The following is a 114,828-nucleotide window of genomic DNA, read 5'->3' as shown; positions in this document are numbered from 1 at the left end:
ATCACGGAGGGGTCACCCAGGTCCCAGCCGAGTCCGAGCAGCTCCAGCAGGGTGCCGGCCCTCGTGGAGGCCTCATGGGTGGTCATCAGCGTGTGCAGCGCAGCCAGGCCCTTGCCGTCCCTGGACAGGTATTCTGACGCGGCGGCAGCGTAGGCGCGGGCAAGGAAATCATGGGCGGGGGCACCTGCCAAGGCATCCTTGTAGTCCTGTTCCAGCCGCTTCCCTTGGGCAGTGTCTCCCAGCCGCGCCGCGACATAGAAGCCCAGCGCAGAGCCGAAGCGGAACAGCTGGAGCGGATCGTTGAGCCGCAACGCTTCCACCGCCGGCAGCAGCAGCTGGTAGGCCCGTTCCATCCGGCCCTGCCGCAGCAGGGAGTAGCCGCGCAGCACCTGCAGGCTGCCATTGAACGTGGCGGCCGAGAACGTATGCCCTGCGGCGTAGCTTTCGATCTCACGCTCGGCGGAGTGCCATTCCCCCATGGCGAGGTAATCGGCGACCAGCCGCCCCAGGACGAACTCTGGAAAGAAAAACAGCTTCCCTTCCAGGGGCCGCAGTTCCGAGGACGCCACAAGCGCGGCCTCGAGTCCTTCGGCGGCCTTGCCCGCTGCGGCCAGGGCATGTGCCAGGAGCGCCTCCCCGACAGCCCCGACCGGCGCCTCTTCTTCGGTGGAGCTGCGGTTCCTGATGTCCGCTACGCGGCCGCGCAATCCTTCCGCATCCATGTCCGCACCGAGCTGGAGCAGCTGCAAGAGCTGTTCCAGCCACCATGCTGCGGGCTCCGCTGTGCCAGCGTGTCGTTCCCCGCCCTCCTCTGCCAGGTCCGCCAGGGGGCGTCCCGTTGCCTGATGGGCCGCCGCCCTCAGCAGCAGGACGGACGGACCCTCGGGGTGGCCTGCCAGCTGGAGCCAACAGGCGTCGAGCAGGGCCGCAGCGTCCGCATACGAGCCCTCGTTGTACAGGGCGCGCGCTCGGACGGCATGGGCAAGGGGAAGGAACTCGGGGTCCTGGACCTTGGCAGCGATGGCGCGGGCGCTGTGGTTCCGAAAGCGGGTCAGTGCCTCGCGTGCGGCGTCCAGCATCTCGGCGTCGGGTACGCGCAGGCCGCACTCAAGGGACCACTCCACGGACCGCAGCCGGCCTTCTCCCCGCAGGGTGGCGGGATCCTTGTGTTCCCGGATCTTTTCCAGGAGCTGCAGGCTGCGGGAGACCGAAATGGTGTTTCTGATGGCCTCCGCGAACAGGCTGTTCCAGACAGTCAGTTCGGCGGGGACGCCTGAATTCTCGACCACCATCTGCTGATCCAGCAGGGAGCGGACCACCGGCGCGCCGCAAATGTCTTCGATGACCTTCCGGCCCACCGGCCCGGCAAGGGCAATGAATTTCAGGGCCTCCTGTTCCTCCGGCCGGCGGCGGAGGTGATCCTTGGTAACAACTCCCGTGAGCCGGACGCCATCCGTGGGCAAAGACCCCAGCAGGACCCAAATTCCGTTCCGCTTGGCCAGTATTCCGGCCTCTGCGGCGTCGTGGAGCAGGGCGTCCAGGAGCCGGGGGTTGCCCCCGGAGGCGCTCCAGACGGCGTCCACGGTGGCATCCGGCACTGTCCCGTCAAGAACGTGGGCCAGGACTTCCTCGATCTGGTCGCGGTTCAGCGGGCGCAGGTCCACGCGTTCGGCCAGGCCGTCGTACCAGAGCTGGTCCAGTGGCTGCGGAAGGCCCGGCCGCGGCCTGGCAGCAGCAACCACTGTTGCCCATCCGGCCGAGATCAGGTCCGCAATCACACCGGCCGAAGCCTCGTCCAGGTAGTGCGCATCATCAATGAGGAGCAGGACAGGGGATCCGCTTCCTGCCTTCAGCTTTTCGAAGTAGCTCCACATGGACCGCAGGACGGCAACCGGAGAGACAGACTCCTCGGCAGTCAACTCGCCGGTGTAGGGAGTGAGGACGCCGAACGGCACGGCAGCAAGGGCGGAACTGCCGTGCAGCTGCAGAACATTCAGCTCCCCGCCAAGGCGTTCCGCGATCCCCTCCGTCAGGGACGATTTTCCAATTCCCGGCCCTGCCATGACAAAAACCGCCTGGCTCGCATGGTTCCGGACAATATTGCAGATCCGTTCAAGCGGCTCCCGGCGGCCGGTGAGGAGCCGGTGCGCTGTGGCAGGCTTATGGCCGTTAGACGAGTCCAGTCAGATCACCCCTGGAGGTTACGCCGAGCTTCGTGAAGACCTGGTACAAGTGGCCTTCCACGGTACGGACCGACACGCCCATCTCCAGGGCGATATCGCGGTTGGAGGAACCCCGGCCCGCCAGCCGGGCAATCTGGCGTTCCCTGCTGGTCAGCAGCGGGCTTCCGCTGCTTGGGACGATGGGAAGGTTCGACACGGTGGCGGCGAGGATGTCCAGCCGGGCCTGCGCGGTCCGCGCGGTGAGTGAATCGCCGTCCTGTCGTGCGAAGTCCACAGCGACGGCCATGCACCGCGCCTCCACGGCATCCAGTTCGAGGGTGGCGGCCAATTCACCACCGGCAAGGAGGGTCCTGGCGTCCTTCGTCCTGCTTCCCACGGCGATCAGCCGGGAAACTTCGGCAAGCGGGCCCTGGCGGTGGCCCGCAATCTCCTCAAGCAGGCGGAAGTCCGCATCGCTGCCGTTGATGGTTGCAGCGAGCAGGTTGATCCCGGCCAGGGTGAAGCGCCCGGCCTCCATTTCCTGCCGGGCGCACCGCTTGAGGCCGGTCACGGCGTCGGGATCGCCCAGCCAGCGGCCCGCGACGAGCGAGCAGAACTCAACGATGCTGTCGGTGATGAAGCTGGACTTTCCGGACGTCCTTTGCAGTTTCGCCAAGTACTTGCGCGCCTGGGCTACGTTGCCGGTCTGGGCGTGGGCCAGTGCAATGGCCGCGTACGCGCAGCGCAGGGCGGCCTGGACCGGCTGCAGCTCCAGCTGCGCCGCGGCGGAGATCAGGGGGTCAAGGGCCGCCATGCCCCGGCCCGAATAGACATAGGCAATGCCGGCTGCCAGTTCGGTTGCTGCACTGCGGAAGGGAAGGCTGTGCGGCTCCTCCGTGGCCTGCGGACCCAGGAGGTCAATGCACCGCCGCCATTGCCCCGCCGTCAGTAATACCAGGTAGGCCTCCCTGGTATAACGTTCCCGCAGACCAACAATGTGGGAGGCATCGCTGATTTGGCCGCCCAACTGGCGCATGAGGCTGAGCGCATCCATCTCGCGTCCGGTCATGGCCAATGCGGTCATCAGCAGGATGGCCGAATCCATGCGGTAGCCGGTATCAGGGTTCAGCGCAGGGTCCGCAGCCCTTTCAAGGTCCGGGATGATGGCGGCGTAATCACCCACGAAAGCGCGATACTCGAACCCGCTCAAGGCCACCCGGTTCGCTGCGGCGGCCGCAGGCTCCGGCCACCCAGTAAAGTTCGGGGCGGACTCCAGCCTTTGCCGGGCTTCACTGAGCAGGTCCGGCACCTTGCCTGCCGCCTCCGGGAGCCGCATCATGACCTGCGACTTGGCGGCTATGACGTCCGCATACTCCTCGACGTCAAGGCTTTCGAGTTCCGGCTGCGAAATGTCATCAAGTGCGGCCATGGCCTGGACCGGCATGTCCAGCTGAAGGTACGCGGCGGCTTTCTGCCGCTGGCCGGCCGTCCACTCCCGGTCCGTCCGCTGAAGCATTTCGGCGTACGTCAGCGCAAACCGCGGATCGAAGAGCTGGACTGCCGCTTCCGCGGCAGCCAACGCCAGGGCGGGACTCAGGTCCGCCTCGCATTCATGCGTCCACGCCGCGAAAGCCATCAGCTCCTCGACGGTCATGGCGGCAGGATCAGGTTCCGCACCGGCCAGGAGCACGCTGCGCAGTTCCCTGCGCCGGGCAATGCTCAGCCAGGTGCGCACCACGTCACCAATGTACTTTTCACGCAACGAAACCCAGCGATGGTCGGACTGGTCGATCTCCAGCAGGCCGCCGTCTTCCATGTCGGCCACCACTTCGGCACGGTAGATGGCCGTCAGCCTGGACAGCTCAACCCTGCGGGCGCAGGAAAGCATCTCGATGACTTCCCGGGTTTCGGGCGTTTCCCTGGACCATCTGGAGCGAACGATGTCGTCCAGGCTGGCCGCGCCATCGAGCACCACTTTGTCCCGCAGGGTCCAGACTGAATCGGAGAGCACCAGGTTTCCGGACAGCTGCTGTTCGGTGACGAGCGCCTTCAGGAGCAGCGGGTTGCCGCCCACCATGTGGTGATAGGTGCTGACCAGGGAGGCCGAAACGCGGTGCCCCAGCAGGGACAACAGGACCTGGCGGGTCTGCAGTTCGTTGAGGTTGTTCAGCCGGACTTCGGTCAGCCGGTGGTCCGTGAGCAGCCAGTGGAAATCGGCAGGAAGATCGCTGATTTTCGGGGCCACAGCAATGATTTTGGCGGTGCCGGTCAGCAGGACGTTGAGCAGCACTCCGGCGCTCATGTCGTCAATGCTGCCGGAGGTGTCAAGGGTGATGATGCAGGGACGTCCTGCGGCGTCACTGCGGATCAGGGAAGTAATGCCGCGGAGGATTGCCGTGGGCGAGCCCATGTACGCCTGCGGAAGCCTTGCCAGGAGAAAGGAGAGGCAACCATAGGGCGTTGCGGAGCCGGCGGGTCCGCTGCGGAGCTGCAGTGACCAGATGTCGGGGCCGAGGTCCATCACGGCAGCGCGGGCCAGTGAAGACTTTCCCACGCCGCGGCCGCCGGTGATCACCACCCCAAGGGAGTCTGCGCCGGTCAGGGCGGTGCGGACCGACTCAAGGTTTGCGCCGCGTGCAGGGGCAGACCAAAGCTGACCCTCCCGCCTCTCGGAGGTGTCTGTGTTCAGCCCGACGTGGTGAGGTGTTGACCCACGTCCCCAGCTAAGTGGCTCGATTGACATGAACTTTTCCCCTACATCCCGCGATAGCGGGATGTAGCCCCATCGCTCCCCCGCATAGGTAGAAGACTACCCCGCACCAGAGACAAGGAGACAGGGCCAAAGGCACTTAAGTTTTCAAAGTTACCGGAGATTTCAAGTTGCTGGAGTAATTGACTGACCGGAGTTCTTGGTTACTGGCGTTCGGACTTCGCTGGATGGAACTTCTGCTGCGCCGCCGTGAGGCCGTCACGCAGCAGCGCTTCAACCGCGTCTGCAGCATCGTCCAGGAGGAAGGGCAGTTCCTTCAGCTCGGCGGAGCCGAAGTCGCGCAGCACGTAATCGGCGGTCTCCATGCGTCCCGGCGGCCGGCCCACCCCCACCCTGACGCGGAGATAGTCCTTGGTGGCCAAGGCCCTGGAGATGTCCCGCAGCCCGTTATGGCCGCCTTCTCCCCCGCCGATCTTGAGCTTGACCGTATTAAAGGGAATGTCGATCTCGTCGTGGACCGCCACCACATGGTCCGGGGCAATGCCGTAGAAGTTCGCCAGCGCCGCAACGGGCCCGCCGGAAACGTTCATGTAGCTCATCGGCTTTGCCAGCACGACGCGGGGTCCGCCGATGCCGAGGCGGCCTTCGAGGACCTGGGCGCGGGCCTTGTGGCTTTTGAAGCCGGCACCTATGCGGCCTGCCAGCTCGTCAAGCACCATCTGGCCGACATTGTGCCGGTTGCCCTGGTACTGGGCGCCGGGGTTTCCAAGGCCGACAATCAGCCAGCTATCAGTCATGAGTCAATCCTAGGGTGGGTGGCCCGCCGGCCTGGTGCCGCAACGGGCAGTAGACATGCCAATGGCCGGACCCCGCGGGAGTCCGGCCATTGGCAGGGAATGCGGCTGATTACTCGGCTGCGGCTTCCTCGGTGGCCGCGGAAGCGGCCTCGGAGGCAGCTTCGGCCTCTTCGCCTGCTTCTTCCTCTGCGACCTCAACGGCCTCGGAGATGTTCACCACGAGGGCCTCGGGGTCGGTCAGCAGGACCGAGCCCTTGGGCAGGACCAGATCGGAAGCGTGGATGTGCTCACCGGCGCCACGGCCTTCGATGCTCACCTCAACGGCCTCGGGCAGGTGGGTGGCCTCGGCCTCGAGGGACACCACAGTCAGTTCCAGGTTGTGCACGGTGCCGGGGGCGGTTTCGCCGGCAACATGGACGGGAACGTCAACGGTGACCTTTTCGCCCTTGCGGACGGTGAGGAGGTCGATGTGCTCGATGATCTGCTTGATGGGGTCGCGCTGGACGTCCTTCACCAGGGCCAGGTGGCCTTCGCCGTTGATGTCCAGGGACAGCAGGGCGTTGGGGGTGCGGACTGCCAGGGTGGTGGCCTTGGCCGGAAGCGTGACGTGGATGGGCTCTGCGCCGTGACCGTAGATGACGGCGGGGATGAGGTTGGCCATCCGGGCGCGGCGGGCGTAGCCCTTGCCGAATTCGGTGCGCAGTTCTGCTGCGAGCTTCTGCTCAGACATGGAAATCTCCTTGAATCCTAAACGGTGTTCAGCAAGGGCGGAGGTCTGTTGCGACCTTCAACGCCGGGCGGCCGGAGCCGGCCCATCCTAGAAGGGAGATTCAGACCCAGTCGATAACGGAGACCTGCAACGGCTTCCCGCAGATGCGGTTACCGGTGCTCTCCCTCGCCAAGGTATCGCTGAACAGCTTACCAGCGCCGGGCCCGTTTACTGAAAACGGTCCCCGCCAGCTCCCCAGGCTCGCCCAGGGAACCCTGCCGGCGTGGGCCCATTGCAGCCGACGCCGTCAGGCGTTGCCGTCGAAAAGGCTGGTGACCGAACCGTCGTCGAACACTTCACGGACGGCGCGCGCGATCAGCGGGGCGATGGAAAGCACCGTCAGCTGGGGGAACCGCTGGGATGCAGTGAGCGGCAGGGTGTTGGTGACAACCACTTCACGGGCGCCGGACTCGGAGAGGCGCTTGGCGGCGGGATCGGAGAAGACCGCGTGGGTGGCCGCGATGATGACATCCTTGGCACCGGCGTTCTTCAGCACCTGCACGGCACCGGAGATGGTTCCGCCGGTGTCGATCATGTCGTCGATCAGGACGCAGGTGCGCCCCTCGATCTGGCCCACCACGGTCTTGGACACGGCCTGGTTCGGCACAGTCAGGTCCCGGCTCTTGTGCACAAAGGCGAGCGGCGCGCCGCCCAGGCGCTCGGCCCACTGCTCCGCGACGCGGACGCGTCCGGTGTCCGGGGAAACGACGGTAACGTTTTCGGCGGCCACCCGGGTGCGGATGTAGTCAGCGAGCAGCGGAATGGCCATGAGGTGGTCCACCGGGCCGTCGAAGAAGCCCTGGATCTGCGAGGTGTGCAGGTCCACGCTCATGATGCGGTCCGCGCCGGCGGTCTTGTACAGGTCCGCCACAAGGCGGGCGGAGATGGGTTCCCGGCCCCGGCCCTTCTTGTCCTGGCGTGCGTAGGGGTAGAACGGGGACACCACCGTGATGCGCTTGGCGGAGGCACGCTTCAGCGAATCGATCATGATCAGCTGTTCCATCAGCCAGTTGTTCAGCGGGAAAGGGTGGGCCTGGATGACAAAAGCATCCGTACCGCGGACGCTTTCACCGGCGCGGACATAGATCTCACCGTTGGCGAAGTCATAGGCGTCCACCGGCAGCAGGTCGGTACCGAGCTCCTTGGCGATCTCCTTGGCCAGCTCCGGGTGGGCCCGGCCGGTTGCGAGCACCAGTTTCTTCTCGCCGCGCGCCGTAATTTCGCTCATGGTTACTTGCCCTCTTCTGTAGATGCCGGGGTACTTGAGGAATCTGTGGTGGCCGCCTGGGCCAGTTCAGCGGAGCGGGTTCCCGGGCGGTTGGCCGCGACCCATCCCTCGGCATTGCGTTGGGCGGCAACGGTCACGGCAAGCGCTCCCGCCGGCACGTCTTTTCTGATCACGGCGCCGGCACCGCTGTAGGCGCCGTCGCCCACGGTGACCGGAGCAACGAACACCGTGTTGGAGCCTGTCCGGACGCCCGAGCCGATGACCGTGCGGTGCTTCTTCTCGCCGTCGTAATTCGCCGTGATGTTTCCGCAGCCGATGTTGGTGTCCTCGCCGATTTCGGCGTCCCCGGCATATCCGAGGTGTGACAGCTTGGAACCGCGCCCGATAGTCACGTTCTTGGTTTCGTAGAACGCGCCGATCTTTCCGGTGTCCCCCAGGACAGTGCCCGGACGCAGGTAGGTGAAGGGGCCGACGGCGGCGCCCGCGCCGATGACGGCGCCGGAACCGTGGGTTCGGGTTACCTTTGCGCCCTCGCCGATGGTGACATCCGTCAGGGTGGTGTCGGGGCCGACGACGGCGTCCCTCGCCACGGTGGTGGCGCCGTGGAGTTGGGTGTTGGGAAGGATCCGGACGTCCTCGTCCAGGGTTACGGACGAATCGATCCAGGTGGTGGCGGGGTCCACTACGGTGACGCCGGCGCGCATCCAGGTCTCCACGATGCGGCGGTTCAGCTCTGCGCCGAGGGCGGAGAGCTGGACGCGGTCATTGGCGCCTTCCACCTGCCAGCGGTCGGCAGTAACGACGGCGGCGACGCGGCCGCCTGCCTTCCGGGCGAGTCCGAGCACATCAGTGAGGTATTTTTCGCCCTGCGAGTTGTCGGTGGTGACGTGGGTGAGTGCGTCCCGGAGGACGGCTGCGTCAAAGGCGTAGATGCCGGAGTTGACCTCACGGATCAGGCGTTCGGCGTCCGATGCGTCCTTGTGTTCGCGGATGCCGGTCACGGTGCCGTCCTCGCCGCGAAGGATCCGGCCGTATCCCGTGGCATCGTCAAGATCGGCGGTCAGCACGGTGACGGCATTGGCTTCACGCTCGTGCGTGGCCACAAGCTCGGCCAGCAGTTGTCCGGACAACAGCGGCACGTCGCCGTAGGTCACCACCACGGTGCCGGTAAGGTCCTGTTCTGCGTCCAGGGCCTGCAGGGCCACTTCCACAGCACGGCCGGTGCCGGGGATGTCGTCCTGGTCCACGATCAGGGCAGCAGGGTCCAGCTCCGCGACGTGGCGTGCCACCAGGTCGCGTTCGTGGCGGACCACGATGGCCAGCTGCCGGGGGTTGATGCTGCGGGCGGCCAGCAGTGCGTGGCCCACCATGGACCTGCCGCCGATTTCATGCAGGATCTTGGGGGTACGCGACTTCATCCGCGTACCGGCGCCTGCCGCCAGGACGATTACTGCGGCCGGGCCGGTATTCTCGGGGATCACGTACGGGCTCTCCTTGCTTGGTTACGCTGGCGCTTACGGTGTCCCGGCGAAATTGCGGGCGGCACCGTATGTCATCCTACTGAACGCTCCTCGCACAGCAGTTCCGCCCATAGGATTCGAACCTATACTCCACGGCTCCAAAGGCCGGGGTGCTGCCATTACACCAGAGCGGACCATGCCTTGGCGCGCGGCCGGGCACAAGTAGTTATTTTGCCACGGGTTCGGGGCGCCGCGCGACATGGGGCCTTCATCCCCTGCCCTTCCCCCGTTCCTGTCCCGCCTTGCCCGCTTTCCCGGCCCGTCCGGAGCGCCGCAAATCCGCCGGGAACGCGTGGTGCATGATGGAACGGTGAGCACCAACCCCCCGCGGAGACGGATGACCGGGCTTCAGCGGCGGAGCCAGCTGATCGACGTCGGACGCGGCCTCTTCGCCGTCCGCGGGCTCGACGGCACCACCATCGAGGAAATTGCTGCCTGCGCCGGAGTCTCCAAGCCGGTCATCTACGAACACTTCGGCTCCAAGGAAGGCCTGTACACCCAGGTGGTAGAGCACGAGTTTCGGCTCCTCCTGGACTCCATCAACGGCGCACTCACCGAGGAAGCCAAGCCGCGCGTCCTGGTGGAACGTGCCGCCCTGGCCCTGCTCACCTACATCGAGGACCGCACCGAAGGTTTCCGGATCCTGATGCGGGACGCTCCGCCGTCCCAGCCGGAAGGCGCCTTTTCCACACTGCTCTCGCACGTGACCGCCAAGGTGGAACACATCCTCTCCGACGAGTTCGACCGGCGCGGCTTCAGCGCCCGGGACGGCGCCATGTACGCCCAAATGCTCGTAGGCATGGTGGCAATGACCGGCCAATGGTGGCAGGACTCCCGCCAGCCCGACAAGCACACGGTGGCCGCACACCTCGTCAACCTCGCCTGGAACGGCCTGACCGGCCTCAAGAAGGACCCGGAACTGCAGTCTGAACTCTAGGCCTCGCCGTGGTTCCGTCCGCGGCGAAGGGGGTCATCCTCTGCATGCTGGCTCGTTCCTCGCCTCTGACGCATGCTGCCGGATAACCCCCTTCCCCGCTTGTGAGGGTCAGTCGCCCAGGAGTTCCGAGGACTCAAGCCATTCGAGTTCCAGGGCGTCCTTTTCGTCGGCCAGGTCCTTGAGCTGCTTGTTCTGTTCTGCCAGGGCGTCGAAGTCGGACTTCTCCGTGCTCTTGACCATGTCGTCGTGAAGCTTCTTTTCCTGCTGGTCGAGCTTCTTGATCTGCCGTTCGATCCTGTTGAGGGCCTTCCGGGCGTCGCGCTTCTCTGCTTCCGAGGCGCCTGACGGGGCTGAGGCGGCGGTGCTGCTGCCGGCGCTGGTGACGGGGTTCCCGCCGCCGGTGACCGTGGAGCCTGCCAGGGCGGACTCACGCAGCTCGAGGTACTGGTCCACGCCGCCGGGCAGGCCGCGGAGCTTGCCGTCGCCGAGGAGTGCCATCTGATGGTCGGTGACCCTTTCCAGCAGGTAGCGGTCGTGGCTGACCACCACCAGGGTTCCGGGCCAGCCATCCAGGACATCTTCGACGGCCGCAAGGGTATCGGTGTCGAGGTCGTTGGTGGGCTCATCCAGCATCAGCACGTTGGGTTCGCCGACAAGCAGGCGAAGAAGCTGGAGCCGGCGGCGTTCGCCACCGGACAGGTCCTTGACCGGGGTCCACTGCTTCTCGTTGGTGAAACCCAGCTGCTCCACCAACTGGCCGGCACTGAATTCCTTGCCGCCCACGTTGAAGGACCGCTTTTCCCGCTCAATCACCTCGATGACGCGCAGGTCCTTGACGTCGTCGAGTTCCTTGACCTCCTGGGTCAGGACAGCGGTGACCACGGTCTTGCCCCGCTTGACCTTTCCGGCGTCGGGAAGGATTTCTCCATTGAGAAGCTTCAGGAGCGTGGTCTTGCCGGCGCCGTTGACGCCCACCAGTCCCAGGCGTTCGCCGGGGGCAAGACGCAGGGTGATGTTGTCGAAGAGCTTCCGCCCGTCATCGCTGCCCTGGAAGTTGAGGGAGACGTTCTCCAGGTCCAGCACGTCCTTGCCCTGGCGGGCGGTTGCCATCTTGCTGAGGGCCATGGAGTCCCGCGGCTCAGGCACATCTGCGATGAGGGCGTTGGCGGCCTCAATCCTGAACTTGGGCTTTGCCGTCCGCGCGGGTGCCCCGCGGCGGAGCCAGGCGAGTTCCTTCTTGACCAGCTGCTGGCGCTTGCCCTCAACGACGGACGCCATCCGGTCCCGCTCGGCACGGGCCAGCACGTAGGCGGCATAACCGCCTTCAAAGGGGTCAACGATCCCGTCGTGGACTTCCCAGGTCTTGTTGCAGACCTCATCGAGGAACCACCGGTCGTGGGTCACCACCAGGAAAGCACCCTGGTTGGGCCGCCAGCGCGTCCTCAGGTGGCGCGACAGCCAGGCCACACCCTCCACGTCGAGGTGGTTGGTGGGCTCGTCCAGCATGATGACGTCGTGGTCCTCGATCAGCAGTTTGGCAAGCGCCACGCGCCGCTTCTGGCCGCCGGAGAGTGCATGGACGTTGGCGTGCCAATCGACGTCGGACACCAGCCCGCCCATGACTTCGCGGATCTGGGGATTGCGGGCCCACTCGTAGTCCGCCTGGTCCCCCACGATCGCGGCACCCACTGTCAGGTCGCCGTCGAGCACGTCGCTTTGATCCAGGTATCCCACGTTGACGTCACCGCGCTTGGTGACCCTGCCCGAATCCGGCGTGGAGCGCAAGGCAAGCAGCCGCATCAGGGTGGATTTGCCGTCGCCGTTGCGCCCCACCATGCCGATCCTGTCACCCTCCTCAAGCCCCAGGGTTACCCCGTCCAGGACTGTACGGGTCGCGTAGGAGACCGTCAGGTTCTCGCCGCCAAGAAGGTGTGCCAAAGGAACTGCTTTCTGCTTCAGGTAAAAAACTGGAGGTTTAGAGGAGGGTGTCGGAAATGATGCGCGCCCCCGGAACCGGGCCATGGACTGCGAGGGCTGTCAAGCCGTAGTGCCGCAGATCCGCGGCCAGGCCTTCAGCGGCCACCGAATCATCAGTCAGCAGGGCCACCGTGGGCCCCGATCCGGAGACGATGCCCGCAATTGCTCCGTGCGATTCTCCGATACCCAGCGTATCGCGCAGGGCGGGCGCCAGTTCAATGGATGCCCGCTGGAGGTCGTTGACCAGGACACGGCTCAGCGCTTCGGCGTCACCGCTGCGCAACGCTGTCAGGATCTTCGGGTCCACCCCGGTGGGTTCTGCGGCGTTGGCGCCGGCCGCTTCGCGGAGGCGGTCAAGGGTGCGGTACACCTCGGGAGTGGGAAGCCCGTAGTCCGCGGTGACCAGTACCCAGTGGGTCTGTGCCTTAGCCAGCGCCGGCGAAAGTTCGTCGCCCACGCCCAGGCCAACCGCCGTGCCGCCAAGGAGGGAAAAGGGGACGTCGGCCCCCAGTTCGGCAGCGAGGTGCGCCAGCTCTTCCCGCGACAGGCCACTGTTCCAGAGCGCGTCGCAGGCCAGCAGGGTTGCGGCAGCATCTGCCGATCCGCCGCCCATGCCTCCTGCCACCGGCACGCGCTTGGTAATTTCCAGATGGACCCCGGTGGAGTGCTCGGAGACGTCGGCCATAATCGCCGCGGCCTTGTGGGCCAGGTTGTTTCCGTCGAGCGGGATGTCCGCGGCGTCAAGATCGACCGTGCTGGCCGGGCTGAGGCTGATGGTGATCCCGGGCGTCTCCGTGCTGGTGGCAGCCACTTCCTCGTAGAGGGATACGGCCAGGTACACGCTGGCAACGGAGTGGTAGCCATCCGGTCGCAGCGGCCCCACTTCCAGCGAAACGTTCACCTTGCCGGGGGCTTTGACGCGGACTGTCCTTGCGGTGAACCGTCCCGGGGCGCTCATGCCAGCGCCTGCTTGGCTTCCGCGATTTTCGCGAAGGCTTCGATGCCGATGACCTCGCCCCTGGCGGTGGGGTCGACGCCGGCGGCAACGAGGCAGCGCTCCGCTTCCGGCGCCCCGCCGGCCCAACCGGCCAAAGCGGCCCTCAGGGTCTTGCGCCGCTGGGCGAAGGCGGCGTCCACCACGGCGAAGACCTGTTCCCTGGTGGCTGTGGTGACCGGAGGCTCACGCCGGGTAAAGGCCACCAGCCCCGAATGGATCTTGGGCGCCGGCCAGAAAACGTTCATGCCGATCACCCCCGCTTTGCGCATCTGGCTGTACCAGGCCGCCTTTACCGACGGCACGCCGTAGGTCTTGGAACCCGGCCCAGCGGCCAGCCGGTCCGCCACCTCATCCTGGACCATCACCAGTCCGTGCTGGAGGCTGGGGAAGTGCTGAAGGAGGTGCAGCACCACGGGAACGGCGACGTTGTAGGGCAAATTGGCCACCAGTGCCGTGGGCTGCACCGGCAGCTCCGTGACCTTCATGGCATCGGCATGCACCAGGTGGAAGGCTCCCGCGGCGGCCGGCCGCCATTCCCTGACGGTTTCCGGCAGTTTGGCAGCCAGCACCGGGTCAATTTCCACCGCCACTACCGACGCCGCAGCATCGAGGAGTCCGAGGGTCAGGGATCCCAGCCCCGGCCCCACTTCCAGCACTGTCTCTTCCGGGCCAACATCCGCGGCGGCCACGATCCTGCGGATGGTGTTGCCGTCGATGACAAAGTTCTGGCCGAGGGTCTTGGTGGGGCGGACACCGATCTCCTCCGCGAGCCGGCGTATGTCGGATGCACCAAACAATGGTGCGGGCGCGGGGATTGGTTCAGTCACCTAGGTATCCTATCCCGCGCGGTACGGGCGCCCCACCGGAAAAACAGGAGGGGGAAACAGGCGGGGAACCCGCCGGGAAAGACTGCCCGGTTAAACGGCTGCGGCCGGCCCCGGGTATCCGGGACCGGCCGCAGTGCCCGCATGGGCAGGCAATCCGCGAGGTCAGCTGGTGGCAGCCCAACCGCAGCCCCACGGCTGCAGGCCGCGCTGTGCGTAAACGCGGTTGGCAATGTCGATCTGCTGGGCCTTGGTGGCAAGGCTGGCGTTGGGGGCGTACGCGCCGCCGCCGGCGCCGATCCAGGTCCGGATATCGAACTGAAGGCCGCCGTAGTAACCGTTGCCGGAGTTGATGCTCCAGTTTCCACCGGACTCGCACTGGGCAATCTTGTCCCACATGGCTTCGTTCATCATTGCCGGAGCAGCGGCCCCGGTGTTGGCGCCTGCAGATGCCGAGGTGGCAGCCTGCGCAACGGGCTTGGGCTTGGTGCCCACGGTGACCTTCTCAGGTACGGGCTGGACCGCAACAGTCTCCGACACAAGGGTCCGGGACGCTTCGCGGCCGTCCACCAGTACCAGCTTGAAGGTCTTCTCCAGCTTGCCTGCGACGCCTTCCTGGGTGACTTCTTTTTCACCCTTCAGCAGTTCGGCGCTCTCACTGGTGACAATCTCGAAGGGGACGTCCTCTGTGGCGACCGCAGTCTGGCCGGTGTCGACGCGCGAGACCTTGATGACCATGTTGTTCACCACGTGCGCGTTAGCCGGCTGCGACGTGCGGTCGTTGGCACCAAGGGCCAGGCCGGCGTCTTCGAGGACCTTGCCGACGGTGGCCGCCGTGGTGGTTGCGGTGTCCACCTTGCCGTCGGCAACAATGCTGACGGACTTCGGTGTGGAGATGGAAACGTAGGATCCGGCAACTGAAAGCTGGGCATCCTTGGGCGCGGAAACCGAGGACGCGCTCGCGACGCCGAGTTCAGTAACCAGCCCCGCGACGTCCTGCGCGGTAGTGTTCACCGTCTTCTCGGCACCGTCGAGGCTCACCTTGACCTCTTTGGCCTTGTTGACGTTGATTACCGTGCCGTTCTGGACCGACGCATCAACGGACGGTGACACGCGGTCTGCAGGGTTGAGTTCCAGGTTGGCGCTCTTGACCACTTGGCCAACAGTTCCGCCGAACGTCTGCACGGACGAGACCTTGCCGTCAACATTGAGTGTGATGGTCTTGTTATTGCCGACGAAGGCTACGAGGCCCACCACGAGTGCGCAGAGCACCAGCAGTTGCGCGCCAACCTTGACAAAGCTGAACTTGCCGTCCGACGTAAAGAACTTGATCACGATTGCCCGTAACTTTAGGTCCATCCGGGCACGGGGAATCGCGCAATAAAATGCCCGGTACGGCCACAAGGGGCAGTCCGGGCACCGTTGCGCCGCCTAAACTCCGCTCAATCGGCAGGCCGGGCAACGCCCGAGAGCCTGCTGCAGAAAGAAGTGAATTACCCGCTGGCCTTCCCCGACCCCGGCTAATATCTGTCCACTGTAACCGTAGCGTTATAAAGCAACCAACAATTGTGCATACCGGGTATTTATTTGACAATGCCCGGGAAACGGCCGCCTAGTCCCAGGATCCGTATGCCCGTACGGTATTTTCGCTTATTCGGGCGCATATTTCTGCAAGATCGGATTCTGTCAATTCGGCCATGGCGCGGACTGTGTAAGGAACCATGTAGCTGGCGTTCGGCCGCCCGCGGTGGGGGTGCGGAGTCAGGAACGGCGCATCGGTTTCCACCAGGACCAAACCAGGGTCCGCAACTGCGAGGGCCCGGCGCAAATTCGCCGCATTCCGAAAAGTCAGCGTACCTGCAAAGGACATCCACCACCCTTCCTCGTTGCAGATCCTCGCCAGCTCGTCGTCGCCGGAGAAACAGTGGAAAACCACCCGCCCCGGCGCGCCTTCTTCCCTCAGTACCTGGACGACGTCGTCATGCGCGTCCCGGTCGTGGATCTGGAGCGTCAGGTCCAGGCGCTTGGCGATGTCGATATGGCGCCGGAAGGAGTACCTCTGATGCGCCAGCCCCTCCCCCTCGGTGCGGTAGAAATCGAGCCCGGTCTCCCCGATGGCCCGGATCCGGGGGTGGGAGGCGAGCTGCTCAATCTCTGCGAGCGCTTCTTCCAGTTGGCCGCGGGCGGCGTAACGGGGGGCGTCGTTGGGATGCAGCGCCACCGCCCCCAGCAGCCGCTCGTCCAGGTCCACCGCGCGGACCGTGAACCGGGACGATTCCAGGTCGCAGCCCACCTGGACTGCTCCCTGGACACCCACGGCCGCGGCGGCATCCAAAGCCGCCTTCACTCCGACCGGGGCCTGTCCGTCCGGGAAGTCAAGGTGGGTGTGGTTGTCCATAACGGGTACCGGCAGGGGTTCCGGAGCGGGCGGAAACGCCTTTTGCCGTGAGTTCCCCGGCTCCGGTGCGCCTGCCGTTGCGGGGTCCTGGTAGGCAGCGGGAGGAAGCGGATTGCACATCCGTCCAGCCTAGCCGCGGATGCTGCCGCATATTTGTCGGAACTCTCTGTCTGCGGTGGCAGTTGTGTTAGTAGTCTGGTACGAACACATGCGAACGCCCACCCGACGGGCGAAGGCAGGCTTGCTGTCCCGTCCAGGTGAACCAGCGCTGAAAGGTTGCCGATGGAACCCCACCGACGCACTGCCAACGATGTGAGCGCTGTGCACGGCAACCTGGAGGGGATCACCGATCCCGTCAGCCGTTTGAACGGCCACCGCCCCGCAGCCATGGACGCTGCATCCTTCCACGCAGCGAGCCAGCGCATCCTCACGTCCGTTAATACAGTCATCGATGGGAAATCCGACGCCGCCAAACTGGCGCTTACCGTACTGCTGGCCCAGGGCCACCTGCTGCTTGAAGATGTCCCGGGCGTAGGGAAGACACTCCTCGCCAAGACACTGGCACGCACCATCGACTGCACCGTCAACCGGATCCAGTTCACCCCGGACCTGTTGCCGTCCGATGTGACGGGCGTGTCCATCTACAACCAGGCCTCCCGGCTGTTTGAGTTCCGTCCGGGGGCTGTCTTCGCCAACATCGTCATCGGCGACGAAATCAACCGCGCCTCGGCCAAGACCCAGTCCGCGCTGCTTGAATGCATGGAAGAGCACCAGGTGACGGTGGACGGCAACTCGTACCGGCTCGACGAGCCGTTCATGGTGGTCGCCACCCAGAACCCCATCGAAATGGAGGGGACCTACCCGCTGCCCGAGGCGCAACGGGACCGTTTCATGGCCAGGATCTCCATGGGATACCCGGACAAGGACGCCGAGATCGAGATGCTCGAAACGCATCAGGCAACCTCGCCCCTGGCCAAGGTTTCCGCCGTCGTCACTGCAGCTGAGGTGGCGGCCATGATCACCACCGTCCAGCAGGTTTACGTGTCCCAGGCTGTCAAGGAGTACACAGTGTCCGTGGGCAGGGCCACCAGGGAAAGCCCGCTGCTCCGGCTGGGTGCCAGCCCCCGGTCCATGCTGCAGCTGCTGCGCGCGGCGAAAGCCACCGCGGCCCTGGACGGGCGCGACTTCGTGCTGCCGGACGACGTCGTCCACCTCGCCGAATCCGTGCTGGCACACAGGATCATCCTGGACCGGAAGGCCGCTGGTGCCGGGGAGACCCCCCACAGTGTCCTGCGGGGCATCCTGTCGCGCTTGCCCGTCACGTCCGGGACCGCTGGAGCCGGCACAAGGGCCCCTGCCCCTGCCGGCAGGACGGCTGCCCCGGTCACCGGCCTGGGCAGGAACCGCTAGGCGGCTACCCATGGCACTGCTGGACAAAGTGCCCCGGCACCTCTTCACCACCCGCGGCTGGGGCATGATCACCGCCGGCGGCATCGCCCTCGGAGCAGCGTACATCATGGGCCGCAGGGACTTGTTGACGTTGAGCGTGCTGCTCATAGTCCTTCCTTTGGTTTCCCTTGCCGGGATCCGGCTGGTGAAACCCAGGTTCCAGGTGTACCGGGAGTTCAACCCCTCCCCCGTGGAAACCTCCGCGCCCACGACCGTCCGGCTCGCGGTGGCCAGGACGGGAACCGGCAGCGGCCGGGCCACCATGGAGGAGCGGTTGCCTGCCCGCCTGGGCGAGTCGCCGGCGTTCCGTTTCCCTTCCCGTTCCGCCACAGTGGGCACCAGCCGGTACGAGTACCACCTGCGCTCAGCCCGGCGCGGGCAGTTCCTCATTGGCCCGGTGACGGCTGAGTTCACGGACCCGTTCGGCCTTTCGCTGCACCGCCAGGCGATTGACGACGGCGACATCCTCACCGTGACGCCTGCCGCCGTCGTGCTTCCCCTGACCGGGCTGGCCGGCGCCCGGGGCAACGACGGCATCACGGCCACAAGGATCCGGGCCAATCCCAGCGACGACGACGTCATGACCCGCGAGTACCGGCACGGGGATCCCATGCGGCGGGTGCATTGGGCCGCCACTGCACGCCACGGCGACCTCATGGTGCGTCAGGAGGAGTCGGTCACCACCCCCGAGGCAACAATCGTCATGGACCACCGGTACAGCGCGTTTTCCGGGGGCTCCGCAGGTCCGGCCGGGCAGGCTGGCCAGGACGGGCCCTCCATGGCCAGCAGCGCGGCCTTCGAGTGGAGCGTTGTGGCGGTCATGTCGATCAGCGCGCACCTGGCGGAGCGAAACTACGCCCTGCGCCTGCTGGACACCGGCGGCGGGCCTGCCTTCCTGCACTCGCCGTCCGCTCCCGAACCTGATGTTGAGGAGTACAGCGGCGGTGCCGGGCTCCAGTCCATCGGAGAAAGCCTTGCGGCCATCCAGCTGACCGGATCCCACCACGCCCGCCGCGACAATGTCCTTCACGAGTGGGCGGCCCGGGCGGCCACTCGTGACCGCACGTCCCATGACCCGGGGCCGGAGGCTTTCGACGACCTCCTCATGGACAAGCTGTCCGCACACCGCATGCGGGGTCCGGTGATCGCGGTGCTCGGAACCATTAGCCGCATGGAGGCCCTTGCGCTTGCCCCGGCGGCAGGCTACGCCACCAATGCCTTTGCCATCATCGCTGCCGAAAGGCCCGCAGAGTACGCGGATGTCCTGGAGGTGCTCCGCCAGGGAGGCTGGCGGGCAGTGGCCGTTGCCCCCTCGGTTCCCGTAGCGGCGGCCTGGAGCCAGTTCGACCAGGACCTTGCCATACCCGCCCCGACCGCCGACGTCCGCCGCGGAACGGGGGTGTCCCGGTGACCATGGCACCAGCCCGCAGGCACGGAACAGACCTGCCGTCCGGGACGCCTGGTGGAAACCCCGCCGCCCGGCCCCCGGTGGGCGCCTACCCCTGGGCCATGGCCGGAGCGATCGCCGTGGCCGTGTGCGGTGCCGCCCTTTCGCTGAACGGCGTGCTCCGGGGCTGGGGCTGGTACTGGCCGGTGCTGACCACCATCCTGGTGGTCAGTTTCACCCTGGCCGCCCTCCGGTCCCTGCGCGCGCAGCCTCTGCTCGTGACGGCCGGCGGGTTCCTTTCCCTGGGTGCCATCCTGACGCTGACTTTTTTCCGCAGCTCAAGCTTTGCCGGGCTTGTCCCCACCGGAGGCAGCTTTGCCGAACTGGACCGCCTGGTCCGGCGCGCCAGCGAGACTGTTCTCTCCGAGACCGCGCCCGTGGCGCCCAATGTAGGCATCGTCATGGTTGCCTGCGCTGTCCTGGGCCTGGCGGTGATCCTGGTGGATGCACTTGCGCTGCCGCTCGGCATGCCGGCCGCTACCGGGGTGGGGCTGCTGGCCATCCTGGTGGTGCCCGCGATGATCAAGCCGCAGAGCGTAGGCTTCTGGGGATTCGCCGCAACAGTTGCCGGATACCTGATGATCCTTGCCTGCAGCCAGTATTACGCCCCCGATGCCCGGCTTCAGACCGATGCCGCCCGGAGTCCGGGCCACCTGCGGCGTGCCGTTCTCACGGGGTCCGTTGCACTCGCCGCAACCCTGGTGGCGCCCCTGGCCATTCCCGGCTTCGACCAGGGCACCTTCCCGCAAGGATCCCGCCTCAATCCGTGGGGCACGTCAACAGGACTGAACCCCATGATCACCCTGGGCAACAGCCTGCGCACTCCCGACGGAAGCGGGCGGATCACCTACGCCACCAATGCCGCCGCCCCGCTGTACCTGCGCTCGGTCACCGTGGACAATTTCGACGGCGAATCCTGGGGCCCCGACGACCGTGACGCTTCCCGCCTGCCGATGGGCGGCAGGATCGACCCTGGCTATACGGTGCTTGCCGACGAACAGCTCCGGCTGGTCACGGCCATCGACGCCGGCAGTTTCAACAGCCCCTACCTTCCCGCACCGTATGCCCCCGAAACGGTCCGCGGGCTCAGCGGCCGGTGGACCTGGGACCCGGCGACCTTGAGCATCAAGGGATCCGGCACCACAACATCACGAAGGCAGGAGTACCTGGTGACGTCCTCCGTGCCCAAACTGACGGCAGCGCTCCTGGATCAATCCTCCGCAGCAGTCCAGGGCATCCCCGAGGACTTCACCCGGATCCCCGGCAACGTTCCCGACATTGTGCGCGCCACCGCCGATACCGTCGCCGGGACAGGCACGCCGTACCAGAAGGCGATGGCGATCCAGAAGTACCTGCGTTCGGCCGCGTTCACCTACTCACTGCAGTCTCCGGTGCAGGGCGGCTACGACGGCAACGGGCTCTCGGTGCTGGCTGACTTCCTCGAGCAGAAGAGCGGATACTGCATCCATTACGCGTCCGCCATGGCCGTCATGGCGAGGCTGGAAGGTATCCCCAGCCGGATCGCCGTAGGCTACGCCCCCGGCAGGCTCACGGGTGCCACCGTTTCCGTGGCCGGTCAGGGAGCGCTGCCCGAATATGAGGTGGATGCGCGTGATGCCCACGCGTGGCCGGAACTTTACTTCCAGGGCCTCGGCTGGGTGCCCTTCGAGCCCACTCCGTCCCGCGGTGTGGTCCCCGAATACGCCACGGAATCATCGGTATCTGCCTCCCCCGACGCACTGGACAACAACCAGGACCTGGTTCCCGGCGCCACGCCCGCTCCCGTTCCTGCACCCAGCACCACTCCCCTGCCCGCCCCCGGCGGTGGCGGCGGAGGCGCTGACGCCGGCGTCCAGCTCCTGCCGTGGCTCCTGGGCGCCGGCGGCGTCCTGGCGGTGGCGCTCCTTGCGGCCGCCCCCAGGATGGTTCGGGCGGGAATCCGGGCACGGCGGCTCCGGCCGCAGGACCCCGGCAAGGCCGTGCCCATGGGATGGCGCGAACTGCTGGATCTCGGCACCGACTACGGACTGCCCCCAGGCGCCAGCGAGACACCCCGGGCCTATTCGGCGCGGCTCCGTGGCACCCTGCTGGGGGACCCGGAAGGCGTGGACCGGCCCGCGCACCAGGCAGCCGCTGCCCTCACGGAAGAGTTCGAACGCCACAGCTACGGCCGCCCGCCCCGCACCATACCGGAACAGGATACCGATGACGCAAAGTCCCGGTCCGCCCGGGACAGGGCAACGGCCATGGCAGCCGAAGTCGGGGCCGTGGAAGAAACACTGCGCGCCAATGCTCCGCTCAGGCGGCGGCTGCAGGCCGCCTGGGTGCCGCCGTCGGTCATGGGCGGCATGGGGCGCTTCCTCGCCGCCCCGTTCCGCTCCACTGGCCGCGCCATTGGCCGAGTCCTGGCCAGGACGGCAAAAGCCGCCGCACGCTCCTGGCCTGTTCCTTCCAGGCCCGGACCGCGCGACGGCGTCCACCGGCGAAGCGGGGGCTGACCGCTACCAGCCCGTCGACTTATCCGGCGTAGGGATCGGCGATGCCGATGTACTGCGTGTAGAGGTACTCCTCGATGCCTTCGAGGCCGCCCTCACGTCCCAGGCCGGACTGCTTGACTCCGCCGAACGGGGCAGCCGCGTTTGAAATGACGCCGGCGTTCAGGCCAAGCATGCCGGTCTCGAGGCGCTCGCCCATCCGGATGCCGCGGTTCAGGTCCTTGGTGAAGACGTAGGCCACCAGCCCGTATTCGGTGTTGTTGGCCAGGCGGACGGCGTCGTCCTCGCTGCTGAAGGTGATGATCGGGGCCACGGGGCCGAAGATTTCCTCGGACAGGATCCGGGTGCCCTCCGTGACCCCGGACAGGATCGTGGGCTGGTAGAAGTAGCCCGGACCCTCCACCGGTCCGCCGCCCACGATGGCTTTCGCGCCGGAGGCAACAGCGTCGGAGACCAGTTCATGGACCTTGTCCCGGCTCTTGGCATCAATAAGCGGGCCCACTTTGGACTCAGGCTCGGTGCCGCGTGCGGTGGTCATGTCCTTCATTTTCGCGGCGAACTTCTCCGCGAACTCGGCAGCGATGGACTCGTGCACGATGAAGCGGTTCGCTGCCGTGCAGGCCTCCCCCATGTTGCGGAGCTTGGCGAGCATCGCCCCTGCGACGGCGGCATCCAGGTCAGCGTCCTCGAACACCACGAACGGGGCGTTGCCGCCCAGCTCCATGGAGGTGCGCAGGACTGTTCCGGACGCATCGGCGAGCAGGCGGCGGCCCACTTCCGTGGAGCCGGTAAACGAGAGCTTCCGCAGCCGGGAGTCCTTGATCAGCGGGCCGGTGGTGGCACCTGCCGTCGAGGTGGGGATGACATTCAGCACGCCCGCCGGCAGGCCGGCTTCCATCATGACGGCGGCAAAGAGCTGGGAGGTCAGCGGGGTAAGGTTCGCCGACTTCAGGACCATGGTGCAGCCGGCGGCGACAGCGGGGGCGATCTTGCGGGTGGCCATGGCCAGCGGGAAGTTCCAGGGCGTGATGAGCAAACAGGGGCCCACCGGCTTCTTGGTCACGAGCAGGCGCGACTTGCCGTCCGGAGACACGGAGTAGCGGCCGAAGGCCCGGACGGCTTCCTCCGAGAACCAGCGCAGGAACTCTGCGCCGTAGGTGACCTCGCCGCGGGCTTCGGCCAGCGGCTTGCCCATTTCCATTGTCATCAGCAACGCGAAGTCCTCGGCGCGCTCGGTCACCAGTTCAAAGGCACGGCGGAGGATTTCGCCCCGCTCGCGGGGAGGAACCTTCGCCCAGGACTCCTGCGCGGCGGCGGCCGCGTCCAGGGCTGCGGCACCGTCCTCGGGCCCGGCGTCGGCAAGGCTCAGCAGCACCTTCCCGGTGGCGGGATCTTCGACGTCGAAGGTCTTCCCGGAGATGGCATCGCGCCATTCGCCGTTGATGAGCAGGCCAGTGGGGATAGTGGCCAGAAGGGCGCTTTCGCGGTCTGCGGAAACGGCCGGCTGTGCAGTGACAGTCACGATGACTCCCTCGTCAGTAGGGTTGGTGCAGCCCGTCGGCAGCGGCCGGAGTGACCGGGCCCATACAGGCTGGATTACTGCCAGACTACTGCGGCGGCTTCACGCTGGTCTACGCCGTTGCGCACTGCCGGTCCGCGCTGGTGCTGTGCAGCTGCACAGCCGGTGCGGGTACGGCCAGGGATTCTCAGCGGGCCGCCAAAACGGCTGAATAGAGCTCCCTTTTGCTCACCCGGACGTCCTCCGCGACGGCTGCAACGGCTTCCTTGAGCCGGATGCCCTGGGCCACGAGTTCGTTAACTGCCGCCACGTGGTCCTCCGGCGTCCCTGCCGCCTGGTCCGGCGCGCCGCCCAGGACAACGGCGATCTCTCCCCTGATCTCCGTGCTTTCCGCCCATGCCAGAAGTTCACCGAGGGTGCCACGGATTACTTCTTCATACGTTTTGGTCAGTTCGCGGCACACCGCACCGGGACGGTCCGGCCCGAACCGTTCGCGCAGTGCCCGGAGCATGGCCTCCAACCGGTGCGGCGCTTCGAAGAACACCATGGTCCGCTGCTCGCCTGCCAGGTCCGCGAGCCGCGAGGCCCTCTCCCCTGCCTTCCGTGGAAGGAAGCCTTCAAAGCAGAACCGGTCCGTGGGCAGGCCGGACAACGCCAGGGCGGTGAGCACTGCCGATGGCCCGGGCACGGCGGTGACCGTCAGGCCCGCCGCCACGGCACCTTGCACCAGCCGGAACCCGGGGTCCGACACCGAGGGCATGCCGGCGTCGGTGACCATGACCAGGGTGTTCCCCGCCCGCACCTGGTCCAGCAACTCGGCGGTCTTCGCGGCCTCATTGTGTTCGTGGTAGCTGATGATCCGTCCGGCCACGGTCACGCCGAGGCTCTGGACCAGGCGGTGCAGCCGGCGCGTGTCCTCGGCGGCCACGATGTCAGCGGTTCCCAGCAGCTCCACCAGCCTTGCGGAAGCGTCCCCGGTGTTGCCGATTGGAGTGGCGGCAAGCACGATGCGCCCTGGAGTTGCCGGGCCGGAATCTGGAGGGGTGCTGGGGTTAGGGTCCACGCCACCAGCCTACTGCCGCGGAGGACTGCCGGCCGCAAACGGTAGCATGGGGCTCGTGACGCAGACCTCGACGCGGCCGGGCGGAACCGGACACGCCGCCCCCGCAGCAGCAGGCAGCGAAACAGGGGGGACCCCGGGCGGTCCGGGGAGTACCGCGAAACGGCCGTGGGTCAGCCGCCCCGCCGAGGCGTTCACGGTGGAATCCCTCACAGCCAGGCTCCTCGGCAGCGTCCAAACATGGCGCGACTACCCGCCGTCGCTGCGGCTCTGGCTCCTGCTGGTTCCCGTCCTGGCTGCCCTCGTCGGCGGGATCCTGCGGCTTGTCCGGCTCGAGGCCCCGCCCAAGCTGGTCTTTGACGAAACGTATTACGTGAAGGACGCGTACTCCTACCTGATCAGCGGCTACGAACGCAGCTGGCCGGACAAGGCCAATGACGCGTTCAACTCCGGAAACCCCGGAGTGCTGCTGGAGTCCCCCGAGTACGTGGTCCATCCGCCCGTGGGCAAGTGGATGATTGCGGCGGGCATGTGGCTTTTCGGCCCTGACAACCCGTTTGGGTGGCGCTTCTCCGCCGCACTGACCGGCACCCTGTCCATCCTGCTGCTGTCGCTGATCGCCCTGAAGCTGTTCCGGTCCCTTCCGCTGGCCGGAGCCGCGGGACTCCTCCTGGCCGTGGACGGCCACCACCTGGTGATGTCCCGGACCTCGCTGCTGGATATCTTCCTTATGTTCTGGGTTCTCGCCGCGTTTGGCGCCCTGCTGCTTGACCGGGATGACGGCCGGCGCCGGCTCGCGGTTCGGCTGGCCCGTGCTGCCGCAGGAAACGGCGGCATCCCCACGGCGGCCCACCTGCTCTCCGGACCCTGGCTGGGCGTCCGCTGGTGGCGGGTAACGGCAGGAATCTGCCTGGGGCTCGCAATCGGGACCAAATGGTCCGGCCTGTTTTTCCTGGCCGGGTTTGGACTGCTCACCGTCCTGTGGGACCTGAGCGCCCGGCGCGTGGCAGGCATCCGCGGCTGGATCAGCGGAGGCGTCATCAAGGACGGCATCCCGGCTTTCCTCAGTACCGTTCCGGTGGCCGGTGTCGTCTACGCGGCCACGTGGACAGGCTGGTTCCGGTCCGAACATGCGTACTTCCGCCGGTGGGCCGAGGGCAACCCCTCCGCCGAGTGGGGCTGGCTGCCAGACTCTGTCCGCTCGCTGGCCCATTACCACCAGGAGGCCTACACGTTCCACCAGGGCCTGGGCTCGGAGCACCCGTACGAGGCATCTGCCTGGAGCTGGCTGGTACTCGGCAGGCCGACGTCGTTCTTTTACGAATCGCCCCAACAGGGCACACCCGGCTGTGCAGTGGAAAAATGCACCTCCGCGATCCTGTCCGTGGGAAACCCGCTGATCTGGTGGGGTGCGGCGATAGCCCTGGTGGTCCTCCTGTTCTGGTGGGCCGGGCGCCGGGACTGGCGCGCCGGAGCGGTGCTGGCCGGCGTGGCCGCAGGATACCTGCCATGGTTCCTGTACCCCGAACGGACCATGTTCTACTTCTACGCGGTCTCCTTTGAACCGTTCCTCATCCTGGCCCTGACATACTGCCTGGGGCTCGTCCTGGGCAAGGCCGCCGACCCGCCCTGGCGCCGCCGCTCGGGGCTCTACCTGGTTGCCCTTTTTGTGGCGGCCGCCGTCCTCCTGTCGGCTTTCTTCTATCCCGTCTGGGCCGCCGAAACCATTCCCTACGAGGACTGGAAAGTCCGGATGTGGATGCCGTCCTGGATCTAGGGCAGGATGGCATCAGACCCCCAACGGAGCCGCTGCCGCGGCGTGGCAGCGGAAACGGAGACCTGATGTGAGAGAAGCGAGCACCGAACTGCTGGTTGAGCTTGACGCCGCCAGCAATGTGACTGACCTGCTGCTGGAGCAGCATGCGGCCAACCCTGCGCACGCCCTGTACCGCAGGAAGGGTCCCAACGGCTGGGTTGACGTCACAGCCCACAAGTTCCTGCAGGATGTCAGCGCGTTGGCCAAGGGCCTCATCGCCGGCGGCCTTGAGCCGGGCGACGCCGTGGCCGTGATGTCCCCCACCTCCTACGAATGGACCCTGGTCGATTTCGCGATCTGGTTTGCCGGCGGTGTGACGGTCCCCATCTACGAGACGTCCTCCGCACGCCAGGTGGAGTGGATCATCCAGGACGCCGGCGTGCGCCGCGTCTTTGCCGGCGACCGGGCCACGGTGGACCTGGTCACCACTGTGCTCGAGGGCTCCTTCCTGCTCCGGGACCGGCTGGTCAACGTAGTGCGGATGGATTACGACGGCGAAGCACCGGACCTTGCCAGCCTCGCCGCTGCCGGCGCGGGGGTTACCGACGCGGAGCTTGAGCGGCACCGCAGCCGGGCCGGCCTGGAGGACGTCGCCTCCCTGGTATACACGTCGGGCACCACGGGAAATCCCAAGGGCTGCGAGATCACGCACGGAAACTTCGCCCTGGTGGCGAAGAACATCGTGGCGTTCCTTCCGGAGCTGCTGCTGCAGGACCAGGCCCGCACCCTGATGTTCCTGCCCCTGGCCCACGTCCTTGCCCGTGCCGTCCAAGTGGTGTGCCTCGCCGCCGGGGCCACTCTGGGCCATACCCCGGGAGCCGCCAGGCTCCTTGAGGACCTGGGCACGTTCCGGCCCACTTTCCTGCTGGTGGTGCCGCGGATCTTCGAAAAAGTCAGGGCCACCGCCGCCCACAAGGCTGCCCTCTCGGGCAAGGCCTGGCTCTTCCGGGCTGCATCGGCCACGGCCATTGAGTTCTCGCAGGAAGAGGATAAGCGGAACCGCGGGAAGGGCAGCGGCCCCGGGCTGCTGTGCCGGGTGCGCCATGGAATCTTTGACCGGCTGCTGTATCCCCGCCTTCGGCAGGCCCTGGGCGGACAGGTCGGGTACACCGTATCCGGGGCCAGTCCGCTGGCCCTGGAGGACGCCCACTTCTTCCGGGGCGCCGGCATCCCGGTACTGGAAGGCTACGGGTTAACCGAAACCACGGCGCCGTGCACCGCCAACACCCCGTCGCGTACCCGGGTGGGCTCAGTGGGGATACCCATCCCCGGCACCACCATCCGGGTGGCGGAAGACGGTGAAATCCTGGTGAAGGGAATTGGCGTCTTCAAGGGCTACCACGCCAACCAGGCCGCGAATGCCGAGGCTTTTGTGGACGGTTTTTTCCGGACCGGCGACCTCGGGGAACTGGATCCGCAGGGGTTCCTCACCGTGACGGGCCGTAAGAAGGACCTGCTGGTCACTGCGGGCGGCAAGAATGTGGCACCGGGCCCTCTCGAGGAAAAGATCCGTTCCCATCCGCTGGTGGCGCATGCGGTTGTGGTGGGCGATGGGAAACCCTTCGTCTCGGCGCTGGTCACCCTCGACCCCGAGGGCGTGGACAACTGGCGTTCGGAGCAGGGCCTGCCCGCCCTCTCGGCCAGCGACGCGATCAAGGACCCGGACGTCCTCGCGGCAGTCCAGGATGCGGTGGACCAGGCGAACCTGCTGGTGTCCAAAGCCGAGTCCGTCCGGAGCTTCTCGCTCCTCGATGCCCAGTTCACAGTGGAGTCGGGATACCTGACCCCGTCCCTCAAACTGAAGCGGGCCGCCGTCGTGCGTGACTACGGCGACGAGATCGCCAAGCTGTACGCCTGACCCCGTCTGCCCGGGCTGCATGGAGCCGGCTGCCCGGACGGCGATCCTGTCCCGGTTACTCCTGGCCTGCGGCGGGAATCGGTTCGTCCTTCACCAGTCCGCGCCGCCGGCGGGTGGGCCAGGTGAGGATGAGCGTCAGGAGCGCTGTCAGGAGAACCAGGGCGGCGATCACCATCCCGGCATCAATCCAGAACTGGCCTGGGAACAGCCGGATCAGGGTGTCATCCATGCTGAAGGTCCAGGTGCCGTCGGCGAAGAAGATCCGGTGGAACTCGGTAAAGAACTGCTGCCAGCCCAGGAACGCCAGCGTCCCCAGGCCCAGGATGAGGACTAAGGTGACGATGGAGCCGGCGAACAGCCCCCGTCGGACGCCCCCGGTGCTTCGTTTGCGGAGGTAGAGGACGGCGATGAGGCCCAACAGGAGCAGCAGGACACCCGCGCCGAAGGTTGAGAGGATCACCAGTTTTACGTCCGCCATGTGGCTGACTTCGCCGTCCTTGAACAACTTGTCGCCGCCGCGGTGCACCAGGTCGCCCAGGTAGCGCGGGCCGGACCAGTTGCTGAGGTAATCCACTGCGTAGGAGCCGTAGGTCATCCGGTCGTCCGTGCTGAACCCGTACCCGTCGCCGGGGAATCCGGGGCGGTTGTATTCCACCCACAGGAACAGCGGACTGGTCACCGCCCGGACAGCCAGGATCAGCAAAGTCACCGGGAAGAAGACAGCAAGCAACACCTGCATGACGCGCGGCGCCACCGGCTTGGCGTTCGCGGCACTCTCACGTTGGGCATTGCGGCGCTCCACCTCTTCCTCCGGCGGGCGGACCTGCAGCGCGGACGTGGCAAGGGGCTCCCGGAAGACCGGAGAACTGCCGTCGCCGTCGGGGTCTGCGGCGGCTTCGGCTGCTTTCCGGTCCGCCCTGGTCTCAGGCCGGCCGGTCCCTTCCGGAACCCTCGATGTGGCTTCAGCGCCTGCGGAGCCGGCGCCTTTCGTCCCGGCCGTGCCGCTGGAAGCGGGGGAACCATCTGCGGTGGCGGTGGGAGTGGCGGAACCGTCAGCGGTGGATGGGGCCGGGGCGCCGGAAGCTGGGGCGGCCGAGGACCCGGACGCTGCGCTGGAGCCGCTGGCCGCACTGGAACCGCGCCCGGGGGTCAGCCAGGAAAAGGCGGGCTCGTCGGAGTCCCGGGAGGTATCCAGGAGGGGTTCCGGCTGCGGCTCCGGGCTTTTGGCGCGGGCCGGTGTTTCGTCTTTCACAGCAGGTCACTTCCGTCGAATGTCCGCGCCGGGCCGGGGTCAGCAGGCGCGCTTTATCTGTTGACGAGCCTACCGTCCGCGCCTTCGGCTGGGCGAGGAACCACCCCGGTCGGATTACAACGATTCAGGCAGCGATTTCCGGGTAGCCCGCGTCCTCACGCCGGAGATCCCCGCGTTCTCCGGCCAGGTAAGCCGGCCTGCCCCACTTCAGCACGTAGAACCAGTACGCAGCCAAAACTGCGGCGCCGATGGCAATTTTGGCCCACACCGGCAGTGCACTGGGAGTGACAAATCCTTCCACCAGCCCGGAGACAAACAACACCAGGACCAGGCCAAGGGCCACGGTGATCAGGGACCTGCCTTCCTCGGCCACCGCCCTTCCCCTGGTTCTCGGTCCCGGTGAAACCATCGCCCAGAAGATCCGCAGGCCGGCGGCACAGGCGATGAAGACTGCAGTGAGTTCCATGAGGCCGTGCGGCAGGATGTAGCTGAAGAAGACGTCGGTTTTGCCGGCAGCGGCAAAGATACCGGCGGCGACCCCCACGCCCTGGGCGTTGCTGAACAGGATCATCGGAACCCAGAAGCCGGTGATCCCCAGGGCGACAGCCTGTGCGCTGATCCAGGCGTTGTTGGTCCACACGGCGCCTGCAAAGGACGCAGCCGGGTTCTCGGAATAGTAGTTGATGAAGTCTTCCTCGACGTACTGCCGGGCCGCGGCCTCGGACGCCACTGCCCGCAGCGCTTCCGGTGACGTGCCAATCCAGAGTGCGTACGCCGCACCGATAAGGGCGAAGGCCGTGCCGCAGGCAAGCGTGAGCCAGGTCAGCCGATAGAACGCAGCCGGAAGTGCGACCACGAAGAACCGTGCCAGGTCCGCCATGGGATTGGACCGCGCGCCGGTGAACCGTGTCCTCGCCTGGGCGAGGGTGGCGGACAGCGAGGCGGAGAGCCCGCTTTCGGGGGCAACCGAGCGGATCAGGGACAAGTGCGCGGACGTGGACTGGTACAGCGCCAGCAGTTCATCGGCCTCGCGGCCGCTGAGCCTGCCCTTGGAGGCAAGCTCGTGCAGCCGTGCCCACTTGTCCGCGTTGACAGCGGAAAAGGCGTCCATATCCACGGGACCAGCCTAGCGCTCCGGCACTAGACTGTGAGCGACCACACCGTAAGCCTCGAGAACGGGAAAACCTGTGAGTTCGATTGTCACCGGCGAGGCCGTGGTGCTGGAACTGCGGCCGGCGTCCTTTGCGGCCCGCGCCCTTGGCCTGCTCCTTGATGTTGCCTTCAGCGTCATCCTGCTGGTGGCGATCCTGATTGGCCTGTCCGCTGCCGGTGAGGACCTCGACGAGGCGGCCACGCGCGCCCTGATCCTGGTGGCCGTGGTCTTTTGCCTGGTGATTGTTCCGGTAGGTGTTGAAACGCTCAGCCGCGGCCTGTCCCTGGGGAAGCTGGCCACCGGCCTCCGGGTGGTTCGGGAGGACGGCGGCGCCATCCGTTTCCGGCATGCAGTCATCCGCGGCCTGACCGGATTCCTGGAGATCTACCTGACTTTTGGCGGGATTGCGCTGACCGTTGCGCTCTTCAATGACAAGTCACGCCGGCTGGGTGACCTCATGGCCGGAACCTATGCAGTCCGTACGCGCGTCCCCGTGGAGCAGCCGGTGCCGGTCTTCGTTCCGCACCGGCTGAAAGCGTGGGCAGCCGCCGCCGATATCGGACGGATCCCTGATGCTACGGCCCGCAGGGCTACGCAGTTCCTCCGCCAGGCAGGGCGGATGGCCCCCCTGTCCCGCTCTGAAATGGCCGCGTCCATCGCCACCGAACTGTCCGCCCACGTGGCTCCGCCCCCTCCCGCCGGTACCGGGCCGGACGACTACCTTGCCGCCGTCGTGGCTGAACGCCGCAACCGGGAGCTGACCCGGCTGGCCCAATCGCGCCGCCGCAACACCGAGACGGGCGAGCGGCTGCAGCGGCTGCCTTTCGGCAGCTGACCGTCAGTTGTCGTACTCACTCCACGGAATGTTCCAGTCGCCGAACCCGTCGTCGTGGGCGGCGTAGTCGCCCTCGGTGTTCACGATCTGCACCACATCCCCGGTGCCCATGTTGTCGAAGACCCAGGCAGCGCCGTCGGGAGCGAACCCGATGCAGCCATGCGAGACGTTCGTGTTGCCAATGAACGGAAAGGCCGACTCAAGGGCCTGGTGGATGTAGGCGCCGCTGAGGGTGAGGCGGATGGTGTATTCCACGTCGACGTCACCGTAGTAGGCCGGATCGTCGGGTTTCAGGCCGATGCTCGAGGCCCGGAAGTGGTCGAACCGCTTCTTTTCCATCAGCACGCCATAGCCACGGGCCGACGGGAAGCGCTTGTCCCCCATGCTCACCGGCAGGGTCTTCACCACCTGGTCATTGACGCTCAGCGTGAAGGTGTGCGCGGCGGCGTCGGCAACTGCCACCTTCTTGTCGCCGATCGAGACGTTCACCTTCTTGTTGAAATTGGCAATCTGGCCGTTGCCCAGGTCCACGCCGAAGAGCTTCATATCCATGCTGATGGTGGAGTTGGCGGCCCAGAAGGTCTCTGGCCGGTACCGGACCATGGTGTCGCTGTACCAGTGGAACGCTCCCACCTGGCCGGCGCTGCTGGTGATGGTGATGGCCTTTTCCACGGCTTCGCGGTTGACCACCGGCTCGCTGAAAATGACCTGCAACGGCTGCCCGACGCCGACTTTCATGCCATCAAGCGGGTAGATGGCAGCGTCCGCCTCGTGCGTGCTGGATACCGTGCTGAAGGACTGCGTGGTGCTTGTTTCGCGGCCCGCCTGGTCCTTGACGACATACGTGTAGCTGTAGTCGGTGTTGAACTTGAGCGGTCCGGCCGCAGACCAGCCGGTGCCCGCGGCGTCAATGCGGCCCTCGACGATTTCACCTGAGGTACTGGTCAGGGTGACCCGCTCGATGGTGCCGTTGGTTACCTTCAGCGACACCGGGGCCGCCGGATTTACCTGCTTGGCGCCGCCGGCCGGGACGGCGTCGGACTTGACGGGAGCAATAACCGGCGAGGCAATGCCGGGGGAAGTCCTGATGGCGGATCCCGCCTCGGATTCGATGGCACCCCGGGCGATGCCCGGCGCAACCGCAGCGAAAACGCCACCGATGGCGGCGAGGACACACACGGCCACCACGAGGAGGATTTTCTTCAGGCGTCCCGGACGGCGGGACTGGACTTCGGGCTCCATATGTTTGATCCTAGGCGCAGAAAGTAACGGCCCGGGCGCAGTGGGCGCCCGGGCGCTTTACTTCTTAGTAACGATAATGCTCGGGCTTGTATGGGCCGGCGACGTCAATGTCCAGGTACTCGGCCTGGTCTTTGCTCAGCTCGGTCAGCTCAACGCCCAGGGCATCCAGGTGCAGGCGGGCCACCTTTTCGTCCAGGACCTTGGGCAGCACGTAGACCTGGTTTTCGTATTCGCGTTCGCCTTCGGGCTGGTCCTTCTTGGTCCACAGCTCAATCTGCGCAATGGTCTGGTTGGCAAACGAGTTGCTCATGACGAAGGACGGGTGCCCGGTGGCGTTGCCCAGGTTCAGCAGCCGGCCTTCGGAAAGGACGATGATGGACCGGCTGGCCTCGCCTGTGGCAGGGTCCTCCTCGAAAACCCATTCGTGGACCTGCGGCTTGATTTCGACCTTCTTGATGCCGGGGACCCTCGCGAGCCCCGCCATGTCGATCTCGTTGTCGAAGTGGCCGATGTTGCCCACGATCGCTTTGTTCTTCATGCCGGCCATGTGCTCCGCCATGATGACGTCCTTGTTGCCCGTGGTGGTGATGAAGATGTCACCCTGCGCGAGGACAGACTCCAGCTTGGCCACCTGGTAGCCGTCCATCGCGGCCTGCAACGCGCAGATGGGATCAATTTCGGTAACGATGACCCGCGAACCCTGGCCACGCAGCGCTTCCGCGGCGCCCTTGCCGACGTCGCCGTAGCCGCAGACGACGGCGACCTTGCCGCCCATGAGCACATCCGTGGCGCGGTTGATCCCGTCCGGGAGCGAGTGGCGGATCCCGTATTTGTTGTCGAACTTGCTCTTGGTGACGGAGTCGTTGACGTTGATGGCCGGGAACAGCAGCTTGCCCTGTTCAGCGAGCTGGTACAGGCGGTGCACGCCCGTGGTGGTTTCCTCGCTGACGCCCTTGATGGTGGCAGCCGTCCGGGTCCACTTCTTCGGATCCGCGGCCAGGGAGCGGCGGAGGACCTCAAGGAAGATTCCGTACTCTTCCGAATCAGTGGGATCAGCGGACGGCACGTTGCCCGCTGCCTCGAACTCCACACCCTTGTGCACCAGCATGGTGGCGTCGCCGCCGTCGTCCAGGATCATGTTGGGTCCCAGTTCGGGATTGGACTCCGCGCCCGGCCAGGTAAGGATCTGCTCGGCGGTCCACCAGTACTCTTCGAGGGTTTCGCCTTTCCAGGCGAACACCGGCACACCCTGGGGGTCCTCCACGGTGCCCTTGCCGACCACCACGGCGGCGGCGGCTTCGTCCTGGGTGGAGAAAATATTGCAGGAGGCCCAGCGGACCTCCGCGCCCAGGGCCGTGAGGGTTTCAATCAACACCGCTGTCTGCACTGTCATGTGCAGTGACCCTGCGATCCGGGCGCCCTGGAGCGGCTGGGTGGGCCCAAACTCCTCGCGCAGCGACATAAGCCCCGGCATTTCGTGCTCGGCAAGGCGGATCTGGTGGCGGCCGGCTTCCGCCAGGGAGATGTCGGCAACCTTGTAATCAAAAGTCATGGATGGTCCTTAATTCGTTCCGGAGGCTGAGTCATGTTGGTCAGATCCTGCCGCGGAGGCTGCAGCGAGCAGCTCCGGGGGCAGGAGCAGCGGTATGCCGTCCTCGATGGCGTAGCGGGGCTTGACCCCGGATTCCGCAGCGACGGCGGCAACCAGTTCCTCGCCTTCCTGCACCAGGGGCGAACCGGTCACGGGACAACGCAGGACGGACAGCAGTTCGGGACTGATCTTGGGCATTTATTGGTGCTCCCTGGCGGGCGCGCTCGCGCCGGTAGCGGACTGATGTGCAGCTTCCAGCCTACCGCCACATGGATGTCAGGAGGGTTCACGCAGGACGCGCAAGTGTCCCCTGCGGGTGCCTTCGGCGCCGGCCGGCGCCTCAAGGGCTGAATGGGGGCCGCGCTGCGCCGGCGGCTGCTTCGCCTGGTTGGGCAGGGCCGCAGCATCCCGGACGGCATTCGCAAGGGCGAGCAGGTCATCAGGGCCGGGCTGCTGGGGAGTCGACGGCATCGCCAGCCGCAGGACCTCCCAGCCCCGCGGGACCGTCAGGGAGCCTGCGTGCTGCTCGCACAAATCGTAACAATGCGGCTCGGCGTACGTGGCCAGCGGACCGAGGACTGCTGTGGAGTCTGCATAGACGTACGTCAGGGTGGCCACCGCTGACTGGCGGCAGGCAGATCTTGAACACTGACGGATAGCTCCCACGACATCACAGACTACTCCGTATCGCGGCCAAAACGGCGCATTGCTACCCCGGGGCCGCCGCGTCCGTGCCCCGGGCAGAATGTATCGCGTAAATGTTCCGCCGGGTTTACAGTCAATGTATGCAGTCATCGAACCAGAAATCCGGTTTCACGGTCCGGTTGGCTGATCCGGATGCCCGCAGGGATCCAGGGACCGGCTCACCGGGCAAGAGCTTCGCAATGCGCCGGCGCAACCGCCACGGGCGCGGGCTCCGCGGGGAAGTGGTGCTCCCGACCCATCCCGGCTACCGGACCCGCTCGGACCGCTTTGATGACATGGTGATGGATTCCGCCCAACGGCTTCACGACATCTGGGGCAAGACGCTGGACGGGGTCCGGTTTGGCGTGGACGAGATCCCCCCGGACCTGGAGCAGCTGGCAGCCAGCACTTCCCCCGCTCCCATGGGCTCCTATACTCCCGCTGCGGACGGGGAAGGACCCATGATTACCGTGTACCGGCGCGTGGTGGAACAGGCGAGCCCCGGCCCGGAAGAGCTCCAGGACCTGATCCACGATGTCGTTGTGGAGCACACCGCCGAGATGCTCGGAGTGGCTCCGGAGACACTGGACCCGGTCTACCGCCGCCGGTACTGAACCGGCCGCAGCGGCTGTGCGGCCGGCCTAGTGGCTGAGCGTCACGGGCACTGTTTCCTGGCCGGCGGCGGCCGCCAGGAATGCCAGCGTTGAGACGTCGTTCCTGCCATCCTGCTGAACCAGCACAGCGCCGTACGCGGCATCTCCGGATGCGGAAACTACGTAGCCCACGACGCCGACGTCCTCAACCTTGTCCGGCACCGCTATGGAAGACGTGGTTCCGCCGGCAATATCGGCGGTGGACGGGGTCCGGACTTTGCCGTCCGATGTGATGGCGGAATAGGTGATGGTGGCCCTGGCGTCCAGGGCGCCGAAGATCAGGCTGCGGCTCCCGCCCTGGGGAACCGGAACCACGTGCTGGCTGCCCAGCCTCACCCCTGACGCTGCCCAGGCGACGTCCGACGGCCGGTCTTCCTGGAGCCCCCGGGTGATCCGCGTGGCGGCGACGAACGAGACATCCGAGGACGCTGCCACCGTGTACTGCCCGGCGGGGACACCAGCGAGCGAGACTTCGGTGACGGCGCCTGCCTTTGCCGTAATGACACCCCCGGAGGGCAGGGCCTTTTGGCCGTCCCGGCCGTAGAGCTTGACCTCCACCACTGCGTCCGACGGCCCCGGAACCGTCAGCTGAAGTGCCGGGCCGGCATCCCCATACCCTGGCTTCCCGGTCAGCTGGGCCAGCCCGGCGGGGTCCTGGATGTCCACGCCCGTCATCACCTGGCGCACAGCGGGAGCTGCTCCCGGCGCAATGAAGTCCACTCCCCCGGGGGTAAGGCCGCGCAGTACGCCCTGTTGGATCACGGCCGCGACGGGACCGCCGGCGCTGCGGATGTGGACACTGAGCTGCGGCTCCCCGGGCGCAAGGCCTGCGAGGACCACGGATCGGGAGGTGCCCGGAGCGACAAGCAGGCCGCGGCTGCCAGGCGCCTGGATCTGCCCTTGGGCGCCAAAAAGTTCCAGGCTTACGGTCGCCGGCGTGGTGGAGGCATTTGTCAGCACCAGCACGGACGCCCGGCCCACGGTTGTGCTCGCCCCTGCAAGCCACTGGTCGTTGGAGGGCGGCTGGCAGTTGGATGCTGCGGTGCCCTGGAGATCCCCGTCTGTGGCAGTGAACTTCATCACCGCTGCGGCCGATGCCTTCTGGTTTGCCAAGGCGTCGGCGCTCAGTACGCTGGCCTTTTCCACAGGACGGGCTGCCACCACTCCGGCCAGGAGTTCCTGGGGCGAACCGGCAGGAGCAGCCTGGCCGGGCTCCTTGGAAATTTCGACGGCGGTTGTCCCGTCCAGCTGCGACAGCCGGCTTGCCGGCAGCACTCCAGCCGAGCCGAGGACCGCCGCTGTGACAGAAGTGGCGGCCGTAGCGGACACCGGACTGAACTGGGGATCAGTTCCTGCCTCGGTGCCTTCCAGCAGCCGGGCCGGTCCCGGGCACACGCCCAGGCTCGTCCCGGCGGGAACAGCTACTGCCGGGGCGGCCACCGCACGGCTGGAATCCGCCTGTGGCAGGAGGGATCCACCCGCTACCACTGCCCCTGCTCCGGCGAGGATCACTGCTGCCGAAGCGAGCCCCGCCAGCGCCGCTTTGCGTCCCTGTACTGAAGCCCGCCGGGACGAACGATGGTCAGTGTCCGAGGTGCTTTCGGCGCCCGTTGCGCTTTGCGCCCCGCCGGAGGCCAGGGCTTCCGGCGCTTCAGCGGGCGGAGTGTGCTCATGCATTCTGGTGTTCCTTACGCAGGGAGCCCTCGTCCCGTGAAAGGCCGGTCCGTGTCCTCCGGGCGGGCATCGGGATGGCGAGCAGGACCGTCAGGCCAATCACCGTGACCTGCGCTACGGCCGTCCACAGCGCCCAAGGGTTCTCATAGCGGATGGTCAACTGTCCTCCGGAGGCAGGGAGCGTGAAGGCCTGGGCCCAGCCCGAGGTGGTTGCCGTGAGCCTGCGGCCGTCGATCCAGGCGCTCCAGCCCGGATCCGCGCGTTCTGCCAGGACCACAAGGCGCCCTTCCGGGCCGGCACCCACGGGGGCGTCGACGTCCGTGTAGGCGGAGGGAACCAAGCCGATGGAAGCACCGCTTGCGTCCACGATCCGCACCCGGTGCGCAACATCGGCAGCCTGCAGTACCGGCTGGTTCAGCGGGGTGATCCGCCAGAGCCATCCCACGTCGGTCTGGCCTACCGCCACAAGTCCGGGTACAGCATCCATCCTGCTGGCTGTCAGTTGCGCCGCGGTGTCCGCTGAGCGCAGCACAATGAACCCGACGCCGAGCTGCTCGAGGTCGTTCCGCGGGTCCACGCCCTGGCCTGCAACAAGGGTGGCCACCACGCGGCGGACGGCGGCGGCGACGTCATCATCCTCGCGTACTGACTCTGCCCCCGGCGCACCGATGATGTTCCGTGCGGACGCAATGGCCGAGAAACTGTCCAAGGTGGTACCGGCGCCCCGCATCAGGGTCGCATCGAAAGTGCCGTTGTCCCGTGTACTGATCAGCAGGGTGCGGGTCTGCTCCGGCCCCGTGCCGCGGTCGATCGCGGTAGCCGGGAGGGTCCGCGGGGTGGCAGGCTCCACCAGGCGGGGAGCTCCGAGCGCGTCGGCGTCGTCGGCAACGCCCGTTGCCGTGGCACCGGCGCCCGCCGGGCCCGTCCCCGCGGCGGCAGTCGCAGGGCGAAGCAGGTTCTGGGCGGACCAGGCCGCCATTCCCGCCAAGGGGCCGGCCAGCAGGAGGACCATGCTGACGGCAGCAACTGACCGCAGGGCAGTCCTGTGCTTGGTGGTGCTGCTGGCCACAGCTTTGTCGGTCATGGCCAGGAGTTGTTCGGCACCCAGGATGCCTGCGGCCAGGAGTGCGAAGGCCGCGGCTGAGACGGCCGGCCCGGTGAAGGGGGTCACCATCGTTTCCGCGCTCAGTCCGGTGGCCACGTGGCCTGCCAGCCAGCCGCCTGCCAAGGCAATGATGCCGGCCACCCAGAAACACCTCACTGTCCTGGCGCGGTGTCCGGGGACCAGCAGCCCGGCAACGGCCAGGGCGAGCACCGGGACCGCCCCCAGGAGCGCCAGCAGCAAGGCCCAGGGGAATGGGCCGCCGGTGAAGTGGGGAAGCCCCTCAAGGCCGCCCTGCGGATCAAACTGCAGCGGCTGTCCCAGCAGCTGCTGCCACAAAGGTGCAGCGTCAAAGGCCAGCGGCGGGCCGGGATCCGCCAGCAACGCCCTCGGCCTGTCGAGCACGGAGATGCCGAAGGGAATGAAAAGGGCCGCGGCGGGCAGCAGGGCCCACCAGACCGTGCGCCCGCGGCGGCCGAGCAGGAGGCCGCAGAGCACGATGACCACGGCGGCCGGAGCCAGGAGCGACGGTGCCGACGCGGCAACAACGGCCAATGTAAGGCCCGCGGCCGCGGCAGCGGTCCAGGACGGCGTGCCGTTGATGCCGGGCCGGGCCGGCGGCCTGTCGCCGAGGCGGCCGTCGGCAGGGGCAGGCAGTGTGAAGCGGCCGTGCCCTATTGCAGAGCCGGTGGCCCGCAGCAGCGCAAGGACCAGCAAGGGAAGCATGATGTGGGCAACCAGTGCGCCGGCCCGGCCCTGGTTAAGCGCCACCTGGAGGGCAGGGGCGGCAGCCCAAAAGACCGCTGCGGCCAGCCGCAGGCGGCGCCGGACTGTCAGGCCTCCCGCAGCGAACCACGCCGTCAGCCCGGACAGCGGAGTTGCGAGCAGCAGCAGCCAGGCGATGGCAGGGTTGGCGTCGCCCCCGCCGAGTACGCCCAGGATCCACAGGACGTATCCAAAGGGGTCTCCCCGCCCGGGCAATCCTGCGCCGAGCGTGATCCACCAGCTTGAGGCGTGGTGCCACAGATCGCCGAGCTCGCCGGAAACGGGAATGAGGGCGCCACCGGTTACGGCGTCGGCACGGAAAAGTCCCGTAAGGGCCAGCATCGACGCGACGGATGCGATGATGACGGTGGCCAGGGCGCCGTTGCCCACCCAACCGCGTTTTGAGGTGGCAAGGGCCGCGAAGTCGTCCGACGCATCCCCCGTGGGTTGGTGCGCCAGTGGATCCTGCTCGAGGTCATCGGCAGGTGAATTGTCCGAGCCGAGCGCCTCCATCAGGGACCGGCGGTGGCTCCAGACCTCGCGTCTGGGCGTTTGGAGCTTGCGGATCACCGACCTGCGGATCCGGCGGGTTTGGCGGGCGCTGCGTCGGGCCTTGGCCACGGCGCGCGGCCTGCCGAGGGCGGCGCAGGTAGCAACCAGCTGGGACAAGCCGTGGCCGGGGTCTTTTACCAGAATGCTGAGCACCAGCTTGAACAGGCTGCCCAGGAGGGCCCCTGTTCCATGGACGGGTACCATCCACAGCGGCGAGTGTTTCAGGCGCAGATGGACCTGGGCTTTCCGGGCGGCTGCGGCGTTGCCCAGCGCGTGCGGCCGGTGCGCGACGTGGAACATCCTGGCCGCGGGCACCACCACAACGCGGTGCCCTGCCAGCCGGTTGCGCCAGCAGAAGTCGACGTCATCGCCGCTGCCGGGCAGGGCGGGATCGAAACCGCCCAGCTGCTCCCAGATGTCGCGGCGAACCAGCATTCCGGCGGAATTGACCGCAAAGGTGTCACTGCGTCCGTCGTACTGTCCCTGGTCCAGTTCGTCTGCGTCGATCAGGGTGAGCCGTTCGGCCCACCGGCTGGTGGACAGGCCGACGTCGATCAACTTGCGTCCGGCGTCCCAGTCCAGCTGCTTGCAGCCGGCTACGGTGACGGAAGGCGCGCGTTCGACGGCGCTGAGCAGCTCGGCGAGGGCCTGCGGTGCGGGTGCTGCATCGTCATGAAGCAGCCAGATCCACTCGGCCTTGCCGCCTGCATCGCTTCCGCGCCATGGCGCCAGTTCAGCCAGGCCGGCCAGCACCGCCGCCCCCATGCCGCCTTTACCCCGCTGCTGGCTGACGACGTGGGCCGTGCCCAGGGCCTGCTGGAGAAGGGCCTTGGAATCATCCCGGGAGCCGGTGTCGACGCCAATGGCGTAGTCCACGGGCCGGGTCTGGTCCGCTAGGGCTGCGAGGGTTCTGGGCAGATAGGCACTGCCGTTGTGGGCGACCACAACGGCAGTGACATGGACATCCTGGTGAATTAGATTGCTCGCTTCCTAAGCCGCCGGCGCTCGCGCTCGGAAAGGCCTCCCCAAATGCCAAACCGTTCGTCGTTCGCCAACGCGTACTCCAGGCATTGCGAACGCACGTTGCAGGCCCCGCAAACCTTTTTTGCGTCGCGGGTGGAGCCGCCTTTTTCAGGGAAGAATGCCTCGGGGTCAGTTTGGGCGCACAACGCGTCTGTTTGCCAGCCCAGCTCGCCCTCGTCGTCGAAATCCTGCTGGAAAGGCAGTCCGATCCATACGGGCTGGGTGGCGCCTCCTGCGGCAAGCTCCATGGGAGGGTCGAGTTCATCCTCCGGCTCGGCGCCGCCGTCCAGCAGGGCCTCGTGCGCGGCGAGGAAGGCAGTGGCCTGGTCCTCAAGGGCGCCCCCGGCGTTCCTGTTGTACCGCTCGGCGGCATGGGGGTCGGCCGGGTCAACGTACCAGTCGCTCGGCACCCCCCGCGCGCGGTATTTTGCCGTTGCCTGGCCGGCCACGACGGCATCTTCCTGGATACGCTCTGCTTGCCCCATGGCGACCCTCCTGATGTTGCAGCCCCTGCCTGGATACGTGGCACTCGGTTGTGTGCCGGCATTTACGCAGTTGCCTTTAGTTATCTAATTACACGTGTGTAACTTGGGCGAGTCAAGCCGCTGCCGGATAATAATCACTCTGGATCACGAATAAGGCGTACGCCACGCCCGGTAATTTATTACGACCGCGCGGTGCAGAAGTCCGGCAGCCCGAACCGACGGCCCTGAACCCTCAAATTCACCGCCGTTTGCCGGAAAATAGCCGCAATCCCAAGAAATAGCAAGCACGCTGAGCATCTGGTGTGAGATATCTCACGCCGTGTTACGGGACGGGCCCTTGTGCGCTGCGCCGGCGGAGGCCGGCAAACCGTGGTCCAAAGACCTTCGCCGGTGGCAGGATGTAGCCATGACCAACCCGGCAGCCGACCTCATGGCAACCCTTCGTTCAGGCAACTCCACCGCCCCGCGCCTCACCTGGTACGGCCCCGGCGACGAGCGCGTCGAGTTATCCGGCCGGGTGCTGGACAACTGGGTTGCCAAGACCAGCAACCTGCTTCAGGACGAACTGGACGCCGCCCCCGGCATGCGGCTCGGCCTGGAACTGCCGGCGCACTGGAAGTCGATGGTCTGGGCACTTGCCGCCTGGCAGCTCGGGATGCAGACGGTCCTTGACGGCAGCTCGGCGGATTACCTGGTCACCGCCGATCCGGGAACAGTCGAGGGAAGGTACGACGCCGTCATCGCCGTCGCGCTGCCTGCGCTGGCCATGCGCTGGCCGGGTGAGCTGGGCACTGGCTATATCGACTACGCGGCGGAAGTCCGCTCCCACGGCGACGTGTTCATGGCCCACGCCGAAGCTGATCCTTCAGGCTGCGCGATCGTGGCCAGCGACGGCCGGCGCCACCTTCACCGGGACCTGCTCGACGGCTTCGCGGCACCCCATGAAGAGGGCGTGCGGCTGCACATCCCTGCCGGGAACGGCCTCGAGGCTGCCCTGTCAAACGCCCTCGGCGCCTGGCGGCGCGACGGCTCGGTGGTGGTAACCCACCCGGACGTGCAGCTGACGGACAAACTGCTCGCAGCGGAACGCATCCACGGCAGCTGAGCTGCCGGGCCGGCTAAGCCTTGCCCTGGCCTTCGGCCGAGGTTTCCCGCTCGACGGCGACGGCGTGCTCCGTGGTGCGGCGGTCGTGCTCCTTGGCGTGGTGGTGCAGCTCGATGAGCTCGTGGTCGTGGGAAAACTCCGGCTCCTGGTCCAGTTCCTGGTTGAACACCAGGAACCGGTAGGCGAAGAAGCGGACAACAGTGGCTACCAGGATGCCTACTATTCCAGCGAAGAACAGCATGTTCTTGTCCGTCACGCCCATACCGTACTTGGCGAGCGCCGTGAAGCCGGTGGAGATGCCGATGCCGATCCCGTTGATGAGGACGAACATCAGGAATTCCCGGAGCACGTTGGCCTGCCGACGGTGCCGGAAGGTCCAGAGCCGGTTGGCAATCCAGGAGAACACCGTGGCCACCGAGGCGCCGACAAACCTTGCCTTGGCCTCGCTGTCGGTCATGGGGCCGTGCATGAGGTAGTAGGTCAGGCCGTTGTCGATGACGAACGCAACGCCGCCAACAGCTCCGAATTTGGCTACTTCACGCCAAAAAAGGGACGCGAGCCCCCGGATACGGTCTGCAAGTGCGGTAAACATGGCCCTCCATGGCTGTCTGAAATGTGGGCCATCGGGCCAGACGCCTATTTTAGCCCCCAAACCTGCGTGGCAGCCTCCCCAACCTGCGCCGGGGCCTTCGGCGGCCGAAACACTCCTGCCCGCCGCGGACCGGAAACGTGGGATACCGGGCGGTCTTCGGTAGGCTGGCAATGTGACTTTTCCAGTAATAGGCGTGGTGGGCGGCGGCCAGCTTGCCCGCATGATGGCCCCGGCCGCAACCGCACTTGGCTTTGAACTACGCGTCCTTGCCGAAGGTGACGATGTCTCCGCTGTCTCGGCGGTGCCGTCCTCGCCCGTGGGTGACTACAAGGACCTGCAGACCCTCCTGGACTTCGCAGAAGGCCTGGACGTCATGACCTTTGACCATGAGCACGTCCCAACGGCCCACCTTCGTGCCCTGCAGGATGCCGGCGTCAATATCCAGCCCGGACCCGACGCGCTCGTCAACGCCCAGGACAAGCTGGTAATGCGTGCAGCCATCGACCGTCTGGAACTTCCCAATCCTGCCTGGGCCGCCGTGAAGGATGTGGCCGGCCTCGTCAGCTTCGGGGAACAAACCGGCTGGCCGGTTGTGCTGAAGATGCCGCGCGGCGGCTACGACGGCAAGGGTGTCCGCATGGTGGGCTCGGCGGAAGAGGCTGCGGACACAGAGGAATGGTTTGACGCCATGAGCCCCCTCCTCGCCGAGGCCAAAGTCGAGTTCACGCGGGAACTGTCTGCGTTGGTGGCACGGACGCCCGACGGCGAGGCCCGGGCATGGCCCGTGGTGCACACCATCCAGGTGGACGGCGTGTGTGACGAGGTCATAGCGCCCGCGCTGGATATCCCCGTGGAGGTTGCCGCGGCAGCGGAAGACGCCGCACTGCGGATTGCCGGCGAGCTGGGAGTGACGGGCGTGCTGGCCGTTGAACTCTTCGAGACGCCGGGCTCCGGGGCAGGGTTCCTGATCAACGAACTCGCCATGCGCCCCCATAACACCGGCCACTGGACGCAGGACGGCTCGGTGACCAGCCAGTTCGAGCAGCACCTCCGGGCGGTACTGAACCTTCCCCTTGGCGCCACCGATGTCCTTGCACCGGTTGTGGTGATGAAGAACTTCCTGGGCGGCGAGAACCAGGACCTGTATTCCGCCTTCCCGCTGGCGCTTGCCAGCGAACCTGCCGCGAAGGTGCATTGCTACGGCAAGTCCGTCCGGCCCGGCCGCAAGATCGGCCACGTGAACCTGGTGGGTTCATCAACCGCGGACGTCGAGTCCGTTCGCCGCCGTGCCACCATGGTGGCCAACATCATCCGCGACGGGCGGGTGGCGGCGGAGGAAACGCCAAGCACTTTCGAGGAGAACGCATGAGCGCCCAAGCCACACCAGCCACCGCTTCGGAGACAGCGCCCCTGGTAGGCCTGGTCATGGGCTCCGACTCGGACTGGCCTGTCATGGAAGCCGCCGCGGACGCGCTGGCGGAGTTCGGCATTCCGTTCGAAGCCGACGTCGTGTCAGCCCACCGCATGCCTACGGAAATGATCCGCTACGGGCAGACGGCCCATGAGCGGGGCCTGAGGGTCATCATTGCCGGCGCCGGGGGCGCGGCCCACCTGCCGGGCATGCTGGCCAGCGTTACGCCGCTTCCGGTCATCGGCGTGCCTGTCCCCCTGAAAACCCTGGACGGCATGGACTCACTCCTGTCCATCGTCCAGATGCCGGCCGGCGTTCCGGTGGCTACCGTTTCAATCGCCGGGGCACGCAACGCGGGACTCCTGGCGGTGCGGATACTGGCAGCCGGCACGGACGAGCTTGCCGCATCGCTTCGCGCAGACCTCCTTGATTTCGCCGCGGACCTCAACGCCGTCGCAACCCGCAAGGGTGCGAACCTGCGGCAAAAGGTCAGCGAAGTCTTCGCCGAAGGCAACGGCGCCCTGCGGGGCAGCCGCTAGGGCGGCGCGTATGTCCAGCAGCAAGCTGCATGACTCCGCTCCCGGCGGCGCAATGACAGACCCCGTCCGGTACCCGGTCAGCGCCTCTCCGCACGTCCGCACCAAGCGGGCCTTCGTGCTTGTCCTCCTGACTCTCCTGGTCCCGGGCAGTGCCCAGATTGTGGCCGGCGACCGCAGGCTGGGCCGCGCCGCACTGGCCGTAACGCTCTCCGTCTGGGCAGTGCTGGCGCTCACCCTGCTCCTGCTGCTCCTCAACCGGCCCCTCCTGATCAACATCATCACCAACCCCTTCGCCTCCCTGGCGATCGTGATCCTGCTGGTAGCGCTGGCCGTCGGCTGGGCGGCACTGTTCATCAACACCCTGCGGCTGATCCGCCCCGTACTGCTGGAGCCCTCGGTACGGCCCGCCGTCGGGTTTGCCCTGGTACTGGCCCTGGTCCTCGGGAGCGGGTCGCTCGGCTACGCCGCCTACCTCCTCAATGTGGGCCGTAACGCGATCGGCAACATTTTTTCTGCCGGGCCCGCTATCGACCCCGTGGACGGGCGCTACAACTTCCTGATGATGGGCGGCGACGCCGGTGAGGACCGTACCGGACGGCGTCCGGACAGCCTCTCCGTGCTGAGCGTTGACGCCGAAACCGGCCAGACCGCCATCATTTCCGTCCCCCGCAACTTCCAGAACGCGCAGTTCAGCAAAGACTCGCCGATGCGGGAGATCTATCCCGACGGCTACAACTGCGGCGACGAATGCCTGATCAATGCCATTAACACCGAAGTCACCAACCAGCATGCGGACCTTTACCCGGGGGTGGCCGATCCAGGCGCGCAGGCAACCATGGAAGCCGTCTCCGGAACGCTGGGAATGACAATCCAGGCCTATGTCCTGGTGGACATGGAGGGCTTTGCCACGCTCATCGACGCCATGGGCGGCATCAAGATCAAGGCCGGCGGCTGGGTACCCATGAGCGGCTACTTCGACGATTACAGCCAAACCCACGGCATGCCCCTCGGGTGGATCCCGGCCGGAGAGCAGACACTCGACGGCAACCAGGCGCTCTGGTACGGACGGTCACGCGAGTATGTGGATGACTACGCCCGCATCCAGCGCCAGCAATGCGTCCAGCAGGCCATGCTGAAGCAACTGGACCCGGCCACGCTGCTGGCCAAGTTCGAAGACATCGCCAACGCGGGCACCCAGGTTGTGGAATCCAACATTTCCTCCTCCCAGCTTGGCAGCTTCCTGGACCTCGCGATCAAGGCGAAGGGCCAGGACGTCAAGCGGCTTACGATCGGCCCCCCGGACTTCGACGCCTCCTTCTCCACCGTCCCGGACTTCGACCAGATCCACCAGCGCGTGGACCAGTTGCTGGCGTCGGCCTCCGCCAAGGGCGCCCAGTCGGCAGGAATTCCCGACGACGCCATGGCCGTCCCGAAGACGGGCGCCGGGCACATCCAGGCGGCCGGGGCCTCCCCCGCCGCCCTGCCGGCCGGCGGCCGCGCCCCGCAGCAGCCCACGCCGTCGGACTTCACCCCGGTGACCACAACCCCCGACGGCGAGCCGATCACCGAAGAGATGCTGAACCAGCTCAAGCGCAATGGCGATGAAGAAACCATCCGCCAGCTCGTGGCCACCAACGGCCAGTGCGCCCCGCTCTAGCGGCCAACCCACCAAGGAACGGAACGGTTTTGTACCAGATTGACAACGTCCTCCGGGATTACGCCTGGGGTTCGACGACGGCCATCGCCGCCCTCCTGGGACGCCCGGAATCCGGCGGCCCCGAAGCGGAACTGTGGATCGGCGCGCACCCCGATTCCCCGTCGGTTGCCCGCGTTCCCGAGGACGGTTCGGCGACTACGGGCCTGGACGCCCTGATCTCGCGCGATCCGGAGCATTTCCTTGGCGCGGACTCCGTGGCCCGCTTTGGTCCGCGGCTGCCGTTCCTGGCCAAGATCCTGGCGGCAGCCCAGCCACTGTCCCTGCAGGTCCATCCGAGCCTGGAGCAGGCACGGGCGGGGTTTGCGCGGGAAAACGCAGCGGGCCTGGCTCCGGATGCACCCAACCGGAACTACCGCGACGACAACCACAAGCCGGAGATGATTCTCGCCCTGACGCCGTTTGAGGCGCTGTGCGGTTTCCGTCCGGCAGCCCGGACCGCGGACATCCTGCAGCATGTTGCGGCCGCCTTCGACTCCGTGGAGGGCGGGGCTCCCGCGCTGGTCAATGGGCTGCTTGCGGACCTCCAGTCCCCCGATGAAAGCACGGGCCTGCGGAAGGCCTTCGAGCGCCTGATCAGCGGCGGCCAGCCCGTGGCTGATGCTACTGCGCTGGTGGTCGCTGCGCTCCTCTCCGGAGCGCCCCTTGCCCCCTACGAGGCCGAACTCAACACAGTGATCAGCCTGAACGAAAAGTACCCCGGCGATCCCGGGGTCCTGATCTCCCTGCTGCTGAACCGCATTTCGCTGGCACCGGGTGAGGCGGTATACCTCCCCGCCGGAAACGTCCATGCCTACCTGCACGGCCTGGGCGTGGAGGTCATGGCATCCTCCGACAATGTCCTGCGCGGCGGCCTCACCCCCAAGTTCGTGGATGTGCCCGAACTCCTGCGGACTGTCGACTTCCAGCCAGTGGCCGTGCCCAGGCTCGCGGCCGAAAGGACGGTCCTGGACCAGGAACTGTTCCGCCCGCCGTTCGAGGAATTCCAGCTCCAGCGCATCGAGCTCTCACCCGGCGCGGGACCGGTACCGCTGGCACAGTCCGGCGCGGCCGTGGTCATTGTTGTGGCCGGCAACATCTACCTGGATTCGCCCAAGGGCGACCTGGAGCTCTCCCGGGGCGGCAGCGCCTTCCTGGCCGCAGCCGAGGCTCCGGTCAACGTTCACCCGGTGGCAGGGAGCACGGAACCTGCGCTTGCTTTCGCCGTGACCACGGGCCTTTAGCAGGCTGCGCCCCGCGGCTTACTGGCGGCATGGGCAATGGGCGACGGCGGCACCCGCCCGGGTGCCGCCGTCGCCCTTTGCCTGCCGGGGCTAGCTGCCCGGGCGCAGCTTCTTGAGTACGGGCCGGACCCTGCCGGCAGCAGCCTTCAGCAGCCGCCGGCCGGTCTGCAGCCCGCGCCGCGCCAGTGGCATGGCCTGGGCATAGGCCGGGTAGAACGGCGAAAGCGGTTTTTCCCAGGTGCCCAGCAGCATGTTCTCGTGCTTGGCGAACTGCTTCTTGAAGTCGGAGATGCCGTCGTTGAGCAGCCCGTTGAAGTCGTAGCGGGAGCATCCGTCCTCGCGCATCGCCTGCAGCGCCGCCCATTTCACGCCGTAGTTGACGCGCTGCTTCTGCCCCTCGCCGGACACGCCGCCGTAGAGCTCGAAGGCGGTGGCGCCGCTCCTGGCGAGCCAGACAAACGCCAGCAGCTGCTCGCCGTCGAACGCCCCGATGATCGGCGAGCCGTCCGCCATGTTCTTGAAGATGTCCCGGTAGTACTGGTCCTCGTGGATCCCGAAACCGGCCCGGTCCGCGGTCTCGTGGTAGACGGCCAGTACCTGCTCAAGTTCGGCGTCGTTCTTCACTTTGCGGAACTCAACGTCGCTGCGCATGGCCTTGCGGATGTTGGCCCGGGTGGACTTGGACATGTCCGCCATGAGCTCGTCATCGGTCCTGGTGAGGTCAAGGATCAGGGTCCGCGGGATGAGCACCGTATTGCTGGATGACCGGAACCCGGCGGCCGCCACTGCACCGGCGAAAACTGAATCCTGGTCCCAGTCCGGTTCGATGCTCAGGGCCACTCCCCGGTGGCGGACGGCGGCATGGCGGGCCAGGCTGTTGAGGACCGCCTGCGCATTCTCCGGTGCGCACATGGGGCCACGGGGAATGTACACCAGCGCACGGAACGGAAGGGGAAGGCGCCGGACCAGCAGCTGGGCGCAGCCAATGGTGTTCCCGCCGTCATTGATGAGCACACGGTCCACGGACCAGCCGTGCATGGCCTTGGTCTCGCCCCACCCCCAGAGCTGTTGGGGATGTCCCTGAAACCGGTCAACGTGGTCGTCCCAGAGGGCGCGGTCAGTACAGGGCACAACAGCAGGAATCATGGCTTCAACCCTATACCAACGGCTTAAACGCCAGGCCCCCGGAACGCGGTGCGCTCCGGGGGCCTGGGATCACAACGCGGCCGGGGTCAGCTCTTGCGGGCGTAGCCTTCCCACTTGTCAGCCCGGTGCTCGCCGTCAACGAAGCGGATGGTGCCGGACTTGGAACGCATGACGATGGACTGGGTGAGGACCCTGTCCTTGGAGTAGCGGACACCCTTGAGGAGGTCGCCGTCGGTGATGCCGGTGGCGGCAAAGTAGCAGTTGTCACTGGAGACGAGGTCGTTGGTGGACAGGACCCGCTCGAGGTCGTGGCCGGCGTCGATGGCCTTCTGCTTCTCTTCGTCGCTGGTGGGCCACAGGCGGCCCTGGATGACACCGCCGAGGGACTTGATGGCGCAGGCGGCCACGATGCCCTCCGGGGTCCCGCCGATGCCCATCAGTGCGTCGACGCCGGTGCCCGAGCGGGCGGCCGCGATGGCGCCTGCCACGTCGCCGTCCATGATGAACTTGGTGCGCGCGCCTGCCTGCCGGATTTCCTCCACCAGCGGCTTGTGGCGGTCACGGTCGAGGATCATGACGTTGAGCTGGTTGACCTTGACGCCCTTGGCCTTCGCGATCAGGTGGAGGTTCTGCTTGACCGGGAGGCGGAGGTCCACCATGTCAGCGGCTTCCGGGCCAGTGACGAGCTTCTCCATGTAGAACACGGCGGAGGGGTCGAACATGGAGCCGCGCTCTGCCACTGCCAGGACGGCGAGGGCGTTGTTGATGCCCAGCGCGGTCAGCCTGGTTCCATCGATGGGGTCAACTGCCACATCGCATTCGGGCCCCGTACCGTCGCCGACGCGTTCGCCGTTGAAGAGCATGGGAGCTTCGTCTTTTTCGCCTTCACCGATGACCACGACACCGTTGAAGTGGACGGTCTGCAGGAAGGAGCGCATGGCGTCAACGGCGGCACCGTCAGCCTTGTTCTTGTCGCCGAAGCCAACCCAGTGACCGCCGGCGATTGCGGCTGCTTCGGTGACGCGGACGAGCTCGAGGGCAAGGTTCCGGTCCGGCTCATCATTGCCCACCGCCAGGGACGGGGAGAGCGTGGAGTACTTCTGGGTCATGGACGCTGGTGACACGTGAACCTCTTCTTCGAGTGGCGATCATTGAACCCACCCCGCCGGTGCAGCAGGGCGGTGATTCCTCTGATATCGATCATAGTCGCGGCACCGCCTTCGGAGCGGCGGATGACGCAACACCGCAATGTGCCAGGAGGCCGTGCCAGGGAGCCCGCGGAGGCCAAATGGAAGTTGACTGCCGCCATGGGCGACTATAGAGGGGTGAATGACATGCAGGAAAAGACCACCCCCAGTCCCGAGCCGCACGGATCCGGAGGCAGCAGCGTGTCCGGCGCCACGGCAGGACAGGGGCAGGTCAAGCCCGTCATTCCGGCGGCAGCCGCCAAGCGCGCCAACGCCTCGGTGATTGGAATGGTCATCGCCCTGGTGGTGAGCATCGCCGCGTTCCTGCCCATCATCCTCATGAATCCGCTCCCCAAAAGCGAGGGCTACCGTCCGAACATCGATGTGGGAGCCACCGCACGCAACGCCACGGATGTGGCGGGATTCACACCCGTGGCCCCGGACACCGGCAATACTTTCCGGCCGAACTACGCCCGGTGGGAAGCCGGAACCGGCAGCGGTGTCCCCACCTGGGAAGTGGGCTACCTGACGCCCAGGGAGTCCTTCATCAGCCTGGTCCAGACCAGGAGCGCCAACCCCACCTGGCTACTTCAGCAAACCAGGAACGCGCCTGTCACCGGCTCCCGGAACGCCGGCGGGCAGGACTGGCAGCTTCGGGACACCGGCAAGGGCGAAAAGTCCCTGGTGCTGGACTACCGCGGCACCACCGTTGTCCTGTCCGGGGAGGCCCAGCTGGACGAGATCGCCGTGCTGGCGGACGCCGTCGTCAGGTCCCTGGAAAGCAACCCGGCTGTCACAGTTTCACCCTCCGCGCCTGCCGCACCGTAAGGTAGGCGCGTGGCTACCTATCTGACTCCTGCACTCGCCTGGCGCCGTCTGCGCGAAGGCAATGAACGATTCGTTAACGGTGAGACCTCGCACCCCAACCAGGATGCGTCACGGCGGTCGTCCCTCGTGGAGAACCAGCACCCCTTCGCCGTCATCTTCGGTTGCTCCGACTCGCGGCTCGCCGCAGAGATCATCTTCGATGTGGGTCTCGGCGACGTCTTTGTCGTCAGGACGGCCGGCCAGGTCATTGACGACGCCGTCCTGGGCTCGCTGGAATACAGCGTGGCAGTGCTGGGGGTGCCCTTGATCGTGATCCTGGGGCACGACAGCTGCGGGGCCGTCAGCGCCACGAAGTCCGCGGTGGAAACCGGAGAGATGCCGACAGGTTTCATCCGGGACCTGGTGGAACGGATTACGCCGTCGGTCCTCACCTCCCTGCGCAATGACGAAACCGAAGTCAATGACATGGTGGTGGAACACGTCAAGCAGACATCGCAGCGCCTCGTGGACAGCTCCCGTGTGATTTCCGACGCAATCGGCTCGGGCAAGACCGCGGTCATCGGCCTCTCGTACAGCCTGGCCGAAGGCCGCGCCAACCTGGTTTCCGGAATCGGCGAGCACTAGGAGCTTCCCAAAACTGCCGCGGCGGTGGGCCTGTAGCAAGCAGTTCACGGTTTTCGATGCGGCGCCCGTGCGTCCTAAGCTAGCCCCATGACTTCCACTGAAGAGTTCCGCATTGAACATGACACGATGGGCGAAGTCCGCGTCCCCGTGAACGCACTGTACCGCGCGCAGACGCAGCGGGCAGTGGAGAACTTCCCCATTTCCGGCAAGACCCTGGAACGTGCGCACATTGAAGCACTGGCCCGGGTCAAGAAGGCTGCCGCCCAGGCCAACGCTGAACTGGGTGTGCTCGACGGCGAGCTGGCCAAGGCGATCGCAGATGCAGCCGATGAGGTGGCCGCCGGCAAGTATGACGGCGACTTCCCCATCGACGTCTTCCAGACGGGCTCCGGCACGTCCTCGAACATGAACACCAACGAGGTCATCGCCGAGCTCGCCTCGCGCGCCCTCAAGGCCGCCGGCAGTGACAAGGTTGTCCACCCGAACGACCACGTCAACGCCTCACAGTCCTCCAACGACGTCTTCCCCACATCGGTCCATGTCGCCGCCACCTCGGCCCTGATCAACGACCTCATTCCGGCCCTCGGCTACCTTGCCGAGTCCCTGGAGCGGAAGGCTGTCGAGTTCAAGGACGTCGTCAAGTCCGGCCGCACCCACCTGATGGACGCCACCCCGGTGATGCTGGGCCAGGAGTTCGGCGGCTACGCCGCGCAGGTCCGCTACGGCATCGAGCGGATCAACGCCTCGCTCCCCCGCGTCGCTGAGGTTCCGCTCGGCGGCACGGCCGTGGGCACCGGCATCAACACCCCGGCGGGCTTCCCGGAGCGCGTCATCGAACTGCTGGCAACCGACACGGGGCTTCCCCTGACGGAGGCCCGCGACCACTTCGAGGCCCAGGCCAACCGCGACGGCCTGATCGAGGCGTCCAGCCAGCTGCGCAACATCGCGATCTCGTTCATGAAGATCAACAACGATCTCCGCTGGATGGGCTCGGGCCCCAACACGGGCCTTGGCGAAATCGCCATCCCGGACCTGCAGCCGGGTTCCTCGATCATGCCGGGCAAGGTCAACCCGGTCATCTGCGAGGCATCCATCATGGTGGCGGCACAGGTCATCGGCAACGACACCGCCATCGCCTGGTCCGGCACCAACGGCGCGTTCGAGCTTAACGTCGGCATCCCGGTCATGGCGTCCAACCTGCTGGAATCCATCCGCCTGCTCGCCAACACCAGCCGCGTCATGGCGGACAAGATGATTGACGGCATCACCGCGAACGTGGAGCGCGCCCGCTTCCTGGCCGAGGCCTCACCGTCCATCGTGACCCCGCTGAACAAGTACATCGGCTACGAGAACGCGGCCAAGATCGCCAAGACGGCCGTGGCTGAGGGCCTTACCGTGCGCCAGGCAACCGAGAAGCTGGGCTTCGTCGGGGACGGCGAGGGCAAGGTGTCCGAAGCCGATCTGGACAAGGCACTGGATGTCACCACCATGACGGCTCCGGCCCACAAGGCCTAGGTCCCCTTCCCTGCCAGGTCCGCCTGGCGGGGGCAAGCACGACGGCGGCCGCCCACCTTCCCAGCGAAGGCGGGCGGCCGGCGTCTTTAAGGTCAGCTGCGAGCGCCGGGATTTCCCGCGAAGGCGGGCGGCCGTCGCATGAACGCCCGGGAGGGCTCAGGGTTCGAAGTGGGCGGCTTCCGCCGGAGCCAGGGCACGGTGGATGCTGGTGAGGTGGCCGGCCATGAGTTCAGGCAGTTCATTAATGCCGAACCACCCGACGGCCAGGGATTCGTCGTCATTCACCCGGGCGGTTCCGGAAACGTAGCGGCAGAGGAACACCACATCCAGGAACTCGCACACGTCTCCGTTCGGGTAGGTAAAGGGACCAACGGCCCCGACGGAGACCACCCGCTCGGGTTCGGCCACCACTGCCGTTTCCTCGAAAATCTCCCGCACCAGGCCGCGGGCCGGCTGCTCCCCGGGCTCCAGCATCCCGCTGACCAGGGCCCATTGTTTGTTGTCCGCCCGCTGTGCGAGCAGGACACGTCCCAGCGCGTCCACCACCACGCCGCGGACCCCGGGAACCCACAGGGGATCATTGCCGATTTTCTTACGGAGCTTCAGGACGTAGTCAGGCGCTGCCATCCCGCCAGCCTACCGAAGTGTCTGCCCCCTTTGCCCGCTGGAAGCTGTCCCCGGGCCCCTTGCTGCCGAGGGTCAGGCCGGAAGCAGCATGGCCGCAGCAGTTCCTGCGAGCATAAACGGCCCGAACGGGATGGAGGATTTCAATGTCCCCCTGCGCGCGGCCAGGAGCACGATGGACCACACGCCGCCCAGCAGGAAGGCCAGGAAGGTACCGGCAAACAGGTGGCCCCAGCCAAGGTAGCCGAGGTACATACCCAGGACTCCTGCGAGTTTCACATCGCCAAATCCCATTCCGGGTGGGTAGGCCGCCCGGAGAATGAAGTAGAAGAGCCACAGGATGACGGCTCCGGCCACTACCCGGAGCACCGGAAGGGCCAGGATGCCTGCGGGAGATCCGGGAGAATCCGGGGCCCCGCCGTCGCCGGTTCCGGGAAAGGCCGACGCCGCGAGGAGGAGCACACCGGCAACGGCGTAGGACGGGAAGACAATCCGGTTTGGCAGGAGGTGGTGGCGGACGTCAATCACTGTGAGCCGCACGGCCATCACCGCGAAGTAGGCGCAGGCAGCCAGCACCAGCCAGAAGGCCAGCGGGGTGTGCTGCCACAGTTCGCCCAGTCGTTGGATCACCCTCGGATGCTACTGGATTTCCGCTCCGTGGCAGTACTGGCCGCGCGTAAACTGTGGATATGGCGACGTGGGAATCCCGGCACCGGCCGGATCCGGACAGTGGTGCTGCCTCGACGGACCTCGCGGCCATGTTCCGGGACCTGTGTCGGTCCTCTCCCTGGAAGTGGCAGTCGCTGCGCTTTGAATACTGGGACGAGCCGTTTGCAGAGGCCCCCAGTCCTGCTGCTCCGCTTGTCCGCGCCTGGCTGCGCCGGCCCGGGGCACTCCGCCTCGAAAGCCCTGAGGGACTGGTCCTCCACAGCACCACGGGAATCAACGATTCAAAGGACGGCCTTTACACCAGCTCCACCCGGAGATCCTGGCTCCTCCCGCCCCATCTGGTGACGCCCGTCTACGACGACCTGGGGCTGGTGCGGCGCCGCCCGGAAGCAGCCTACGGCGAGCCGGGCTTCGGCAACGGACGCTTCTCCGCCGCCCTGGACCCGGTGGAACTCGCAGGCAACGCCCCTGTGCCCCTCGAGTTCCCGGGCAGTAACGCCATGGAACTCCACGACATCCACCGTAGGGAGCATGAGGGCCGGCCCGCGCTCGAGGCCGTCGTCTCCCCCACCGCCGCCTACCATCCCGTGGATCCTGCCGCTCCCCTGTGCCTGCCGGGCCGCAGCCGGATCCGGGTGGACCTGGGAACGGGTGTGTGTGTTTCCAGCCGCTCCCTTGAATCCGACACGGACCAGTACGGGCACTGGCTGCGGATCCTCGCCGTAGATGAGTACATGCTGGACGACCTGTTCCTGGCCGAGTCCATGAACCTTACGGACGTCCGGCGCCACATCAGCTGGGATGTCCCCGCCTGACTGTGACAGGCCGCAATGCGGGCTCATCGGCTAGGCTTCGCGGATGACGACGCTGAACACCGTGTGGCCGCTCTTCGATCTCACGCTGGCAACGCCCCGGCTGGAGCTGCGCCCCATCCAGGACCATGAGATTCCGGCGGCAGTTGCAGCGGCGCAGAGCGGGATTCATGCCCGCGACAGAAACCCGTTCAGCACTCCATGGACCGAGCTTCCGGCCGAAGAGCTTGGACCGAACATGGCCCGCTGGTACTGGCGCTGCCGCGCGGAGTGCACCCCCGAGTCGTGGACCCTCCTGCTGGGCATCTGGCACGGGGGTGAGTTCATCGGCTGCCAGGACGTCGGGGCCAAGGACTTCGCCACCCTCAAGACGGTCAGCACTGGATCGTGGCTCAAGCAGTCAGTGCAGGGCCGCGGATTTGGCAAGGAGATGCGTGCCGCCGTCGCCCTTTACGCGTTTGACTGGCTGGGCGCAGAAGTAGCGGAGTCCGAGGCCGCCAGCTGGAACGAAGCCTCCCTCGGCGTCTCCCGCTCCCTCGGCTACGAGCTCAACGGCATCACCAGAAAGGCCTGGGGCACGCAAGTCGAAACAGTCCAGCACGTCCGCCTCACCCCGGACTCCTTCAAGCGCCCCGACTGGACCGTCAAGGTAGAGGGCCACGAACCGGCAGCGAACTTCCTGAACATCAGCTAGTGCCGGGACTTGGTGCCCGGGTGCGCCTTCCGGCAGCGTGCGTCAGAGGCGACGGAGGAGCCAGCACGCAGGGGAAGGGGCACCCGGGCACCCCCGCTTAGCCTTCGAGCAGTTCGGTGACCAGGGCTGCGATCGGGGACCTTTCGGAGCGGGTCAGGGTGATGTGGCCGAAGAGCGGGTGTCCTTTCAGGGTTTCGACGACGGCGGCGATGCCGTCGTGGCGTCCGACGCGGAGGTTGTCGCGCTGGGCGACGTCGTGGGTCAGCACGACCTTTGAGTTCTGGCCCATGCGGCTCATGACGGTGAGCAGGACGTTCTTCTCGAGGGACTGGGCTTCGTCAACGATCACGAAGGCGTCGTGGAGGGAGCGTCCGCGGATGTGGGTGAGCGGCATGACCTCGAGCATGCCGCGGTCCATGACCTCCTCCACTACTTCCTGGCTGACCAGTGCGCCGAGGGTGTCGAAAACCGCCTGCGCCCAAGGGTTCATTTTTTCGGATTCGGAGCCGGGCAGGTAGCCCAGTTCCTGGCCGCCCACCGCGTAGAGGGGCCGGAACACGATGACCTTGCGGTGCTCGCGGCGTTCCAGCACTGCTTCCAGGCCGGCGCACAAAGCAAGGGCGGACTTGCCGGTGCCTGCCCTGCCGCCGATGGAGACGATGCCGACGGCGGGATCCATCAGCAGGTCGATGGCCAGCCGCTGCTCCGCGGACCGTCCGTGGAGCCCGAACACGTCGCGGTCGCCTTTGACGAGCCGGACCTGCTTGTCTGCCCCCACCCTGCCCAGGGCGGAGCCGCGGTTGGAGAGCAGCACGAGTCCGGTGTTGACCGGCATCTCCGCGGCGGCGGGGATGAAGACGGGCTCGTGGCCGTACAGCGTGGAGATCTCCTGTTCGCCGACTTCCACTTCGGCGATGCCGGTCCAGCCTGAATCCTTCACCAGCTCGTTGCGGTATTCGTCGGCGGTGAGGCCCATGGCGGAGGCCTTGACGCGCATCGGAAGGTCCTTGGACACAACGGTGACGTTGCGGCCCTCGTTGGCGAGGTTCTTCGCCACGGCGAGGATCCGGCTGTCGTTGTCGCCGCTGCGGAATCCCAGCGGAAGGACCTCGGAGGAGATGTGGTTGAGCTCCACCATCAGGGAGCCGCCGTCGTCGCCGATGGGAATGGGCTGGTTGAGTCCGCCGTGTTTGACCCGAAGGTCGTCGAGCAGCCGGAGCGCCTTCCGGGCGAAGTAGCCAAGCTCGGGGTCGTGCCGTTTCGCTTCCAGTTCCGTGATGACTACCACCGGGACGATCACCTCGTGTTCCGCAAAGCGGAGCAGCGCACGGGGGTCGGAGAGCAGGACGGAGGTGTCGATGACGAAGGTGTTAATGGCGGCTTCCCTTCCGGAGACAGCAAAACCGGCCGCGGCATCTTCTGCCGCACCGGTTTGTATGGTGGCTCGCATGGCGCGAGAGGTAGCTTTCTCTCCCTGGTCGGAAAGGACCTCGGGCAGTTGTTCAGAAGTAGCCACATCGACTCCAGCCCCGGGCACCAGCCCGGAATTGTTATTGGTGAGGCGGCTCGGCCACGAGGCCGGGTCCGGCCTCCCATACAACCGGTGCGATGTTTCGCTCCATGTACTGGCCTCCCCGATCAGCCGGCGGTTTTGCCTGCTGATGGATATAACGTAAATCCACGCCAACTAATTTCCGCAACCATTACGCGGCGATTCCTGTTGCGGGACTATGAATTCGTGATTAACCGGATGTGTCAGGAGCCGAAGCGGCGCTGCCGGCCCGCGTAGTCGCGCAGGGCCCGCAGGAAGTCCACCTTGCGGAATGCGGGCCACAGGGCCTCGCAGAAGTAGAACTCGCTGTAGGCGCTCTGCCACATCAGGAAGCCGGAGAGCCGCTGCTCCCCCGATGTGCGGATCACCAGGTCCGGGTCCGGCTGGCCGCGGGTGTACAGGAACCGGGAAATGTCGTCCACGCAGAGGTCGTCGGCCAGTTGGGAGATGTCCGCTCCCCTCGCCACGGCATCGTGGAGGAGTTCCCGCACCGCGTCGACGATCTCCCGCCGGCCGCCGTATCCCACGGCCACGTTGACATGGATCTTCTCCCTGACGGGAGTCCGCGCCGTCAGCTTGTTGAGCCGTTCTGCCAGGTAATCGGGCAGGAGCTCCGGGGCTCCCATCGCATGGACCGAGATGTTGGCGTCCTCGTCCAGGCGGTCCAGGGTGTTGGCGATGATGCCCATCAGCAGGTCCAGTTCCTCACTGGACCTGTTCATATTGTCGGTGGACAGCATGTACAGGGTGACCACTTTGACCCCGAGTTCCTGGCACCAGCCAAGGAACTCGTGGATCTTGTCTGCGCCCGCCTGGTGGCCCTGGCTGGTGGGGGCATTGAACTGCTTCGCCCACCGGCGGTTCCCGTCCACCATCACGCCGATGTGCCGGGGTATCCGGTCACGCGGAAGGTCCTTGAGCAGCCTGCGCTCGTAGAAGCCGTAGAGGAACCCGGGCAACTCCACGCGCTCACTCACCTGACTTCCTTGCTGTACGTACTTGCACATCCTAGGCTACCGTCCGGAGCGGCCAGGACCTGCAGACGTGCTCCGGAAGGCCGTTCCGCACATAGCTACTCATCAGTAACTTACTGCGGCGTAGGTTATTCTGGGAGCATGAACAGCGACACCCCGGACGCCCCGCGGACGCCGCAGCGCAAGGACAGCAGGGCGGAATCAGGCCACGAAACAAACGCTGTGGACGACGCCGCCGTCCGGCTGGCCGAACTCCTGATGATCAAGCCGAAATGGCGGGGCTGGATCCATACCGTTACGGCGCCGCTCGCACTGGCGGCAGGAATCGTGCTGGTGGTTCTTGCCCCCACGGCGGACCGCAAAATTACATCCGCCGTCTACGCGGCAACGGGCGTCCTGCTGTTCGGAGTCAGCGCGGTGTACCACCGGGGCAACTGGTCGCCAAGGGTTAAGATCGTCCTCAAGCGGCTGGACCATACGAACATCATGCTGGTGATTGCCGGCAGCTACACGCCCCTGGCCTGGACCCTGCTGGAGCGCCCCCAGGCGGTCCTCCTACTGTGGGTCATCTGGTCCGGGGCCATCCTCGGGGTGCTGTTCCGGCTTCTGTGGACGGATGCCCCGCGCTGGCTCTACGTACCCATCTACATAGCCCTGGGCTGCGGCGCCCTCGTTTACCTGCCGCAATTCTTCCAGGCCAGCATTCCATCGGCTGTCCTCATCTGCGTGGGCGGCATCCTGTACATCACCGGAGCCGTGTTCTATGCGCTGAAAAAACCGAACATCAGCTACCACCACTTCGGCTTCCACGAGCTGTTCCACGCCCTGACCGTGGTGGCCTTCGCGGCACACTTCACGGCCATAGCCATGGCGGTCCTCAGCTAGCGCGGCCGAACACCGCGGACGAATGGCTCCGCACTCCATGGGAAGCCGGTGCGGATGGTCAGTGCCGCTGGTCTCCCTGCACGGGCCCTGTCCCGCCGTCGGCCGTTCCCTGCACGGTGCCGGGCGCCTGCCCGCCGGACGCATCCTCGGCGGCGTCCGCCGCCTCCACGTCCGCCGCGGCTGCGGCAGCAATGCGGTCCTCTTCCACCTGTGCCCGGTACCGCACGCGCCGGATGCGCCGGACCATGTCCACGATCAGCAGTGCGGTGGCAACCACGAAGAACGCCGTCATGATGAAGCCCAGCAGGCCGGGCGTCACCTGGTCCTCGGAAATCCCCTCACGCAGCGTGGGCGTGGGCAGGGGCGTGGGGGTGGTGGCCAGGCTGAGGAGCAGGTGATGCACGGTTGTATACCTTCTGTGGTGCGGGTGGCAGAAGCCGTGGCGGGACGGCGAGGCGCCGGACCCTATCTTCTACGCGACATAGAAATTGCCGGCTGCTTCTATCTTAGCCCCGCGAACAGATCCCGCTCGGGGAGCTCCGAGGGAACCCTGGAGTGAATCAGGGAGTAGTCCTCCCACGGCCAGGCCCGGCGCTGCATCTCGGGCGAGACGGCGAAAAAGAACCCCAACGGGTCCACCTGGGTCCTGTGGGCCCGGAGCGCGTCGTCGCGTACTTCGAAGAAGTCCCCGCAGTCCACCTGGGTAGTGGTGGGGTGGGTGGCGGGAGGCGGGGTATGGCCCTCCGCGTCCGCTTCGAGCCACGCTGCCAGCCGCTCGGCGTACGGAGACTGGAGGCCTGCCTCCTCCAGGGCAAAATGCAGTGCCCGGAAACGCTCCGGACTGAATGCCCTGTCGTAGTAGAGCTTGCTGGGTTCCCAGGGCTCGCCGGCGTCCGGATAGCGCGAACCGTCACCGGCGGACTCGAAGGCTTCCACTGCCACCCGGTGGGCCATGATGTGGTCCGGATGGGGGTATCCGCCGTTTTCGTCGTAGCTGAGGATGACATGCGGCCTGAAGGACCGGACCAGCCGCACCAGGGGCGCAGCCGCTTGGTGCAGGGGCAGGGTGGCGAAGGATCCGGCGGGAAGCGGCGGAAGCGGGTCGCCCTCGGGCAGGCCCGAGTCCACGAAGCCCAGCCACCGCTGCCTGATGCCCAGGATGGCCGCTGCCCGTTCCATTTCCAGGCGCCTGGCGCCGGCCATGTCCCGCTTGGGGTGCGGCTCCCCCTCAACTGCCGGGTTCTGGATGTCTCCCCGGGACCCGTCGGTGCACGTGGCCACCAGGACGTCCACGCCGGACGCGGCGTATTTGGCCATCGTCGCAGCGCCCTTGCTGGACTCATCGTCCGGATGGGCGTGGACCGCGAGCAGCCGTAGCGGCGCCGGGGAGGTGCTGGACGCTGTCATCGAGGGACGGCTCCTTATTCTTTTCTGCGGCCTGTGGGCGCTTGACGGATCACTTGGGCGGGCGGACGCTGGCCCGGGCTGGGACCAACAAGCTTCCGCCGGAAAGGGCACTAAACTGGTCTGGTGACTTCCCCGGACCAGCCGGCCCAATCCGCGCCCGCAAACACTAGCCTAGCCAATCGCTATGGTGCTAAAAAGCGCAGGCTGCAGCCAGGAGCCAGGCGCGCCATCGGCGGTGCGGCGCTGGCCGCGGGAATCGGGTTCCTCGCCTGGGTTTCCACCTCCCAGTCGCTGTCCGACGTTTCGTTCAAGGACATTGGCTACAGCACCACGGACGCCACGCTTGCGGAAGTTGACTTCCAGGTGACGCGCGAGCCCGGAACCGCCGTCAAGTGCGCCGTTAAGGCACTGGACTCCAAGTTCGCGGTGGTGGGGTGGAAGGTCGTGGACATTCCGCCCGCACAGGCCGACGGAACAGCCGACGGCGGCCGCACAGTTGCGCAGAGGGTGCCCGTACGCACGGAGTCACTGTCCGTCTCCGGGGTGGTGGACAGCTGCTGGGCCGCTGACACATAAGTCCGGTGTTGCCTGGGGCCGGCGCCTGAAAAAGTGGCCGGAGCATGTGACGTGCGCCGCTTCGTTGTTGGGTTAACTCCAAGGGATTGACTACAATGAAGGCATACCTTTACCCCGCTGAGCTGGTTACTGTTCCACAAGTGGCCACCGTGGCGGGGTCTTTTGCATGTAGGACCACAAGAGGAGAAGTCCGTGTCTACCACCAACAGCGCAGCTGCAGCCTGGCTCACCCAGGAAGCTTTTGACCGCCTGAAGGCAGAGCTGGACCACCTTTCCGGCGCTGGCCGGGCAGAGATCGTCCAGAAGATTGAAGCAGCCCGGCAGGAGGGTGACCTCAAGGAGAACGGCGGCTACCACGCAGCCAAGGAGGAGCAGGGCAAGATCGAGGCCCGCATCCGCCAGCTGACCGCGCTGCTCCGTGACGCCCACGTCGGCGCGGCTCCCGCGGACGACGGGATCGTGGAGCCCGGCATGATCGTCGTTGCCAGGATCGCGGGCGACGAAGAGACTTTCCTGCTCGGTTCCCGCGAAATCGCCGGCGATTCCGATCTTGACGTGTTCAGCGAGAAGTCACCCCTGGGGGCAGCCATTCTTGGACACAAGGAAGGCGAAACCCTGAGCTACACGGCTCCCAACGGCAAGGACATCAAGGTGGAGATCCTCTCCGCCAAGCCTTACGCTGCATAGCCGTCCATATCCTGGAGACGCCGGCCGTCCCGAAAGGGGCGGCCGGCGTTTCCAGTTAAGCGTCAGGAACCTAGATCGCCGGACCCATGGCCTGGCTGCGGCGGCGAAGCAGGAGGGCGGCCACCACTCCCCCGGCCGCCCCGCCGAGGTGCGCCTGCCATGAGATGTAGCCTGCCACGATGGGCAGGACGCCCAGCAGTATGCTCCCGTACCCCATGAAGAGGACCACGGCCAGGAGGATCTGCCGCCAGCTGCGGTTGATGAATCCCCGGACCAGGAGAAAGGCAAACAGGCCGAACACCAGGCCTGACGCTCCCACTGTGATGCCGCCGTCGCCAATCAGCCACACGGTGAGGCCGGATCCCAGCCAGCTGAAGGCCAGGGCAGTCAGGAATACCCGGAGCCCCGAGAGGAACACCAGGAAGCCAAAGATGACCAGGGGCAGGCTGTTGGACAGGAGATGGTTCAGGTTGGCGTGCAGGAGCGGGAAAGTGAAGATGTCCAGCAGCCCGTCGGCGGTTCTGGGCCGGAGTCCGAACGTCGCGTTGAGCGAGCGCAGCATCACCATGTTGAACAGTTCGATGACGAAGAGGAACACCACGAAGCTGCCCAGCACGAGCAGCCCGCCCTTGGCCCGGGCGGCGACTGTCCGCCGCTGCCCGAGGCTCCCGTTTCCCGCCAGTCCGGCCATGGGGCGTCCTAGTGCACCACGATGGGCTGGAAGCCCTCGGCACGCAGGGCGCTGAGCACCTGTTCCCCGTGCTCGTGGCCCTTGGTTTCAAGGTTCACCGTGATGGACACGTCCCCCATGCTGATGGCGCCACCCACGCGGGTGTGGTCCAGGCCGGTGACGTTGGCATCGTTTTCGGCGATGATCCTGGCGATGGTGGCCAGCGAACCGGGGCGGTCATCGAGCATCATGCGGACCGTCATGTAGCGCCCAGCCGCGGAGAGGCCCCGCTGGATGACCTTGAGCATGAGCATGGGGTCGATGTTGCCGCCGGACAGGACCGCTACCGTGGTTCCCGGGTTCTCGATCTTGCCGTCCATCAGCGCTGCCACGCCAACTGCACCCGCGGGCTCCACCACCATCTTGGCGCGTTCCAGCAGGAAGATCAGTGCGCGGGCCAGCGAGTCTTCACTGACCGTCACCACGTCATCGACGAGCTCACGGATGATGCTGAAGGGGAGCTGCCCGGGCCGGCCGACGGCGATGCCGTCAGCCATGGTGGAGACCTTCTTCAGTGGCACCAGGGCATCCGCGGCGAGGGAGGGAGGATAGGCGGCGGCGTTTTCGGCCTGGACCCCGATGATGCGGATGTTCCGCCCGAGTTCCTTGGCCCTGGCCTTGACAGCGACGGCGACCCCGGCCAGGAGCCCTCCGCCGCCGACGCCCATGAGGATGGTGTCCACGTTGGGAACCTGCTCGAGGATTTCCAGGCCCAGCGTGCCCTGGCCCGCCACCACGTCCACGTTGTCGAAGGGGTGGACAAAAACGGTTCCCGTCTCGTTGCTGTAGCGCTGGGCCTCGGCGAGCGCCTCGTCAACGTTGTGGCCGTGGAGGATCACCTCGGCGCCGTGGCTGCGGGTGGCCGCCAGCTTAGGCAGCGCCACGCCCAGCGGCATGTAGATGCGGGCTTTGATTCCCAGGCTCTTGGCGGCAACGGCCACGCCTTGGGCATGGTTGCCGGCAGAAGCGGCCACCACTCCGCGCTTCTTTTCCTCGGGGGAAAGCCGCGCCATGCGCACGTACGCGCCGCGGACCTTGAACGATCCGGCCCGCTGGAGGTTTTCGCACTTGAAGAAGACATCCCCGCCCACCATGGTTCCAAGGGCGCGGGATGATTCCACCGGCGTCCGCGCAATAATCCCGTCGAGCAGCTTCTGCGCCTCCAGGACATCGTCCAGCGTGACGGGAAGGGTTTCGAGGATGTTCACGGACTATTCTCCTTTGGGTTCGGCCCCGGCGCCCCGTTCCGCAGCGGGAGGGGCATCAGGTTGTTCTGCTTTCGTGCCGGCGGCGGCGCCCTTGCCGCGGCTGAGTACTGCCGGCGGCTGGACGTCCCGGATGGTGTTGTCCACTCCGGCGCCCGCCGTCAAAGGCTCTCCGGCGAATGCCGGCACTTGTTCATGTTCCCACGTTCTGGCGGCGATGTAGCGAATGGCAGTGTTTGCGACGGCGAGGATGGGCACCGAAAAGAGCGCGCCCGGAATGCCGGCAAGGTAGGATCCCGCTGCCACCGACAGGATCACTGCCACCGGATGCAGGGCCACGGCCTTGCCCATCACGAGCGGCTGGAGGATGTGGCTTTCCAACTGCTGGACGAGCAGGACGATGCCGAGCATGATCAGGGCGTTGATGGGGCCGTTGGCCACCAGTGCCAGCAGGACCGCGATGGCGCCGGTCACGAGGGCGCCGACGATCGGGATGAACGAACCGATGAAAACGAGCACGCTCAGGGGAAGCGCCAGGGGGACGCCGATAATGGCGGCGCCCACTCCGATCCCTACCGCGTCAACGAAGGCCACAAACATCTGGATGCGGGCGTAGCTGACCATTGATGCCCAACCCTTGCGCCCGGCACCGAACGTTGCTGCCCTGGCCTTCCTGGGGAGCAAACGGACCAGGAACGCCCAGATCCGGTCCCCCTCCAGGAGGAAGAAAATCAGGATGAACAGAGCAAGGATGAGACCGGCAGCAAAGTGCCCCGCCGTGCTGCCGAAGGACAGGGCCCCGCTGACAATGCTGCTGGTGTTGTTTTGCAGGGCGGTGGTGGCTTCCCTCAGGTACTGGTCCATCTGGTCTGCCGTGACATGGAGCGGCCCGTCAGCCAGCCAGTCCTGGATCTGCTTGACCCCGGCGAGCGCCTCGGACCAGAGCTCCCCGAAACCGGCGACCAGTTGCCTGCCCACCAGCGCCAGGGATCCTGCGATCAGGCCGATGAAGCCCAGCACGGTGACGGCCACAGCCAGCCCGGACGGCAGCCTGTTTTTCTTGAGCCATCGCACCACCGGGCTCAGGAGCCCGGCGAGCAAGGCAGCCACCATGACCGGAATGATAAGGAAGCTGATCCTGCTCAGCAGCCAGACCAGCGCACCTCCCACCAGGAGGATCAGTCCCAGGCGCCAGGCCCAGGACGCCGCGATCCGCACGCCGTAGGGTATGTCGCGGTCCAGTTCACGGTCCGCAAGGACCCGCAGGGGCTGGTTCAATGCAGGCAGTTGCTGGCTTGGGGAAGGGCTGGGGGAGGTAACGGCATCCTCTGCTGGCGTCATAGCATAATACTTCCCCAGCCGGGGCTTATTCGGAAACCGCTACCCTTCGCTGCCCGGAGTGTAGTCAATCCCCCATTCGATGGTGAAGGACTCACCCGGGTTCAGCCAGCGCAGGCCGTCCCCGGAGTTGAAGGCGTTGGCCGGCCCGGTCATGGGTTCAACGGCCACCGCGCGGCTGCGTCCGGGATACTCGGTGCTGACGAAGACGTGGACGTATTGGCAGGCTTCGTCCTGCCAGAGGCTCACGTTCCTGCCGTCCTTCCCTGCGAGCGTGTGGCGGGCTTTCCCTGCTTCGAAGTGCAGGCCTGTCAGCGCGACATCCACGGCGAGGGCCGCGATGTTCTGCCCGGCCCGGAAATCGGTCTCGCCCTGGACGGCTGCCGTGCTGCGCGGGATGAGGCGCTCGTCAGCCACCACGCGCGTGTCGGCAGCAACGGTCAGCACCAGGTCCTCGACGGGCGTGTCACCCAGCCGCAGGTAAGGGTGGGCGCCCAGGACGAAGGGTGCCGGCTCCTTGGCATCGTTGAGCAGGGTCTGGCGGACCACCAGCCCCAGGTCATCCCCGAGCCGGTACTGCACGCGGTGCCGCGCCAGGAAGGGGTACCCGTGCTGCGGAAAGATGGTGGCCTCCAAGGTAACCGAGTGCTCTGACTCGTCCACTAGGGCATAGGCGGAATTGCGGAGCAGCCCGTGGCTGGCGTTGTTCCTGGCCACCTCGGTGATGTCCAGCTGCTGCTTTTTCCCGTTCAGGAACCACTTGCCGTCCTCCACGCGGTTGGCCCACGGCGCCAACGTAATGCCGGCAGCGCCGGGTGCGATCTGGTCGTCGCCGTAGGTTTCCGTCAGGAGCGTTCCTCCCCTGCTGAAAGACCGCAGGCCGGCGGCAAGTTCGGTGACCACGGCCAGGGCATCGCCGCGGCGGAGCTCATACTGCCTGCCGGTGGCATAGCTCCGCAGGCCAGGCTCGCTGTTGGATTCATGGGGATAACTGGAAGTCATGGGCAACACCGTACCCCGGCCGGACACGTGCCCGCAGCAGGCTCGATGTTAGATTTTGTTGTTAACTATTCTTTTTTGATCGAACGTGTCACACTTTTTTCATGACAGCTATCACGAGCACCACGCTCTCCGACGGCAGGGAGCTCATCTATTTCGATGACGCCGGGACCCCCAAGCCGCGAGCCGCCGAATTCACCACCGACCACCGGGGGCTTCCCCCGAGGGGGGAACCGGGCGAGGTCCGCTACGACGCACTGACGGATGAGTGGGTTGCCGTCGCCGCGCACCGGCAGACCCGAACGCACCTCCCGCCGGCGGACCAGTGCCCGATCTGCCCCACCACCCCCAGCAACCCCTCTGAAATCCCGGCTTCGGACTACGACGTGGTGGTGTTTGAAAACCGTTTCCCCTCACTTGGCCCCGCGCTGGGCCCGATACCGGGCGAGGCATCGTGGGGTACCAAGGGTCCCGCGTACGGACGCTGCGAGGTAGTGGCGTTCACGCCCGCCCACACCGGATCATTCAGCGAACTGGGCGAAGAGCGGTCCCGTACCGTCATCGAGGCCTGGGCGCAGCGAACGCAGGCCCTGAACGAGCTGCCCGGAATCAAGCAGGTCTTCCCCTTCGAAAACCGTGGGGCGGACATTGGAGTAACGCTCCACCACCCCCACGGACAGATCTACGCCTACCCTTACATCACCCCCCGCGCGGGCGTCCTCGGCGCCGCAGCACGAAGGTTCTACGATGCCCAGGGCGGTGGCGACACCCTCACCGGCTCACTGCTGCGTTCCGAGCGGGAGGACGGAAGCAGGATGGTCCTGGAAGGGGAGAACTTCAGCGCGTATGTTCCCTTTGCCGCCCGCTGGCCGCTCGAAATCCACCTGGTGCCCCACCGCCAGGTCCCGGACCTCGCGGCGCTGAGCGGCGAGGAGAAGGACGAACTCGCGTGCGTCTACCTCGATCTGCTCCGGCGGGTGGACGGCCTCTACCCCACGCCAACCCCGTACATTTCGGCCTGGCACCAGGCTCCCCTGGATCCGGTCCTGCGGCCCGCCGGCTACCTCCACCTCCAGCTGACCTCTCCGCGGAGGGCGGCCGATAAGCTGAAGTACCTGGCAGGATCGGAGGCTGCCATGGGCGCCTTCATCAATGACACCACCCCGGAAAGTGTCGCGGAGCGGCTGCGCGCGGTGACCCTTCCGCTTTCCACCACCCCCGCCGCCGCAGCGGCCGCACCTGAAGGAGCGCACGCGTGAACCTCGCACCGGATCCCCTGGCCACGGGCGCGCCTGCCGGGACCCAGGACCTTGCAGCACGGTTTTCGCGGGAGTTCGGCGGCGCTCCGGACGGAATCTGGCAAGCGCCGGGCCGCGTAAACCTGATCGGCGAGCACACGGACTACAACGAGGGTTTCGTCCTGCCCTTCGCCATCGACCGCACCGCCCGGGTGGCCGTCAGGGTCCGTCCCGATTCCTCCGTGCGCCTGCTCTCCACCTACGGCGACCAAGGCATGGTAAGCACCACGCTGGATTCCCTGGAGCCGGGCTCCGCCAAAGGATGGACCAAATACCCGCTCGGCGTGATGTGGGCCCTGCAACAGCGAGGCATCGCTGTCCCGGGCGTTGACCTGCTGCTGGACTCGGATGTCCCCCTCGGAGCCGGACTGTCATCCTCCCACGCGATTGAATGTGCGGTCATCTCGGCACTGAACGATCTGACCGGGGCCGGGCTCGAAGCCCGCGAAATGGTGCTGGCCACACAGCGTGCCGAGAATGAGTTCGTCGGCGCTCCCACAGGGATCATGGACCAGTCCGCCTCGCTCCGCGGTTCGGAAGGCCACGCGGTCTTCCTCGACTGCCGCGACCAGAACGTGCGCCTGGTTCCCTTCGAGACAGGGCCGGCGGACCTGGTGATGCTCGTGATCGACACCAAGGTCTCGCACTCGCATGCCGACGGCGGCTACGCCTCCCGGCGGGCATCCTGCGAACTCGGCGCGGAGGTGCTGGGGGTCAAGGCGCTCCGTGACGTCCAGGTGGGCGATCTGGAGGAAGCCGGCGGCCTCCTGGATGACGTCACGTTCCGGCGCGTCCGCCACGTGGTCACGGAAAACGATCGCGTACTCCAGACTGTGGAGCTCCTGGCAAGCCAAGGGCCAGCGGCCATTGGTCCCCTGCTGGATGCCAGCCACACGTCCATGCGGGACGACTTCGAGATCTCCTGCCCCGAGCTGGACCTGGCAGTGGACGCTTCCCGCGCCGGCGGCGCCATCGGTGCACGGATGACCGGGGGCGGATTCGGCGGGGCGGCCATAGCGCTCACCCCGGTGGCCCTGGAGCAAAAGGTGCGTGACGCCGTCGCCACTGCTTTCGCGGATGCCGGCTTCAAGGCGCCGGACATTTTCGCAGTCTCGCCCGCGGCGGGAGCCCGGCGGATTGCCTAGCGCCGGCCCCCGTACGGTTAACTGCTGAGGGCCCCACCATACGGTGGGGCCCTCAGCTATTGGGAAGGTCCGACGGCGGTTGCCGCCTTGTGCGCTACTCTTCCCCGCGCAGGATGGACAGCAGGCGGATGATCTCCACGTAGAGCCATACCAGCGTGACCGTCAGGCCGAATGCGGCCGTCCAGGAGAAGCGCTGGGGAGCGCCATTGCGGACGCCCTCCTCGATGCTGGTGAAGTCCATGACCAGGGAGAATGCCGCGAGGCCGATGGCCAGGATGCCGATGGCGACGCCGATGATGCCGCTGCGCAGCCCGAAGGGTTCCGATGTCAGGCCGGTCATCATCATGACGAGGTTCACGACGGAGAAGAGGGCGTAGCCAACCAAAGCGATCATGAAGAACTTCATGGCCTTCGGGGTGGCGCGCACCTTGCCGCTCTTGAACAGGAGCAGCGTCACCGTGAACACGGACAGCGTGCCGAGCACAGCCTGAAGCCCCACGCCCGGGTACATGGTGTCCAGGACCCGGGTGAGGCCGCCGAGGAAGAGGCCTTCAAGGCCTGCGTAGGCAAGAATCAGTGCCGGCGACGGCTGCTTCTTGAAAGTGTTGACCAGGGCAAGCACGAAGCCGCCCAGCGCGCCAACGATCATCAGGAGCGAAGCCAGGCCCATGCTGACGAACATTGTCACCGCGGCACCGGCGAGCAGCACTCCGAGGCAGGCGGCGGTCTTGACGATGACGTCGTCGAAGGTCATCCTGCCGGTGTCCGCCGGGCCCGCAGCGGGCTGGCTGTACATCTGCTGCAGCTGCTCAGTGGTCATGTTCTGTGGCTGGCCGTATGCCTGCTGGCCGTAGGGTGCCTGCCCGTACGGCTGCTGGCCATAGGGTGCGTGTCCGTAGGGAGCCTGCGGGACAGGCGGTGCCTGGGTGGCTCCACGGAAGCTTTTTCCGTTGAAGATCGGGTTGCCGCCAAGTGCCATTGCTGGATTCCTCCATAGGGATGTGTTGAAACCTTAAGGTTTACGGTACCAATTCTCACGTAATTGCACCCGTGAAAGTTCCCCGCCCCCGTCAGGACGGCGGAGTTGTTATCCGATCGCTACCATCGGCGCCTGAACCTCGGCATTTCCCGCAACATCCGCGCTGTACCATAAGCCAAGCAGGGTGACGGAACTCACACACGTGCGGTGCCGCGCCAGATTGGCACCATCCCCTCCCTGCATCCGTTCGCAACGGCTGCAAAGGCGCAGCCGAGACCGCCCCCCAAGTGGAGGTTTTTCAATTTGAGAAGTACACCCCAAGGCCGGCCGGCCGGAGGACGCCGTGGGTTGCTGAGGTTAATGGGAGCCGTAAGCGCCTCCATCCTGGCAATCCTTCTCGTGGCAGCACCGGCATCGCAGGCCACTTCCCCGGCTCCGACACCATCCCCGTCGAACCAGACATTCCAAAACAACATCAGTGGATTTCTCCGCGATGACACCCGCGCACCCCTGGCGGATGTGACCATCACGGCCAAGAAGGACGGCTTCACCGGTACGGCCAAATCGTCCGCGAACGGATCCTGGAACATCGGCGTCCCCGATCAGGGCACGTACACGGTGGAACTGGACGAATCGACCCTTCCCGAGGGCATCAAGCTGGCTGATGGCCAGGAGAATCCGCGCCAGGTGACCTTCAGCCAGACCTCAAACCTGTCTGTGATCTTCGCCTTCGGCAAGGGCATCGTGGTGCAGCAGCAGGACTTCGGCCAAAACCTGCTCAACCGCCTCGTGGCCGGCCTGAGCTTCGGCCTTCTCCTTGCCCTCGCCTCAGTTGGCCTGTCCCTGATTTTCGGCACCACCGGGCTCACCAACTTCGCCCACGGCGAGATGGTCACCCTTGGAGCGGTGCTGGTGTTTGCCTTCAACGCCATCGGTCTTCCCTTCTGGCTGGCCCTGATCCTGTCCCTGTTGGGCGGCGGCCTGTTCGGATATGCCCAGGACCGGGGCCTGTGGCGGCCGCTGCGCCGGCGCGGCACCGGCCTGGTGCCCATGATGATCGTCAGCATCGGACTTGCACTTGCCGTCCGGTATGTCATCCAGTTCTACTTCGGCGGTGCCACCCAGCAGCTGCCGTTCGCACAGAGCCCCGAAATCCAGCTGGGCCCGGTTTCCATCTCGCCCAACAACCTCTGGTCCCTCGGGATCAGCGCCGTGGTGATCGCCCTGATCGGCATCGTGCTGCTGAAGACCAGGCTGGGCAAGGCAACCCGTGCGGTAGCCGACAACCCGGCCCTCGCGGCCGCCTCGGGCATCGACGTCGACTCCGTCATCCGGATCGTCTGGATCACCGGCGGCATGCTGGCCTCCCTGGGTGGCATCCTCTGGGCCTACTACCGTCCCGGCGTCACTTTCGACATGGGCTCGGCCATCCTCCTGCTGATCTTCGCCGGCGTCACCCTGGGCGGCCTCGGCACGGTCTTCGGCGCCCTGATCGGTTCCGTCATCGTGGGCATCTTCGTGGAGCTGACCACCGTGTTCGGCCTTGCCGCGGACCTTAAGTACGTGGGTGCCCTGTTCATCATGATCGTTGTCCTATTGTTCCGGCCGCAGGGAATCCTGGGCCGGCGCGAGCGCGTGGGTTAGGAGACAGCCATGGATTTTGGATTCATTCTTGCCAGCGCTGCAAGTGAAATTTTCAGCCCGACGACGGCCGCATACGCCCTGGCCGCGCTCGGGCTCGCCGTGCACTTCGGCTACTCCGGCCTGCTGAACTTCGGCCAGGCCGGCTTCATGGCGGTGGGAGCCTACGGCTTCGCCATCTCCACCCTCACCTTCGGTGTCCCGTTCTTCGTGGGACTGCTGATCGCCATCATTGCCTCCGCAATTTTTGCGCTGCTTCTCGGCATTCCCACCCTGCGGCTCCGGGCAGACTACCTCGCCATCGTGACCATTGCAGCGGCGGAAATCGTCCGGTACATCGTGACCACCAACCAGCTCACCTCGGTGACGGGATCGGCCAACGGGCTGGCGGCCTTCGAAGGCGGGTTCTACGCAATGAACCCGTTCCCTGAGGGCTCCTATTTCGGCATGAACAACCGAGACTTCTTCATCCGCGTGGTGGGCTGGGCACTGGTGGCCCTCTGCTGCACCCTGGTGTGGCTGCTGATGCGCAGCCCCTGGGGACGCGTCCTCAAGGGCATCCGCGAAGACGAGAACGCGGTCCGGTCCCTGGGCAAGAACGTCTATGCCTACAAGATGCAGGCACTCATTATCGGCGGCGTCCTTGGCGCACTCGCCGGCATGATCTTCACCCTCCCCCGCGGAGCGGTGCAGCCGGCCAACTACGGCACTGAGCTGACGTTCTTCCTCTACACCTGCCTCCTGCTGGGAGGCCTGGGCACCGTGCTCGGACCGGTCATCGGCGCGATGATCTTCTGGGTCGTGCTGTCACTGACCCAAGGCATCCTCTACGGCCTGATCGAGTCAGGGGCCATCACGTGGCTGAACACGGTCCAGGCCGGCCAGCTGCGCTACATCCTGGTTGGCGTCGCCCTGATGCTGCTGATGATCTTCAGGCCCCAGGGCGTCTTTGGAAACAAGAAGGAGCTGGCGTTCGCATGAGCATGCACAGCGAAGAACCCACACCGGCCGGTACGGGCGAGTTGGACTACATGACCGACACCCGGCCCATCGCGGCCGGAGAAGTGGGGCCCGGCTGCAAAAAGCGCGACCCCATCGTGGTGGCGGAAAACGTGACCCGCAGCTTCGGCGGCATCAATGCGGTGGACGTCGAGTACCTCGAAATCCCCCGCCACAAGATCACGGCGCTCATCGGCCCCAACGGCGCAGGCAAGACCACCCTCTTCAACCTGCTCACCGGCTTTGACACACCCAATACCGGTAAGTGGCAGTTCGAAGGCAAGAGCCTCGCCGGAGTGTCTCCCTACAAGGTGGCGCGGATGGGCATGGTGCGCACCTTCCAGCTCACCAAGGTCATGGGCAAGCTGACCGTGATGGAAAACATGCGCCTCGGTGCGGCAAACCAGCCCGGCGAGCGGCTGTCCAAGGCGCTGTTCAAAGGCATGTGGGGCGGCCGGGAGAAACAAATCACCGGCGAAGCCGACGTGCTGCTGGAGAAGTTCAAGCTCGACGCCAAGAAGGACGACTACGCGGCGTCGCTGTCCGGCGGCCAGCGCAAGCTCCTGGAGATGGCCAGGTCCCTCATGGTGCGGCCCAAGCTGGTGATGCTTGACGAACCCATGGCAGGCGTCAACCCGGCCCTGACACAGTCGCTGCTGGACCACATCAAGAACCTCAAAGCCGAAGGCATGACAGTCCTGTTCGTGGAACACGACATGCATATGGTCCGCCACATCGCAGACTGGGTTGTGGTCATGGCCGAGGGAAAGGTGGTCGCGGAAGGCCCGCCCGGCGAAGTGATGAAGAACCCTGCCGTCATCGACGCCTACCTGGGTGCACACCACGACGTCGACCTCGGTGACTCCGAAGGCCTCAAGGAGCTTGCAGCCGAACTTGTTGCGGACGAGGAATCGATCGTCGGAACGGAAAATGCGGGCATCATCTCGCTCGACGTTGTGGCCAAGGAGGCGGACGAGGACCGCCCGGGCGGGGCCCGGGGCCGCCACGGCAGCACAGACACAGGCAACACAGGGAAGGACAGCCAATGAGCAGCACCAGCGCGGCACCGGCCGCACACCCGGTCATTGACGGGGATTCGGTGGTCAAGGTCACCGACCTTGTGGCGGGATACCTGCCGGGAGTCAATATCCTCAACGGCTGCAGCATCGAGGCCCGCAAAGGCGAACTGATCGGCATCATCGGCCCCAACGGCGCCGGCAAGTCCACCCTCCTGAAGGCGATGTTCGGCCTGGTGAAGGTCCATTCGGGCACGGTGGTGGTCCGCGGCCAGGACATCACCGGGCTGAAGGCTAACAAGCTGGTGTCCCGCGGGGTGGGCTTCGTCCCGCAAACCAACAATGTGTTCGCCACGCTGACCATCGAGGAAAACCTGCAGATGGGCATGTTCCAGCGGCCCAAGGATTTCGCCGAACGGTTCGACTTCGTGGCCGGCCTGTTCCCGGAACTGGGCAAGCGGCGCGCGCAGCGGGCCGGCTCGCTCTCCGGCGGCGAACGCCAGATGGTGGCCATGGGCCGTGCCCTGATGATGGACCCGGCCGTGCTGCTGCTTGATGAGCCCTCCGCGGGCCTCTCCCCCGTCAAACAGGACGAGACCTTCCTGCGCGTCCATGAGATCAACCGCGCAGGGGTCTCGGTGATCATGGTGGAACAGAACGCCCGGCGCTGCCTGCAGATCTGCGACCGCGCCTACGTCCTGGACCAGGGCCGGGACGCCTACACCGGCACCGGCCGCGAGCTGATGAAGGACCCCAAAGTCATCCAGCTCTACCTCGGGACGCTGGCCGACACCGTCGAATAGCACCACCGCGCAAAGGAGCCCCCGTCCTCTTGGACGGGGGCTCCTTTGTGTATCAGGCGGGGCTGTTAGAGCTTGCCGAACTCTTCCTTGACTGCCTTGTACTTGTTGTCATCCTGGTACTCGTAGATGCCGATGTAGGCTTCCGTCGGGTCACCGGCGTCAGAGAACGTCACCGGGCCGGACTGGCCGTCATAGTCCGCATCCTTGCCCGCACGGATCAGCGTGACGCAGGAGGCGTAGGACGTGCACTTCTCGCCGCCTTGAGAGACTTCCTTGAGCTTGGCTGCAATATCCACGCCCTTGGTGCTCTTCGCCGACTCGGCTGCCAGCGCGATCAGGTTGACGGCATCGTAGGATTCACCGGCGTAGCTGTAGTCCTTCAGGGCGGGGTCGATGGCCAGCAACTTCTTCTTGAAGTTCTCCTGGGCGAAGGTGCCCGGGATGGTGCCCCGCGCGCCCTTCAGGGTGCCCGCCTGGAAGTCCTTGCTGTAGTCGGAGGTGTTGCCGTCCACCAGGAACATCTGGGTGGGCTTGACGCCCTTGCCCGTCATCAGCGGGACGATGCTCTTGGCCTGGTCAAAGGTGATCAGGGCGATGGCGTCCGGCTTGGCGGCAATGACCTTGTCCACCTGGCTGCTGAACTGGGTATCGCCCTCATTGAAGAGCTCCTCCGCCACAACCTGGCCGCCGGCCGATTCAAAGGCCGACTTGATGTTCTTGGCCAGCCCGGTTCCGTACGCGTCATTGAGGACGATCATGCCCACGGTCTGGGCGCCGCAGGTGGCCATGTAGTTGCCGAGCACCTTGCCCTGGAGAACGTCGGAAGGCGCTGTACGCCAGTACAGGCCCTTGTCATCCCACGTGGTGAAGTCCGGGGAGGTGTTGGCCGGTGAGAACTGGATGACACCGGCGCCGGTGATCTGGTTGATGACCGTCTTGGATACACCGGAGGACGCTGCACCGATGATGGCACTGACCCCCTGGCCCAGCAACGCGGACGTGGACTGCGTGGCGATGTCGGTCTTGGTGTCACCGGAGTCGCGGTGGATTACTTCGACCGGCTTGCCCAGGACGCCGCCCGCCTTGTTGACTTCCTCGATGCCAAGGTTGACGCCGGCGATTTCGGGCGGGCCGAGGAAGGCCAGCGAGCCGGTGGTGGGAAGGAGCGAGCCAATCCGCAGCGGGGTTTCAGTAGTGGCGGTTGACGGCGGCACCGAGGGGGTGTCGGCAGCCTGGCTGGCGGCCGCGCCTCCGCCGCCCTCAGCTGCCGGACACGCGATTCCTGCCGCAGATCCGGTGGCGGAAGATTCGGTTGCCGTGGGTGTGGACGAACCGCCGCATGCCGTTGCCATGAAGGCAACGCCGATGCCAAGCGCTGTCAGCTTGGCAACACGGGTTCCCGCCTGGGGGAATAAAGTCATTTACGAGCTCCTCGATCTAAAGGTGCGAACGGCCTTTGACACGAAAAAACCAGGTGTTCCTGATTTAGTTTCAAGCTAATGCATATACACGGGGAAGATAAGTGACTGAGGTCACATCCTTATAACAGTAGTTGCATATGTGGAATTAAACGCCGGAAGCCGCCCGCTGCGTGCGGACGGCTTCCGTTTCTTGGGCCTTTGGCCTGCTTTTGTACCCCAGGTGGGACTCGAACCCACAACACGCGGATTTTAAGTCCGCTGCCTCTGCCAATTGGGCTACTGGGGCGCCCGGTCAATGGTATCCCGTCAGACGAGCCTGAACGGTTCGGCGTACCGGAAGGTGCCGTGGACTCCACCCGGCCAGAGCGCGAGCGGCAGCAGCTGGAAGTGGTCTCCCCACGATTCCTCGGGCGGCAGGACCCCCAGCGACGTGGCGGGGACAAAACCAAACCGGGAGTAATACGCGGGGCTGCCAAGGAGGGCGATGCCGCTCTCCCCGGCAGCGTTCGCCCGGCTGATTGTCTCCTTCATGAGCGCCGAACCGATACCGTGCCGCTGGAGCCGCGGCGTGACCCCGAGGGGACCCAGGCCCAGCAGCGGGTGGTCGCCCACCCAGCCCCGGGTGCTGATGACGTGGCCCACCACTTTGCCGTCCTGGACCGCCACCACACTGAACTCCGGCAGGTACTCCTCCGACCCGAAAAGCCCGCGCAGTACCCGCACCTCCGCCGGCTCACCCTCCACGGGCAACTCCGTGACCGGCGAGACGGCGAAGGCATCAGCCGTGAGGGCCAGGATCGCTTCCCGGTCCTCCGGCGTTTCGTCGCGCAGCACCAGCTCCGACGGCGGCGCCTGCCGGCTCCGCGCGGAAAGATCGGCAAGGACCTCCAGGGCCCGGGGCGCATCCGCCACCGGCACCAGCAGGTGGTCATGGTGGAAGCCGGCCAGCACGTTGCAGCTGATCGTTGCCTCGGTGAGCGCTTTGCTGACGGCGGCGGTGAGGCCTACAGCCTCCAGGGCGGAATGCACCTGCAGGGTGATCCACGCACCCACGAAGTCGTAGGGCAGGCCTTCCCTGTCCGCCACCGCCCGGGGCAGCACCACCGTCAGGCCTTCCGCCTCGCGGACTGCCGCCTCGATGCCCTCCACCAGCGCCCTCCCGTAGGGCCACAGCACGTAGACGTATTCGCCGTCGCGCTGTACCGGATGCATCCCGGCCAACAGTGCCTCGAGGTTTTTTTCGCCAGTCATGGTGCCAGTCTAGAAGCCGGGCAACGCCGTCGGCGGGAAGTGCGGCCGGCCCGGACACATCCTGCGGGGCCCACGCAAACGGCGGCTGCCCCCTGGAAGGGGACAGCCGCCGTCGGACGTTGCAGCGCAGGGCGCGGCGCAGGCGCTATTTGGCCTTGGCCGAAACGGTTTCCTTGGCTTCGGCAGCGGCAGGTGCCGTCGCCGTGGAACCGGATCCGGCGGGCACAGCGGCGGGCTCCGGAGCGGGTGCCGGAGCCGGCGCAGCCGCCGGCTTGGGTGCCGGGGCGGCTGCTGCCACGAAGGCGCCCCGGGGGTTGTCCAGGTCCATGAGCTGGGTGGTGTCGCGGCCGGCAAAGAAGGCGATGACCCAGTTCAGGATCACGCGGAACTTGCGCTCGAACGTGGGCATGGCGAGGCCGTGGTAGCCGCGGTGCGCAAGCCACGCGAGGCCGCCCTTGAGGCCGATGCTGCCAACCAGGTTGATGTTGGCGACGCCCTTCCACTCACCGAAGCCGGCTACAGCGCCCAGGTTCTTGTGCTTGTAGTCCTTGAGCGGCTTGTCCCAGCGGGAAGCCCACAGGTTCTTGGCGAGGCGCTTGGCCTGGCGGAGGGCGTGCTGGGCGTTGGGGACGCAGGTGCCGTCCGGGAGGCCCTTGCCGGTGAGGTCCGGAACAGCCGCGACGTCGCCGGCGGCCCAGGCGTTCTCGATGATGCCTTCGTCACCGGCGATGCGGAGGTCCGGCAGGACGCGGACGCGGCCGCGGGGCTCGAGCGGGAAATCGGTGGAGCGGACCATGGGGTTGGCCTGCACGCCGGCGGTCCACACGAGGGTGTCCGCTTCGAACTCCTGGGCCGGGGACTTGTCCGGAAGGTTGATGAGCTTGAGGGTGCCTTCGGCACTGTCCAGCGAGGTGTTCAGGAGCACCTCGATGCCGCGGCTGCGGAGGTGCTCCACAACCCACTCAGCCTGCTTGGCGGTGACCTCGGGCATGATCCGGCCCATGGCCTCAACCAGGACGAAGCGGACTTCCTCCTGCTTGATGCGCGGGTTGTTCCGGACGGCGGCCCGGGCGAGGTCCTCCATCTCGGTGATGCATTCGATGCCGGCAAAGCCGCCGCCGACCACCACGAAGGTGAGGGCCTTGGCGCGGGCAGCGGGATCGGTCATGGTGGAGGCCAGTTCGATGCGCTCCAGGACCTTGTTGCGGAGGGCAACCGCTTCCTCGATGGTCTTCAGGCCGATGCCCTTGTCCGCGAGTCCCTTGATGGGGAACGTACGCGTGATGGCGCCGGCCGCCAGGACGACGTCGAAGTACGGAACATCGAAGGGAGCCCCGCCGTCGGCGGGAGCCACAACCGCGGTGCGGTTCTCGTGGTCGATCGAGGTAACGCGGCCCTGGATCAGTTCGGTCTGCTGGAGGTGCTTGCGGTGGGAGACCACAGCGTGGCGGGCCTCGATGTTTCCGCCGGCTACCTCAGGGAGGAAGGGCTGGTAGGTCATGTAGGGCAGTGGATCCACGAGGGTGACGATGCCACCGGCATTCGCGATCTTCTTCTGCAGTTTGAGTGCTACGTACAGGCCGACGTACCCGCCGCCGACGACGAGTACCCTGGGACGGTCCTGGAGCTCTGGGGTGGTTGCCATGGGTTTAAGAATACAACAGTTTGTGAAAATCTTCACTAACTGGGAGTTCGGCCCGTAATCTCAGGTTTTCCGCGGGATTCCACCCTTTGGACAGCCCCCGTTTCCGCTTCTTCACTGAGCAGGGCGGGGTTCCTGGCGGCCCGGCGCAGCTGGACCGCGGCGGCCGCGATGATCGCCACGAACAGCACGGCAAAGCCAATGACGACGGCGGCGCCGATGGCACTGTCACGCTTCGAGGGCGCCTCAGCTGCAGGCACCGTTGCTTCGGGCAGCGTGGGGACTGCGCTGGGAACGTCGGTGGTGGGCAGCGGCGCGGGAGAAGCCAGGTTTCCCCTGCGGTGGACCCTGATCCATTCGGCGATGGACCCCAGCGGGTTGCCGGTGACTTCCGGGACATCGTCCTTCAGCGCCGCCTCGGCGTTCAGCACGCCAAAGCCGTACAGCGGATCCTTCCCCGGCGCCCCGGCATCCTTGGCCGTGGACACAATCCTGTTGATCACCTGCTCTGCGCTCATGGCCGGCCACTTGGAGCGGATCAGTGCCGCCACGCCGGAAACAATGGGGGCACTGCCGGACGTTCCGGCCCATTCGGCGTAGCCACCGCCCGGAAGGCCGCCCAGCAGGTTCTCCGCCGGGGCGGCCACGCCGATGCTGATGCCCTGGGAGGAGGCGTCAACGCTGGCCACGCCTTTGCGGTCCAGGCCGGCGACCGTGAGGACCCCGGGGATGGTGGCCGGAGCCCCCACCTGGATGTTGCCGCCCACCCGGTTCCCGGCAGCCGCGACGATGACCACGTCCTTCTGCTCGGCGTAAAGGAACGCCGCATCCCAGCTCTGGGGCCACTGCGGAGTGGTGCTGCCGAGCGAGATATTGATGACCTTTGCCCCGTTGTCCACCGCCCAGCGGACAGCTTCCGGGATCTGGTCCTGGTCGCTCTTGCCGGAGGGGTTGGTGGAACCCAGCCACGTGGAGACGGAGAGGAGCTGCGCCTCGGGTGCCACGCCTACGATTCCTTCCGGGGGCAGGCCGGCCGGGCCGGGCGCCGGGCTGGGGCTGGCACTGGCCGGCTGGTGTCCGCGTCCGGCAAGCATCGTGGCCACCAGGGTGCCGTGTTCCGGCTTCACGCCCACGCTTTTCTGTCCGTCCGGCTGGCCCGAGCCGGAGGCGTCGTAGCCGCCGATCACGGCGCCCTTCAGGTCAGGGTGCTGCGCGTCAATGCCGCTGTCGATGATGGCCACCTTGACCCCCGCACCCTTGGAAACTTCCCAGGCCTTGGTGATGCCGGACTCAGGAAGCCAGTACTGCTTGTCCCGCCATTCGTCCGCGTGCGCTGCGGGAGCGGCGAAGAGGCCGGTACCCAGGCAGCAGGCAGCCAGGAGCAGGGCAAGCAGCGCTGCGGCGGCACGGCGAAGCGGGGGCGTCGCCCGTGGAATGAAGTAGTGCATCCGCTCAGCCGATGCTCAGGGCGATGCCGTCGAGGATGTCGTGCTCACTGGCGGTAGCTGTGGCGACGCGGCCGCCGGTCAGCTCCCCCAGCTGTTCCAGGATGCGCCGCCACACCAGCCCTCCGGCACCGATCACGTCGACCCGCCCGGGGTGCATGTAGGGCAGTGCGGCCCGCTCCGACCTGGTCATCTCCAGAAGGCCGGTGGAGGCCGCCCGGACGGTTTCCAGGGGCAGTTCGGTGCCGTGGATTGCAGCCGGCGAGTACTCGGCCAGTCCGAGCGCGTGTGCGGTGATGGTGGTGATGGACCCGGCAACACCGACGACGGCGGTGGCGCGTTCCAGCGGCACGTCGCGGCGGGCGCGGGCGATGGCTGCGTCCACGTCCGCTTCGGCGTCCGCTATCTGTTGGGCAGTGGGGGGATCGTCCTGGAGGTGCCGCTCAGTCAGGCGGACGCAACCGATATCCACGGACTTTGCGGCCGTGACCCCGGCAGCCGTACCCAGGACGAACTCGGTGCTGCCGCCGCCCAGGTCCACCACCAGCACCTCGTGCCCGTCCAGGATGGGCAGCACGCTGCTGGCTCCGGCAAAGGACAAGGCGGCTTCCTCGTCGCCGGAGATCACTTCGGGCTCCACGCCAAGCAGGTCGCGGATCCCGTCCACGAAGACCTGCCGGTTGCGTGCGTCGCGGCTGGCCGAGGTTGCAACAAAACGGACCCTGGCGGCGCCGTGGTCGCGGATGAGCGCAGCATAGTCAGCGGTTGCCGCAAACGTGCGCTCCAGCGCCTCCGGTGCCAGCTCGCCCGTTGCGTCCACCCCCTGGCCCAGCCGCACCACGCGCATTTCCCGCACCACGTCCTTGAGCGAGGTGGTGCCGTTGGTCCGTTCAACGTCGGCAATCAGGAGGCGGATGGAGTTGGTGCCGCAGTCAATGGCCGCAACGCGTGTCACTCCGCGGCTCCAGCCGTGTCGGCGGATTTCCGCACCGGGGCCGGCCGGCCCACGATGTCCGGCAAACCCTGCGGCCCGTGGCGGCTCAGGTCCCTGGACGGTGCCTCGCCCGTGGTGTCCCAGGCGCCGTCGCAGTAGCACCTGTCCGCGGTCCACCATTCGGTGATGCCGGCCAGCGCCTGGTCCCCGAGCGGGTTGACCCCGGGCCCGGCGGCCAGGGAATGCCCCACCAGGACGTGCAGGCATTTGACGCGCGTGGGCATGCCTCCGGCGGAGATACCGTCAATCTCGGGGACAGCCCCGATGCCGGACCGTTCCCCGATGGCGTCGCGGGCCGCGAGGTAGTCTTCGTGTGCTGCGCGGTAGGCCGCGGACAGTTCTTCATCACCGGCCAGCTGCTCATTCATCTCGTTCATGACGCCTGCGGCTTCGAGCCGCGACACCGCTGAGGTGATGACCGGGTGTGTCAGGTAAAAGGTGGTGGGAAACGGAGTCCCGTTGCTGAGCCGGGGAGCCGTGGCGGCCACGAGCGGATTGCCGCAGACGCAGCGGGCAGGAATTTCCACCACATCACGGACCGGCCGTCCCAGCTGGCGGCTCAGGACTTCAAGATCGTGCGCTGATGGTTGGCGGGATTCGTCCCGGGCGGCTGCCGTGTTGTGTTCCACTGTGGCGGGCCGTCCTTCCTGTTGCGGTTCAGTCTGTAGCCGCGCGCGTGATGGACTCCCACAGGGAATCCACCCACGGCAGATCGGCGGGGTCTTGTGTTGCTGCACCGGCCTGGCTGCTGGTTTCTCCGGCCGGCAGATCGCTGCCGAAGACCCAGTAGCCGGTTTCTCCCGGCATAACCATGTTAATGCGGTCGCGGGCCTGCTGCTTCACGTAGTTGGGGTCCTGCCAGCGGGACACCTGCTGCCGCAGGGTGTCGCCTTCCGCCTGGCGGGCGGCAATATCGGCATTCAGCGCGTCAATCTCGGCCTTCTTGTCGAAGAAGATCTTCACTGTGGGCGCAAGCATGATGGTGATGGCAATCATCACCACGGCCAGCGCCAGCATCCGCCCGGAGAACGCCTTGGCCGGTACCGGCTGCTGGTCTTCGTCGTCTGCGGGAGCCGCCGGGCCTGCCTTGCCGTCGGTGGCGCTGCTGCCCTTGCGGCGGGCCTGTTCAGGCCCCTTGCGGGAGGCCTGGTCCCGGCGTCCGGCTGCGGTGCCGGCCGGTTGTGCGCCGGCCGCGTCTCCTGCCGTCGTGTCCTTGCCCGGGCCGAAGTCCGCGAGGATGACGTCCGCGCCCTCGGGGGCTTCCTTTGCGGCGCGGGATGGGGCGACCTTGGGAACTTTGGGACGGCGGGTAGCCATGACACTCCTGAAACGCGCAGCCTGCCTGGGCCGCCACTATCTGGGCTGAAACAAATGCTGCCGAAACAGCAACGGTGGCTATGGTCTTTCAACCATAGCCACCGTTGTTTGCTTTACGCGGCTACTAGCCCTTGAAACGCGGGAACGCGCTGCGGCCTGCGTAGCGGGCGGCGTCGTCGAGTTCCTCTTCGATGCGCAGCAGCTGGTTGTACTTGGCCACGCGCTCGGAGCGGGCCGGGGCGCCGGTCTTGATCTGGCCGGCGTTGGTGGCCACCGAGATGTCGGCGATGGTGGTGTCCTCGGTTTCGCCGGAGCGGTGCGAGGTGATGGTGGTGTAGCCGGCACGCTGGGCCAGGCTGACGGCGTCGAGCGTCTCGGTCAGGGAACCGATCTGGTTGACCTTCACCAGGAGAGAGTTGGCGGTCTTGGTGTCGATGCCGCGCTGCAGGATGGAGGGGTTGGTGACGAAGAGGTCGTCGCCCACCAGCTGCACCTTGTCGCCGATGGAGTCGGTGAGGGTCTTCCAGCCGTCCCAGTCGTTCTCGTCCAGCGGGTCCTCGATGGAGACCAGCGGGTAGTCCGCCACGAGTTCGGCGTAGTAGGCGCTCATCTCGGCGGAGGTCAGGGACTTGCCTTCGAACTGGTAGGCGCCGTCGGTGAAGAACTCCGAGGAGGCCACGTCCAGGGCCAGCGCGATGTCCTTGCCCGGGGTGTAGCCGGCGTTCTTGATGGCTTCCTGGATCAGGTCCAGTGCTGCACGGTTGGACGGCAGGTTCGGCGCGAAGCCGCCTTCGTCGCCCAGGCCGGTAGCGAGGCCCTTTTCCTTCAGGACGGACTTGAGCGCGTGGTAGACCTCAACGCCCCAGCGGAGGCCCTCGGAGAAGGTTTCGGCACCCAGCGGCACAACCATGAATTCCTGGATATCGACGTCGGAATCCGCGTGGGAGCCGCCGTTGAGGATGTTCATGAGCGGCACGGGCAGGACGTGCGCGTTCGGTCCGCCGAGGTACTTGTAGAGGGGCAGGTCCGCGGAGGCGGCGGCTGCGTTGGCAACGGCCAGGGAAACGCCCAGGATGGCGTTGGCGCCCAGCTTGCCCTTGTTCGGGGTACCGTCCAGGTCCAGCATGGCCTGGTCGATGCTGCGCTGGTCGGTGGCGTCGAAGCCGGTCAGGGCCGGAGCGATCTGGTCGATGATCGCGTCCACGGCCTTCTGGACGCCCTTGCCGAGGTAACGGCCCTTGTCGCCGTCGCGCAGTTCAACAGCCTCGTGCTCACCGGTGGAAGCACCGGAGGGAACTGCGGCGCGGCCGATCTGGCCGTCGGAGAGCAGTACCTCAACTTCTACGGTCGGGTTGCCACGGGAATCGAGGATCTCGCGGGCGTGGATGGCATCGATAAGCGCCATGAATTTTGCTCCTTATGGGCGATTAACGGGGGGATCTTGCAGAAAGACTCGACGTACTCGTCACAGACCAGCGTAGTCGAGAGTGGTCCGGGTTACGGAAAACTATCCACCCCCGGACGTCATGATGGTGCGGCTAACTTTGTTGGTGCTGCTGCGGGACGTGCTGCTGGTACTTCCGCACGGCGCCGCGGAGGGCGCGCTCAGCGTCGAATCCGTTGGCGTGTGCGGCGCGTACGACGGCGAGCAGCAGCTCGCCGAGTTCTTCTTCCGTTTCCGGGATGGGAGCCTGTGCAGGCAGTTCGACGCCTGCCCTTGCCGCGCGGTCGATGGACTTCTGCGCCCTCGCGAGCGCCGGCAGGGCCAGCGGGATCCCTTCGAACGGATCCTGCCGCTCCGGCCGCTCCGCCCGCTTCACCGCATCCCACTTCTGCACGATCTCCTCGACCGTTGCGGGAAAGCTGTCCTGCAGTGAGCCGTCCGGGCGGAACACGTGCGGGTTGCGGCGGACCATCTTGGCACCCAGGCCGCGCGCGACGTCGTCGAACGTGAAGGCGCCGCGTTCCTCAGCGAGGCGGGCGTGCAGGACCACCTGAAGCAGGACGTCGCCCAGCTCGCCCTGGAGCTCGACGTCGAAATCCTTCTCCGCCGGCACGCCGGCCTCGATGGTCTCGGCCACCTCGAACGCCTCTTCCAGCAGGTATTCCACCAGGGAGGCGTGCGTCAGGGCGCCCATCCACGGGCAGTGTTCCCGCAGTTGCGCTATGACCGCCACCAGTCCTTCGGCGGGAGTTTCAGCCAAGGTTCGCGTAGGTGTCGTTGATGTACTCCACCAGGGCTTCCTTCTCCTCGAGCGGCAGGAAGGCAGCCTCGGCCGCGTTGAGCGTCAGCTCCAGCAGGTCATCGAGGTCGTAGTCGAAGGTTTCCACCAGCAGTTCGAACTCGTCGGTCAGGGTGACACCGCTCATCAGCCGGTTGTCGGTGTTGATGGTGACGTTGAAGCCGAGCTGGTAGAGCATGTCCAGGGGATGGCTTTCGATGCCCTCGCCGAACCCGGCAATCGCACCGGTCTGGAGGTTGGAGGAGGGGCAGATTTCCAGGGCGATGCCGCGGTCGCGGATCCAGCTGGAGAGGTCGCCCAGGGTGACCAGGCCAATCGTGTCCTCTGCATCGTCGTCGAACTCCACCATGATGTCCTCGGCAATCCGGACGCCGTGTCCCAGCCGCAGGGCGCGGCCGTCCACCAGGGCGGACTGGATGCTGTCCAGCCCGGCGGCCTCGCCGGCGTGCACGGTGGCCGGGAAGTTCTGCTGGGCCAGGTAGGTGAAGGCGTCCCGGAAACGGGAAGGCAGGAAGCCGTCCTCGGCTCCGGCGATGTCGAAGCCGACGGCGCCCTTGTTGCGGTGGCGGACGGCGAGTTCAGCGATCTCCTGCCCGCGGTCCGCGTGGCGCATGGCGGTGATGAGCTGGCCCACCTGGATCTCGCGTCCGCTCTCCCCTACGGCTTCGACGCCGGCTTCGAGTCCCTCCTGCACGGCCTCCACCGCCTGGTCCAGCGTGAGGCCCTTCTGGAGGTGCTGCTCGGGCGCCCACCGGACTTCGCCGTACACCACGCCGTCGTCAGCGAGGTCCTCAACGAACTCCTTGGCCACCCGGAACAGGCCTTCGTGGGTCTGCATGACGGCAACGGTGTGGTCAAACGTTTCCAGGTAGCGGACCAGCGAGCCGGAGTTGGCGGACTCCCGGAACCATTCGCCCAGCGCCACGGGATCGGTGGAAGGCAGCGTGTGGCCAACGGCCTCGGCCAGTTCGATGATGGTGGCCGGACGCAGTCCTCCGTCCAGGTGGTCGTGGAGGGAGACCTTCGGGAGGTTCTTCAGGTCGAAATCGATGGCAGGGGCAGCGTCAACAATGGGCTCAGTCACCTTCCCACCTTAGGGTGGGCGGGAGTTCAAAGCCAGCCGCTAATTAGCGGCTGGCTTGCCGTCCCGGGCCGCAGGAGCGAGGATGGCCGAGCTGCCGTTACCGGGTCCCCGGGCGCCGGAGGGACCGCCGTCAAGCCACTCATCAACCTCTTCGGCGTCGTTGCGGGCAAGGTGCTTGTGCCACCAGCGCAGGACGTGGTCGATGAGGATGCCGAGCACGATGGCGAAGACCACGGCTATGCCCGCGCTGAGCAGCGGATTGTGGTGGAGCCAGGGGAACGAACTGGCCAGCAGGCCGATGCCAATCGAATAGCCCACCCACGTGATGCAGGCGAAGGCATCCAGCAGGAAGAAGCGCCGGTGGGCGAAGCCCGTGCTGCCGGCCACGTAGTTGACGGCCACCCGGCCCCACGGAATGTAGCGGGCAGTAAAGATCAGCACGGCGCCGCGCTTTTCGAGCTCGTAGCGGGCCCAGCCGAAGGCTTTCTGGACCTTGGGGCGGCGCATCCACTTCCACCGGTCCAGGCCAATCCGCCGTCCGAGCATAAACGCCATATTGTCCCCGGCAATGGCCCCAACCAGGGCTGTCAGGCCGAGGATCCAAAGATTGGGCTCCCCGCTGTGCCGGGAAAAGGCCGCCAGTGCCACGATCAGGGTCTCGCTGGGGACCACCATCGCGAAGCCGTCAACGAAGAAGAACACGAGCAGTATCGGGTAAATCCACCACTGACCAGCTGCATGGAGCACGGCCTCATTAATAAACTCCACGCGGGTCTTGCTCCTATGCAAAATGGCATAGCCGTAAGTGGCGCAGCCAAAGCGGAAATCGTTCCTAAGTGTCCCATGGCCAAGGCGCGATTCGCTACGCCCTGGCCTTCCTGGAACAACGCTTCAACTACGCTTCCGGTTCCTTCATCCGTTCCACCATCGGAGGTCGGCGACGGAGGCGGTTGATGCCCAGGTCCACGAGGATCCCCAGCGCCACGGCGCAGATGATGGCGATGGCGGCGCCCAAAAGGTGGTTGTCCTCGAACCACTGCCCGAAAAACAGCCCGATCCCCACGGAGTAGCCGGCCCAGAGGGTCGCGGACAGAACGGTGAGGCCGATGAAACGCACGTGGGGGTAATGCGTGAAGCCCGCTGTCAGGTTCACTGCCACCCTCCCGATCGGAACGAACCTCGCCACGAGGATGAGCGAGGCCGGACGCTTCCGCAGTTCCCTGCCCGCCCACCGGAAGGCGCTCTGCATCCGGGGGTTACGCATCCACCCCCATCTCCTGGTGCCGACCTTGCGGCCGATCAGATAGGCAATGTTGTCCCCCGAGAATGCCCCCAGTGCAGCCACCAGCATCAGGACCCAGGGGTTGGGGACGTCCGCGGTGGCGGCAACGGCGGCGAGGCCCACCACCACCGACTCGCTGGGGATGGGCGGAAAGAAGCCGTCAATGACGCAGCAGGCCAGCACCAGGACCAGCACCCAGGGCTGCCCGGCTGCGGCGAGGATGAAGTCATTGATGGCCTGCATGGATCCCTATGCTATTCGGTCGATGATCAGCCGCTGCGCCGGCCGCGATCCCTCGGGCGCAATGACCACTGCGTGCTCCAGCGCCTCCTTCGCCCGCGCGAACCGTTCCGGGGTGTCCGTGAGCAGCGTCATCAGGGGCTCGCCGGCCCGGACCACGGCGCCGGGCTTGGCGTGCATCCGGACCCCGGCACCGGCCTGCACGGCGTCCTCCTTGCGGGCACGGCCGGCGCCCAGGCGCCAGGCTGCAACACCGACGGCCAGGGCATCAAGTTCCACAAGCACGCCGTCCGCCGGGGCGTAGACCACCTCGGACTCCCGGGCCGCCGGAAGCTTGGCCCGCGGATCGCCGCCCTGGGCTTCGATCATGCGGTTCCAGACATCCATGGCGCGGCCGTCCTTGAGGGCGGCGGCCGGATCTGCGTCGTTCACTCCCGCCGAGGCCAGCATTTCCTCGGCGAGCCTGACGGTCAGCTCCACCACGTCCTCCGGGCCGCCGCCGGCAAGCACCTCCAAGGATTCTTCGACCTCGATGGCGTTGCCCGCGGTCAGTCCCAGCGGGGTATCCATGTTGGTGAGCAGTGCCACGGTGTTCACTCCTGCGTCCTTGCCCAGCGCCACCATGGTCTCGGCAAGCTCCCGGGCCCTGGCCTCATCCTTCATGAAGGCGCCGCTGCCCACCTTCACGTCCAGGACCAGGGAGCCGGTCCCTTCCGCGATTTTCTTGCTCATGATGGAGGAGGCAATCAAGGGAATGGCTTCAACCGTGCCCGTGACGTCCCGCAGTGCGTACAGCTTCCGGTCCGCCGGGGCCAGGCCGGCGCCGGCGGCGCAGATCACCGCGCCCACGTCCTGGAGCTGGGCCAGGATTTCCTCATTGCTGAGGGAGGCACGCCAGCCAGGGATGGATTCAAGCTTGTCCAGGGTGCCGCCGGTGTGGCCAAGGCCCCGGCCGGAGAGCTGCGGTACGGCGACCCCGAAAACCGCAACCAACGGCGCGAGCGGCAGGGTGATCTTGTCCCCCACGCCCCCCGTGGAATGCTTGTCAGACGTGTACTTCAGGCCGCCGTCAGGCCGGCGAAGGCTGGAGAAATCCATGCGTTCGCCGGACGCGATCATCGCAGCGGTCCACCGGGCGATCTCGGTGCGGTCCATGCCGTTGAGCAGGATGGCCATGTTCAGGGCTGCCATCTGTTCGTCCGCGATGGCGCCGCGGGTGTAGGCATCGATGGTCCAGTCGATCTGTTCCGGGCTGAGGGTGCCCTTGTCCCGCTTTACGCGGATGATGTCGACGGCGTCGAAGGGTTCGGCAATGTTGTCCACTGCGCGGGTCTCTGTCACCTTGTCAGTCATTATGTTTCCTTCAGGTGTTCGGGACCGAAGGCGTCAGGCAACACCTGGTCCATGGACTTGATGCCCTGGGTCGTCATGAGCTCCATGTCCGGGGCGCGGAACTCGTACAGCAGCTGGCGGCAGCGTCCACAGGGCATGAGGATGTTGCCGCTGCCGTCCACGCAGTAGAAGGCGCGGAGCAGCCCGCCGCCGGTCATGTGCAGGTTGCCCACCAGCGCGCACTCGGCACAGAGGGTAAGGCCGTAGCTGGCGTTCTCTACATTGCAGCCGCTGACAATACGGCCGTCGTGGGTCAGTGCCGCCGCTCCCACCGGGAACTTCGAGTAGGGAACGTAGGCGTGGCGCATGGCGGCGACGGCGGATGCCTCCAGCGCGGCCCAGTCAACCGGCCGCGCGGCGCCCGCAGTGCTGTCCACGACGTCAGCCCTTGACATAGGGGATGCCGCTGGCCGCCGGTCCCCGGGATTTGCCCACCAGCCCGGCCACTGCGAGGACCGTCACCAGGTACGGGAGCATGGCCATGAACTGGCTTGGAACGGGCGTGCCGATGATCGTGACGATGCTCTGGAGGTTGTCCGCGAAACCGAACAGGAGCGCTGCGAAGAAGGCTCCGATCGGGTTCCACCGGCCAAAGATCAGGGCTGCCAGGGCGATGAAGCCGCGGCCGCCGGAGATCTCCTTGGTGAAGCTGTCGATGGCCACCAGGGTAAAGAAGGAGCCGCCGATGCCGGCCACGGCGCCGCCAAGGGTGACGTTCCAGAACCGGGTGGCATTCACGTTGATGCCCAGGGTATCCGCGGCCTGCGGGTGTTCGCCCACGGCGCGCACCCGGAGGCCCCAACGTGTCTTGAACAGGCCCACCCAGACCACCAGGACGGCGATGTACATGAGGTAGCCCACCAGGGACTGCCGGAAGAGGATGGGGCCGATCACGGGGATGCTGGACAGGACGGGGATTTCGATGATGTCCAGCCCCGGGGGCGAGTTGAACTGCGCCTTGTTGGCCTGCATCACCGTGCTGAACAGAAACCCGGTCACACCCGAAACCAGCACATTCAGGACCACGCCGACGATGATCTGGTTCACCAGGTACTTGATGCTGAAGAGTGCCAGCACCATGGACACCACTGCACCGGCCACGGCAGCAGCCAGCAGCCCGATGAAGGGGTTCTGCGTCATGCTGGCCACAATGGCGGCGGTGAACGCACCGCCCAGCAGTTGGCCCTCAATGGCGATGTTTACCACGCCCACCCGTTCGCAGAGGACGCCGGACAGTGATCCGAACACCAGCGGAACGGCGAGGGTCACCGAGCCGGCGATGAGGCCGGCCAGCGAAATGTTCGGGGTGCGGGCGCCGCCCACCACCCAGATGAGGAAGGCGGCCGTAAACAGGACGATGAAGGTCACCGTCAGCCAGCCCGGGGCCGGCATGTCCTTGGTCTTGAGGTACACCGCATAGGCGGCGAGCCCCAGCAGGAGGACGGACAGCACGATGCCGCCGGCAGCCGCGTTGACCGCCAGGGCCGGCAGCTGGAAGAAGTCTTCCCCAGTGGAGATGCCGAAGCTGGCCGTCTGGTTGGGGGCCATCAGGCCGAAGAACACCAGGGCGATCAGGCCGAAGGCCGTGAGCATCGCCGGCGTCCGCCAGCTGACGGGTTTGCTGGAGAGGGCGGAACCTGCCTTCGCTGAGGCGTCCTCCGGCTGCGGTTTTCCGGAGCGGGGCGAGGAAACTGTTGTGCTCATGCTGCACCTCCGGTGGTTGCTGCCTTACGGGACTTGCCGGCTTTGGCCGGCTTCCTGCGCCGCGGGTTGAGGCCGAATACGGCCCTGACGAGGGGCGGTGCTGCAATGAAAAGCACGATCAGGGACTGGACCACCAGGACGATGTCGATGGGCGTGCCGGTCTGGATCTGCATCTGGACCGCCCCGGCCCGGAAGGCGCCGAACAGCAGGCCGGCTGCGAAGGTGCCCCACGGCGTCGAACGCCCCAGCAGGGCCACTGTGATGGCGTCGAAGCCATAGGTGGCGGCAACGCCGTCGGTAAGGACCTTCTCCGTGCCCGCCACCTGGGCGACGCCGGACATGCCCGCCAGCCCTCCGGCGAGTGCCATCACCAGGATGGTGGAGCGGGACACGTTGATGCCCGCTGTCTGCGCCGCCTTGGGGTTTGCGCCTACTGCGCGGAATTCGAAGCCCACGGTGGAGCGGTTGAGGAGCCACCAGACCAGGACAGTGGTGGCTATGGCCAGGAGGAAGCCGAGGTGGAGCCGGTACTGGGTGCCGAAGATCTGCGGGTAGACAGCGGTAGGGTCCAGGATGGGCGAGATGGGGTTCGACTCCCCCGGCCGCTGGAACGCCGGAGTGTTCAGCAGGTACCGCAGGAAGTAGAGCGCGATGTAGTTGAACATGATGGTCAGGATGACTTCGTGGGCCCCCGTGCGGGCCTTGAGGAGGCCGACGAGACCGCCCCAGAAGGCGCCGCCGATGATGCCTGCCGCCAGGACCAGGAGCAGGTGCAGGCCCACGGGAAGGTCGAGCGCGAAACCCACCCAGGCGGCCAGGATGCCGGCCACGATGATCTGGCCCTGGGCGCCGATGTTGAACAGCCCCGCGCGGAAGGCAAGCGCTACGCCCAGGCCGGCCGTGATGAGCGGGGTGGCGATGGTAAGGGTCTCCATGAACGGCGCGAACTGGGCCGCAACGCTGTTGCCGCGGGGGTTGAAGACCGAGCCCTGGAACAGGGCGATATAGGAACGCGTGGCTGCGTTCCAGACGGCGGACAGGAAGTCCGTGGGCCGTGCGAAGAAGTACGTGGAGGTGGTGGCCACCTGCTTGTCGGTGCTGGCAATCAGCAGCCCGCCGATGATGAGGGCCAGCAGGACCGCCAGGACGGAGACCATGCCGCTGCCGGTGAAGATTTTGCGCAGCAGGGTGTCGGGACCGCCGGGGATCTTTCCGCTTTGGGCGGTGGCCGGAACGGCGGATGGTTCCATGACCCCGCCGGCAGTATCAACGGCCACGACGGCGGCCGTCCGCTCGTCCGGGACGGCGGGCTCCTGCGCCTCGGGGCCAGGCTCGCCGGCCGCGTGCTTGGGGGGATGCGTGTCAGACATGGTCGCCTCCTTCGGCGTCGGATACGGAAGCCGTGGTGGCGGCGGGACCCTGTTCACTGCCTGTCGTGGACGTGTGTTCCTCCGGCGGGATGCCCGCCATCATGAGGCCCAGGACGTCGCGGCTGGTTCCGGCCGGAACCACGCCCACCAGTTTGCCCTTGTAGAGCACGGCGATCCTGTCGGCCAGTTCCATCACTTCGTCAAGTTCGGTGGAGACGATCATGACGGGCGTGCCCTGGTCGCGTTCAGCCACGATCCGCTTGTGCAGGAATTCGATGGACCCCACGTCCACGCCGCGGGTGGGCTGGGAGGCGATGAACAGGCGCAGCGGACGGGACAGCTCGCGGGCCATCACCACCTTCTGCTGGTTGCCGCCGGAAAGCGTTCCGGCGGCAAGGGCTCCTGAAGGGGTCCGGACGTCAAACTCTTCGATCCGGGAAGTTGCGTTTTCCAGCACCTTGGCAGGGCTCATGCTGATGCCCTTTGCGAAGGGGGCCTGATCGTACCGGTCCAGGATCAGGTTCTCGGCAATCGAAAAAGTGCCGATAAGGCCGTCAACGGAACGGTCCTCGGGCACGAAGCCCACTCCTGCGTTCAGGACCTCTTTGACGCTGCGGCCCACGAGCTCCTGCCCGTCCAGCAGGATGGAGCCGTGGACCCGCTCCTGCAGGCCGAGGATCGCCTCCGTCAGCTCGGTTTGGCCGTTCCCCTGGACGCCGGCAATTGCAAGGATCTCTCCCCTGGCTATCTCAAAACTCAGGCCGTCCACGACGTGCTGGCCGTTGGGAGCGATGACGGTAAGGTCCCGGACCTCGAACGTCTTTTCCTTCGGCCGGGCCGGTGCTTTATCCAGTTTGAGGTTGACGGCACGGCCCACCATCATGGAGGCCAGTTCGGTAGTGGACGCAGCGGGGTCAGCCGTCCCCACCACCTTGCCGCGGCGGATCACCGTAATGGTGTCCGAGACTGCTTTCACTTCCCGCAGCTTGTGGGATATGAAGACGATGGACGTTCCGCCGGACTTGAGCTGGCGCATGATGTCCAGCAGTTCGTCCGTTTCCTGCGGTGTCAGGACGGCGGTGGGTTCGTCCAGGATGAGGACCCTGGCATTGCGGACCAGCGCCTTGATGATTTCCACCCGCTGCTGGACGCCCACCGGCAGGTCCTCCACCAGCGCGTCCGGGTCCACGTCGAAGCCGTACTGGTCCGAGATCTCCTTGATCCGGCGGCGCGTTTCGTCAAGGTTGAGGAAGCCCGCGGCCTTGGTGGGCTCGGCGCCCAACGCCACGTTCTCGGCGACCGTGAAGACGGGAACCAGCATGAAGTGCTGGTGCACCATCCCGATGCCCGCCGCCATGGCGTCTCCCGGTCCGCGGAAGGAAACTGGCGTGCCGTCAACCAGGATCTCGCCCTCAGACGGTTCGTAGAGCCCGTACAGCACATTCATGAGGGTGGATTTTCCGGCCCCGTTCTCACCCAGCAGGCAGTGGATCTGTCCGGATTCCACCACCACGTTGATGTGGTCGTTCGCCACCAGGGTGCCAAAGCGTTTTGTGATCCCTCGGAGTTCAAGTTTCAAAACTCTGACCAATCTCGAAGCGTCCAGTGATCGACCGGACGGGATATGTGGCTGCAGCACCAAGCCTAGTGGGTGCAGTCATGGGAAAGGCAGGCTGCGGCCAGGTGGGGGCAGCCAGCAAAAAAGCGCCACCGCCCGGCCAGTCGGTTACCGGCCGGGGGTGGCGCTCAGGCGGGGTCAGGCCTTGGGGCTTGCCGCGGACTCGACCTTCAGTTTCCCGTCGATGATGTCCTTCTTGATCTGGTCCAGCTCGGACTTCAGTTCGGCCGGGACCTGGGAGTCGAGGTCGTGGAACGGGGCCAGCTGGACGCCCTCGTTGGCCAGGGTGCCAACGTACGGCGTGTTGCTGAACTTGCCTTCCTTGTCCTCCTTGACGACTGCCTCCACGGCGTCGCCCATCTGCTTCATGACCGAGGACAGCATGATGTCCTTGTAGTCAGGTGCCGTCAGGAACCCGTCGGAGTCCACCCAGATCAGCTTGACGTCCTTGCCTGCTGCCTTGGCCTCCTTGAGCGCAGAGCCTGCACCCTTGCCTACCGGACCGGCCACGGGCATCACGATGTCCGCGCCCTGGTCCAGGAAGTTCTGGGTGAGCTGCTTGCCGACGTCCTGCTTCTCGAAGTCACCGGTGAAGCTGCCGTCCTGGGCTTCCTTGTTCCAGCCAAGGAGCTTGACGTCCTTGCCCTTCTTTTCGTTGTAGTACTTCACGCCGTCCGCATAGCCGTCCATGAAGATGGTGACGGTGGGAAGCTTGATGCCGCCGAAGGTGGCAACCGTTCCGGTCTTGGTGGTCCCTGCAGCGAGGTAGCCGGCAAGGAAGGCTGCCTGGGCGGTGTCGTAGATGATCGGCTTGACGTTGCTGATGGGCGTCGCGTAGCCGAAGTCGATGATGGCGAAGTGGCTGTCCGGGTTGGCCGTTGCCTGCGCCTTGGTGGCGTCGCCGAGCAGGAAGCCCACGGTGACGGTGAGGTCGCAGCCGGCCGTAACCATCGCCCTGAGGTTGGGTTCGAAGTCGTTGTTGGTCTTTGACTCCACCTGGTTGACCTTGATGCCCAGGTCCTTCTCGGCCTTCTTGAGACCCTCGTAGGAGGACTGGTTGAAGGACTGGTCATCGAACCCGCCGGAGTCGGAAACGATGCAGCCGGTGTAGTCGCTGGCTCCTGCAGTTGAGGTGCTTCCGGCTTCCGGGGCTGCGCCACAGGCGGTCAACACGAGCGCCGAAGCACCGAGGGTAGCCACGCCGGCCATTGAACCGCGCTTGAAACTTGCACGCAGTGATTTCTTCAATTTTCCTCCAGGATGAAGAGAGTGGCGCTACGGCTCGAATTCAATGAGTGTCCGTTTCTACACTGAAATTCTGTTGTCACTGAGGGCACGCAGCACTGCGCCGGAGCGCACTGATGGCACCCACTTTAGTGGCCTGCGCCACGTCCCGTAGCACAGCCGCAGGGTATCCCGAAGATTGTTTACAAGTTGTTACCAACCAGTAGGGGCACCGCCTGTTAGCGGCACCCCTATCGGTTGGCCATGGCGGCCGCAGGTCGCGGCGCCTGGCTAAAGGCGCACCAGCATCTTTCCGGTGTTGGCCCCGTCCAGGAGGTCCATGAACGCCTGCGGGGCGTTTTCCAGCCCGTCCACGATCGTCTCGTCATAGCGGACCGTGCCGTCAGCCAGCCAGCCCGCCATCTTTTCGGCGAACTCCGCGGCGTGTTGCCGCTGGCCGCCCACCAGGAACCCCTTAAGCGTGAGCTGCTTGCCGATGGCCAGCATCAGGTTGCGGGGCGCAGGCGTCAGTTCGGTGGAGTTGTATTGGGCTATGGCCCCGCACATCGCCACCCGCCCGCCAACGTTGAGGACGGCCAGTGCCGCCTCGAGGTGCTCTCCGCCCACATTGTCGAAGTAGACATCAATGCCGCCGGGGCCGGCGGCCTGTTCCAGCTGGCCGCGCACAGGCCCGTCGTGGTAGTCGAAGGCGGCGTCGAAGCCCAGCTCCAGGAGCCGTGCCACCTTGGCCGGGGAACCTGCCGAGCCGATGACGCGGGAAGCGCCCATCGCCTTCGCGATCTGGCCTACGAGCGAACCGACTGCCCCTGCAGCGCCGGAGACGAAGACGGCATCTCCCGGAGCGAACCGGGCAACCTTGAGCAGCCCGGCATAGGCGGTAAGGCCGGTCATGCCCAAGGCGCCGAGGAACGCGGACGCCGGGGCAAGTGTGGTGCGGGCAGGCGTGGCGGCCGCGGCGTCCACCACCGCATAGTCCCGCCAGCCGAGTGAATGCACGACGACGTCCCCCTCCTTTCGCTCATCGGAACGGGACGCGATCACCTCACCCACCGCGCCGCCGTCGAGCGCCTTGCCCAGGGCGAACGGCGCTGAATAGGACTTCACGTCATTCATGCGGCCGCGCATGTAGGGGTCCACGGAGATGAACAGGTTGCGCACCAGGACCTGTCCGTCACCAAGTTCAGGCAGCGGGGACTCGGCCAGCCGGAAGTTATCCGGGGTTGGCCGCCCTACCGGGCGGGAGGCGAGTTGGATTTCGCGGGTGCTGGCGGGCAAGGTTCCGGCGCTCATGCGGCGAACTCCAGAATCCTGATGTCCACACTGATGTTGCCGCGGGTGGCGTTGGAGTAGGGGCAGATCTCGTGAGCCTTGGCCACCAGCGCCTCGGCGGCTGCCAGGTCCAGGGCAGGGAGCGCCACCTCCAGTTCAGCGGCGAGTCCGAACCCGGCGCCGTCCAGCTGGCCCAGGTGCACCTTGGCCGCGACGGCGGAATCCGTCAGGTCGGCCTGCTCCTTGCGGCCCACCAATCGGAGTGCTGAGTGGAAGCACGCGGCGTAGCCCGCCGCGAAGAGCTGCTCGGGATTGGTGCCCTGGCCCGTTCCGCCCAGCTCCACGGGGCTGGACAGGGTAACGTCCAGCCTCCCGTCGTTCGTCCGCGCATTGCCGTCGCGGCCTTCGCCCGAAGCGAGTGCCTCGGCAGTGTATAGAGGTTTCACGGGTGGTATCCGTCCTGTAGGGGTTGAATAAGTTCTTTTGACTGAACTGTCAGTTCGCCTTGTGGAGGGCGTCCGTCAGCCGGTCCAGCGTGTTGCGCAGCTGATCCAGTTCCTCGGCAGTAAGTCCCGCGGCCTGGGCGAGGCGCTGCGGGATGGCGCCCGCTTTGCCGCTAAGCTCCCGCCCGGCGGAGGTAAGATGGATGGCGACACGGCGCTCATCCTCGCCAGACCGGCGCCGCTCACACAGGCCAAGGGCTTCCAGCCGCTTCAGCAACGGCGACAAGGTGCCGGAGTCCAGTCCGAGCTCCTCGCCGATCTCCTTCACGCCGCGCGGTTCGTTTTCCCACAGCACCAGCATCACCAGGTACTGCGGATAGGTCAGGCCCAGGTCCTCGAGGACCGGGCGGTATACCGCGGTGGCAGCCCGGGAGGCGGAATAGAGCGCAAAGCAGACCTGGTGGTTTAGCCGGGGTGCGTCAGTCATGACAGAAACGATAGTACACAAGTAAGTTGTGCACAACTTACTTGTCCCGGCACGGAAGTGGTCTTGGGGGTGTGCCCGACGCAATCGGGCACACCCCGTTTCCCGGAATTAGATGTCGCGGATGGTGCGCAGCGCGGCTGCAGTGAGAACGCGGATGCCCAGTCCCAGGGCCCGCTCGTCCACGATGTAGTCCCCGCGGTGCAGGTCGTATTCCTCGCCGCCGGGAGTCTTGGTGCCCAAGCGCATCATGGCTCCGGGAAGTTCGGCAAGGAACCAGGCGAAGTCCTCCCCGCCCATGGACTGCGGGGTCAGGACCACGGCGCTTTCCCCGATTTCGGCGCGTGCGGCCGCTTCGATGATGGCCGTCTCATGCTCCGAGTTCACTACCGGCGGCACTCCCCTGGTGTGCTCCAGCCGCACGTCCACGCCATAGGGCGCGGCCACCTGGTGGACCACCTCGTCCAGGAGTTCGCCGGCCTCGTGCCACGCGTCGCGGTCAAGGCACCGCATGGTTCCCGCCATGTAACCGGTGCCGGGAATGGCGTTGGGTGCCGAACCCGCGGAGATCTGCCCCCACACCACGGACACCCCGCTGCGGACATCCAGCCGGCGCGAGAGCACCGCGGGCACGCTCACTGCGATCTGTGCCAGCGCAAAGACGAGTTCTTCCGTCAGGTGCGGACGGGACGTGTGCCCGCCGCGGCCGGACAGCTCGATCCGGATGGTGTCGGAGGCTGAGGTGATGGCGCCGATGCGCGTCCCGATCTTGCCCACGTCGATCCGGGGATCACAGTGCAGGGCCAGGATCCTCGGCACGCCGTCCAGGACGCCCTGCTCGATGCAGGCATGGGCCCCGCCGGGCATGGTTTCCTCAGCCGGCTGGAAGATGATGCGGACAGTGGCGCCGAGCGGCTCGTCCTGGTGCATCCGGTGCAGCACCAGGGCGATGCCCAGCATGGTGGTGGTGTGGACGTCGTGGCCGCAGGCGTGGGTGACGCCATGGTTCTTCGAGGCGAACGGCAGGCCGGTCTCCTCGATGATGGGCAGGGCATCGATGTCACCGCGCAGTGCCGTGGCAATGGGCCCCTCCCCCACGTCTACCGTGAGGCCGGTGCCCTCCAGGCGGCGCGGCGTGAGGCCGGCAGCTTCAAGCCGCTCGGCGAGCTTGTCCGTGGTGCGGAATTCCTTGAAGGAGAGTTCCGGGTGTGCGTGGAGGTCCCTGCGGAAGTCGATCAGTTCCGGCAGGAGCGGCTCGAGCCACGGAGCCACCAGGGCGGTGGGCTCGGCTTCAGTAGTGTAATTGCGCACTGTTTCACTCTAGCGAGGGTGTCGGCATTAGCGGCCATCACGGTCGCCGCGTTACATCAGAGGACGTCGGTATCCCCGCTGGCTTTGAGGGCGTCGACGGCGGCCTTGACCCGCTGGGAGTTGGCCATGGTGGTCACCAGCAGCGCGTCCGGCGTGTCCACGATGACAACATCCTGGATTCCGATCAGGGCGATCACGCGCTTGGTGTCGGTGACCACCACGCCGCTGGAGTTTTCCGTGAAGACGCGCGCGCCTTCCCCCAGCACAGTGACGTCGTCAACTTCCTTGGCACTGTTGAGCCGGCCCACGGAGGCGAAGTCGCCGACGTCGTCCCAGCGGAAGGAGCCAGGCACGACGGCGACGTCCCCGGCTTCGGCGGCAGGCTCGGCCACCGCGTAGTCAATGGCGATCTTCGGCAGGGTGGGCCAGACGCGGGCGGTGACCTCGTCCCGCTCGGGAGTGTCCCAGGCCCGTGCGATTTCCTGCAGGCCGCCGAACAGTTCGGGCTGGTTGGCTTCCAGGTGTTTGAGCAGCAGCGCCACGGGCGCCACGAACATGCCGGCGTTCCATACGTAATTGCCGCTGTCCACGTACTGCTGGGCCACTTGCTCGTCCGGCTTCTCGACGAACTCCACCACGTCCTGGGCGCTCGGAGCACCGTCGATGTGAAGGGCCTGGCCGGAGCGGATGTAGCCGAACCCGGTGGACGGGTGGGTGGGCTTGATGCCGATGGTCACGATCTTGCCGGCAGCCGCAGTGTGGATTGCCTCGCGGACTGCCTCCTGGAAGAGGTGGTCCGGGCTGATCACCTGGTCCGCAGCGAAGGACCCCATGATCGTGTCGGGGTCGCGCTCGTGGAGGATCGCGGCGGCAAGGCCGATCGCTGCCGCGGAATCCTTTGGCTCGGATTCGAGGACGAGATCCGAATCCTCGAGTTCCGGAAGCTGGCGGCACACCGCATCGCGGTGGGCCTTCCCGGTAACCACCAGCACCTTGCTTCCGGCAAGCGGGTGCAGCCGGTCATAGGTGGCACGCAACAAGGTGCTGCCGGAGCCGGTGAGGTCGTGCAGGAATTTGGGAGCTGCGGCGCGTGACAGGGGCCAGAGGCGGGTCCCCACGCCGCCGGCCGGGATCACCGCGATGAAGCGGTCAAGGGGTGATGCCGGGCTTGTCACTTTGTCTGTACTCATCACCGCCTACTTTAGCGGAACGGGCAATGCACCCTCCGTCAAGCGGTTCAGGCCCCTGCCGGACGGCAAATTGGCAGCCATGCCCGGCACTGGCCGCGGCGAGTGTGTCCTTTGTCTCAAAATTTCGCGGGATCCGCGCAACTGCTGGTCACCAAGGAACTCCTAAATTGAATAAGCTGTCAGCGAAGCCTAGATTTAGGCCTGAGCTACGAGTGCTCTCGCAGCAGGCGTTCCCCCCGCGTGGATCTCATGCCAGCGCCGCTGTGTTGCAGGGAGGTTTATCAGTGCCGACAAAACCAGCTGGCACCTTGTACCGCGGCCGTGAAGGCATGTGGTCTTGGGTAGGACACCGCATTACCGGTGTAGTGATCTTTTTCTTCTTGTTGGTCCACGTTTTGGACACCTCCTTGGTGCGCGTGTCTCCAGAGGCCTACACCACCGTGATCGGTGCCTACAAGAACCCCCTCATGGCCCTGGGTGAGACGGGCCTTGTTGCCGCCATTGTCTTCCACGCCTTCAACGGCCTGCGGATCATCGCGGTTGACTTCTGGAAGAAGGGCGCCAAGTACCAGCGGCAGATGCTGTGGGCAGTCCTTGCACTCTGGCTTGTCACCATGGTCGCCTTCTCCATCCGCCACCTGTCCCTCGCCCTCGGAGGTCACTAAGCCATGAGTGCAACCATCGAAAGTCCGCGCAGCGGGCGGATCGCCCCGCAGTACCGCCGTCACGGCGGGAGCAAGGGCAACTTCGAGATGCTCGCATGGCTCTTCATGCGGCTCTCCGGCGTGGTCCTTGTGGTCCTGATCTTCGGGCACCTCTTTGTGAACCTCCTGGTGGGCGAGGGCATCCACGCCATCGACTTCGGTTTTGTGGCCGGCAAGTGGGCCGACCCGTTCTGGCAGTTCTGGGACCTCGCCATGCTGTGGCTGGCCATGCTGCACGGAACCAACGGCGTCCGCACCATCATTAACGACTACGCCGAAAAGGACTCAACCCGCCGCTGGCTGAAGACGGTCCTCTACTCGGCCACCGTCGTCATCATCGTCCTGGGCACCCTGGTGATCTTCACCTTCGACCCTTGCCCCGTCGTCGACGGCGTGCCCCTGCCTGGCGGATTCTGCCCTGCCTAGCACCGGCACCACCCCGGGCCCGCGGGTACAACCGCGGGCCCTGTTTTGCGGCGCAGGCCACGCCGGCCCGTTGTTTTATAGCGAATTTTGAGAGAAAGAGCATCTGGTATGCAGGTCCATAAGTACGACGTCGTCATCGTCGGTGCCGGTGGCGCTGGCATGCGCGCCGCGATCGAATCAGGTCAGCGCGCGCGCACAGCAGTACTGACCAAGCTCTACCCCACCCGCTCGCACACCGGTGCGGCGCAGGGTGGCATGTGTGCGGCCCTTGCCAACGTCGAAGAAGACAACTGGGAATGGCACACGTTCGACACCATTAAGGGCGGCGACTACCTGGTTGACCAGGACGCCGCTGAGGTCATGGCGAAGGAAGCCATCGACGCCGTGCTTGACCTCGAAAAGATGGGCCTGCCGTTCAACCGCACGCCAGAAGGCCGGATTGACCAGCGCCGGTTCGGCGGGCACACCCGCGACCACGGCAAGGCCCCTGTCCGCCGCGCCTGCTACGCCGCGGACCGCACCGGCCACATGATCCTGCAGACCCTCTACCAGAACTGCGTCAAGCACAACGTTGAGTTCTACAACGAGTACTACGTCCTGGACCTGCTGACGGTCGAAGAGGATGCTGTCCGCGCGGACGGTACGCTCTACAAGCAGAAGCGCGTTGCCGGCGTCGTCTCCTACGACCTCGCTTCGGGCGAACTGCACGTCTTCCAGGCCAAGTCCGTGGTGTTCGCCTCCGGCGGCGCAGGCAAGGTCTTCAAGACCACCTCCAACGCGCATACCCTGACCGGCGACGGCATGGGCATCGCCTTCCGCCGCGGCATCCCCCTGGAGGACATGGAGTTCTTCCAGTTCCACCCGACCGGCCTGGCCGGCCTGGGCATCCTCCTTTCCGAGGCTGCCCGCGGTGAGGGTGCCATCCTGCGCAACTCCGAGGGTGAGCGCTTCATGGAGCGTTACGCCCCCACCATCAAGGACCTGGCGCCCCGCGACATCGTGGCACGCTCCATGGCCAACGAGGTCCGCGAGGGCCGGGGCTGCGGCCCGAACAAGGACTACGTCCTCCTGGACCTGACGCACCTCGAGCCCGCGCACATCGATGCCAAGCTCCCGGACATCACCGAGTTCGCCCGCACCTATCTGGGTGTGGAGCCGTACACGGAGCCCGTCCCCGTGTTCCCCACCGCGCACTACGCCATGGGCGGCATCCCCACCAACATCACCACCGAGGTCCTGCAGGACAACGACACCGTGGTCCCGGGCCTGTACGCAGCCGGCGAAGTTGCGTGCGTGTCCGTTCACGGCTCCAACCGCCTTGGCACCAACTCGCTGCTGGACATCAACGTGTTCGGCAAGCGTGCCGGCATCGCCGCGGCAGAATACGCCAAGACGGCTGACTTCGTGGAACTGCCCGAGAACCCGCTGGCGTACACCACCGAACTGCTGGACATAGCCCGCAACGGCAGCGGTGACGAGAAGGTGGCTGTGATCCGCAAGGAACTCCAGGACACCATGGACGCCAACATGCAGGTGTTCCGCACGGCGGAGACGCTGAACCAGGTCCTCCGCGACATCGCTTCCTTCGAGGAGCGGTACAGGCGCATCAACGTCCAGGACAAGGGCAAGCGCTTCAACCTGGACCTGCTTGAGGCCGTTGAGCTCGGCTTCCTGCTGGAACTGGCCAAGGTCATGACCGTGGCCGCCCTCCACCGTGAGGAATCCCGCGGCGGACACTTCCGCGAGGACTTCCCCGAGCGTGACGACGAGAAATTCATGAAGCACTCCATGGCGTACAAGGATGACCACGCGCCGGCGGACGGATCGGCTGAGTCAATTGCCGGCATCCGCCTGGCCACCAAGCCGGTCGTCTTTACCCGCTACGAGCCGATGGTGAGGAAGTACTAAAGATGACCGCTGAAATCGCTGAGCCAGCCTCAAAGATTGAACTGCCTGCCGGCGTCGGCGGTGGCGGCGAGATCCCCACGTTCGATGTGCACCTGCGCGTCCGCCGGTACAACCCGGAGGTTTCCGAGGAAGCCACGTGGGACGATTTCCACCTGACCATGTACGGCACGGACCGTGTCCTGGACGCCCTGCACAAGGTCAAGTGGGAAACGGACGGCACGCTGTCCTTCCGCCGCTCCTGCGCCCACGGTGTGTGCGGCTCCGATGCCATGCGCATCAACGGCCGCAACCGCCTGGCCTGCAAGACGCTCCTCAAGGACCTGGACACGTCCAAGCCCATCACGGTGGAGCCCATCAAGGGCCTGCCGGTGGAAAAGGACCTCATCGTGGACATGGAACCGTTCTTCCAGTCCTACCGCGAGGTCATGCCGTTCCTCATCAACAAGGGCCACGAACCCACCCGGGAACGCCTGCAGTCCGCCGAGGACCGTGAGCGCTTTGACGACACCACCAAGTGCATCCTCTGCGCCGCGTGCACGTCCTCCTGCCCCGTGTTCTGGACCGACGGGCAGTACTTCGGCCCCGCCGCGATCGTCAACGCACACCGCTTCATCTTCGATTCCCGCGATGACGCCGGCGACATGCGCCTGGAGATCCTCAACGACAAGGAAGGCGTGTGGCGCTGCCGCACCACCTTCAACTGCTCGGAGGCATGCCCCCGCGGCATCCAGGTGACCCAGGCAATCGCCGAGGTCAAGCAGGCCATTCTCTCCCGCAAGATCTGACAAAGGATTTAGCTGACGACGGCGCCGTCCCCCACTTAGGGGGGAGGGCGCCGTCGTTGTTTACAGGTTTAGACGCACAGCAGAAAGGGGACGCGGTGTCCCGCTCCGAAAAAGTAAGCTTTGAAGGCTCAACCGGCGAGATGCTCTCGGGAATCATCGACGTTCCGGAGGGGCCCGTCAAGGGCTGGGGAGTGTTCTCCCACGGTTTCACGCTGGGAAAGGACAGCCCCTCCGCGGCCCGGATGTGCAAGGCACTGGCGGACAGCGGGGTTGGCATGCTCCGGTTCGACAACCTTGGCCTGGGCGGCTCCGCGGGAGAATGGTCCGCCGGCTCCTTCAGCCACAAGGTGGCGGACACTGTGAAGGCCGCGGAATTCATGCGCAGCGAAGGGAGGCCGATTTCCCTGTTGGTGGGCCATTCCTTCGGCGGCGCCGCGGTCCTGGCGGCGGCCCGGGAAATTCCAGAGCTCGACGCCGTCGCTACCGTGGGTGCGCCGTTTTCACCGAAGCACGTGGCACATGTCTTCGACGCGGCTTTGGACAAGATCCTGAGTGAAGGCAGCGCCGAAGTGGACCTCGGCGGAAAGCGGGTGGAGATCCGCAAGCACTTCGTGGAAGACCTGGAGAATGCCGACCTGACGGACTGCATCAAACAGCTTCACAAGCCGCTGATGGTGCTCCACTCCCCCACGGACAACACCGTGGGAATCGAAAATGCCAGCACCATCTTCCAGACGGCCCGGCATCCAAGGAACTTCGTGTCGCTCGAAGGCAGCGACCACCTGCTGACCGGCAAAGGCCAGGCAGCCAGGGCCGCGCGCATCATTGCTGCCTGGGCCGACCAGTACCTCGACGCCGGGCAGTAGCCGGGAAGCCCGCATCAGGATGCACGGGCACCTTCCCTGGCTGCACCTGGCGGGCACCCCACGTGCCCTTGTCATGGCCGGCGGAGGTGCCGTGCAGGTCCGCCTCCCGAATCGCGGCCCAGCCGGCTGAGACCAGGTAGACCTGGCTCACCAGGTTGAACCAGATCAGCAGGCCGATGATGATCGCGAACGGCGCCAGGATGGGATTGCGCCCTGCCCCGGCCAGCAGTTCGGTGCTGAAGATCTGCAATGTGGTGGTGCCCAGTGCCGCCAGGATGGTGCCTTCCAGCAGGGCCCGGCGCTCCAGCTTCAGGCTCCCCGCGAGCCGGAACATGATGAGCGCGGTAGCCCAGTTCAGGACCAGCGGGACAGCGATCTTGATCGACGTGGTCAGCGGACCGGCAACAGCATCATCGAGCCGCAGGAAGTCGGAAACCCAGCCGGCGGCGGTTCCAAACACCAGGGAAGCTCCGGCGCTGATCACCAGGGCCACGCCCAGTAGCAGCAACGTGCCTGCATCCCGGAGTTTCATGAGTATGGGGTTGACCAGCAGCGGTGGCAGCTCCAGCACGCCGCGCAGCCCGTCCCGAAGGCCGGCGATCCAGCCCAGGGACGTGATGACCGTGACCACGGCACCGATCAGCGCCGTCCAGCCGAGACCGTCCGGGTTCAGCAGGTCCTGGGGGGCAACCAGGCCATTGCCCCCGTTTAGCTTCAAGAGTCCCGGCGCGCTTTGGGCGACGCTGCTGATGATCGTGTCCAGGAGTGCCGGCTGTCCGCGCAGGACCAGGCCGGCAATGGAGAAGCCGGTGGTGAGGAGGCCGGTGATGGAGAAGAACATGTTGAAGCCGATGCCGGCGCTCATCAGCGGGCCGTGCTGAAGTGTGTAGTGCCGGAAGGCACGCATGGGACGAAGGGCGTTAAGGCGGGCCAGAAGCCACTGGACCATGGCCATCAGGCCTGCCAGGGGCCCGTTGCCGGCCCTCCGTGCCTTGTTCCACGCCATCTGCTTCTGGATGACCGCGAGCTTCAGGTGGTCGTGGTCTGTGGGAAGGGGCTGCCGTTCGGGCTGCCTCGCCTGGTGCCGCAACGGGGTCCGTGAGTCAGGCGCCGCCGTCGTTGTCAGTTTGGGTCCCAAAGTCCAGCTCTTCCCGTAGCTGCCAGATGCCGTTGGCATCGTGCTCGTAAAGTCCCATGCTAACCACGGGGAAGGTGGCTCTGTAGTTCCGCAGCACCGTTTCGGCTTCGTCGAGGCTTTCCGGGGCCACATCATGGGCGATGGTGACGTGCGGGTGGTAGGCAAACGGCAACTCGCGGTGCAGGGGACCCTGCTGGAGCTTTTCGTGCAGGTCGACGCAGTCTTCGAAGCCGTCCTCAACGTTGATGAACACCACCGGCGAGACCGGACGGAAAGTTCCCGTTCCCGCGATGGTGACGGTGAAGGGCCGCTGCCGGCGGGCGACGTCCCGCACGTGCTCGCGGGTGGCCTCCCAATCCTTCGTAGGGGTAGTGGTCACCAGGGTGATGTGGGCCGGAACCACGTCCGCGAGGGGATCACCGAAGGACGCCCGCCAACGCTGCAGCTCCGCCGCGATGTCGGCCGGAAAGCCAAGGATGACGCCGACGCTGATGTCCTCCGTCCGGGATGGGCGGCCATGCGGCGCAACGCGACGATCTGCTGGGTCTCCGTGGGGGTTGGCTGCTGTCCCCGCCGTCCGGCGGGGGGAACGGGTGCCTTCCCTAGCGGTGACTTTGCTGGAGGACATAGCGCTAGTGGACTCCGGCGAGGCTGAGGGACGGAAGGAAACCCATGCGCTCGTACACCTGGGCGAGGGTCACTGAGGCAATTTCCCGGGCGCGCTCTGCCCCGTGTGCGAGCAGCCGGTCCAGCTCGGCCGGATCCGCCATCAGCTCGTTGGTGCGGTTCCGCAGGGGCGTGATGAAGTCCACCATTACCTCCGCAAGGTCCACTTTAAGATGGCCGTACATCTTGCCCTGGTACTCGGCTTCGAGCTCGGCCACCGTTTTTCCGGTCAAGGAAGAGTAAATAGTGAGCAGGTTGGAGACGCCGGGTTTCTCCTCCGGGTCAAACCGGATTTCAGTTCCGGCATCCGTCACTGCCGACTTGATGCGCTTGGCCGCGATCTTCGGGTCCTCCAGGAGCTGGATGATCCCGTTAGGTGATTCCCCGGTCTTGGACATCTTGGCGCTGGGGTTCTGCAGGTCGTAGATCTTGGCGCTTTCCTTGACGATGGTCGCCTCGGGAACGGTGAAGGTGGGACCAAAGCGGGTATTGAAGCGCTGCGCCAGGTTCCGGGTGAGCTCCAGGTGCTGCCGCTGGTCCTCGCCTACCGGCACCAGGTCCGTCTGGTACAGCAGGATGTCCGCAGCCATGAGGGTGGGATAGGCAAACAGCCCCAGGGTGGCGGCGTCGGCGCCGGACTTCTGGGTCTTGTCCTTGAACTGGGTCATGCGCGAGGCTTCGCCGAAACCGGTGATGCAGTTCAATGCCCAGGCCAGCTGCGCATGTTCGGGCACGTGGGACTGGACGAAAAAGATGCTCTTGTCCGGATCGATGCCCGCTGCGATGTACTGCGCGGCAACGATCCGGGTGCGCTTGGCCAGCTCGGCCGGATCGAAGTCCACGGTGATGGCGTGCAGGTCCGGGATGAAGAAGACGGCGTCGTACTCAGCCTGCATGTCCACCCAGTTGCGGACGGCGCCGATGTAGTTGCCCAGGTGCAGGGAGTCTGCCGTGGGCTTGGCACCGGAGAGGATGCGCTTCTTTGCGGCTGGCGAAGTTGGGGTAGTCATGTGGGAGGAAACCTTCGGGGCTTAGAGCTGGTAATCCACTACCAGCGGGGCATGGTCGGAGAAGCGGGTATCCCACGACGCCGCACGGTCCACCACCGCTGAGATCGCGGAGGCGGCCAGCGCCGGGGTGGCCAGGTGGTAGTCGATGCGCCAGCCGGTGTCATTGTCAAAGGCCTTGCCGCGCTGCGACCACCAGGTGTATGGCCCGTCAACCGATCCAGCCAGGGTGCGGTGCACGTCATGCCAGCCGATTTCCTCGCCGAAGAACCTGTCAAAGTACGCGCGTTCTTCCGGCAGGTGGCCCGCCCTCTTGACGTTGGCTTTTGAGTTGCGGATGTCCAGCGGCGTGTGGGCCACGTTAAGGTCACCCACCACCAGGGCGTGGTCGCTGTGCTTGGTCAGTTCCGGGAGCCTGGTGCTCATGACCTCCAGGAACCTGAATTTGTCATCCTGCTTCGCCGTGCCCACCTCGCCGGAGTGGACGTAGGCACTGGCCACGGTGAGCTGCACGGGTTCTCCCGCCGCATCCCGTAAGCGGAAGTCGGCCTCAACCCAGCGCCCGGCGGTGGCGAAGTAGTCGTCACCGATGCCGTTGCGGGTTTCCAGCGGCTCCTCACGCGATGCGATAGCGACGCCGGCCCGGCCCTTGGCCTCAGCCTCGGCGTGCAGGATGTGCCAGCCTTCGCCCAGCAGCTGGCGCACGATGGCGTCAGGGGCGCGGACTTCCTGCAGGCAGAGGATGTCCACCCCGCGCGGCTCCAGCCATGCCGCCATGCCGTTCTTGAAGGCAGCCCGGAGGCCGTTGACGTTGACGGATGCGATGCGAAGGTGGTCCTTGTTCAATGCCGAGCTCACCCGCTCCACTCTAGTCGATGATGGTTCCGGTGACCGGCTCTCCACTGCCGCCCGAGGACTTGATCATGTCCCTGGCGTTGGTTGCCGTGATCTCGATTGTTTCGAGTGCCCGGTGGATGGTGTCCTGGTTGGCGGCGGCACCCTTGGCGCGCTCCTCCTCCACCACGCGGACCTGGACCTGGACAATCTTGAATGAGTGGTCCAGCTTGAGGTCGCGGACCTCCTCAGCCTGGCTGCGCTCGGCAACAACCCGGGTCCCACCCTGGTCTGCTGCGGCGTAGGGGCCGCGCCCTGCAGCGGACGTGAACGCGTTCTGGGCTTCGCTGAGCTTGGCGCCGGCCCTCTTTGCCGCCTTCTGGATGCTGAACACCACAAAGCAGGCCAGCGCGAGCCAGAAGGCTGCGATGACCGCAACAACCCAGCCCACGACGTCGTTCTGGTTGGCGGCGAAGATCACGGCCACAACGAACGCGGTGACCAGGACCATCAGTCCCGGGCCGCTGATGCGGAACATGGAGAATCCGCCCCTGGCGGGTTTGGAGGATGACTTGGAGCTGCCCAGAGATTGCATGCACCCATTCTCTCAAACCCCCGGGTGTGCTCCTGCCGCCTTCCACCTCCGGCGAACAGCGCCCCTCCCTCCCAACTAGGTAGCGCCAAGTGTCGTTTTGAACCCCCAAAACGACACTTAGCGCTACCTAGTTGGGGGGCTACTTCAGGAAGAGCTGGCGCAGGCGGACCGTGGTGAGCAGCATGCCGACGGCGGTCATCACCAGGTAGTAGCCGATGTGGACGGGGGTGGCAGCGGTGAAGGCGCCCACGCTGATCTGGCGCAGCAGTTCGACCCCGTGCCAGAGCGGCATGGCCTGGATGAGCCACTGGATGGGCTGCGGGTAGACGCTCAGCGGGTAGAAGGTGGCGCTGAACAGGAACATGGGCAGCATCACGAAGTTGACCCAGTCCATCTGCTGGAAGGTCTTCAGGAAACTGGTGATCCCCATCCCGATGCTCGCGAAGCCGAAGGCGATCAGCACGGAGGCAGGCACCATCAGGAGCGCCCAGGGTGTGGTGATCAATCCCATGACCCCCATCACCGCCGTGAAACCCATGGCGTAGAGCAGGCCGCGCAGGAGCGCCAGGAAGATCTCCCCGAGGGCAACGTCCAGCGGCCCCAGCGAGGTGTACAGCATGCCCTGGTACAGCTTCGCGAAGTTCATTTTGAAGAACACGTTCCAGGTGGAGTCGTAGACCGCGCCGTTCATCGCCGAGACTGCCAGCAGGGCCGGGGCAATGTATGCGGCGTAGCTGATCTCCCCGCCGCCTGGGCCCTGGACGGAGCCCACGATTGCGCCGAGCCCCACCCCCATGGAGATGAGGAACAGGACCGGCTCGAAGAACCCGGAGAGCATCACCAGCCAGTTTGTGCTCCGGGTGGCCAGCAGGCCGCGCGAAATGATGGCCCTGGCGTTGCGCGAATACAGCGGCCCGAACGTCCTGCTGCGGGCCTGGTCCGGCGCGCTTTTCACTGGCAGCCCGGCGCTCACCTGCCCATCCTTGCCGCGAACTGCCGCCGGGTCAGGAACCAGCCCAGCACCGCCAGGGCCACGAGCACCACCGCGTGGAGGACGGTGAGCAGCGGCGGCTGCTGGTACCCGTAGCTGAACACCCGTCCCAGTTCGGTGCCATGCCAGATGGGCGAGATCCAGCCCACCCAGCGCACCGCCAGGGGAAGGCTGTCCAGCGGAAAGAAGGTCCCGGAGAACAGGAAGAGCGGCATCACGACAAACCGCATCACCAGCGCAAACTGGCCCTTGTCCTCGGTGATGGAGGCCGAGTACGCCATCAGCGGCAGGCCAAAGGAAAGGCCCGCGAGCGTTGCCACCAGGATGGTGGCCCAGCCCCAGCCGCCGGGCGCGGCACCGAAGAGGACAACAGCGGCGAAGTAGACGGCGGACTGCAGCAGGAGGCGCAGGGTCACCGCCATGATGTGGCCCGCCGCAATCTGCTGGGGAGTCAGCGGCGAGGCGTGCGGCCCGTAGTAGGTGCGGCGCCATTTGAACCCGTCCATCACGGGGAACGTGAACTCGTTGGTGGCCGTCATCACGGACGCGGACACCAGCAGCGCCGGGGCCACAAAGGTCACGTAGCCCACTCCCCCGAAGGCCTCCGCGCCCTGCGCGTCTACAAGGGTGGCCAGGCCCACGCCCATGGCAAACAGGTACGCCACCGGGTGGCCCACGCTGTACATGATGATGGACCAGCCGTAGCCCTTCATCACCCGCAGCACCTGCTCTGCGTAATAGAACGCGCCCCACCGCCGCGCCCTGGCAGCCGCAATGTCCGGGCTGTGGGCCCGCAACGCCTCCCTTGCCGTGCCGTCAGTCAACAAGGCTTCTGCCCGTCAACCGCAGGAACACGTCCTCCAGCGAGGACCTCCGCACCAGCGATGTCAGCGGCCGCAGGCCGCGGGACGCCACCTGCTCAAGGGTGGACTCGCCGTCGTGCGCGTAAATCAGCACCCGGTCCGGGAGGACCTCCAGCCGCTCCCCGATGCCCTGCAGCTCCGAGGCGATCGTGGCGTTCCGCTCGGATCCGAACCGCAGCTCAACCACCTCGCGGGTGGAGTGCTCGCGGATCAGCTGCGCGGGCGATCCCTCAGCCATGATCCTGCCCTTGTCCACCACGATCAGCCGGTCGCAAAGCTGCTCGGCCTCGTCCATGTAGTGGGTTGTCAGGATAAGGGTGACGCCCTGTTCCTTGAGCCGGAACAGGCGGTCCCAGAGGATGTGCCGGGCCTGCGGATCCAGGCCGGTGGTGGGCTCGTCCAGCAAAAGGATCCGGGGTTCGTTGATCAACGAACGCGCGATGGTCAGCCGCCGCTTCATGCCGCCGGACAGCGCGTCCACTTTGGATTTCGCCTTGTCCGTCAGCTGCGCGAATTCCAGCAGTTCGTCGGCCTTCGGCTTCAGGTAGCTCATGGGCAGGCCGAAGTAGCGCCCGTAGACCAGGAGGTTGTCCCGGACCCGGAGCTCCTCATCCAGGTTGTCCTGCTGCGGCACCACGCCCAGGTGCGCCCGCACTTCGGGCCCGTGCGAGTCCGGGTCGAGGCCCAGGATGCGGAGGTTTCCGGAGGTGCGCCGGGTGACGCCGCCGATCATTTTCATGGTGGTGGATTTGCCGGCACCGTTCGGGCCCAGCAGGCCAAAGGACTCCCCCGCCGCGACGCTGAAGGAGATTCCGTCCACGGCGGCCACGTCGCCGTAGGTCTTGGTCAGGTTCCCTGCCGTAATGACCGTACGGTGGTCTTCGCTTCGCGGCCCGGCGGCAGGCTGGGCAGGGCCGACTGCTGCGCCCGGCGGCACGGCGGCTTTGTTGTGCACCCTCCGCAGACTAGTGGAGCTGCGGCGCAGGTGGAAGGGGACTGCCACTTCTGCGCTTAAAAGTCCGACGGCGGCACGGCCGCTTTCGTGTGAAAGGTGCCGTGCCGCCGTCGTGCCTTGCTGTTTTGGCCTGGTGCTAGGCGCTTCCCGGGCCGCTCTTCTGTGCCACCTGGCGTTCCGCGGCTTCCACCACGTTCGTCATCAGCAGCGCCACGGTCATGGGACCGACGCCTCCGGGGTTCGGTGAAATCCAGCCGGCCACCTCAGCCACGGCGGGGTCGATATCGCCGTAAACCCGGCTCTTGCCGGTCTCGGGATCGGTTTCCCGGGTGACGCCCACGTCCAGCACGGCCGCGCCGGGCTTCACGTCGGAGGCCTTGACGATGTGCTTGGCACCGGCCGCGCCCACAATGACGTCCGCCTGCCGCAGCAGTTCCGGGAGGTTCTCGGTTCCCGTGTGCGTCAGCGTCACCGTGGCATTGACGGCGCGCCGGGTGAGGAGCAGCCCGATCGAGCGGCCGATGGTGACGCCGCGGCCCACCACCACAACATGCTTGCCTTTGAGGCTGTAGCCGTTGCGCTCCAGGAGCTCGATCACGCCGCGGGGCGTGCACGGCAGCGGCGAGATGATCTCCCCGTTGACGTTGAGCACCAGCTTGCCAAGGTTGGTGGGGTGCAGGCCGTCGGCATCCTTGGCGGGGTCGATGCGCTCCAGGATCGCATCGGTGTCCAGGTGCTTGGGCAGCGGCAGCTGGACGATGTATCCGTGGCAGGCGGGGTCCGCATTGAGTTCGTCAATGAGGGCCTCGACCTGCTCCTGGGTGGCATCGGCCGGCAGCTCGCGCTGGATCGAGTTCATCCCTATTTCCGCGGACTGTTTGTGCTTCATGGACACGTACAGCTGCGAGGCCGGATCCGCTCCCACGAGGACGGTTGCGATGCCGGGCGTTACGCCCTTGGCCTTGAGTGCGGCCACGCGTTCGGCCAGCTCGGCCTTGATGGCGGCGGCGGCAAGCTTGCCGTCAAGGACCTTTGCGGTCTGGGTGGTTTCAGTCATGGGTCACCACTGCTCGTGCTGCGGGTACAGCGGGAAGTCGGCGGCCAGCTTGTCCACGCGCGCCTGCAGGGACTCGACGTCGGCACCGGTGCCGGCCTTCAGGGCGGTGGCGATGATCTCGGCAACCTCGGTGAACTCGGCGGCGCCGAAGCCGCGGGTGGCCAGTGCCGGGGTGCCGATGCGCAGGCCGGAGGTGACCATCGGGGGGCGGGGGTCGAACGGAACGGCGTTGCGGTTCACGGTGATGCCCACCGAGTGCAGGAGGTCTTCGGCCTGCTGTCCGTCCAGCTGGGAGTTGCGGAGGTCGACAAGGACCAGGTGCACGTCAGTGCCGCCGGTCAGGACGGAGACGCCGGCGTCGGCGACGTCCGCCTGGTTGAGGCGGTCGGCGATGATCCTGGCGCCTTCCAGGACGCGCTCCTGGCGCTCCTTGAATTCCTCGGTGCCGGCGATCTTGAAGGCCACGGCCTTGGCTGCGATCACGTGCATCAGCGGGCCGCCCTGCTGGCCCGGGAAGACGCTGGAGTTGAGCTTCTTGGCCCACTCCTGCTTGGCCAGGATCACGCCGGAGCGCGGCCCGGCGAGGGTCTTGTGCACTGTGGAGGTGACGACGTCGGAGTGCGGAACCGGGCTCGGGTGCAGTCCGGCGGCAACCAGGCCGGCGAAGTGGGCCATGTCGGTCCAGAGAAGGGCCCCGACCTCGTCGGCGATGGAGCGGAAGGCAGCGAAGTCCAGGTGGCGCGGGTAGGCGGACCAGCCGGCGATGATGACCTGCGGCTTCTCGGCGATGGCCTGTTCGCGGAGCTTGTCCATGTCGATGCGGAAGTTGTCTTCCTCAACCTGGTAGGCAGCAACTTTGTACAGCTTGCCGGAGAAGTTCAGCTTCATGCCGTGGGTCAGGTGGCCGCCGTGCGCCAGGGACAGGCCCAGGATCTTGTCGCCGGGTGTGATCATGGCGGACAGGGCCGCGGCGTTGGCCTGGGCGCCTGAGTGCGGCTGGACGTTTGCGTACTCGGCGCCGAACAGGGCCTTGACCCTGTCGATGGCCAGCTGCTCGGCAATGTCCACGTATTCGCAGCCGCCGTAGTAGCGGCGGCCCGGGTAGCCCTCTGCATACTTGTTCGTGAGGACGGAGCCCTGGGCTTCCATGACGGCGCGGGGGGCGAAGTTCTCGGAGGCGATCATTTCCAGGGTGCCGCGCTGGCGGCCGAGCTCCTGGTCAAGGACTGCTGCGATTTCGGGGTCGAGCTCGGCCAGCGGCTGGTTGCTGACGGCGGTAGTGGAGGTGGCTGTAGTCACGAAAGAACTCCTGGCTAGGCGTACGGGCACTGCTAAGGTCAGGCTACCGGCTGGCGCACCTTCACACCGCACTGATGACAGCGCGCTGGAAGCTGCGGGCATGGTGCTGCAGTACTGACGCAGGTGCAGCCCCAAATCCGGCAAGACATGACCCTCGGCCCAGGCGTACGATCCGTGGTCTTCGTGATTGCCGCTCCCTGGTGGTTAGCCACCCAACGCCAGTTGCGACCCTCTCAGGGTACCAAACCCGGGCGCCGCAGCGCGGGTAGGCTTGTACGCGTGAGTGAAGAGCAGCTGAACCAAGCCTACGTAGTTACCCTGTCCTGCCCGGACCGTCCCGGAATTGTCCACGCGGTGGCCGGCGCCCTGCTGGTGGCGGGCTGCAATATTACGGATTCGCAGCAGTACGGCAGCCCTGCCACGGGCAACTTCTTCATGCGGGTAGAGGTGACGACGGCGGCGGCCAAGTCCGAGCTGCGCGCTGCCCTTGAGCCGGTGGCCGAGGCGTTCGGGATGCAGTGGAGCCTCAACACCGTGGGCCAGAAAGTGCGCACCCTGGTCATGGCCAGTACCTCTGCCCACTGCCTCAACGACCTCCTGTTCCAGCAGCGCTCCGGGACGCTGCCCATCGAGATCCCCGCCATCGTTTCCAACCACCAGGACCTTGCCGGGCTCGCTGAGTTCTACGGCATCCCGTTCCACTACATCCCGGTCACCCCGGACACCAAGGCCCAGGCGGAGGACAAACTCCGCGCCATCATGGCCGAGCACGACATCGAGCTGACCGTCCTGGCCCGTTACATGCAGATCCTCTCCGATGAGCTCTGCACGGAGCTGACCGGCAAGGCCATCAACATCCACCACTCCTTCCTGCCGTCCTTCAAGGGTGCCAAGCCCTACCACCAGGCGCATGCCCGCGGTGTGAAGCTCATCGGCGCCACCGCCCACTACGTGACAGCGGCGCTGGACGAGGGTCCCATCATCGAGCAGGAAGTCATCCGGGTGGACCACGCGCGGACGCCGGAACAGTTCGTGCAGATGGGCAGGGACGTGGAAGGCCGCACCCTGGTCCAGGCGGTGCAGTGGCACGCAGAGCACCGCGTGCTCCTGGACGGCAACCGGACCGTCGTCTTTAACTGACGGCCGTCTTAAGGAAGGCGGGGAGGCGGGATGGATCCGGCCACTACGGATGCCGAGCGGCGCCTCGCCGACTTCTACAACCGCCGTGCCGCCTCCGGGGCTGACTACCCGCCGTCGCATAGCCGTGTGGAGCAACGCGACCGCTTTATTGCCCTGCTGAAGTCCGAAGGGCGGCATTCCGTCCTGGAAGTGGGGACCGGGACCGGGCTCGACGGCCTGAAGTTCGTTGAGGCCGGCATCCACTACACGGGCGTGGACCTCGCCGAAGGGCAGGTCCGCCGGGCCAGGGCGCGGGGCCTTGACGTCTCGGTGGCCAGCGTCCGGGCCCTGCCGTTCCCCAGCGGCGCCTTCCCTGCCCTGTGGACCATGAGCACGCTGCTGCACATTCCCGCCAGCGAGATCGATGCCGTCCTGGCCGAGCTGGTGCGGGTCGCCGCGCCCGGCGCCCCGATCGCCGTCGGCCTCTGGTCCGGTGAGGATGAAGAGGTGCTGAATCCGGAGGACGACGACGGCGAGCCCCGCTTTTTCAGCCGCCGCAGCGACGCCACGGTCCGGGAAGTCTTTGGCCGCCACGGCAGGGTCGAGGACTTTGTCACGTGGCCGGAGGGAACAGGCGCCGAGTCCGGCCCCGGCGCCGGGCACTGGACGCAGCACTACCAGTTCCTGGTCCTGCGCACCCCTCACCGCAGGTAACCCCGAACCCAACCAGGTAGCGCCAAGTGTCGTTTTGAGGTTTCAAAACGACACTTGGCGCTACC

General features: G+C 66.2%; 103 protein-coding genes, 2 tRNA genes and 1 riboswitch (1 of these 106 running past the window's edge). Of the genes, 34 read left to right on the top strand and 71 right to left on the bottom strand.

The annotated features are described in order from the left end of the window. From ACQ3DC_RS07755 to ACQ3DC_RS07725, 7 genes are all read right to left on the bottom strand, one after another. Positions 1–2,063 carry the 5' portion of a LuxR C-terminal-related transcriptional regulator gene (locus ACQ3DC_RS07755; protein WP_323056209.1) on the bottom strand. It extends 475 nt beyond the left edge of the window, so only the first 2,063 of its 2,538 coding nucleotides appear in the window; the start codon lies at positions 2,061–2,063; the stop codon falls past the left edge of the window. Positions 2,064–2,169: 106 nt separating this feature from the next. After that, positions 2,170–4,905: a LuxR C-terminal-related transcriptional regulator gene (locus tag ACQ3DC_RS07750; RefSeq protein WP_323056210.1), complete on the bottom strand. Its 2,736-nt coding sequence runs from the start codon at positions 4,903–4,905 to the stop codon at positions 2,170–2,172. A gap of 170 nt (positions 4,906–5,075) precedes the next feature. After that, positions 5,076–5,669 (bottom strand): aminoacyl-tRNA hydrolase, encoded by a 594-nt coding sequence (gene pth / locus ACQ3DC_RS07745; protein ID WP_157238706.1) that lies wholly within the window; start codon positions 5,667–5,669, stop codon positions 5,076–5,078. 109 nt (positions 5,670–5,778) lie between these two features. Continuing rightward, entirely contained in the window at positions 5,779–6,399 is a 621-nt protein-coding gene (locus ACQ3DC_RS07740; protein ID WP_157238707.1) for a 50S ribosomal protein L25/general stress protein Ctc, read from the bottom strand. A 286-nt stretch (positions 6,400–6,685) separates the two neighbouring features. Beyond that, the gene (locus tag ACQ3DC_RS07735; protein ID WP_157238708.1) at positions 6,686–7,666 is read right to left on the bottom strand and encodes a ribose-phosphate diphosphokinase; all 981 of its coding nucleotides are present in this window, start codon (positions 7,664–7,666) and stop codon (positions 6,686–6,688) included. A 2-nt stretch (positions 7,667–7,668) separates the two neighbouring features. After that, positions 7,669–9,147, bottom strand: coding sequence for a bifunctional UDP-N-acetylglucosamine diphosphorylase/glucosamine-1-phosphate N-acetyltransferase GlmU (gene glmU / locus ACQ3DC_RS07730; RefSeq protein WP_323056211.1), 1,479 nt, complete (start codon positions 9,145–9,147; stop codon positions 7,669–7,671). Between the two features lie 101 nt (positions 9,148–9,248). Continuing rightward, positions 9,249–9,320: transfer RNA gene (locus ACQ3DC_RS07725), tRNA-Gln, on the bottom strand. Between the two features lie 176 nt (positions 9,321–9,496). Between ACQ3DC_RS07725 and ACQ3DC_RS07720 the strand changes: the two genes are divergently transcribed. Then, a complete protein-coding gene (locus ACQ3DC_RS07720; protein WP_321215754.1) occupies positions 9,497–10,123 on the top strand; it encodes a TetR/AcrR family transcriptional regulator in 627 nt (208 codons plus the stop codon). A gap of 108 nt (positions 10,124–10,231) precedes the next feature. Here the strand turns inward: ACQ3DC_RS07720 and ACQ3DC_RS07715 are convergent, their stop codons facing one another. The 5 genes from ACQ3DC_RS07715 to ACQ3DC_RS07695 form a co-directional block, all read right to left on the bottom strand. Next, a complete protein-coding gene (locus ACQ3DC_RS07715) occupies positions 10,232–12,061 on the bottom strand; it encodes an ABC-F family ATP-binding cassette domain-containing protein (protein WP_157238709.1) in 1,830 nt (609 codons plus the stop codon). A 37-nt stretch (positions 12,062–12,098) separates the two neighbouring features. Beyond that, positions 12,099–13,058 (bottom strand): 4-(cytidine 5'-diphospho)-2-C-methyl-D-erythritol kinase, encoded by a 960-nt coding sequence (locus tag ACQ3DC_RS07710; protein WP_157238710.1) that lies wholly within the window; start codon positions 13,056–13,058, stop codon positions 12,099–12,101. Then, complete coding sequence (rsmA, locus tag ACQ3DC_RS07705) at positions 13,055–13,924, bottom strand: 16S rRNA (adenine(1518)-N(6)/adenine(1519)-N(6))-dimethyltransferase RsmA (protein ID WP_321215753.1); 870 nt, start codon at positions 13,922–13,924, stop codon at positions 13,055–13,057. Before rsmA ends, ACQ3DC_RS07710 begins: the two co-directional genes overlap by 4 nt. Before the next feature lie 162 nt (positions 13,925–14,086). After that, positions 14,087–15,256, bottom strand: coding sequence for a transglycosylase family protein (locus ACQ3DC_RS07700; RefSeq protein ID WP_323056212.1), 1,170 nt, complete (start codon positions 15,254–15,256; stop codon positions 14,087–14,089). Positions 15,257–15,533: 277 nt separating this feature from the next. Beyond that, the gene (locus ACQ3DC_RS07695; RefSeq protein WP_321215752.1) at positions 15,534–16,439 is read right to left on the bottom strand and encodes a TatD family hydrolase; all 906 of its coding nucleotides are present in this window, start codon (positions 16,437–16,439) and stop codon (positions 15,534–15,536) included. Positions 16,440–16,601: 162 nt separating this feature from the next. Between ACQ3DC_RS07695 and ACQ3DC_RS07690 the strand changes: the two genes are divergently transcribed. The 3 genes from ACQ3DC_RS07690 to ACQ3DC_RS07680 are packed head-to-tail and all read left to right on the top strand — an operon-like array spanning position 16,602 to position 21,713. Then, complete coding sequence (locus ACQ3DC_RS07690) at positions 16,602–17,729, top strand: AAA family ATPase (RefSeq protein ID WP_430751948.1); 1,128 nt, start codon at positions 16,602–16,604, stop codon at positions 17,727–17,729. A 10-nt stretch (positions 17,730–17,739) separates the two neighbouring features. Then, the gene (locus tag ACQ3DC_RS07685; RefSeq protein WP_430751947.1) at positions 17,740–19,179 is read left to right on the top strand and encodes a DUF58 domain-containing protein; all 1,440 of its coding nucleotides are present in this window, start codon (positions 17,740–17,742) and stop codon (positions 19,177–19,179) included. Then, complete coding sequence (locus ACQ3DC_RS07680; RefSeq protein ID WP_430751946.1) at positions 19,176–21,713, top strand: transglutaminase TgpA family protein; 2,538 nt, start codon at positions 19,176–19,178, stop codon at positions 21,711–21,713. Before ACQ3DC_RS07685 ends, ACQ3DC_RS07680 begins: the two co-directional genes overlap by 4 nt. A 19-nt stretch (positions 21,714–21,732) precedes the next feature. Here ACQ3DC_RS07680 and ACQ3DC_RS07675 read toward each other — a convergent pair whose 3' ends face one another. Both ACQ3DC_RS07675 and rsmI read right to left on the bottom strand, forming a co-directional pair. After that, positions 21,733–23,232 carry an NAD-dependent succinate-semialdehyde dehydrogenase gene (locus ACQ3DC_RS07675; protein ID WP_321215751.1) on the bottom strand — a complete coding sequence of 500 codons (1,500 nt, stop codon included), beginning with the start codon at positions 23,230–23,232 and terminating at the stop codon, positions 21,733–21,735. A 184-nt stretch (positions 23,233–23,416) separates the two neighbouring features. Then, complete coding sequence (gene rsmI / locus ACQ3DC_RS07670; RefSeq protein WP_321215750.1) at positions 23,417–24,292, bottom strand: 16S rRNA (cytidine(1402)-2'-O)-methyltransferase; 876 nt, start codon at positions 24,290–24,292, stop codon at positions 23,417–23,419. A gap of 46 nt (positions 24,293–24,338) precedes the next feature. On the opposite strand from rsmI, the gene ACQ3DC_RS07665 reads away from it, so the two are divergent. Next, entirely contained in the window at positions 24,339–26,066 is a 1,728-nt protein-coding gene (locus tag ACQ3DC_RS07665; protein ID WP_421091949.1) for a dolichyl-phosphate-mannose--protein mannosyltransferase, read from the top strand. Between the two features lie 67 nt (positions 26,067–26,133). Continuing rightward, a complete protein-coding gene (locus ACQ3DC_RS07660) occupies positions 26,134–27,963 on the top strand; it encodes an AMP-dependent synthetase/ligase (RefSeq protein WP_430751945.1) in 1,830 nt (609 codons plus the stop codon). Between the two features lie 55 nt (positions 27,964–28,018). On the opposite strand, the gene ACQ3DC_RS07655 is transcribed toward ACQ3DC_RS07660, so the two are convergent. Both ACQ3DC_RS07655 and ACQ3DC_RS07650 read right to left on the bottom strand, forming a co-directional pair. After that, positions 28,019–29,215 (bottom strand): TIGR01906 family membrane protein, encoded by a 1,197-nt coding sequence (locus ACQ3DC_RS07655; RefSeq protein WP_430751944.1) that lies wholly within the window; start codon positions 29,213–29,215, stop codon positions 28,019–28,021. A 124-nt stretch (positions 29,216–29,339) separates the two neighbouring features. Continuing rightward, a complete protein-coding gene (locus ACQ3DC_RS07650; protein WP_321215746.1) occupies positions 29,340–30,332 on the bottom strand; it encodes a stage II sporulation protein M in 993 nt (330 codons plus the stop codon). A gap of 70 nt (positions 30,333–30,402) precedes the next feature. Between ACQ3DC_RS07650 and ACQ3DC_RS07645 the strand changes: the two genes are divergently transcribed. Further along, a complete protein-coding gene (locus tag ACQ3DC_RS07645) occupies positions 30,403–31,203 on the top strand; it encodes an RDD family protein (protein ID WP_321215745.1) in 801 nt (266 codons plus the stop codon). Between the two features lie 3 nt (positions 31,204–31,206). Here the strand turns inward: ACQ3DC_RS07645 and ACQ3DC_RS07640 are convergent, their stop codons facing one another. From ACQ3DC_RS07640 to ACQ3DC_RS07625, 4 genes are all read right to left on the bottom strand, one after another. Continuing rightward, the gene (locus ACQ3DC_RS07640; RefSeq protein WP_157238715.1) at positions 31,207–32,445 is read right to left on the bottom strand and encodes a L,D-transpeptidase; all 1,239 of its coding nucleotides are present in this window, start codon (positions 32,443–32,445) and stop codon (positions 31,207–31,209) included. A gap of 64 nt (positions 32,446–32,509) precedes the next feature. Further along, positions 32,510–33,997 (bottom strand): adenosylhomocysteinase, encoded by a 1,488-nt coding sequence (gene ahcY / locus ACQ3DC_RS07635; RefSeq protein WP_323056219.1) that lies wholly within the window; start codon positions 33,995–33,997, stop codon positions 32,510–32,512. Between the two features lie 9 nt (positions 33,998–34,006). Continuing rightward, positions 34,007–34,234, bottom strand: a complete 228-nt coding sequence (locus ACQ3DC_RS07630) for a Trm112 family protein (protein WP_104997233.1) — start codon at positions 34,232–34,234, stop codon at positions 34,007–34,009. Positions 34,235–34,312: 78 nt separating this feature from the next. Then, positions 34,313–34,702, bottom strand: a complete 390-nt coding sequence (locus tag ACQ3DC_RS07625) for a DUF3499 domain-containing protein (RefSeq protein WP_321215743.1) — start codon at positions 34,700–34,702, stop codon at positions 34,313–34,315. Positions 34,703–34,821: 119 nt separating this feature from the next. Between ACQ3DC_RS07625 and ACQ3DC_RS07620 the strand changes: the two genes are divergently transcribed. Beyond that, a complete protein-coding gene (locus tag ACQ3DC_RS07620) occupies positions 34,822–35,334 on the top strand; it encodes a metallopeptidase family protein (protein WP_157238717.1) in 513 nt (170 codons plus the stop codon). 27 nt (positions 35,335–35,361) lie between these two features. Here ACQ3DC_RS07620 and ACQ3DC_RS07615 read toward each other — a convergent pair whose 3' ends face one another. Genes ACQ3DC_RS07615 through ACQ3DC_RS07605 form a run of 3 tightly spaced genes read right to left on the bottom strand, consistent with a single transcriptional unit; the run spans position 35,362 to position 40,974 of the window. Further along, positions 35,362–37,050, bottom strand: a complete 1,689-nt coding sequence (locus ACQ3DC_RS07615; RefSeq protein ID WP_157238718.1) for a DUF5719 family protein — start codon at positions 37,048–37,050, stop codon at positions 35,362–35,364. Next, a complete protein-coding gene (locus tag ACQ3DC_RS07610; RefSeq protein ID WP_430751943.1) occupies positions 37,043–40,411 on the bottom strand; it encodes a glycosyltransferase family 2 protein in 3,369 nt (1,122 codons plus the stop codon). The genes ACQ3DC_RS07615 and ACQ3DC_RS07610 overlap by 8 nt, the downstream gene beginning before the upstream one ends. 29 nt (positions 40,412–40,440) lie before the next feature. Then, positions 40,441–40,974 (bottom strand): WhiB family transcriptional regulator, encoded by a 534-nt coding sequence (locus ACQ3DC_RS07605; RefSeq protein WP_157238719.1) that lies wholly within the window; start codon positions 40,972–40,974, stop codon positions 40,441–40,443. 406 nt (positions 40,975–41,380) lie between these two features. Between ACQ3DC_RS07605 and ACQ3DC_RS07600 the strand changes: the two genes are divergently transcribed. Then, positions 41,381–42,079, top strand: a complete 699-nt coding sequence (locus tag ACQ3DC_RS07600) for a TIGR03089 family protein (RefSeq protein ID WP_157238720.1) — start codon at positions 41,381–41,383, stop codon at positions 42,077–42,079. A gap of 13 nt (positions 42,080–42,092) precedes the next feature. Here the strand turns inward: ACQ3DC_RS07600 and ACQ3DC_RS07595 are convergent, their stop codons facing one another. Beyond that, positions 42,093–42,671, bottom strand: coding sequence for a GtrA family protein (locus tag ACQ3DC_RS07595; RefSeq protein WP_157238721.1), 579 nt, complete (start codon positions 42,669–42,671; stop codon positions 42,093–42,095). Positions 42,672–42,891: 220 nt separating this feature from the next. Here ACQ3DC_RS07595 and ACQ3DC_RS07590 point away from each other — a divergent pair, with 220 nt between their 5' ends. From ACQ3DC_RS07590 to manA, 4 genes are read left to right on the top strand one after another with little or no spacing between them, the layout of a single operon-like run. Continuing rightward, positions 42,892–44,040, top strand: a complete 1,149-nt coding sequence (locus tag ACQ3DC_RS07590; protein WP_157242612.1) for a 5-(carboxyamino)imidazole ribonucleotide synthase — start codon at positions 42,892–42,894, stop codon at positions 44,038–44,040. Beyond that, a complete protein-coding gene (gene purE, locus ACQ3DC_RS07585; RefSeq protein ID WP_157238722.1) occupies positions 44,037–44,621 on the top strand; it encodes a 5-(carboxyamino)imidazole ribonucleotide mutase in 585 nt (194 codons plus the stop codon). The genes ACQ3DC_RS07590 and purE overlap by 4 nt, the downstream gene beginning before the upstream one ends. Before the next feature lie 10 nt (positions 44,622–44,631). Further along, positions 44,632–46,278 (top strand): LCP family protein, encoded by a 1,647-nt coding sequence (locus ACQ3DC_RS07580; RefSeq protein WP_430751942.1) that lies wholly within the window; start codon positions 44,632–44,634, stop codon positions 46,276–46,278. 29 nt (positions 46,279–46,307) lie between these two features. Then, positions 46,308–47,558, top strand: coding sequence for a mannose-6-phosphate isomerase, class I (manA, locus tag ACQ3DC_RS07575; protein ID WP_430751941.1), 1,251 nt, complete (start codon positions 46,308–46,310; stop codon positions 47,556–47,558). A gap of 90 nt (positions 47,559–47,648) precedes the next feature. On the opposite strand, the gene ACQ3DC_RS07570 is transcribed toward manA, so the two are convergent. Both ACQ3DC_RS07570 and glpX read right to left on the bottom strand, forming a co-directional pair. Then, positions 47,649–48,704: a lipid II:glycine glycyltransferase FemX gene (locus ACQ3DC_RS07570; protein ID WP_321215737.1), complete on the bottom strand. Its 1,056-nt coding sequence runs from the start codon at positions 48,702–48,704 to the stop codon at positions 47,649–47,651. Positions 48,705–48,790: 86 nt separating this feature from the next. Further along, positions 48,791–49,813: a class II fructose-bisphosphatase gene (gene glpX, locus ACQ3DC_RS07565; protein WP_157242613.1), complete on the bottom strand. Its 1,023-nt coding sequence runs from the start codon at positions 49,811–49,813 to the stop codon at positions 48,791–48,793. A gap of 198 nt (positions 49,814–50,011) precedes the next feature. Between glpX and ACQ3DC_RS07560 the strand changes: the two genes are divergently transcribed. The 3 genes from ACQ3DC_RS07560 (at position 50,012) to ACQ3DC_RS07550 (ending at position 52,858) form a co-directional block, all read left to right on the top strand. After that, the gene (locus ACQ3DC_RS07560) at positions 50,012–50,719 is read left to right on the top strand and encodes a DUF4245 domain-containing protein (RefSeq protein WP_197432394.1); all 708 of its coding nucleotides are present in this window, start codon (positions 50,012–50,014) and stop codon (positions 50,717–50,719) included. Between the two features lie 9 nt (positions 50,720–50,728). Further along, entirely contained in the window at positions 50,729–51,343 is a 615-nt protein-coding gene (locus ACQ3DC_RS07555) for a carbonic anhydrase (RefSeq protein ID WP_321215736.1), read from the top strand. Between the two features lie 87 nt (positions 51,344–51,430). Beyond that, positions 51,431–52,858 (top strand): class II fumarate hydratase, encoded by a 1,428-nt coding sequence (locus ACQ3DC_RS07550; protein ID WP_091418460.1) that lies wholly within the window; start codon positions 51,431–51,433, stop codon positions 52,856–52,858. A gap of 156 nt (positions 52,859–53,014) precedes the next feature. Here the strand turns inward: ACQ3DC_RS07550 and ACQ3DC_RS07545 are convergent, their stop codons facing one another. Together ACQ3DC_RS07545 and ACQ3DC_RS07540 are read right to left on the bottom strand one after the other, a co-directional pair. After that, complete coding sequence (locus tag ACQ3DC_RS07545; RefSeq protein ID WP_430751940.1) at positions 53,015–53,485, bottom strand: NUDIX hydrolase; 471 nt, start codon at positions 53,483–53,485, stop codon at positions 53,015–53,017. A 72-nt stretch (positions 53,486–53,557) separates the two neighbouring features. After that, positions 53,558–54,112: a prepilin peptidase gene (locus tag ACQ3DC_RS07540; RefSeq protein ID WP_430751939.1), complete on the bottom strand. Its 555-nt coding sequence runs from the start codon at positions 54,110–54,112 to the stop codon at positions 53,558–53,560. 59 nt (positions 54,113–54,171) lie between these two features. On the opposite strand from ACQ3DC_RS07540, the gene ACQ3DC_RS07535 reads away from it, so the two are divergent. Both ACQ3DC_RS07535 and ACQ3DC_RS07530 read left to right on the top strand, forming a co-directional pair. Then, positions 54,172–54,966 (top strand): hypothetical protein, encoded by a 795-nt coding sequence (locus ACQ3DC_RS07535; RefSeq protein WP_157238727.1) that lies wholly within the window; start codon positions 54,172–54,174, stop codon positions 54,964–54,966. 43 nt (positions 54,967–55,009) lie between these two features. Then, positions 55,010–55,657 carry a GNAT family N-acetyltransferase gene (locus ACQ3DC_RS07530; protein ID WP_430751938.1) on the top strand — a complete coding sequence of 216 codons (648 nt, stop codon included), beginning with the start codon at positions 55,010–55,012 and terminating at the stop codon, positions 55,655–55,657. A 97-nt stretch (positions 55,658–55,754) separates the two neighbouring features. On the opposite strand, the gene ACQ3DC_RS07525 is transcribed toward ACQ3DC_RS07530, so the two are convergent. Beyond that, positions 55,755–57,173, bottom strand: coding sequence for a PhoH family protein (locus ACQ3DC_RS07525; protein ID WP_321215728.1), 1,419 nt, complete (start codon positions 57,171–57,173; stop codon positions 55,755–55,757). A gap of 239 nt (positions 57,174–57,412) precedes the next feature. Further along, a complete protein-coding gene (locus tag ACQ3DC_RS07520; protein ID WP_321216230.1) occupies positions 57,413–58,174 on the bottom strand; it encodes an isoprenyl transferase in 762 nt (253 codons plus the stop codon). A 150-nt stretch (positions 58,175–58,324) separates the two neighbouring features. Between ACQ3DC_RS07520 and trhA the strand changes: the two genes are divergently transcribed. Beyond that, entirely contained in the window at positions 58,325–59,068 is a 744-nt protein-coding gene (trhA, locus tag ACQ3DC_RS07515; protein ID WP_421091959.1) for a PAQR family membrane homeostasis protein TrhA, read from the top strand. Positions 59,069–59,126: 58 nt separating this feature from the next. Here the strand turns inward: trhA and ACQ3DC_RS07510 are convergent, their stop codons facing one another. Further along, positions 59,127–59,471, bottom strand: a complete 345-nt coding sequence (locus ACQ3DC_RS07510) for a hypothetical protein (RefSeq protein ID WP_421091960.1) — start codon at positions 59,469–59,471, stop codon at positions 59,127–59,129. A 98-nt stretch (positions 59,472–59,569) separates the two neighbouring features. Then, a complete protein-coding gene (mca, locus tag ACQ3DC_RS07505; protein WP_421091961.1) occupies positions 59,570–60,475 on the bottom strand; it encodes a mycothiol conjugate amidase Mca in 906 nt (301 codons plus the stop codon). Between the two features lie 123 nt (positions 60,476–60,598). Here mca and ACQ3DC_RS07500 point away from each other — a divergent pair, with 123 nt between their 5' ends. Both ACQ3DC_RS07500 and greA read left to right on the top strand, forming a co-directional pair. Next, positions 60,599–61,051, top strand: coding sequence for a DUF4307 domain-containing protein (locus ACQ3DC_RS07500; RefSeq protein WP_321215726.1), 453 nt, complete (start codon positions 60,599–60,601; stop codon positions 61,049–61,051). A 192-nt stretch (positions 61,052–61,243) separates the two neighbouring features. Then, complete coding sequence (gene greA / locus ACQ3DC_RS07495) at positions 61,244–61,738, top strand: transcription elongation factor GreA (protein WP_321215725.1); 495 nt, start codon at positions 61,244–61,246, stop codon at positions 61,736–61,738. 70 nt (positions 61,739–61,808) lie between these two features. Here greA and ACQ3DC_RS07490 read toward each other — a convergent pair whose 3' ends face one another. The 4 genes from ACQ3DC_RS07490 to ACQ3DC_RS07475 are packed head-to-tail and all read right to left on the bottom strand — an operon-like array spanning position 61,809 to position 66,013. Continuing rightward, positions 61,809–62,429 (bottom strand): rhomboid family intramembrane serine protease, encoded by a 621-nt coding sequence (locus ACQ3DC_RS07490; RefSeq protein WP_157238733.1) that lies wholly within the window; start codon positions 62,427–62,429, stop codon positions 61,809–61,811. An 8-nt stretch (positions 62,430–62,437) separates the two neighbouring features. Then, positions 62,438–63,676 carry a threonine ammonia-lyase gene (gene ilvA, locus ACQ3DC_RS07485; protein WP_323056228.1) on the bottom strand — a complete coding sequence of 413 codons (1,239 nt, stop codon included), beginning with the start codon at positions 63,674–63,676 and terminating at the stop codon, positions 62,438–62,440. A 3-nt stretch (positions 63,677–63,679) separates the two neighbouring features. Further along, complete coding sequence (locus ACQ3DC_RS07480; RefSeq protein WP_197432395.1) at positions 63,680–65,014, bottom strand: AI-2E family transporter; 1,335 nt, start codon at positions 65,012–65,014, stop codon at positions 63,680–63,682. Positions 65,015–65,053: 39 nt separating this feature from the next. After that, positions 65,054–66,013: an aldose 1-epimerase family protein gene (locus ACQ3DC_RS07475; RefSeq protein WP_430751937.1), complete on the bottom strand. Its 960-nt coding sequence runs from the start codon at positions 66,011–66,013 to the stop codon at positions 65,054–65,056. Between the two features lie 101 nt (positions 66,014–66,114). Between ACQ3DC_RS07475 and galT the strand changes: the two genes are divergently transcribed. Then, positions 66,115–67,269 carry a galactose-1-phosphate uridylyltransferase gene (gene galT, locus ACQ3DC_RS07470; RefSeq protein ID WP_430751936.1) on the top strand — a complete coding sequence of 385 codons (1,155 nt, stop codon included), beginning with the start codon at positions 66,115–66,117 and terminating at the stop codon, positions 67,267–67,269. After that, positions 67,266–68,453 carry a galactokinase gene (gene galK / locus ACQ3DC_RS07465; RefSeq protein WP_430751935.1) on the top strand — a complete coding sequence of 396 codons (1,188 nt, stop codon included), beginning with the start codon at positions 67,266–67,268 and terminating at the stop codon, positions 68,451–68,453. The genes galT and galK overlap by 4 nt, the downstream gene beginning before the upstream one ends. 94 nt (positions 68,454–68,547) lie before the next feature. On the opposite strand, the gene ACQ3DC_RS07460 is transcribed toward galK, so the two are convergent. Continuing rightward, positions 68,548–69,432 carry a Bax inhibitor-1/YccA family protein gene (locus tag ACQ3DC_RS07460; protein WP_157238736.1) on the bottom strand — a complete coding sequence of 295 codons (885 nt, stop codon included), beginning with the start codon at positions 69,430–69,432 and terminating at the stop codon, positions 68,548–68,550. Between the two features lie 360 nt (positions 69,433–69,792). Here ACQ3DC_RS07460 and ACQ3DC_RS07455 point away from each other — a divergent pair, with 360 nt between their 5' ends. The 4 genes from ACQ3DC_RS07455 to ACQ3DC_RS07440 are packed head-to-tail and all read left to right on the top strand — an operon-like array spanning position 69,793 to position 73,891. After that, positions 69,793–71,076: a branched-chain amino acid ABC transporter permease gene (locus tag ACQ3DC_RS07455; protein WP_321215719.1), complete on the top strand. Its 1,284-nt coding sequence runs from the start codon at positions 69,793–69,795 to the stop codon at positions 71,074–71,076. A gap of 9 nt (positions 71,077–71,085) precedes the next feature. Continuing rightward, positions 71,086–72,054, top strand: a complete 969-nt coding sequence (locus ACQ3DC_RS07450) for a branched-chain amino acid ABC transporter permease (protein ID WP_157238738.1) — start codon at positions 71,086–71,088, stop codon at positions 72,052–72,054. Further along, positions 72,051–73,121, top strand: coding sequence for an ABC transporter ATP-binding protein (locus ACQ3DC_RS07445; protein ID WP_157238739.1), 1,071 nt, complete (start codon positions 72,051–72,053; stop codon positions 73,119–73,121). Before ACQ3DC_RS07450 ends, ACQ3DC_RS07445 begins: the two co-directional genes overlap by 4 nt. Next, entirely contained in the window at positions 73,118–73,891 is a 774-nt protein-coding gene (locus ACQ3DC_RS07440) for an ABC transporter ATP-binding protein (protein ID WP_157238740.1), read from the top strand. Before ACQ3DC_RS07445 ends, ACQ3DC_RS07440 begins: the two co-directional genes overlap by 4 nt. 65 nt (positions 73,892–73,956) lie before the next feature. Here the strand turns inward: ACQ3DC_RS07440 and ACQ3DC_RS07435 are convergent, their stop codons facing one another. The 24 genes from ACQ3DC_RS07435 to ACQ3DC_RS07320 all read right to left on the bottom strand — a co-directional run bounded on the left by ACQ3DC_RS07435 (position 73,957) and on the right by ACQ3DC_RS07320 (position 98,836). Continuing rightward, positions 73,957–75,312, bottom strand: a complete 1,356-nt coding sequence (locus ACQ3DC_RS07435; protein WP_157238741.1) for an ABC transporter substrate-binding protein — start codon at positions 75,310–75,312, stop codon at positions 73,957–73,959. 212 nt (positions 75,313–75,524) lie between these two features. Continuing rightward, positions 75,525–75,598 (bottom strand) — tRNA-Leu (locus ACQ3DC_RS07430). 20 nt (positions 75,599–75,618) lie between these two features. After that, complete coding sequence (locus ACQ3DC_RS07425) at positions 75,619–76,563, bottom strand: N-acetyltransferase (RefSeq protein WP_157238742.1); 945 nt, start codon at positions 76,561–76,563, stop codon at positions 75,619–75,621. A 145-nt stretch (positions 76,564–76,708) separates the two neighbouring features. Beyond that, entirely contained in the window at positions 76,709–78,208 is a 1,500-nt protein-coding gene (locus tag ACQ3DC_RS07420; protein ID WP_430751934.1) for an NAD(P)/FAD-dependent oxidoreductase, read from the bottom strand. A 35-nt stretch (positions 78,209–78,243) separates the two neighbouring features. Then, positions 78,244–79,653 (bottom strand): S8 family serine peptidase, encoded by a 1,410-nt coding sequence (locus ACQ3DC_RS07415; protein ID WP_157238744.1) that lies wholly within the window; start codon positions 79,651–79,653, stop codon positions 78,244–78,246. Positions 79,654–79,657: 4 nt separating this feature from the next. After that, on the bottom strand, positions 79,658–80,605 hold the full coding sequence (locus tag ACQ3DC_RS07410) for a Ppx/GppA phosphatase family protein (RefSeq protein WP_321215715.1): 948 nt from the start codon (positions 80,603–80,605) through the stop codon (positions 79,658–79,660). Next, the gene (locus ACQ3DC_RS07405; protein ID WP_323056235.1) at positions 80,602–81,273 is read right to left on the bottom strand and encodes a DUF501 domain-containing protein; all 672 of its coding nucleotides are present in this window, start codon (positions 81,271–81,273) and stop codon (positions 80,602–80,604) included. The genes ACQ3DC_RS07410 and ACQ3DC_RS07405 overlap by 4 nt, the downstream gene beginning before the upstream one ends. A 28-nt stretch (positions 81,274–81,301) precedes the next feature. Then, on the bottom strand, positions 81,302–81,961 hold the full coding sequence (locus ACQ3DC_RS07400; protein WP_157238745.1) for an FtsB family cell division protein: 660 nt from the start codon (positions 81,959–81,961) through the stop codon (positions 81,302–81,304). Positions 81,962–82,085: 124 nt separating this feature from the next. Then, entirely contained in the window at positions 82,086–83,366 is a 1,281-nt protein-coding gene (gene eno / locus ACQ3DC_RS07395) for a phosphopyruvate hydratase (RefSeq protein ID WP_157238746.1), read from the bottom strand. 133 nt (positions 83,367–83,499) lie between these two features. Continuing rightward, positions 83,500–84,099: a MazG nucleotide pyrophosphohydrolase domain-containing protein gene (locus ACQ3DC_RS07390; protein ID WP_430751960.1), complete on the bottom strand. Its 600-nt coding sequence runs from the start codon at positions 84,097–84,099 to the stop codon at positions 83,500–83,502. Positions 84,100–84,157: 58 nt separating this feature from the next. Next, positions 84,158–85,288: an adenosine deaminase gene (locus ACQ3DC_RS07385; RefSeq protein ID WP_323056236.1), complete on the bottom strand. Its 1,131-nt coding sequence runs from the start codon at positions 85,286–85,288 to the stop codon at positions 84,158–84,160. Between the two features lie 39 nt (positions 85,289–85,327). Next, positions 85,328–86,056: a DedA family protein gene (locus ACQ3DC_RS07380; protein ID WP_323056237.1), complete on the bottom strand. Its 729-nt coding sequence runs from the start codon at positions 86,054–86,056 to the stop codon at positions 85,328–85,330. Positions 86,057–86,183: 127 nt separating this feature from the next. Beyond that, positions 86,184–86,813 (bottom strand): DedA family protein, encoded by a 630-nt coding sequence (locus ACQ3DC_RS07375; RefSeq protein WP_157238748.1) that lies wholly within the window; start codon positions 86,811–86,813, stop codon positions 86,184–86,186. 6 nt (positions 86,814–86,819) lie between these two features. Further along, a complete protein-coding gene (locus tag ACQ3DC_RS07370; protein WP_157238749.1) occupies positions 86,820–88,163 on the bottom strand; it encodes a thymidine phosphorylase in 1,344 nt (447 codons plus the stop codon). After that, on the bottom strand, positions 88,163–88,579 hold the full coding sequence (locus ACQ3DC_RS07365; protein WP_323056238.1) for a cytidine deaminase: 417 nt from the start codon (positions 88,577–88,579) through the stop codon (positions 88,163–88,165). The genes ACQ3DC_RS07370 and ACQ3DC_RS07365 overlap by 1 nt, the downstream gene beginning before the upstream one ends. 4 nt (positions 88,580–88,583) lie before the next feature. Beyond that, positions 88,584–89,906, bottom strand: a complete 1,323-nt coding sequence (locus tag ACQ3DC_RS07360; protein WP_157238751.1) for an ABC transporter permease — start codon at positions 89,904–89,906, stop codon at positions 88,584–88,586. Beyond that, positions 89,903–91,276 (bottom strand): ABC transporter permease, encoded by a 1,374-nt coding sequence (locus ACQ3DC_RS07355; RefSeq protein ID WP_430751933.1) that lies wholly within the window; start codon positions 91,274–91,276, stop codon positions 89,903–89,905. The genes ACQ3DC_RS07360 and ACQ3DC_RS07355 overlap by 4 nt, the downstream gene beginning before the upstream one ends. Then, entirely contained in the window at positions 91,269–92,855 is a 1,587-nt protein-coding gene (locus ACQ3DC_RS07350; protein WP_157238753.1) for an ABC transporter ATP-binding protein, read from the bottom strand. The genes ACQ3DC_RS07355 and ACQ3DC_RS07350 overlap by 8 nt, the downstream gene beginning before the upstream one ends. A gap of 177 nt (positions 92,856–93,032) precedes the next feature. Next, positions 93,033–94,142 carry a BMP family lipoprotein gene (locus tag ACQ3DC_RS07345; protein ID WP_421091970.1) on the bottom strand — a complete coding sequence of 370 codons (1,110 nt, stop codon included), beginning with the start codon at positions 94,140–94,142 and terminating at the stop codon, positions 93,033–93,035. Between the two features lie 267 nt (positions 94,143–94,409). Then, on the bottom strand, positions 94,410–95,429 hold the full coding sequence (locus tag ACQ3DC_RS07340; RefSeq protein ID WP_430751932.1) for an NADP-dependent oxidoreductase: 1,020 nt from the start codon (positions 95,427–95,429) through the stop codon (positions 94,410–94,412). Further along, positions 95,426–95,854 (bottom strand): organic hydroperoxide resistance protein, encoded by a 429-nt coding sequence (locus ACQ3DC_RS07335; RefSeq protein ID WP_323056241.1) that lies wholly within the window; start codon positions 95,852–95,854, stop codon positions 95,426–95,428. The genes ACQ3DC_RS07340 and ACQ3DC_RS07335 overlap by 4 nt, the downstream gene beginning before the upstream one ends. Before the next feature lie 49 nt (positions 95,855–95,903). Continuing rightward, positions 95,904–96,338: a MarR family winged helix-turn-helix transcriptional regulator gene (locus tag ACQ3DC_RS07330; protein WP_321215707.1), complete on the bottom strand. Its 435-nt coding sequence runs from the start codon at positions 96,336–96,338 to the stop codon at positions 95,904–95,906. 108 nt (positions 96,339–96,446) lie between these two features. Next, positions 96,447–97,646 (bottom strand): amidohydrolase, encoded by a 1,200-nt coding sequence (locus ACQ3DC_RS07325; protein ID WP_321215706.1) that lies wholly within the window; start codon positions 97,644–97,646, stop codon positions 96,447–96,449. 56 nt (positions 97,647–97,702) lie between these two features. Then, positions 97,703–98,836 carry a mannose-1-phosphate guanylyltransferase gene (locus ACQ3DC_RS07320; RefSeq protein ID WP_157238756.1) on the bottom strand — a complete coding sequence of 378 codons (1,134 nt, stop codon included), beginning with the start codon at positions 98,834–98,836 and terminating at the stop codon, positions 97,703–97,705. 284 nt (positions 98,837–99,120) lie between these two features. On the opposite strand from ACQ3DC_RS07320, the gene sdhC reads away from it, so the two are divergent. The 5 genes from sdhC to ACQ3DC_RS07295 all read left to right on the top strand — a co-directional run bounded on the left by sdhC (position 99,121) and on the right by ACQ3DC_RS07295 (position 103,525). Beyond that, complete coding sequence (gene sdhC / locus ACQ3DC_RS07315; protein ID WP_104997177.1) at positions 99,121–99,501, top strand: succinate dehydrogenase, cytochrome b556 subunit; 381 nt, start codon at positions 99,121–99,123, stop codon at positions 99,499–99,501. Positions 99,502–99,504: 3 nt separating this feature from the next. Then, positions 99,505–99,966, top strand: a complete 462-nt coding sequence (locus ACQ3DC_RS07310; RefSeq protein WP_157238757.1) for a succinate dehydrogenase hydrophobic membrane anchor subunit — start codon at positions 99,505–99,507, stop codon at positions 99,964–99,966. A gap of 108 nt (positions 99,967–100,074) precedes the next feature. Continuing rightward, positions 100,075–101,874 (top strand): succinate dehydrogenase flavoprotein subunit, encoded by a 1,800-nt coding sequence (sdhA, locus tag ACQ3DC_RS07305; RefSeq protein ID WP_430751931.1) that lies wholly within the window; start codon positions 100,075–100,077, stop codon positions 101,872–101,874. Between the two features lie 2 nt (positions 101,875–101,876). Then, positions 101,877–102,659: a succinate dehydrogenase iron-sulfur subunit gene (locus tag ACQ3DC_RS07300; protein WP_104997174.1), complete on the top strand. Its 783-nt coding sequence runs from the start codon at positions 101,877–101,879 to the stop codon at positions 102,657–102,659. Positions 102,660–102,754: 95 nt separating this feature from the next. Continuing rightward, positions 102,755–103,525, top strand: a complete 771-nt coding sequence (locus tag ACQ3DC_RS07295) for an alpha/beta hydrolase family protein (protein WP_430751930.1) — start codon at positions 102,755–102,757, stop codon at positions 103,523–103,525. Here the strand turns inward: ACQ3DC_RS07295 and ACQ3DC_RS07290 are convergent. From ACQ3DC_RS07290 to glyA, 10 genes are all read right to left on the bottom strand, one after another. After that, positions 103,482–104,531: a YihY/virulence factor BrkB family protein gene (locus ACQ3DC_RS07290; protein WP_421092017.1), complete on the bottom strand. Its 1,050-nt coding sequence runs from the start codon at positions 104,529–104,531 to the stop codon at positions 103,482–103,484. The two genes, ACQ3DC_RS07295 and ACQ3DC_RS07290, sit on opposite strands and share 44 nt — an antisense overlap. 97 nt (positions 104,532–104,628) lie before the next feature. Further along, positions 104,629–105,291, bottom strand: coding sequence for a 2'-5' RNA ligase family protein (locus tag ACQ3DC_RS07285; protein ID WP_421091972.1), 663 nt, complete (start codon positions 105,289–105,291; stop codon positions 104,629–104,631). A gap of 4 nt (positions 105,292–105,295) precedes the next feature. After that, positions 105,296–106,339 (bottom strand): tryptophan--tRNA ligase, encoded by a 1,044-nt coding sequence (gene trpS / locus ACQ3DC_RS07280; protein WP_157238760.1) that lies wholly within the window; start codon positions 106,337–106,339, stop codon positions 105,296–105,298. A gap of 21 nt (positions 106,340–106,360) precedes the next feature. Then, positions 106,361–107,194 (bottom strand): exodeoxyribonuclease III, encoded by an 834-nt coding sequence (locus ACQ3DC_RS07275; protein WP_421091973.1) that lies wholly within the window; start codon positions 107,192–107,194, stop codon positions 106,361–106,363. Between the two features lie 10 nt (positions 107,195–107,204). Further along, complete coding sequence (locus ACQ3DC_RS07270; RefSeq protein ID WP_157238761.1) at positions 107,205–107,765, bottom strand: hypothetical protein; 561 nt, start codon at positions 107,763–107,765, stop codon at positions 107,205–107,207. Positions 107,766–107,904: 139 nt separating this feature from the next. Beyond that, positions 107,905–108,738, bottom strand: a complete 834-nt coding sequence (locus ACQ3DC_RS07265) for an ABC transporter permease (RefSeq protein WP_430751929.1) — start codon at positions 108,736–108,738, stop codon at positions 107,905–107,907. Continuing rightward, the gene (locus ACQ3DC_RS07260; RefSeq protein ID WP_430751928.1) at positions 108,735–109,580 is read right to left on the bottom strand and encodes an ABC transporter permease; all 846 of its coding nucleotides are present in this window, start codon (positions 109,578–109,580) and stop codon (positions 108,735–108,737) included. The genes ACQ3DC_RS07265 and ACQ3DC_RS07260 overlap by 4 nt, the downstream gene beginning before the upstream one ends. Then, the gene (locus ACQ3DC_RS07255; protein WP_430751927.1) at positions 109,573–110,574 is read right to left on the bottom strand and encodes an ABC transporter ATP-binding protein; all 1,002 of its coding nucleotides are present in this window, start codon (positions 110,572–110,574) and stop codon (positions 109,573–109,575) included. The genes ACQ3DC_RS07260 and ACQ3DC_RS07255 overlap by 8 nt, the downstream gene beginning before the upstream one ends. A gap of 136 nt (positions 110,575–110,710) precedes the next feature. Further along, the gene (locus tag ACQ3DC_RS07250; protein ID WP_430751926.1) at positions 110,711–111,631 is read right to left on the bottom strand and encodes a bifunctional methylenetetrahydrofolate dehydrogenase/methenyltetrahydrofolate cyclohydrolase; all 921 of its coding nucleotides are present in this window, start codon (positions 111,629–111,631) and stop codon (positions 110,711–110,713) included. Between the two features lie 3 nt (positions 111,632–111,634). After that, positions 111,635–112,930: a serine hydroxymethyltransferase gene (gene glyA, locus ACQ3DC_RS07245; RefSeq protein ID WP_321215701.1), complete on the bottom strand. Its 1,296-nt coding sequence runs from the start codon at positions 112,928–112,930 to the stop codon at positions 111,635–111,637. A 150-nt stretch (positions 112,931–113,080) separates the two neighbouring features. Next, a riboswitch (ZMP/ZTP riboswitch) is annotated at positions 113,081–113,166 on the bottom strand. Between the two features lie 43 nt (positions 113,167–113,209). On the opposite strand from glyA, the gene purU reads away from it, so the two are divergent. Together purU and ACQ3DC_RS07235 are read left to right on the top strand one after the other, a co-directional pair. Next, positions 113,210–114,070 carry a formyltetrahydrofolate deformylase gene (purU, locus tag ACQ3DC_RS07240; protein WP_321215700.1) on the top strand — a complete coding sequence of 287 codons (861 nt, stop codon included), beginning with the start codon at positions 113,210–113,212 and terminating at the stop codon, positions 114,068–114,070. A 30-nt stretch (positions 114,071–114,100) separates the two neighbouring features. Further along, the gene (locus tag ACQ3DC_RS07235; protein WP_157238764.1) at positions 114,101–114,763 is read left to right on the top strand and encodes a class I SAM-dependent methyltransferase; all 663 of its coding nucleotides are present in this window, start codon (positions 114,101–114,103) and stop codon (positions 114,761–114,763) included. Positions 114,764–114,828: the final 65 nt, after the last annotated feature.

The sequence above is a fragment of the Paenarthrobacter sp. NEAU-H11 genome (genome assembly GCF_050573415.1).
GTDB lineage: Bacteria > Actinomycetota > Actinomycetes > Actinomycetales > Micrococcaceae > Arthrobacter.
Note: the sequence above shows the minus strand (reverse complement) of the source record. Positions and strands in the feature narration are given on the sequence as shown.

Excerpts from the sequence above, each read along its gene's own strand:
- ACQ3DC_RS07750 (WP_323056210.1), bottom strand. The coding sequence starts at position 4,905 with ATGTCAATCGAGCCACTTAGCTGGGGACGTGGGTCAACACCTCACCAC.
- pth (WP_157238706.1), bottom strand. The coding sequence starts at position 5,669 with ATGACTGATAGCTGGCTGATTGTCGGCCTTGGAAACCCCGGCGCCCAG.
- ACQ3DC_RS07740 (WP_157238707.1), bottom strand. The coding sequence starts at position 6,399 with ATGTCTGAGCAGAAGCTCGCAGCAGAACTGCGCACCGAATTCGGCAAG.
- ACQ3DC_RS07735 (WP_157238708.1), bottom strand. The coding sequence starts at position 7,666 with ATGAGCGAAATTACGGCGCGCGGCGAGAAGAAACTGGTGCTCGCAACC.
- ACQ3DC_RS07710 (WP_157238710.1), bottom strand. The coding sequence starts at position 13,058 with ATGAGCGCCCCGGGACGGTTCACCGCAAGGACAGTCCGCGTCAAAGCC.
- ACQ3DC_RS07695 (WP_321215752.1), bottom strand. The coding sequence starts at position 16,439 with ATGTGCAATCCGCTTCCTCCCGCTGCCTACCAGGACCCCGCAACGGCA.
- ACQ3DC_RS07690 (WP_430751948.1), top strand. The coding sequence starts at position 16,602 with ATGGAACCCCACCGACGCACTGCCAACGATGTGAGCGCTGTGCACGGC.
- ACQ3DC_RS07685 (WP_430751947.1), top strand. The coding sequence starts at position 17,740 with ATGGCACTGCTGGACAAAGTGCCCCGGCACCTCTTCACCACCCGCGGC.
- ACQ3DC_RS07665 (WP_421091949.1), top strand. The coding sequence starts at position 24,339 with ATGGGGCTCGTGACGCAGACCTCGACGCGGCCGGGCGGAACCGGACAC.
- ACQ3DC_RS07640 (WP_157238715.1), bottom strand. The coding sequence starts at position 32,445 with ATGGAGCCCGAAGTCCAGTCCCGCCGTCCGGGACGCCTGAAGAAAATC.
- ahcY (WP_323056219.1), bottom strand. The coding sequence starts at position 33,997 with ATGACTTTTGATTACAAGGTTGCCGACATCTCCCTGGCGGAAGCCGGC.
- ACQ3DC_RS07630 (WP_104997233.1), bottom strand. The coding sequence starts at position 34,234 with ATGCCCAAGATCAGTCCCGAACTGCTGTCCGTCCTGCGTTGTCCCGTG.
- ACQ3DC_RS07620 (WP_157238717.1), top strand. The coding sequence starts at position 34,822 with ATGCAGTCATCGAACCAGAAATCCGGTTTCACGGTCCGGTTGGCTGAT.
- ACQ3DC_RS07615 (WP_157238718.1), bottom strand. The coding sequence starts at position 37,050 with ATGCATGAGCACACTCCGCCCGCTGAAGCGCCGGAAGCCCTGGCCTCC.
- ACQ3DC_RS07605 (WP_157238719.1), bottom strand. The coding sequence starts at position 40,974 with ATGGGGCAAGCAGAGCGTATCCAGGAAGATGCCGTCGTGGCCGGCCAG.
- ACQ3DC_RS07600 (WP_157238720.1), top strand. The coding sequence starts at position 41,381 with ATGACCAACCCGGCAGCCGACCTCATGGCAACCCTTCGTTCAGGCAAC.
- ACQ3DC_RS07595 (WP_157238721.1), bottom strand. The coding sequence starts at position 42,671 with ATGTTTACCGCACTTGCAGACCGTATCCGGGGGCTCGCGTCCCTTTTT.
- ACQ3DC_RS07590 (WP_157242612.1), top strand. The coding sequence starts at position 42,892 with ATGATGGCCCCGGCCGCAACCGCACTTGGCTTTGAACTACGCGTCCTT.
- purE (WP_157238722.1), top strand. The coding sequence starts at position 44,037 with ATGAGCGCCCAAGCCACACCAGCCACCGCTTCGGAGACAGCGCCCCTG.
- ACQ3DC_RS07580 (WP_430751942.1), top strand. The coding sequence starts at position 44,632 with ATGTCCAGCAGCAAGCTGCATGACTCCGCTCCCGGCGGCGCAATGACA.
- ACQ3DC_RS07570 (WP_321215737.1), bottom strand. The coding sequence starts at position 48,704 with ATGATTCCTGCTGTTGTGCCCTGTACTGACCGCGCCCTCTGGGACGAC.
- glpX (WP_157242613.1), bottom strand. The coding sequence starts at position 49,813 with ATGACCCAGAAGTACTCCACGCTCTCCCCGTCCCTGGCGGTGGGCAAT.
- ACQ3DC_RS07560 (WP_197432394.1), top strand. The coding sequence starts at position 50,012 with ATGGGCGACTATAGAGGGGTGAATGACATGCAGGAAAAGACCACCCCC.
- ACQ3DC_RS07550 (WP_091418460.1), top strand. The coding sequence starts at position 51,431 with ATGACTTCCACTGAAGAGTTCCGCATTGAACATGACACGATGGGCGAA.
- ACQ3DC_RS07545 (WP_430751940.1), bottom strand. The coding sequence starts at position 53,485 with ATGGCAGCGCCTGACTACGTCCTGAAGCTCCGTAAGAAAATCGGCAAT.
- ACQ3DC_RS07535 (WP_157238727.1), top strand. The coding sequence starts at position 54,172 with ATGGCGACGTGGGAATCCCGGCACCGGCCGGATCCGGACAGTGGTGCT.
- ACQ3DC_RS07530 (WP_430751938.1), top strand. The coding sequence starts at position 55,010 with ATGACGACGCTGAACACCGTGTGGCCGCTCTTCGATCTCACGCTGGCA.
- trhA (WP_421091959.1), top strand. The coding sequence starts at position 58,325 with ATGAACAGCGACACCCCGGACGCCCCGCGGACGCCGCAGCGCAAGGAC.
- mca (WP_421091961.1), bottom strand. The coding sequence starts at position 60,475 with ATGACAGCGTCCAGCACCTCCCCGGCGCCGCTACGGCTGCTCGCGGTC.
- ACQ3DC_RS07490 (WP_157238733.1), bottom strand. The coding sequence starts at position 62,429 with ATGGCCGGACTGGCGGGAAACGGGAGCCTCGGGCAGCGGCGGACAGTC.
- ACQ3DC_RS07480 (WP_197432395.1), bottom strand. The coding sequence starts at position 65,014 with ATGACGCCAGCAGAGGATGCCGTTACCTCCCCCAGCCCTTCCCCAAGC.
- ACQ3DC_RS07475 (WP_430751937.1), bottom strand. The coding sequence starts at position 66,013 with ATGACTTCCAGTTATCCCCATGAATCCAACAGCGAGCCTGGCCTGCGG.
- galT (WP_430751936.1), top strand. The coding sequence starts at position 66,115 with ATGACAGCTATCACGAGCACCACGCTCTCCGACGGCAGGGAGCTCATC.
- ACQ3DC_RS07460 (WP_157238736.1), bottom strand. The coding sequence starts at position 69,432 with ATGGCACTTGGCGGCAACCCGATCTTCAACGGAAAAAGCTTCCGTGGA.
- ACQ3DC_RS07455 (WP_321215719.1), top strand. The coding sequence starts at position 69,793 with ATGGGAGCCGTAAGCGCCTCCATCCTGGCAATCCTTCTCGTGGCAGCA.
- ACQ3DC_RS07450 (WP_157238738.1), top strand. The coding sequence starts at position 71,086 with ATGGATTTTGGATTCATTCTTGCCAGCGCTGCAAGTGAAATTTTCAGC.
- ACQ3DC_RS07445 (WP_157238739.1), top strand. The coding sequence starts at position 72,051 with ATGAGCATGCACAGCGAAGAACCCACACCGGCCGGTACGGGCGAGTTG.
- ACQ3DC_RS07440 (WP_157238740.1), top strand. The coding sequence starts at position 73,118 with ATGAGCAGCACCAGCGCGGCACCGGCCGCACACCCGGTCATTGACGGG.
- ACQ3DC_RS07435 (WP_157238741.1), bottom strand. The coding sequence starts at position 75,312 with ATGACTTTATTCCCCCAGGCGGGAACCCGTGTTGCCAAGCTGACAGCG.
- ACQ3DC_RS07425 (WP_157238742.1), bottom strand. The coding sequence starts at position 76,563 with ATGACTGGCGAAAAAAACCTCGAGGCACTGTTGGCCGGGATGCATCCG.
- ACQ3DC_RS07420 (WP_430751934.1), bottom strand. The coding sequence starts at position 78,208 with ATGGCAACCACCCCAGAGCTCCAGGACCGTCCCAGGGTACTCGTCGTC.
- ACQ3DC_RS07415 (WP_157238744.1), bottom strand. The coding sequence starts at position 79,653 with ATGCACTACTTCATTCCACGGGCGACGCCCCCGCTTCGCCGTGCCGCC.
- ACQ3DC_RS07400 (WP_157238745.1), bottom strand. The coding sequence starts at position 81,961 with ATGGCTACCCGCCGTCCCAAAGTTCCCAAGGTCGCCCCATCCCGCGCC.
- eno (WP_157238746.1), bottom strand. The coding sequence starts at position 83,366 with ATGGCGCTTATCGATGCCATCCACGCCCGCGAGATCCTCGATTCCCGT.
- ACQ3DC_RS07390 (WP_430751960.1), bottom strand. The coding sequence starts at position 84,099 with ATGGGCGCCCTGACGCACGCCTCCCTGGTGGAATACCTGCTGGAAGAG.
- ACQ3DC_RS07375 (WP_157238748.1), bottom strand. The coding sequence starts at position 86,813 with ATGCAGGCCATCAATGACTTCATCCTCGCCGCAGCCGGGCAGCCCTGG.
- ACQ3DC_RS07370 (WP_157238749.1), bottom strand. The coding sequence starts at position 88,163 with ATGACTGACAAGGTGACAGAGACCCGCGCAGTGGACAACATTGCCGAA.
- ACQ3DC_RS07360 (WP_157238751.1), bottom strand. The coding sequence starts at position 89,906 with ATGAGCACAACAGTTTCCTCGCCCCGCTCCGGAAAACCGCAGCCGGAG.
- ACQ3DC_RS07355 (WP_430751933.1), bottom strand. The coding sequence starts at position 91,276 with ATGTCTGACACGCATCCCCCCAAGCACGCGGCCGGCGAGCCTGGCCCC.
- ACQ3DC_RS07340 (WP_430751932.1), bottom strand. The coding sequence starts at position 95,429 with ATGAGCGCCGGAACCTTGCCCGCCAGCACCCGCGAAATCCAACTCGCC.
- ACQ3DC_RS07330 (WP_321215707.1), bottom strand. The coding sequence starts at position 96,338 with ATGACTGACGCACCCCGGCTAAACCACCAGGTCTGCTTTGCGCTCTAT.
- ACQ3DC_RS07320 (WP_157238756.1), bottom strand. The coding sequence starts at position 98,836 with ATGAGTACAGACAAAGTGACAAGCCCGGCATCACCCCTTGACCGCTTC.
- ACQ3DC_RS07310 (WP_157238757.1), top strand. The coding sequence starts at position 99,505 with ATGAGTGCAACCATCGAAAGTCCGCGCAGCGGGCGGATCGCCCCGCAG.
- sdhA (WP_430751931.1), top strand. The coding sequence starts at position 100,075 with ATGCAGGTCCATAAGTACGACGTCGTCATCGTCGGTGCCGGTGGCGCT.
- ACQ3DC_RS07300 (WP_104997174.1), top strand. The coding sequence starts at position 101,877 with ATGACCGCTGAAATCGCTGAGCCAGCCTCAAAGATTGAACTGCCTGCC.
- ACQ3DC_RS07290 (WP_421092017.1), bottom strand. The coding sequence starts at position 104,531 with ATGGCGTGGAACAAGGCACGGAGGGCCGGCAACGGGCCCCTGGCAGGC.
- ACQ3DC_RS07285 (WP_421091972.1), bottom strand. The coding sequence starts at position 105,291 with ATGTCCTCCAGCAAAGTCACCGCTAGGGAAGGCACCCGTTCCCCCCGC.
- trpS (WP_157238760.1), bottom strand. The coding sequence starts at position 106,339 with ATGACTACCCCAACTTCGCCAGCCGCAAAGAAGCGCATCCTCTCCGGT.
- ACQ3DC_RS07270 (WP_157238761.1), bottom strand. The coding sequence starts at position 107,765 with ATGCAATCTCTGGGCAGCTCCAAGTCATCCTCCAAACCCGCCAGGGGC.
- ACQ3DC_RS07250 (WP_430751926.1), bottom strand. The coding sequence starts at position 111,631 with ATGACTGAAACCACCCAGACCGCAAAGGTCCTTGACGGCAAGCTTGCC.
- ACQ3DC_RS07235 (WP_157238764.1), top strand. The coding sequence starts at position 114,101 with ATGGATCCGGCCACTACGGATGCCGAGCGGCGCCTCGCCGACTTCTAC.